Annotated in this window: 93 protein-coding genes (2 of these 93 running past the window's edge); 40 read left to right on the top strand and 53 right to left on the bottom strand. The window is 67.4% G+C overall.

The genetic code is table 11. The features are described from left to right. From BAY15_RS09415 to BAY15_RS09310, 22 genes are all read left to right on the top strand, one after another. Positions 1–1,836, top strand: the 3' portion of a protein-coding gene (locus BAY15_RS09415; RefSeq protein WP_068854641.1) for an AAA family ATPase. The gene continues 39 nt to the left of window position 1, outside the view; 1,836 of the gene's 1,875 nt are visible here — the last part of the coding sequence; the start codon falls outside the window, past its left edge; it ends in the stop codon at positions 1,834–1,836. After that, the gene (locus BAY15_RS09410; protein ID WP_068851643.1) at positions 1,823–2,710 is read left to right on the top strand and encodes a MinD/ParA family ATP-binding protein; all 888 of its coding nucleotides are present in this window, start codon (positions 1,823–1,825) and stop codon (positions 2,708–2,710) included. The genes BAY15_RS09415 and BAY15_RS09410 overlap by 14 nt, the downstream gene beginning before the upstream one ends. After that, positions 2,707–3,453 carry an RNA polymerase sigma factor FliA gene (locus BAY15_RS09405; RefSeq protein WP_068851640.1) on the top strand — a complete coding sequence of 249 codons (747 nt, stop codon included), beginning with the start codon at positions 2,707–2,709 and terminating at the stop codon, positions 3,451–3,453. The genes BAY15_RS09410 and BAY15_RS09405 overlap by 4 nt, the downstream gene beginning before the upstream one ends. Before the next feature lie 16 nt (positions 3,454–3,469). Then, the gene (gene cheY, locus BAY15_RS09400; RefSeq protein WP_068851637.1) at positions 3,470–3,862 is read left to right on the top strand and encodes a chemotaxis response regulator CheY; all 393 of its coding nucleotides are present in this window, start codon (positions 3,470–3,472) and stop codon (positions 3,860–3,862) included. Beyond that, complete coding sequence (locus tag BAY15_RS09395) at positions 3,862–4,476, top strand: protein phosphatase CheZ (protein WP_068851634.1); 615 nt, start codon at positions 3,862–3,864, stop codon at positions 4,474–4,476. The genes cheY and BAY15_RS09395 overlap by 1 nt, the downstream gene beginning before the upstream one ends. Positions 4,477–4,480: 4 nt before the next feature. After that, the gene (locus BAY15_RS09390) at positions 4,481–6,313 is read left to right on the top strand and encodes a chemotaxis protein CheA (RefSeq protein ID WP_068851631.1); all 1,833 of its coding nucleotides are present in this window, start codon (positions 4,481–4,483) and stop codon (positions 6,311–6,313) included. Between the two features lie 69 nt (positions 6,314–6,382). Beyond that, positions 6,383–7,123, top strand: a complete 741-nt coding sequence (locus tag BAY15_RS09385) for a flagellar motor protein (protein WP_068851628.1) — start codon at positions 6,383–6,385, stop codon at positions 7,121–7,123. Between the two features lies 1 nt (position 7,124). Beyond that, positions 7,125–8,117, top strand: a complete 993-nt coding sequence (motD, locus tag BAY15_RS09380) for a flagellar motor protein MotD (RefSeq protein ID WP_068851625.1) — start codon at positions 7,125–7,127, stop codon at positions 8,115–8,117. Between the two features lie 4 nt (positions 8,118–8,121). Beyond that, complete coding sequence (locus BAY15_RS09375; RefSeq protein WP_068851622.1) at positions 8,122–8,904, top strand: ParA family protein; 783 nt, start codon at positions 8,122–8,124, stop codon at positions 8,902–8,904. Further along, a complete protein-coding gene (locus BAY15_RS09370; protein WP_068851619.1) occupies positions 8,901–9,923 on the top strand; it encodes a chemotaxis protein CheW in 1,023 nt (340 codons plus the stop codon). Before BAY15_RS09375 ends, BAY15_RS09370 begins: the two co-directional genes overlap by 4 nt. 79 nt (positions 9,924–10,002) lie before the next feature. After that, entirely contained in the window at positions 10,003–10,311 is a 309-nt protein-coding gene (locus tag BAY15_RS09365) for an STAS domain-containing protein (RefSeq protein WP_068851616.1), read from the top strand. Further along, positions 10,308–10,673, top strand: a complete 366-nt coding sequence (locus BAY15_RS09360; protein ID WP_038688521.1) for a response regulator — start codon at positions 10,308–10,310, stop codon at positions 10,671–10,673. Before BAY15_RS09365 ends, BAY15_RS09360 begins: the two co-directional genes overlap by 4 nt. 48 nt (positions 10,674–10,721) lie before the next feature. Next, positions 10,722–12,707: a chemotaxis protein CheA gene (locus BAY15_RS09355; protein WP_068851614.1), complete on the top strand. Its 1,986-nt coding sequence runs from the start codon at positions 10,722–10,724 to the stop codon at positions 12,705–12,707. Between the two features lie 434 nt (positions 12,708–13,141). After that, positions 13,142–15,376, top strand: coding sequence for a methyl-accepting chemotaxis protein (locus BAY15_RS09350; protein WP_068851611.1), 2,235 nt, complete (start codon positions 13,142–13,144; stop codon positions 15,374–15,376). A 168-nt stretch (positions 15,377–15,544) separates the two neighbouring features. Continuing rightward, complete coding sequence (locus BAY15_RS09345; protein ID WP_068851609.1) at positions 15,545–16,321, top strand: flagellar brake protein; 777 nt, start codon at positions 15,545–15,547, stop codon at positions 16,319–16,321. Positions 16,322–16,438: 117 nt separating this feature from the next. Continuing rightward, positions 16,439–16,930, top strand: coding sequence for a chemotaxis protein CheW (locus BAY15_RS09340; RefSeq protein ID WP_068851606.1), 492 nt, complete (start codon positions 16,439–16,441; stop codon positions 16,928–16,930). Positions 16,931–17,077: 147 nt separating this feature from the next. Next, complete coding sequence (locus tag BAY15_RS09335; RefSeq protein WP_068851603.1) at positions 17,078–17,461, top strand: hypothetical protein; 384 nt, start codon at positions 17,078–17,080, stop codon at positions 17,459–17,461. A gap of 94 nt (positions 17,462–17,555) precedes the next feature. Then, positions 17,556–19,922, top strand: a complete 2,367-nt coding sequence (locus tag BAY15_RS09330) for a methyl-accepting chemotaxis protein (protein ID WP_068851601.1) — start codon at positions 17,556–17,558, stop codon at positions 19,920–19,922. Between the two features lie 201 nt (positions 19,923–20,123). Further along, positions 20,124–22,391, top strand: a complete 2,268-nt coding sequence (locus BAY15_RS09325; protein ID WP_068851598.1) for a methyl-accepting chemotaxis protein — start codon at positions 20,124–20,126, stop codon at positions 22,389–22,391. Between the two features lie 53 nt (positions 22,392–22,444). After that, entirely contained in the window at positions 22,445–23,311 is an 867-nt protein-coding gene (locus BAY15_RS09320; RefSeq protein ID WP_068851595.1) for a CheR family methyltransferase, read from the top strand. After that, positions 23,308–23,904, top strand: coding sequence for a chemoreceptor glutamine deamidase CheD (gene cheD / locus BAY15_RS09315; RefSeq protein ID WP_068851592.1), 597 nt, complete (start codon positions 23,308–23,310; stop codon positions 23,902–23,904). Before BAY15_RS09320 ends, cheD begins: the two co-directional genes overlap by 4 nt. Next, the gene (locus tag BAY15_RS09310) at positions 23,901–24,968 is read left to right on the top strand and encodes a protein-glutamate methylesterase/protein-glutamine glutaminase (protein ID WP_068851589.1); all 1,068 of its coding nucleotides are present in this window, start codon (positions 23,901–23,903) and stop codon (positions 24,966–24,968) included. Before cheD ends, BAY15_RS09310 begins: the two co-directional genes overlap by 4 nt. 95 nt (positions 24,969–25,063) lie before the next feature. Here the strand turns inward: BAY15_RS09310 and BAY15_RS09305 are convergent, their stop codons facing one another. From BAY15_RS09305 to BAY15_RS09280, 6 genes are all read right to left on the bottom strand, one after another. Continuing rightward, positions 25,064–25,939 carry an amidohydrolase family protein gene (locus BAY15_RS09305; RefSeq protein WP_237334338.1) on the bottom strand — a complete coding sequence of 292 codons (876 nt, stop codon included), beginning with the start codon at positions 25,937–25,939 and terminating at the stop codon, positions 25,064–25,066. 11 nt (positions 25,940–25,950) lie between these two features. Beyond that, on the bottom strand, positions 25,951–26,973 hold the full coding sequence (locus BAY15_RS09300; protein ID WP_068851583.1) for an amidohydrolase family protein: 1,023 nt from the start codon (positions 26,971–26,973) through the stop codon (positions 25,951–25,953). A 22-nt stretch (positions 26,974–26,995) separates the two neighbouring features. Further along, complete coding sequence (locus tag BAY15_RS09295) at positions 26,996–28,276, bottom strand: carbohydrate porin (RefSeq protein WP_068851580.1); 1,281 nt, start codon at positions 28,274–28,276, stop codon at positions 26,996–26,998. Positions 28,277–28,354: 78 nt separating this feature from the next. Continuing rightward, on the bottom strand, positions 28,355–29,668 hold the full coding sequence (gene dctA / locus BAY15_RS09290; protein WP_068851577.1) for a C4-dicarboxylate transporter DctA: 1,314 nt from the start codon (positions 29,666–29,668) through the stop codon (positions 28,355–28,357). Positions 29,669–29,710: 42 nt separating this feature from the next. Beyond that, positions 29,711–30,766: a 4-oxalomesaconate tautomerase gene (locus tag BAY15_RS09285; RefSeq protein WP_068851574.1), complete on the bottom strand. Its 1,056-nt coding sequence runs from the start codon at positions 30,764–30,766 to the stop codon at positions 29,711–29,713. Then, on the bottom strand, positions 30,759–31,430 hold the full coding sequence (locus BAY15_RS09280) for a 4-carboxy-4-hydroxy-2-oxoadipate aldolase/oxaloacetate decarboxylase (protein WP_068851571.1): 672 nt from the start codon (positions 31,428–31,430) through the stop codon (positions 30,759–30,761). The genes BAY15_RS09285 and BAY15_RS09280 overlap by 8 nt, the downstream gene beginning before the upstream one ends. A gap of 101 nt (positions 31,431–31,531) precedes the next feature. Between BAY15_RS09280 and BAY15_RS09275 the strand changes: the two genes are divergently transcribed. Further along, a complete protein-coding gene (locus BAY15_RS09275; RefSeq protein ID WP_068851568.1) occupies positions 31,532–32,785 on the top strand; it encodes a LysR family transcriptional regulator in 1,254 nt (417 codons plus the stop codon). A gap of 372 nt (positions 32,786–33,157) precedes the next feature. On the opposite strand, the gene acnB is transcribed toward BAY15_RS09275, so the two are convergent. From acnB to BAY15_RS09260, 3 genes are all read right to left on the bottom strand, one after another. Continuing rightward, complete coding sequence (gene acnB / locus BAY15_RS09270; protein ID WP_068851565.1) at positions 33,158–35,743, bottom strand: bifunctional aconitate hydratase 2/2-methylisocitrate dehydratase; 2,586 nt, start codon at positions 35,741–35,743, stop codon at positions 33,158–33,160. A 61-nt stretch (positions 35,744–35,804) separates the two neighbouring features. Beyond that, positions 35,805–36,203, bottom strand: a complete 399-nt coding sequence (locus BAY15_RS09265; RefSeq protein WP_068851562.1) for a type II toxin-antitoxin system VapC family toxin — start codon at positions 36,201–36,203, stop codon at positions 35,805–35,807. A 7-nt stretch (positions 36,204–36,210) separates the two neighbouring features. Next, positions 36,211–36,435, bottom strand: a complete 225-nt coding sequence (locus BAY15_RS09260) for an AbrB/MazE/SpoVT family DNA-binding domain-containing protein (protein ID WP_068851559.1) — start codon at positions 36,433–36,435, stop codon at positions 36,211–36,213. Positions 36,436–36,713: 278 nt separating this feature from the next. On the opposite strand from BAY15_RS09260, the gene acnA reads away from it, so the two are divergent. From acnA to BAY15_RS09245, 3 genes are all read left to right on the top strand, one after another. Beyond that, positions 36,714–39,467 carry an aconitate hydratase AcnA gene (gene acnA, locus BAY15_RS09255; RefSeq protein WP_068851556.1) on the top strand — a complete coding sequence of 918 codons (2,754 nt, stop codon included), beginning with the start codon at positions 36,714–36,716 and terminating at the stop codon, positions 39,465–39,467. A 199-nt stretch (positions 39,468–39,666) separates the two neighbouring features. Next, positions 39,667–41,343: a long-chain fatty acid--CoA ligase gene (locus tag BAY15_RS09250; protein WP_068851553.1), complete on the top strand. Its 1,677-nt coding sequence runs from the start codon at positions 39,667–39,669 to the stop codon at positions 41,341–41,343. Between the two features lie 311 nt (positions 41,344–41,654). Beyond that, positions 41,655–42,524 (top strand): crotonase/enoyl-CoA hydratase family protein, encoded by an 870-nt coding sequence (locus BAY15_RS09245; protein WP_068851549.1) that lies wholly within the window; start codon positions 41,655–41,657, stop codon positions 42,522–42,524. Positions 42,525–42,583: 59 nt separating this feature from the next. Here BAY15_RS09245 and BAY15_RS09240 read toward each other — a convergent pair whose 3' ends face one another. The 6 genes from BAY15_RS09240 to BAY15_RS09215 all read right to left on the bottom strand — a co-directional run bounded on the left by BAY15_RS09240 (position 42,584) and on the right by BAY15_RS09215 (position 52,809). Then, a complete protein-coding gene (locus tag BAY15_RS09240; protein ID WP_068854640.1) occupies positions 42,584–44,779 on the bottom strand; it encodes an ATP-binding protein in 2,196 nt (731 codons plus the stop codon). A 19-nt stretch (positions 44,780–44,798) separates the two neighbouring features. Further along, positions 44,799–45,938: a response regulator gene (locus BAY15_RS09235; protein ID WP_068851546.1), complete on the bottom strand. Its 1,140-nt coding sequence runs from the start codon at positions 45,936–45,938 to the stop codon at positions 44,799–44,801. Between the two features lie 200 nt (positions 45,939–46,138). Then, the gene (lysS, locus tag BAY15_RS09230) at positions 46,139–47,656 is read right to left on the bottom strand and encodes a lysine--tRNA ligase (RefSeq protein WP_068851544.1); all 1,518 of its coding nucleotides are present in this window, start codon (positions 47,654–47,656) and stop codon (positions 46,139–46,141) included. Positions 47,657–47,749: 93 nt separating this feature from the next. Then, a protein-coding gene (prfB, locus tag BAY15_RS09225; protein ID WP_099047393.1) for a peptide chain release factor 2 occupies positions 47,750–48,875 on the bottom strand; the annotation gives its coding sequence in 2 pieces (ribosomal slippage) (positions 47,750–48,799 and positions 48,801–48,875; 1,125 coding nt in all). 55 nt (positions 48,876–48,930) lie between these two features. After that, entirely contained in the window at positions 48,931–49,842 is a 912-nt protein-coding gene (locus BAY15_RS09220) for a LytTR family DNA-binding domain-containing protein (RefSeq protein ID WP_068851537.1), read from the bottom strand. Positions 49,843–49,887: 45 nt separating this feature from the next. After that, positions 49,888–52,809, bottom strand: a complete 2,922-nt coding sequence (locus tag BAY15_RS09215; RefSeq protein ID WP_083214115.1) for a VIT domain-containing protein — start codon at positions 52,807–52,809, stop codon at positions 49,888–49,890. A gap of 124 nt (positions 52,810–52,933) precedes the next feature. On the opposite strand from BAY15_RS09215, the gene BAY15_RS09210 reads away from it, so the two are divergent. Next, a complete protein-coding gene (locus BAY15_RS09210; RefSeq protein ID WP_083214262.1) occupies positions 52,934–53,983 on the top strand; it encodes a DUF1176 domain-containing protein in 1,050 nt (349 codons plus the stop codon). 13 nt (positions 53,984–53,996) lie between these two features. Here BAY15_RS09210 and BAY15_RS09205 read toward each other — a convergent pair whose 3' ends face one another. From BAY15_RS09205 to BAY15_RS09155, 11 genes are all read right to left on the bottom strand, one after another. Then, positions 53,997–54,305: a hypothetical protein gene (locus BAY15_RS09205; protein WP_141236255.1), complete on the bottom strand. Its 309-nt coding sequence runs from the start codon at positions 54,303–54,305 to the stop codon at positions 53,997–53,999. Next, positions 54,302–54,850, bottom strand: a complete 549-nt coding sequence (locus BAY15_RS09200) for a hypothetical protein (RefSeq protein ID WP_068851531.1) — start codon at positions 54,848–54,850, stop codon at positions 54,302–54,304. Before BAY15_RS09200 ends, BAY15_RS09205 begins: the two co-directional genes overlap by 4 nt. Before the next feature lie 87 nt (positions 54,851–54,937). Further along, positions 54,938–56,671 carry a single-stranded-DNA-specific exonuclease RecJ gene (recJ, locus tag BAY15_RS09195; protein ID WP_068851528.1) on the bottom strand — a complete coding sequence of 578 codons (1,734 nt, stop codon included), beginning with the start codon at positions 56,669–56,671 and terminating at the stop codon, positions 54,938–54,940. Positions 56,672–56,722: 51 nt separating this feature from the next. Then, positions 56,723–57,640: a phosphoglycerate mutase gene (locus tag BAY15_RS09190; RefSeq protein WP_068851525.1), complete on the bottom strand. Its 918-nt coding sequence runs from the start codon at positions 57,638–57,640 to the stop codon at positions 56,723–56,725. Positions 57,641–57,647: 7 nt separating this feature from the next. Beyond that, complete coding sequence (gene greA / locus BAY15_RS09185) at positions 57,648–58,124, bottom strand: transcription elongation factor GreA (RefSeq protein WP_068851523.1); 477 nt, start codon at positions 58,122–58,124, stop codon at positions 57,648–57,650. Further along, positions 58,121–61,363, bottom strand: a complete 3,243-nt coding sequence (gene carB / locus BAY15_RS09180; RefSeq protein ID WP_068851520.1) for a carbamoyl-phosphate synthase large subunit — start codon at positions 61,361–61,363, stop codon at positions 58,121–58,123. The genes greA and carB overlap by 4 nt, the downstream gene beginning before the upstream one ends. Positions 61,364–61,431: 68 nt before the next feature. Continuing rightward, positions 61,432–62,562, bottom strand: coding sequence for a glutamine-hydrolyzing carbamoyl-phosphate synthase small subunit (gene carA / locus BAY15_RS09175; protein WP_068851517.1), 1,131 nt, complete (start codon positions 62,560–62,562; stop codon positions 61,432–61,434). Between the two features lie 226 nt (positions 62,563–62,788). Continuing rightward, positions 62,789–63,469 carry a 4-hydroxy-tetrahydrodipicolinate reductase gene (gene dapB / locus BAY15_RS09170; protein ID WP_068851514.1) on the bottom strand — a complete coding sequence of 227 codons (681 nt, stop codon included), beginning with the start codon at positions 63,467–63,469 and terminating at the stop codon, positions 62,789–62,791. A gap of 222 nt (positions 63,470–63,691) precedes the next feature. Continuing rightward, positions 63,692–63,946, bottom strand: coding sequence for a DUF6587 family protein (locus BAY15_RS09165; protein ID WP_068851511.1), 255 nt, complete (start codon positions 63,944–63,946; stop codon positions 63,692–63,694). After that, a complete protein-coding gene (gene feoB, locus BAY15_RS09160) occupies positions 63,946–65,802 on the bottom strand; it encodes a ferrous iron transporter B (protein WP_068851509.1) in 1,857 nt (618 codons plus the stop codon). The genes BAY15_RS09165 and feoB overlap by 1 nt, the downstream gene beginning before the upstream one ends. After that, entirely contained in the window at positions 65,799–66,053 is a 255-nt protein-coding gene (locus BAY15_RS09155; RefSeq protein ID WP_068851506.1) for a FeoA family protein, read from the bottom strand. Before BAY15_RS09155 ends, feoB begins: the two co-directional genes overlap by 4 nt. 117 nt (positions 66,054–66,170) lie before the next feature. Here BAY15_RS09155 and BAY15_RS09150 point away from each other — a divergent pair, with 117 nt between their 5' ends. The 5 genes from BAY15_RS09150 to yeiP all read left to right on the top strand — a co-directional run bounded on the left by BAY15_RS09150 (position 66,171) and on the right by yeiP (position 72,045). Then, positions 66,171–66,959, top strand: a complete 789-nt coding sequence (locus BAY15_RS09150) for an enoyl-CoA hydratase-related protein (protein WP_068851504.1) — start codon at positions 66,171–66,173, stop codon at positions 66,957–66,959. A 176-nt stretch (positions 66,960–67,135) separates the two neighbouring features. Continuing rightward, entirely contained in the window at positions 67,136–68,029 is an 894-nt protein-coding gene (locus tag BAY15_RS09145) for a hydroxymethylglutaryl-CoA lyase (RefSeq protein ID WP_068854638.1), read from the top strand. Continuing rightward, complete coding sequence (locus BAY15_RS09140) at positions 68,026–70,590, top strand: sensor domain-containing protein (RefSeq protein ID WP_068851501.1); 2,565 nt, start codon at positions 68,026–68,028, stop codon at positions 70,588–70,590. Before BAY15_RS09145 ends, BAY15_RS09140 begins: the two co-directional genes overlap by 4 nt. Before the next feature lie 79 nt (positions 70,591–70,669). Further along, positions 70,670–71,440 (top strand): SDR family NAD(P)-dependent oxidoreductase, encoded by a 771-nt coding sequence (locus BAY15_RS09135; RefSeq protein WP_068851498.1) that lies wholly within the window; start codon positions 70,670–70,672, stop codon positions 71,438–71,440. A 38-nt stretch (positions 71,441–71,478) separates the two neighbouring features. Next, positions 71,479–72,045 (top strand): elongation factor P-like protein YeiP, encoded by a 567-nt coding sequence (gene yeiP, locus BAY15_RS09130; RefSeq protein ID WP_068851495.1) that lies wholly within the window; start codon positions 71,479–71,481, stop codon positions 72,043–72,045. Positions 72,046–72,059: 14 nt separating this feature from the next. Here yeiP and BAY15_RS09125 read toward each other — a convergent pair whose 3' ends face one another. From BAY15_RS09125 to BAY15_RS09110, 4 genes are all read right to left on the bottom strand, one after another. Further along, positions 72,060–72,797, bottom strand: a complete 738-nt coding sequence (locus BAY15_RS09125) for an MliC family protein (protein ID WP_068854637.1) — start codon at positions 72,795–72,797, stop codon at positions 72,060–72,062. A gap of 79 nt (positions 72,798–72,876) precedes the next feature. Next, positions 72,877–74,679 carry a DUF4105 domain-containing protein gene (locus tag BAY15_RS09120; protein WP_068851494.1) on the bottom strand — a complete coding sequence of 601 codons (1,803 nt, stop codon included), beginning with the start codon at positions 74,677–74,679 and terminating at the stop codon, positions 72,877–72,879. Continuing rightward, positions 74,679–74,975: a DUF2388 domain-containing protein gene (locus tag BAY15_RS09115; RefSeq protein WP_068851491.1), complete on the bottom strand. Its 297-nt coding sequence runs from the start codon at positions 74,973–74,975 to the stop codon at positions 74,679–74,681. The genes BAY15_RS09120 and BAY15_RS09115 overlap by 1 nt, the downstream gene beginning before the upstream one ends. Before the next feature lie 62 nt (positions 74,976–75,037). Continuing rightward, positions 75,038–76,426: an FAD-binding oxidoreductase gene (locus BAY15_RS09110; RefSeq protein ID WP_068851488.1), complete on the bottom strand. Its 1,389-nt coding sequence runs from the start codon at positions 76,424–76,426 to the stop codon at positions 75,038–75,040. A gap of 173 nt (positions 76,427–76,599) precedes the next feature. Between BAY15_RS09110 and serA the strand changes: the two genes are divergently transcribed. Next, on the top strand, positions 76,600–77,841 hold the full coding sequence (serA, locus tag BAY15_RS09105; RefSeq protein WP_068851486.1) for a phosphoglycerate dehydrogenase: 1,242 nt from the start codon (positions 76,600–76,602) through the stop codon (positions 77,839–77,841). Between the two features lie 642 nt (positions 77,842–78,483). Here the strand turns inward: serA and BAY15_RS09100 are convergent. Next, positions 78,484–79,065, bottom strand: a complete 582-nt coding sequence (locus BAY15_RS09100) for an NUDIX hydrolase (protein WP_068851482.1) — start codon at positions 79,063–79,065, stop codon at positions 78,484–78,486. 208 nt (positions 79,066–79,273) lie between these two features. Between BAY15_RS09100 and BAY15_RS09095 the strand changes: the two genes are divergently transcribed. The 5 genes from BAY15_RS09095 to mtnC all read left to right on the top strand — a co-directional run bounded on the left by BAY15_RS09095 (position 79,274) and on the right by mtnC (position 84,452). Beyond that, positions 79,274–80,749: an amino acid permease gene (locus BAY15_RS09095; RefSeq protein ID WP_068851479.1), complete on the top strand. Its 1,476-nt coding sequence runs from the start codon at positions 79,274–79,276 to the stop codon at positions 80,747–80,749. 4 nt (positions 80,750–80,753) lie between these two features. Then, complete coding sequence (locus BAY15_RS09090) at positions 80,754–82,178, top strand: amino acid permease (protein WP_068851476.1); 1,425 nt, start codon at positions 80,754–80,756, stop codon at positions 82,176–82,178. Between the two features lie 283 nt (positions 82,179–82,461). Next, entirely contained in the window at positions 82,462–83,100 is a 639-nt protein-coding gene (locus BAY15_RS09085; protein ID WP_068851473.1) for a methylthioribulose 1-phosphate dehydratase, read from the top strand. Between the two features lie 92 nt (positions 83,101–83,192). Continuing rightward, on the top strand, positions 83,193–83,750 hold the full coding sequence (locus BAY15_RS09080) for a 1,2-dihydroxy-3-keto-5-methylthiopentene dioxygenase (RefSeq protein ID WP_068851470.1): 558 nt from the start codon (positions 83,193–83,195) through the stop codon (positions 83,748–83,750). 3 nt (positions 83,751–83,753) lie between these two features. Then, entirely contained in the window at positions 83,754–84,452 is a 699-nt protein-coding gene (mtnC, locus tag BAY15_RS09075) for an acireductone synthase (protein WP_068851467.1), read from the top strand. A 240-nt stretch (positions 84,453–84,692) separates the two neighbouring features. Here mtnC and BAY15_RS09070 read toward each other — a convergent pair whose 3' ends face one another. From BAY15_RS09070 to BAY15_RS09045, 6 genes are all read right to left on the bottom strand, one after another. Beyond that, positions 84,693–87,320, bottom strand: coding sequence for a beta-mannosidase (locus BAY15_RS09070; protein WP_068851464.1), 2,628 nt, complete (start codon positions 87,318–87,320; stop codon positions 84,693–84,695). A gap of 24 nt (positions 87,321–87,344) precedes the next feature. Next, positions 87,345–88,538 carry an AGE family epimerase/isomerase gene (locus tag BAY15_RS09065; protein WP_068851463.1) on the bottom strand — a complete coding sequence of 398 codons (1,194 nt, stop codon included), beginning with the start codon at positions 88,536–88,538 and terminating at the stop codon, positions 87,345–87,347. Then, entirely contained in the window at positions 88,535–89,533 is a 999-nt protein-coding gene (locus BAY15_RS09060; protein ID WP_068851460.1) for a carbohydrate kinase family protein, read from the bottom strand. Before BAY15_RS09060 ends, BAY15_RS09065 begins: the two co-directional genes overlap by 4 nt. 7 nt (positions 89,534–89,540) lie before the next feature. Beyond that, positions 89,541–90,851 (bottom strand): L-fucose:H+ symporter permease, encoded by a 1,311-nt coding sequence (fucP, locus tag BAY15_RS09055; RefSeq protein ID WP_068851456.1) that lies wholly within the window; start codon positions 90,849–90,851, stop codon positions 89,541–89,543. Positions 90,852–90,894: 43 nt separating this feature from the next. Then, positions 90,895–91,962, bottom strand: coding sequence for a LacI family DNA-binding transcriptional regulator (locus BAY15_RS09050; protein WP_068854636.1), 1,068 nt, complete (start codon positions 91,960–91,962; stop codon positions 90,895–90,897). 72 nt (positions 91,963–92,034) lie between these two features. Then, on the bottom strand, positions 92,035–94,497 hold the full coding sequence (locus tag BAY15_RS09045) for a GH92 family glycosyl hydrolase (protein WP_068851454.1): 2,463 nt from the start codon (positions 94,495–94,497) through the stop codon (positions 92,035–92,037). Positions 94,498–94,852: 355 nt separating this feature from the next. On the opposite strand from BAY15_RS09045, the gene BAY15_RS09040 reads away from it, so the two are divergent. After that, positions 94,853–97,933: a TonB-dependent receptor gene (locus tag BAY15_RS09040; RefSeq protein ID WP_068851450.1), complete on the top strand. Its 3,081-nt coding sequence runs from the start codon at positions 94,853–94,855 to the stop codon at positions 97,931–97,933. A 385-nt stretch (positions 97,934–98,318) separates the two neighbouring features. Here the strand turns inward: BAY15_RS09040 and BAY15_RS09035 are convergent, their stop codons facing one another. The 14 genes from BAY15_RS09035 to hisS form a co-directional block, all read right to left on the bottom strand. Further along, positions 98,319–99,056, bottom strand: a complete 738-nt coding sequence (locus tag BAY15_RS09035) for a copper homeostasis protein CutC (RefSeq protein ID WP_068851444.1) — start codon at positions 99,054–99,056, stop codon at positions 98,319–98,321. A gap of 2 nt (positions 99,057–99,058) precedes the next feature. Next, complete coding sequence (locus BAY15_RS09030) at positions 99,059–100,057, bottom strand: N(4)-(beta-N-acetylglucosaminyl)-L-asparaginase (protein WP_068851442.1); 999 nt, start codon at positions 100,055–100,057, stop codon at positions 99,059–99,061. A gap of 50 nt (positions 100,058–100,107) precedes the next feature. Next, positions 100,108–101,124, bottom strand: a complete 1,017-nt coding sequence (locus BAY15_RS09025) for a glucokinase (protein ID WP_068854635.1) — start codon at positions 101,122–101,124, stop codon at positions 100,108–100,110. 125 nt (positions 101,125–101,249) lie between these two features. Beyond that, on the bottom strand, positions 101,250–102,848 hold the full coding sequence (locus tag BAY15_RS09020) for a calcineurin-like phosphoesterase C-terminal domain-containing protein (protein WP_068851440.1): 1,599 nt from the start codon (positions 102,846–102,848) through the stop codon (positions 101,250–101,252). An 89-nt stretch (positions 102,849–102,937) separates the two neighbouring features. Beyond that, positions 102,938–103,561 (bottom strand): bifunctional phosphoribosyl-AMP cyclohydrolase/phosphoribosyl-ATP diphosphatase HisIE, encoded by a 624-nt coding sequence (hisIE, locus tag BAY15_RS09015; RefSeq protein ID WP_068851439.1) that lies wholly within the window; start codon positions 103,559–103,561, stop codon positions 102,938–102,940. After that, entirely contained in the window at positions 103,551–104,327 is a 777-nt protein-coding gene (gene hisF / locus BAY15_RS09010; protein ID WP_068851437.1) for an imidazole glycerol phosphate synthase subunit HisF, read from the bottom strand. The genes hisIE and hisF overlap by 11 nt, the downstream gene beginning before the upstream one ends. Then, the gene (gene hisA / locus BAY15_RS09005; RefSeq protein WP_068851435.1) at positions 104,321–105,055 is read right to left on the bottom strand and encodes a 1-(5-phosphoribosyl)-5-[(5-phosphoribosylamino)methylideneamino]imidazole-4-carboxamide isomerase; all 735 of its coding nucleotides are present in this window, start codon (positions 105,053–105,055) and stop codon (positions 104,321–104,323) included. The genes hisF and hisA overlap by 7 nt, the downstream gene beginning before the upstream one ends. Further along, positions 105,052–105,654 carry an imidazole glycerol phosphate synthase subunit HisH gene (hisH, locus tag BAY15_RS09000; protein WP_068851429.1) on the bottom strand — a complete coding sequence of 201 codons (603 nt, stop codon included), beginning with the start codon at positions 105,652–105,654 and terminating at the stop codon, positions 105,052–105,054. The genes hisA and hisH overlap by 4 nt, the downstream gene beginning before the upstream one ends. Next, complete coding sequence (gene hisB / locus BAY15_RS08995) at positions 105,651–106,724, bottom strand: bifunctional histidinol-phosphatase/imidazoleglycerol-phosphate dehydratase HisB (protein ID WP_068851426.1); 1,074 nt, start codon at positions 106,722–106,724, stop codon at positions 105,651–105,653. Before hisB ends, hisH begins: the two co-directional genes overlap by 4 nt. Next, positions 106,721–107,809 carry a histidinol-phosphate transaminase gene (gene hisC, locus BAY15_RS08990; RefSeq protein ID WP_068851423.1) on the bottom strand — a complete coding sequence of 363 codons (1,089 nt, stop codon included), beginning with the start codon at positions 107,807–107,809 and terminating at the stop codon, positions 106,721–106,723. The genes hisB and hisC overlap by 4 nt, the downstream gene beginning before the upstream one ends. Beyond that, positions 107,806–109,101 (bottom strand): histidinol dehydrogenase, encoded by a 1,296-nt coding sequence (hisD, locus tag BAY15_RS08985; RefSeq protein WP_068851420.1) that lies wholly within the window; start codon positions 109,099–109,101, stop codon positions 107,806–107,808. Before hisD ends, hisC begins: the two co-directional genes overlap by 4 nt. After that, positions 109,098–110,009 (bottom strand): ATP phosphoribosyltransferase, encoded by a 912-nt coding sequence (gene hisG / locus BAY15_RS08980; protein WP_068851417.1) that lies wholly within the window; start codon positions 110,007–110,009, stop codon positions 109,098–109,100. Before hisG ends, hisD begins: the two co-directional genes overlap by 4 nt. A gap of 11 nt (positions 110,010–110,020) precedes the next feature. Then, the gene (locus BAY15_RS08975; RefSeq protein ID WP_068851414.1) at positions 110,021–110,347 is read right to left on the bottom strand and encodes a YerC/YecD family TrpR-related protein; all 327 of its coding nucleotides are present in this window, start codon (positions 110,345–110,347) and stop codon (positions 110,021–110,023) included. Between the two features lie 742 nt (positions 110,348–111,089). Continuing rightward, the gene (gene hisS, locus BAY15_RS08970; RefSeq protein ID WP_068851411.1) at positions 111,090–112,487 is read right to left on the bottom strand and encodes a histidine--tRNA ligase; all 1,398 of its coding nucleotides are present in this window, start codon (positions 112,485–112,487) and stop codon (positions 111,090–111,092) included. 145 nt (positions 112,488–112,632) lie between these two features. On the opposite strand from hisS, the gene BAY15_RS08965 reads away from it, so the two are divergent. Continuing rightward, a complete protein-coding gene (locus BAY15_RS08965) occupies positions 112,633–113,382 on the top strand; it encodes a Crp/Fnr family transcriptional regulator (RefSeq protein WP_068851409.1) in 750 nt (249 codons plus the stop codon). Positions 113,383–113,529: 147 nt separating this feature from the next. Here BAY15_RS08965 and thrC read toward each other — a convergent pair whose 3' ends face one another. After that, positions 113,530–114,819, bottom strand: coding sequence for a threonine synthase (gene thrC, locus BAY15_RS08960; protein ID WP_068851407.1), 1,290 nt, complete (start codon positions 114,817–114,819; stop codon positions 113,530–113,532). 32 nt (positions 114,820–114,851) lie between these two features. Beyond that, positions 114,852–115,343: the 3' portion of a homoserine kinase gene (locus BAY15_RS08955; protein WP_068854634.1), read on the bottom strand. The gene runs 423 nt beyond the window's last position; 492 of the gene's 915 nt are visible here — the last part of the coding sequence; its start codon lies beyond the right edge, outside the window; its stop codon occupies positions 114,852–114,854.

The raw sequence follows: 115,343 nt of genomic DNA, 5'->3' as shown, positions 1-115,343 counted from the left end.
GCCATGAACCTGGTGCGCAAGGAACACGGTCCGGATGCCGTGATCCTGTCCAATCGCCGGATCGAGGAAGGCGTGGAAATCGTGGCCGCGGCGAACTATGACGAAGGCGCGGTGCAGCGTGCACTGGAAGCGGCGCGCAAGGACGTGGCGCCGCCGCCGCCGGCCCCGCGCCCGCGCAACGCCGCCGATGCGGTGATCGCCGCGGTGACCCGCCGCAAGGCACCGGCCGCCGCGCCGGAACCGGTGGCGGCCACCACCTCGGCCGTGGCCGCCCTCGCCCGCGCCGCCGTCGGCGCGACCGGCCGCACCCTGGACAGCGCCAACGAAATCGTGCCGCCGCCGGGCAGCAGCGGCTTTGCCGCCACCCTGGCCCGCGCCAACGTGCAGCCGGCCACCCATCTGCCGGAACAGATCTTCGCCCCGTTCAATGTTGAGCAGGCTGCCGCCGCCGAACGCACCGTGGTCGCGCCGGTCGCCGACGCCGCACCGGTGGCAGTGGAAGCACCGGTCCGCGCCGCTGCGCCGGCCCCGGCCAACCGCGCCCGCTTCATCATCGACCCGCCGCTGGACGAAGCACCGCTGTTCGAGATGCACGCTCCGGCAGGCCGCACCAGCATCCCGCCGCAGCTGCCGCAGATGCCGGCGCAGCAGATGCAGCGGGCTCCCCTTGAGGCCCCGGCGGCGCCGCTGTGGGAAACCGTGCCGGTGGTCCCGGCCGCGGCCAGCCCGGCCATCCAGATCGACGATTCGGCGGTGTTTGCCGCGCCCGCTCCGGTGGTTGTGGACGCCATCGCCGCGCCGGTCGCCGCCATGACCGTTGCTGCACCGGTCGAGCCGTCGCTGCAGGCCGCCAACGAACCGACGGTGCCGGCCGAGGTCATCACCGCCCCGGTGCCTGCCGTCGCCGCCCCGGTCACCCTGGTCCGCGACGATGAGGAACTGCGCCAGCTGCGGAATGAAGTGGCCGGCATGCGCACCGTCATCGAGCGCGAAATGAACCGCTTCACCGACGAGCGCCTGCGCGGCTCGGCGGTGCGTGCCGCCGCGCTGGACCTGATGGACGAATACGGTTTCGACGCCGGCATCTGCCGCGATGTGGCCCTGCAGATCCCGCTGGACACCGAAGCCCACCGTGGCCGTGGCCTGATGCTGGGGCTGCTGTCCAAGAAGCTGCCGATCGCCCCGGTCGACCCGCTGGAGGCCGGCGGCGTGATCGCCCTGGTCGGTCCCACCGGTGCCGGCAAGACCACCACCATCGCCAAGCTGGCCTCGCGCTTCGCCGAAGCCCACGCCGCCCGCGACGTGGCCCTGGTCACCACCGATACCGCCCGCATCGGCGCCCGCGAACAGCTGTACGGCTTCGGCCGCCAGCTCGGCATCGCCGTGCATGAAGCCAACAGTGGCAGCGACCTGGCCCAGCTGCTGGAGCGCCTGAAGGACTACAAGCTGGTGCTGATCGACACCGCCGGCCTGGGCCCGCGTGACCGCGCCCTGGCCGCCCAGCTGCAGTGGCTCCGCGCCGCCCCGCAGATCCGCACGCTGCTGGTGCTGCCGGCCAACACCAGCTTCGGCGACATGGACGAGGTGGTCCGCCGCTTCAGCGGCGCCAACCCGCAGGGCGTGGTGCTGAGCAAGCTGGACGAGACCGGCCGCTTCGGTACCGCGCTGTCGGTGGCCGTCGACCACCGCCTGCCGATCACCTGGGTCACCGACGGGCAGGACGTTCCCGAAGACCTGCACCGGGCCAGTGCAGCCAATCTTGTACTTCGCCTTGAAGATTTGCGCCGCGCGGCCGATATGCCCTGCAACCCGGAGTTGAACCATGCCGTCGCGTGAGTATGAAAACCTGACCAGGACCTTCCCGTTGTCGGCCACCCGCAGCCAGCCGCTGGGCCCGGTCCGCACCATCGCCGTCACCGGCGGCAAGGGCGGCGTGGGCAAGACCAATGTGTCGGCCAACCTGGCCGTGGCGCTGGCCGACATGGGCAAGCGCACGCTGCTGCTGGATGCCGACCTGGGCCTGGCCAACATCGATGTGATCCTGGGCCTGCAGCCCAAGCTGACCCTGGCCGACCTGGTCGCCGGGCGCTGCACGCTGGATGAAGTGATCCTGGAAGGCCCGGGTGGCGTGCTGGTGGTGCCGGCCGCGTCGGGCCGCCGCCACATGGCCGAACTGCAGCCGGCCGAACACGTGGGCCTGGTCAACGTGTTCTCCGAACTGGAACGCGATCTGGACTTCATGGTGGTCGACACCGCCGCCGGCATCACCGACGGCGTGCTCACCTTCTGCCAGGCCGCCCAGGACACCGTGGTGGTGGTCTGCGACGAACCGGCCTCGATCACCGATGCCTATGCGCTGATCAAGGTGCTCTCGCGCGAACGTGGCGTGGACCGCATCCAGGTGGTCGCCAACATGGTGCGTGATCCGAACGAAGGCCGCGTGCTCTACGAAAAGCTGAGCCGGGTCTGTGACAAGTTCCTGGCCGATGTCTCGCTGAACTACCTGGGCTGCGTGCCGCAGGACGACTGGTTGCGCCTGTCGGTGCAGCGCCAGCAGCCGGTGGTGAAGGCCTACCCGTCCAGCCCGTCGGCGCAGGCGATCGCCGAGATCGCCCGGCGCACCGCCCGCTGGCAGGCCCCGACCGAGCCGCGCGGCGGCGTTGAATTCTTCCTGGAACGCATCCTCAAGCAACGCGGGGTGACCGCATGAAAGGCGCCGCACAATACAAAGAGGTGCAGCGCGCCGCTGCCAACGAGTGCATTGCCCAGCACTCGGACCTGGTCCGGCGCATCGCCCACCACCTGGCCGCACGCCTGCCGGCCAGCGTTGAAGTCGACGACCTGATCCAGGCCGGCATGATGGGCCTGATCGAGGCCTCGCGCAGCTACGACGCCGACCAGGGCGCCTCGTTCGAAACCTACGCCTCGATCCGCATCCGCGGCTCGATGATCGACGAGATCCGCCGCGGCGACTGGGTGCCGCGTTCGGTGCACCGCCGTGCCCGCGACGCCGCGTCCACCATCCGCCGGCTGGAGCAGACCACCGGCCGCGCCGCCAGCGCCACCGAAGTGGCCGCCGCGATGGACATGCCGCTGCCCGACTACCTGCGCCTGATGGAAGACGCCGCGCGTGGCCAGGTGCTGAGCCTGGAATCGCGGATCGAAGACCAGGGCGAGCTGGATACCGTCGCCCAGGGCGGCCCGACTCCGCAGCAGGTGCTGGAGCGCGGCGAATTCGGCCGCGAGCTGGGCAATGCGATCGGCCTGCTGCCCGAACGCGAACAGCTGGTGCTGTCGCTGTACTACGAGCAGGAACTGAACCTGAAAGAGATCGGCGCGGTGCTCGGCGTCAGCGAGTCGCGCGTCTGCCAGATCCATGGCCAGGCAGTGCTGCGCCTGCGTGGCCGACTGAAGATCTTCGAGGCGGCCGACGCCGGCCTCGAGAACACTTGATACCGAGGAAAGTGCTTTGAACAAGAACATGCGTATCCTGATCGTCGACGACTTCTCGACCATGCGTCGTATCGTCAAGAACCTGCTGGGCGATCTGGGCTTCACCAATACGGCCGAAGCCGAGGACGGGCATGCCGCGCTGGCCCTGCTGCAGAGCCAGTCGTTCGATTTCGTGGTCACCGACTGGAACATGCCGGTCATGACCGGTATCGACCTGCTCAAGGCGATCCGCGCCGACGCCAAGCTCAAGACCCTGCCGGTGCTGATGGTCACCGCCGAAGCCAAGCGCGAGCAGATCATTGAAGCCGCCCAGTCCGGCGTGAACGGCTACATCATCAAGCCGTTCACCGCCCAGACCCTGGAAGAAAAGCTCGGCAAGATCTTCGAGCGCCTGGCGGCCAGCGCGTGATGGAAACCCTTCGCGACAAATCGGCGCTGGTGCAGCGCCTGCAGGATGCCCTGGCCGCGCTGGAAAGCGGCGACGAAGCCGGCTGGCGCCGGGAAATCGACGCCCTGGCCGCGCTGCGCACCCAGCCGATGATGGCCGGGCTGAACCGCCTTGCCCGCGAACTGGGCCAGGCGCTGGGCGAACTGCCCACCCTGCCCAGCGAAGCCGGCGAGCTTGACGATGCCTGCGCGCGCCTGGACCACGTGGTGGCGATGACCGAACAGGCCACCCACCGCACCCTGGACCTGGCCGAGGAATGCCGCGCGCTCACCGAGCAGCTGCGTGCCAACGGGCTGAGCCCGGACCAGGACCAGCAGCTGGACCGCATCCGCCACAACCTCACCGAGATCGCGCTCACCCAGAGCTACCAGGATCTCACCGGGCAGATCATCCGCCGCGTGGTGGGCATCGTGCGCCGCGTGCACGAAGGCTTCGGCGCGCTCGGCCTGCCGCCGCCGGACGACAGCGCGCACAAGCGCGACAACGGCCTGGCCGGTCCGGCCGTGAGCGGCCTGGACCGCCATCAGGTGTCACAGGTCGACGCCGACGACCTGCTTTCCGATTTGGGGCTTTGAAACCATGAGTGCTGTTCCAGACGACATTGCTGCAGACTTCATCCTCGAGGCCCAGGAGATCCTGGATCGCCTCGGCGAACAGCTGGTGTCGCTGGAGCAGTCGCCCCAGGACAGCGACCAGCTCAACGCGGTGTTCCGCGGGTTCCACACGCTCAAGGGCGGTGCCGGCTTCCTGGGCATCCAGGCCATGGTCGAGCTGTGCCACGCCGCCGAAGAAACCCTTGGCATGGCCCGCTCGGGCCAGGCCGTGCTGCAGGCCCACCATTTCGACGCCGGCCAGCAATCGCTGGATTACCTGCAGTCGATGCTGGATTCGGTGGCCGCCGGCACCGAGCCGGGCTATGCCCCGCCGGAACTGATCGCGCAGTTCGACGTCAACGGACCGGCCACGCCGGCACCGGCCGCGACGGCGGCCGCCTCGAGCGGCGAGCTCATCACCGACGATGAATTCGAAGCCCTGCTGGATACCCTGCACGGCGGCGCGGCTCCCACTGCCGTGGCGAAAAAGAACGACGATGGCCTGATCGGCGAAGACGAATTCGAAGCCCTGCTCGACCAGCTGCATGGCGGCGCCGCTCCCGGCGCGCAGAGCGTGGCCGCAGCGGCACCCGCCCCGGCCGTCGCGCCGCGCCCGGTCGCCGCTCCGGCCCCGGCCAAGCCGGCCGTCAACAAGCCGGTGGCCGAAGCCGAACACACCGTGCGCGTGGATACCAAGCGCCTGGATGCCATCGTCAACCTGATCGGCGAACTGGTGCTGTCGCGCAACCGGCTCAAGACCCTGCGTGCACGCCTGCACGACGAAGAACTGGACCGCGCCGTGTCCACGCTGGATATCGCCACCGCGCGCCTGCAGTCGGCGGTGATGCGCACCCGCATGCAGCCGGTGGGCAAGGTGTTCTCACGCTTCCCGAAGGTCGCCCGCGACGTGGCCCGCAACCTGAAGAAGGAAGTGGAGCTGGAACTGATCGGGGCGGAAACCGAACTGGACCGCAACCTGGTCGAAGCCCTGGCCGACCCGCTGGTGCACCTGGTGCGCAACGCGATCGACCACGGCATTGAAATGCCCGAGCTGCGCGAAGCCCAGGGCAAGACACGCAGCGGCAACGTGCGCCTGTCCGCGCAGCAGGAAGGCGACTACGTCAGCATTGAAGTGCAGGACGACGGCGCCGGCATCGACCCCGAGCGCCTGCGCGCCAAGGCCCGCGAAAAGGGCCTGATCGATCCCGAAGCCGCCGCCCGCCTGACCAGCGAGGAATGCCTGCACCTGGTGTTCCTGCCCGGCTTCTCGACCAAGCAGGAAGTCACCGATATCTCCGGTCGTGGCGTCGGCATGGACGTGGTGCAGTCGCGCATCCGCGAGCTCAGCGGCCAGATCCAGATCCAGTCCGAACTGGGCCGCGGCAGCCGTTTCATGATCCGCGTGCCGCTCACCCTGGCGATCCTGCCGACCCTGCTGGTGCAGGCCGGCGAGGACGTCTACGCACTGCCGCTGGCACGCGTGATGGAAGTGCTGCACGCGCCGAACACCTCGCTGGGCTGGTTCGACGGCCGCGCCGTGCTCGACCGCAGGACCCATACCCTGCCGCTGGTGGACCTGCGCCACTGGCTCGATGTGGATCCGGCGCCCTCGCCCCTGCTCACCATCGTGGTGCTGCAGGCCGGCGAAGCCCGCTTCGGGCTGGTGGTGGACCAGGTGCGTGGCCGCGAGGAAGTGGTGATCAAGCCGCTGCCCAAGGCCCTGCGCGGCCTGCGCGGCTACGCCGGCGCCACCCTGATCGGCGACGGCCGCATGTCCCTGATCCTCGACGTGGACGGCCTGCGCACCCCGCACGATTGACATGCGTGGGGCTGAACCCCCGATAGCCCCGCAATTCAAGTCCCCCACCCGCAAGCCGATATCGGACAAATGGACAGACTCAGCCTCATTGGACTTTTCCTCGCCCTGGCCTCGCTGGTCGGCGGCAGCATCCTCAAGGGTGCCGGGCTGGCGTCGCTGTGGTCCCCTGCCGCCTTCGTGATCGTCATCGTCGGCACCCTGGCCGCCATCCTGCTGCACACCTCGCCGGCCGTGTTCAAGCACGCCTTCAAGATCGTGCGCTGGGTCGTGCGCCCGCCGGCCAGCGACCGTGCCGAGCTGATCCGCCAGATCGTGGAATGGAGCAACATCGCCCGCCGCCAGGGCCTGCTCGGCCTGGAAGCCCAGGTCGACGCGCAGGACGACCCGTTCCTGCGCAAGGGCCTGCAGCTGCTGGTGGACGGCGTGGAGCCGGAAACCATCCGGCACATGATGGAAATCGAACTGGGCAGCCAGGAAAGCCAGGACCTGGCCGCCTCCAAGGTGTTCGAAGGCATGGGCATCTACGCGCCCACGCTGGGCATCATCGGCGCCGTGCTCGGCCTGATCGCGGTGATGAAGAACCTGGCCGACCCGAGCAAGCTCGGCCACGGCATCGCCGCTGCGTTCACCGCCACGATCTACGGCATCGCCTCGGCCAACCTGCTGTTCCTGCCGGTGTCGGCCAAGCTCAAGAGCGTGATCCACCACAACAGCCGCGACCGCGAAATGATCATCGAAGGCCTGATCTCGATTGCCCAGGGCGAGAACCCGCGCAACATCGAGACCAACCTGTCGGGGTTCCTGCACTGACATGGCCCGCCGCAAAGCCCACGAAGAGCACGCCAACCATGAGGCCTGGGCGATTCCCTACGCCGACCTCATGACGCTGCTGCTTGCCTTCTTCGTGGTCATGTACGCCATCTCCTCGCTCAACGAAGGCAAGTACCGGGTCATGGCCGACGCCCTGACCACCGCCTTCGGTGGCGCGCCGCGCACCATCAACCCGGTGCAGGTCGGCAACCAGCAGGTGCAGGGTGGCGGCTGGGACAGCCCCTCGGTGATCAAGGCGGGCAACCGCGTTGGCCCGTCGGCACCGTCGCCCAGCAACGACCCCACCCTGCTGCCGGCGATGGCCTCGCAGATGCGCATGCCGGTGTCTGTGCACAACCAGCAACAGCTGCAGGCCGCAGAGCGCCAGCTCAACAGCATCGCCGACCGCCTCACCGCCACGCTGGCCCCGCTGATCGACCGCGGCATGATCACCGTGCGCCGCACCGAGCTGTGGATCGAAGTGGAGATCAACAGCGACATCCTGTTCACCACCGGCTCGGCCACGCTCGACGTGCACGCACGCGACACCCTGTCTTCGCTGGCCCAGGTGTTGCACGACGCGCCCAACGGCGTGCGCGTGGAAGGCCACACCGATGATGTGCCGATCGCCACCGCATTGTTCCCGTCCAACTGGGAACTGTCGGCCGCGCGTGCGGCCAGCGTGGTGCACCTGTTCGCCGACCAGGGCGTGCAGCCGGCGCGGCTGGCGATGGTCGGCTATGGCCAGTTCCGCCCGCGCGAAGACAACACCAGCGCGCAGGGCCGCAACCGCAACCGCCGGGTGATGGTCATCATCCTGGCCGACACCGCGCAGGGCACGGACCCGCTGGGCCCGCAGCTCACCGCCGAAACCGGCACCGCGCCGGCGCCGGCCACGCCCTCCCCCGTTTCCCCCCTCGCCCCGGTGCAGCTGCCACCGGTGCCGGCCGGCAGCCGCGTTGGCGCCGCCGTTCCCCCCGCAATGAAGGAGTAAGCCGATGCGTATCTGGGCAATCGCCAACCAGAAGGGCGGCGTGGGCAAGACCACCACCACCCTCGCGCTCGGCCGCGGCCTGGCCGCCCTGGGCCACCGCGTGCTGCTGATCGACCTCGATCCGCACTCCTCGCTGACCCGCGCTTTCGGCGTGCCGCTGGATCCGCCGCCGGCCGGCGTACTGGAGCTGTTCGGCACCCCGCCGGCCGAACTGGGCAGCCTGGCCCACCACAGCCAGGTGCCCGGCCTGGACTTCATCTGCGCGCAGGCCGCGCTGGCTACGCTCGAACGGCGCAGCGCCAACCAGCCCGGCCTGGGCCTGGCCCTGCAGCACGCGATGACCCGCCACCAGGGCCAGCACGACTACATCCTGCTCGACTGCGCGCCCACGCTGGGCCTGCTGATGATCAACGCACTTGCCGCGGCCGACCGCCTGATCATTCCGACCCAGGCCGAGCCGCTGGCCCTGCACGGCCTGGATGGCATGGTGCGGACCGGCGAGATGGTCGAGCGTTCGCGCCGCCGCCCGCTGCCGATGTCGATCCTGCCGACCCTGTTCGACCGCCGCACCCGCGCCGGCAACGAAACCGTCAAGCAGATGCAGGACCGCCACGGCCACCGCGTGTGGGAAGACGCCATTCCGGTGGACACGCGCATCTGCAACGCCGCCAGCCTGACCGTGCCGGCGACCTCCGACGAGTACCCGGGCCGTGGCCTGGCCGCGTACCGGCGTGCGCTGGAATGGATCCTCGCCGACGACGCGCTGCAGATGGAGCGCGCGGCATGAACAGCACCGGCGTACTCGACGACTATCTCGAGGAACTGCTCGGCGATGCCGTGCCGGTGACCGCCGTGGCGATCGCCGACGCGGAAGATGCCAACGGCGCACCCGCCTTCGATACCCCGACCTCACCGGGCGCACCGGCCGCCATGGCGTTGCTGGACGAACTGATGAACGACCCGGCACTGGGTCCCGTGGTGGAGGCTGCTGCTCCGGCTGCGGCGTTTGATACGCCCACCTCGCCGGGTGCGCCGGCCCATCTTGCCCTGCTGGATGAACTGCTCAACGACCCGGCCCTGGGCCCGGTCGAGGTGGCCGCTACACCGGACGCCTCGCGCCCCAGTTGGGACGATCTGCCAGCGGAAGCGCTCCACGACATTGTGCCGGTGGCCGTGGCGGCGCCCGTGCGCGCACCGGTCCCGGCCGCTGTCCCGGCACCGGTCGCCCGCACTGCACCGCCGCCGCCCCCACCCGTGGCAGCACCGCGCCCGGTGGCACCCGCTCCCGTTCCCGCCCCCTCCGGCCGCCCCAGCAGCTGGCAGGAGCTGCAGGCCCAGGCCCGCAACCCGGCCTCCAGCCCCCGCGGCGATCGCCGCGCCGCCGAGCGCACCTCGCGCTGGCTGCGCCTGCGCTGCGGCCCCCAGGCCTACGCGCTGGAGCTGCTGAAGGTGCAGGAGGTGGTGCTGCCGGTACCGCTGCTGCCGCTGCGCGGCACCCCGTCGGCGATGCTGGGCATCATGAACCTGCGCGGCCAGGTGGTGCCGGTGATGGACCTGGGCATCCACCTGGGCACCGGTCCCGCCAGCGACGACGCCAACACCCGCATCGTGGTGCTGGAAGAGGACGGCGAGACCATGGGCCTGCGCGTATCGGCCGTGGAAGACGTGGCCAACCTCACCGATTCGCAGATCGAACCGCCCGATACGGCGCGGATCTGCCAGATCTCCAACGACCTGTTCCGCGGCGTGGCCCGGGTCACGGCCCAGCCGATGATCCTGCTGGATGCCACGCAGCTGTTGAATTGATCCAGCGTGGCCGGACCTCCCCTAAAGGTTTCCAGAAATACGCCGTTATAGACCTCGGAACCGTTTGTCCGGAGCAACGATGAGCACTGTGGCCCTGGGTGATGATCTCGGAATCGAGACCAGCACCGAGCTCAAAACACGCCTGGCCCCCTTGGTGGACCAGGGCGGCGACCTGACGCTGGATGCCAGCCAGGTGGGCCGTATCCATACCGCGTCGGTGCAGGTCCTGTGCGCGTTCGTCGAGGCCCGCCGCCTGGCCGGCCACCCGACCGCGTTCGACGGCTGCACGGCCACCTTCCGCGATGCCGCGCGCCTGCTCGGTGTCACCCAGGCCCTGGGCCTGGACGCAACCCATGACAACCTGAAATCTGTGGAGAACGCGGCATGAGCGCACGTATCTTGGTGGTGGACGATTCGGCGTCAATGCGCCAGATGGTTTCCTTCGCCCTCACCTCGGCCGGCTTTTCCGTCGAAGAAGCCGAAGACGGCGCCGTCGCCCTGGGCCGGGCCAAGGGCCAGCGCTTCAACGCGGTGGTGACCGACGTGAACATGCCGAACATGGACGGCATCTCGCTGATCCGCGAGCTGCGCCAGCTGCCGGACTACAAGTTCACCCCGATGCTGATGCTGACCACCGAATCGGCCGCCGACAAGAAGTCCGAAGGCAAGGCGGCTGGTGCAACCGGCTGGCTGGTCAAGCCGTTCAACCCGGAACAGCTGGTCGCGACCGTCCAGAAAGTCCTGGGCTGATCCCCACCCGCCTTCCCCTCCCCCTTTGGTAACCGGACCCGAACGCCCATGAGCATGGACCTGCAACGCTTCCACGCCACCTTCTTCGAGGAAAGCCGCGAGGGCCTGGACGCGATGGAAGCGGGCTTGCTGGCACTGGAATCGGGCCAGCAGGATCCGGAAATCATCAACTCGGTGTTCCGCGCCGCGCACTCCATCAAGGGCGGCGCCGGCACCTTCGGCTTCGACGCCATCGCCGCGCTGACCCACGTACTGGAAACGCTGCTGGACGAACTGCGCGCCGGCAAGCGCGCGCTGGAAGCGGCGGCCGTGGATGCCATGCTGTCGTCGGTGGACGTGCTGCGCGCCCTGCTGCGCGAAGCCGAACACGGCCAGCCGGCCGACCCGCAGGCGGTGGCCGCGGTCAAGGCACGCCTGGAAGCGGTGCTGTCCGGCCAGGCGCCGAGCGCCGCCGCGCCGGTTGCCGCCAAGGTCGATGACACCCCTGAAGCGTGGCAGATCGGTTTCGTGCCGGCGCCATCGCTGTTCATGAGCGGCAACGATCCGCTGCGCATCATCCGCGAACTGGAACACCTGGGCTCGCTGCAGGTCGCCGCGCGACTGGAACGCCTGCCCGGCTTCGACCAGCTCGACCCGCTCGAAGCCCACCTGGCATGGGACCTGGGCCTGGTCGGCAAGGTGCCGCGCAGCAAGATCGAAGACACCTTCGCCTGGGTCGTGGACGACTGCGAACTGGACATCCGTCCGGCCGCACCGCCGAGCCTGGCCACCAGCGCCCCGGCCGCCGCCGCGCCTACCGCCCCCGTGGCCGCCCCGGCAGCGCCTGCCGCCGCAGCCGCGGCCGCACCGGCTGCCACCAGCGAAGCGGAAACCTCCATCCGCGTCGCCGTGGAAAAGGTCGATGCGCTGATCAACCTGGTCGGCGAACTCGTCATCACCCAGGCCATGCTCAAGCAGGTCTCGCACGCCCTGGACCCGGTGCATGCCGAGCAGCTGTTCGCCGGCCTGGACCTGCTGGAACGCAACACCCGCGACCTGCAGGAAGCGGTGATCGGCGTGCGCATGCTGCCGGTGGACGCGGTATTCCGCCGCTTCCCGCGCCTGGTCCGCGATCTCTCCTCGCGCCTGGGCAAGCACGTGCGCCTGCGCACCATCGGCGAAGGCACCGAGCTGGACAAGGGCCTGATCGAAAAGATCGCCGATCCGCTGGTGCACCTGGTGCGCAACTCGATCGACCACGGCCTGGAAATGCCCGACGTCCGCCGCGACGCCGGCAAGGACGAAACCGGCACCATTACCCTGGCCGCATCGCACCAGGGCGGTCACATCGTCATCGAAGTCAGCGATGACGGCCGTGGCCTGAACCGCGACAAGATCCTAGCCAAGGCGCTCGAACGCGGCCTGGCCGTGCCGGACAACCCCACCGATGCGCAGGTCTGGGACCTGATCTTCCAGCCCGGCTTCTCCACCGCCGATGCCGTCACGGATCTGTCTGGTCGTGGCGTGGGCATGGACGTGGTCCGCCGCAACATCCAGGCGCTGGGTGGCGAAGTGCAGCTGGAAAGCAGGGCCGGCAATGGCACCCGCGTGCTGATCCGCCTGCCGCTCACCCTGGCCATCCTCGACGGCATGACCGTGGCGGTGGCGGGCGAAACCGTGATCCTGCCGCTGGCGTACGTGCTCGAAGCGCTGCAGCCGCAGCCGGAAGACGTGCGTTCGATGGCCGGCGAAGGCCGTGTGCTGCGCGTGCGTGGCGAGTACCTGCCGATCCTGTCGCTGAGCGAGTATTACGGCTTCGGCCGCCGCACCACCGATGATTCGCTGGTGGTGGTGGTGGAAGGCGATGGCCAGAAGATCGCGCTGGAAGTGGACGAACTGGTCGGCCAGCAGCAGGTGGTGGTCAAGAACATCGAGAACAACTACCGGCGTATCAGCGGTGTGTCCGGTGCGACCATTCTCGGGGACGGCCGCGTTGCGCTGATCGTGGATATCGGTGGCCTGGTGCGTTCGCTGCGGGTGCCGCAGGCGGCGTAACGCCACAACTGATCGCGCCGACCGTTGGTCGGCTGCAAACGCCCCCGTCCGCCGACGGGGGCGTTTTTGTTTGTCGGTAGCCCCGGCCGTTGGCCGGATGCTCTTCGTTCCGGCGGCATGAACGTTTGATGGAAAACCGTGATGTCGGTCGGACGCGATACGGCTGCGTATCGGTGACCCATTCGCCACCGCATGGCAAAACCATTGGTATTACTTGCTTTCGCAACCAACGACCGCAACCCGCGCCGCTGCGTGGGTCACGAAAAAATGTGACATCGCGCACTCAAGAAACCGCCCCGCGCCGCCGTTATCCGCAATAGCGATGACACATTCATCGCCAGCCTGACGCCCTACCGCTTCGCCGCCTTTGCCCCTTGCCCTTCCGCCCAGCGTTCCCACGGCTGTGCGCCCTTGCCCTGCCCGGAGTTTCCCGCATGAAGTGGTTCCATGATCTGCCCATCAGCCGCAAACTCGCGGTCGGGTTTGCCCTCACCACCCTGATGACGGTCGCGCTGGGCGTGTTCGCCTTGGTGCGGCTGAACAGCCTCAACGCCGAGCTCGCCGCGATGGCGAGCAACGACATTCCGTCCGTGCAGCACTTGGGCGAAGTCCGCGCGCAGCTGGGTGAGTTCCGCACCTTTGAACTGGCCCAGCTGAGCATGCTGGACCAGCCGGACAAGGTCGCCGACTACAACAAGCGCATGGATGCCACCGCCAAGACCGTGCGCGACGAGCTGGGCGCCTACGCCGCTCTGCCCGCCGGCGAGAAGGAGAAGGGCCTCTACAGCAAGGTCGCCGCCGACCTCGAGGCCTACTTCGCCGCCAACGCCGAGATGCGCGCGGCCGTTGCCGCCGCTGATGGGGTGCTGGCCCAGCAGATCTCCGATGAGAAGTCGCGCCCGGCGCGCCGCAAGATGTTCGACGACCTCAAGGAGCTCGGCGCCTTCAGCAGCGGCCTGATGCAGGCGAAGATCGCTGAAGCCAACGCCACCCACCGCAGCAGCGTGGTGGCCATCATCACCAGCATCGTGCTGCTGTCGCTGCTCGCCGTGGCGATGGGCGTGGTGATCGCGCGCGCGGTGACCCGGCCGATCCGCCAGGCCATGCAGGCCATCCAGGCCGTCGCTCGTGGCGACCTGTCGGTGAACATCGCCTCCAGCACCACCGCAGATGAAGCCGGCCGCATGCTGGCGGCCACCCGCGACATGACCCTGATGCTGCGCCGCTACTCCAGCGAAACCCAGCAGATGGTCGAAATGCACGCCGGCCCGGACATCAGCCACCGCATCCCGGAAGACTTCCCGGGCGTGTACGGCCAGCTGGCCGTGGGCGTGAACACGGTGATCTTCGAGCACCTGGACTCGATCAAGGACGCCATCAACGTGCTCAACCAGTACGCGGCCGGCGACCTGTCGCAGAACGCGCGCCGCCTGCCGGGCACCCGCGCGATCCTGCACGAATCGATGGACGCAGCGAAGGCCAGCCTGCTGGCGATCAACACCCAGATCCAGACCCTGGCCCAGGCTGCGGCCGCCGGCGACTTCAGCCAGCGCGGCGATGCCCTGCGCTTCGACCACGACTTCCGGGTCATGATCGAGCACCTCAATACCATGATGGAAGTCGCCGACGGCAACCTGTCGCAGCTGTCCCACCTGCTGCAGGCCATCGCCAACGGCGACCTCACCGCACGCATGCACGGCCAGTTCCACGGCGTGTTCGCAACCATGCGCGACGATGCCAACACCACCGTGGCCCAGCTGACCCAGATCGTCAGCCGCATCCAGCACGCCTCGGGCAGCATCAGCACCGCCGCCGGCGAGATCGCCTCGGGCAACAACGACCTGTCGCGCCGTACCGAACAGCAGGCCGCCAACCTGGAAGAAACCGCCGCCTCGATGGAGGAACTGACCTCCACCGTACGCCAGAACGCCGAACACGCCCGCCAGGCCAACCAGCTCGCCATCGGCGCGCACTCGGTGGCCTCGCAGGGCGGCGAAGTGGTCGGCAAGGTGGTCAGCACCATGCACGAGATCGACGCCTCCTCGCGCCGCATCGCCGACATCATCACCGTCATCGACGGCATCGCGTTCCAGACCAACATCCTGGCCCTGAACGCGGCGGTGGAAGCCGCCCGCGCCGGCGAACAGGGCCGTGGCTTCGCCGTGGTCGCCTCCGAAGTGCGCACCCTGGCCCAGCGCTCGGCCAGCGCCGCCAAGGAAATCAAGGGCCTGATCGACGAGTCGGTCGGCAAGGTCGCCGAAGGCTCGGCCCTGGTCAACCAGGCCGGTGCCACCATGGGCGAGATCGTGGCCTCGGTGCAGCGCGTGACCGACATCATGGCCGAGATCTCGGCCGCCTCGCAGGAACAGTCGGCCGGCATCGAGCAGGTCAACCAGACCGTGATGCAGATGGACGAAACCACCCAGCAGAACGCGGCGCTGGTCGAAGAAGCCACGGCCGCCGCCCGCTCCATGGAAGAACAGGCCGGCCACCTCACCGATGCGGTGTCGCTGTTCAAGCTCGAGGGCCAGGCGGCCCCGGTCGTCGCCGCTGCACCGGCCGCGCGCCACGCCGCCCCGGCCCGCCCGCGTGCCCCGGCCGCGCCGGTCCGCCGCGCGGCGGTGCGCGAACCCGTACTGGCCAACGAAGGCGACTGGCAGGAGTTCTGATCGTCGCCAGCGGACGCCCCTGACACCACCCCGCTGCGGCGGGGTGGTGCTTTTTGGCCGAACGTACCGCTACACACATTGGCCCTACATTATTGTGAACTGCTGCCGATAAACGGACAGAGACCTGATATCGCACGATATCCGTACCCGCCCAACGCAGCAGAGTCCATGTCCGAAGGCAGCCTTGACCCCCATGACGCATCCCATGCCGCCCATGATGACGGCACGGACGATCGTTACCTGGTCCGCAACCCCCGGCAGATCCGCCAGCTGCTGCAGGCGCTGATCGACCAACGCTCGCTGATCAACGCGCACCTGGGCGGTCGCGACCAGTCCTTCCCGACCGCGATCCTGGAACTGGACGAAGACGACGACTGGCTGCTGCTCGACGGCAGCCCGTCTGAGCCGGCCAACCGCGCCGCCGAAGACGCCGGCCACCTGCTCTGCTTCGCGCAGCTGGACCGTGTCATGGTCCGCTTCCGGCTGGACCACCTGGAACGCACTGGCGGCCACCGCCACGTCGCCTTCCGCGTACCCTTCCCCACCGAGCTGGTGCACCTGCAGCGCCGCGAACTCTATCGGCTGGAAACCCCGTTCACCGACTCCCCGCACCTGCTGTTCCCGATCAACGAGGACCGCAGCGAAGCCCTGCACCTGCGCGTGGTGGACATCAGCGGCGGCGGCCTGGCCGTGACCGTGCCGGTGGACTGCAACGTCTTCAGCATCCAGAAGCGCTACGACGCCCGCCTGGACATGCCCGAAAGCGGCCCGCTGCAGATCTCGCTGATCGTCTGCAACCAGCTGGCGGTCAAGCTCCCCAGCGGCGTGGAAATGAAGCGCATCGGCATGCGTTTCGATGGCCTCCCGCGCGGCGGCGACAGCGCCATCCAGCGTTACATCTTCCGCATCGACCGCCAGCGCAGCGCCCGCAAGAACGGCGAGTAGCCCCGGCCGTTGGCCGGCTGCCGTTCGCGACAGCCGCTAAAGTCGCGGCATCCCAGGCCGATATCCAGCGTGACGCCCCGGTTTTCCGACCGCCACGCCCGACCCAGGATTCCTTCCATGAACGACAGCAACCCCAACGCCGCCAGCAGCGGTGGCGAGTACCTCAGCTTCACCCTCGGCGCCGAGCACTACGGCGTGGACATCCTCAAGGTGCAGGAAATCCGCGGCTACGACTCCGTCACCCGCGTGCCCGATGCCCCCGATTACATCAAGGGCGTGATCAACCTGCGCGGCACCATCGTTCCCGTCATCGACCTGCGCCTCAAGCTGCGCCTGGACGAAGCACGCTACGACGCCTTCACCGTCATGATCGTCCTCAACGTCGACAACCGCGTGGTCGGCATCGTCGTGGACAGCGTCTCCGACGTGATCCCGCTCAACGCCGACCAGATCCGCCCCACCCCCGAGTTCGGCGCCGCCGTCGATACCCGCTTCATCTCCGGCATCGGCACCCAGGACGATCGCATGCTGATCCTGCTCGATATCGAAACCCTGCTCGACAGCGCCGACATGGGCCAGCCGGCCGTTGTCGAAGACGCCGCCGCCTGATCCGGCCGCTGCGACAGATCGGAACGACTTTCGTTCAACAAAGTCCTTAAGTTGTGTCGCAACTGGCCGATAGCTGGATTCAGGAACCGGACGCGCGGCCCCGCCACGCCCCGGACCACTTATCCATATCCCCCGGAGAATCTCCCGATGAAGTCCCTGCTTGCTCTGCTTTCGGTCGCTGTCCTCGCCTCGTCCGCCTCGTCCGCTTTCGCCCAGTCGGCTGAAATGATCCCGCCGGAGCTGGCCGCGCGCGCCGTTGGCAAGGATGGCATGGTCTGCGGCAAGGTCGAAAAGGCCCGTTACGCCGAAGGTTCCGAAGGCCAGCCGACCTTCCTGTACATGGGCGGCGCCTTCCCGCGCCACACCTTCTCGGCCCGCATCGCCGGCGAGAACCGCGGCAAGTTCAGCTTCCCGCTGGAAACCCTGGAAGGCAAGACCGTCTGCGTGATCGGCAAGATCGCCCGCGACGCTTCGCGCGCTGAAATCGAAGTCAGCTCGCCGGCCGGCCTGAAGCTCGCCAACATCAAGTAATCGCCACACGCCCTGCCACGCCGGCCCAGGCCGGCGTGGCTGCTGCAACCGGGCGCCACGCCCGGACGCGTCTGCCACCGGAGAGTGCACCACCATGCAATGGATCAACAACCTCAAACTGATGCCGAAGTTGATGCTGACTTTCGGTGTAATCCTGCTGGTGATGCTGCTGCAGGGCGTGGTCGCCTATCGTGGCCTGCACTCCCTCAACAACGTGACCACCGAACTGGCCGGCAACCGGATGGAAAGCATCCGCATGGCCGGCGAAATGCGTGGCATGCTCGGTGAATACCGCAACTCGGCCTACCAGGGCCTGATCCGCGCCAGCGACGACGTCAAGGCCGAAGCCAAGACCCGCGCCGCCGACCTGCGCACCAAGATCGATGCTTCGATCAAGAAGTACCCCGCCCTGATCGACAGCCCGCAGCAGAAGAAGCTGTTCGACGCCTTCGCCAAGGACTGGACCGATTCGCTGGCCTCCTACGATGCCGTCTCCGAAATGCTGGAGCTGGACCTGCCGGACGATGCCGTCGATACCTTCGTCGGCGAAACCCGCGCCAAGCACCTCAAGGCCGCAGCCGCGCTTGAAACGCTGATCGCCGAAGACAACCGCCTTGCCCGCGCCTCGCGCGAAGAGGCCGAAAGCACCTACGCCACCTCCGCCACCCTGACCATCATCGCCCTGCTCGGTGGTGCCGCCATGGGCCTGGTGCTGGTGTACCTGTTTGCCCGCTCGCTGGTCGGCAGCGTCCGTGGCGCTGTCTCGGTCGCCAACGAAGTGGCCGGTGGCAAGCTCGACGGCCATATCGACGTCACCCGCAAGGACGAAGTCGGCGACCTCATGCAGGCCATGCAGCGCATGCAGCGCGACCTGCGCGACCGCACCGAAACCGAACAGGCCGTGGCCCGCGAGAACCTGCGCATCCGTACCGCGCTGGATTACAGCTCCACTGGCGTGTACCTGACCGACAACAACCTCAACATCGTCTACGCCAACCGTGCACTGGAGCAGACCCTGTCCCAGTACCAGGACGACCTGCGCCGCAACCTGCCGGACTTCGACGCCTCCGTTTCGCTGGTCGGCCGCCCGCTGACCGTGCTCGAACACCGCGGCGAAATGGACGCCAACCTGCTGGCCAACCTCAAGCAGCACGGCGTGGCCCGCCGCGCCATGCAGTTCGGCGATGCCCAGTTCGCCCAGGTCGTGTCCACCATCCGCAACGAAGACGGCGAGAGCGTCGGCCACGTGGTCGAATGGCGTGACCGCACCCCCGAAGCGCTGGTGGAAGCCGAAGTGGCCCGCGTCATCGCCCAGGCCGCCGCCGGCGACCTGTCCGGCCGCATCAGCGCCGAAGGCAAGGATGGCTTCTTCCTGCAGCTGGCCCAGCAGATCAACGGCCTGCTCGACGCCAACGCCTCCAGCATCGAACAGATCTCCGGCCTGCTCACCGCGCTGTCGCAGGGCGACCTGACCGTGCGCATGCACGGCGAGTTCGAAGGCGTGTTCGCCACCATGCGCGACGACGCCAACGCCACCGCCGAACAGCTCAGCGGCATCGTCACCCGCATCAAGCAGTCCAGCCAGGCCATCAGCTCGGCCGCCAGCGAAATCGCCACCGGCAACAGCGACCTGTCGCGCCGTACCGAACAGCAGGCCGCCAACCTGGAAGAAACCGCCGCCTCGATGGAGGAACTGACCTCCACCGTGCGCCAGAACGCCGAGCACGCCCGCCAGGCCAACCAGCTCGCCATCGGCGCGCACACCGTCGCCTCGCAGGGCGGTGAAGTGGTCGGCCAGGTGGTGACCACCATGAGCGCGATCCAGACCTCGTCCAAGAAGATCGCCGAGATCATCTCGGTCATCGACGGCATCGCCTTCCAGACAAACATCCTGGCGCTGAACGCCGCGGTCGAAGCGGCCCGTGCCGGCGAACAGGGCCGCGGCTTCGCCGTGGTGGCTTCCGAAGTGCGCACCCTGGCCCAGCGTTCGGCCGGTGCGGCCAAGGAGATCAAGGGCCTGATCGACGACTCGGTCGGCAAGGTCAACGACGGTTCGGCCCTGGTGCACAAGGCCGGCGCCACCATGGGCGAAATCGTCGCCTCGGTGCAGCGCGTGACCGACATCATGGCCGAGATTTCCGCTGCCTCGCAGGAACAGTCTGCCGGCATCGAACAGGTCAACCAGACCGTGGTGCAGATGGACGAAACCACCCAGCAGAATGCCGCGCTGGTGGAAGAAGCCACGGCCGCTGCCCGCTCGATGGAAGAACAGGCCGGCCAGCTCAGCGACGCCGTGTCGATCTTCCGTCTCGACGAGCAGGACGTGGTGGCTGCCGCACCGGTGTTCGCACCGGCACCGCGCGCCGTGAGCCGCCCGGCCACCGCCCCGGCACCGTCGCGCAAGCCGGCCAGCCGCGCGGTAGCCGCCGAGCTCGCCGAAGGCGACTGGCAGGAGTTCTAAGCCGCACCGCGCAGCAGCGCAGCGCTGGAAAACGCAGGCCCCGATGCCCCGGCATCGGGGCCTTTCCATGTCTGAAGCTGAATGCGCTCAGCTCACGCACCTCAATAGCTGCGGTTTTCTGCCGATAACAGCATTGCCACGACACGTTCGTCGATGTCGGCCCCCACGCAGTACGCCCCCGTTCGAAAAGACCCCACGCCCATGAATCTTTCCAGCCGCTTCTCCAACCTGTCCGTCCGGGGCAAGTTGAACCTGCTCACCGCCCTGATCGCCGTCGGCGTGATCGCCCTGGCCATCATCGCCGCGCGCATGCAGTACCTCGATCTGGCAGAGACGCGCAAAGAAGGCCTGAAGACCCAGGTCGAACTGACCTACGGCATTTTTGACCACTACAAGCGCCTGGCCGGCACCGGCGAGCTGACCGAAGAAGCGGCCAAGGCGGCCGCGCTGCAGGCACTGAACAGCATGCGCGCCGACGGCGACAGCGCGTACTACAACGTCCTGGCGACCGATTACACCCTGCTCATGCACCCCTTCGCCCCGGCGCGGGTCGGCAAGGTGCAGAAGGACTACACCTCCAAGGATGGCGTGCCGATCTACCTGCAGCAGGTGGACATGGCCAAGACCGGCGGTGGCTTCACCTACTATTCCACCACCAAGCCGGGCGCCGGCGACGACCTGATTGAAAAGGCCACGTACGCCGGCATGTACGCGCCGTGGCAGTGGGTGGTCACCAGTGGCGTCTACATGGACGACGTGCAGACCGATGCGCTGGCATTCACCGGCGTCATGGCCGCTACCGGTGGCGCGCTGGTGCTGATCGTGCTGGCCCTGAGCTGGCTGATCGGCAACCGCATCACCGGTCCGCTGCGCCAGGCCACCGGCGTGGCCGAGAGCATTGCCGGCGGCAAGCTCGACAGCCGCATCGGCCCGCAGGCCCAGGACGAACCGGGCCGCCTGCTGGAAAGCATGGGCCGCATGCAGCAGCAGCTGCACGCCGTGATCGGCGCGCAGCGCGAAATGGCCAGCCAGCACGACGCCGGCCAGACCGGCTACCGCATGGACGAAACCGCCTTCCCGGGCGAGTACGGCCGGATGGTGCACGAAACCAACACCCTGGTCGGCGCCCACGTGCAGACCATGCAGGATGTGCTGGCCGTGATGCAGCGTTACGCCGTGGGCGACCTGAGCGCCGACATCGCCCGCTACCCGGGCGAAAAGGCCGCCATCAGCACCACCGTGGACACCGTCAAGCACAACCTGGCCAGCATCAACGCCGAGATCAAGCGCCTGGGCGCTGCTGCGGCCGCTGGCGACTTCAGCCAGCGTGGCGATGCCGCCCGCTTCGACCACGATTTCGGCCAGATGATCGCCAGCCTCAACGCGATGATGCAGGTCAGCGACGACAACCTCGGCAAGCTCTCGCAGCTGCTGTCGGCCATCGCCGAAGGCGACCTCACCGCGCGCATGCAGGGCAAGTTCCAGGGCGTGTTCGCGACCATGCGCGACGATGCCAATGCCACCGTGGCCCAGCTGACCCAGATCGTCGGCCAGATCCAGGAAGCGGCGGGCAACATCAACCTGGCCGCGGGTGAAATCGCCACCGGCAACAGCGACCTGTCGCGCCGTACCGAACAGCAGGCCGCCAACCTGGAAGAAACCGCCGCCTCGATGGAGGAACTGACCTCCACCGTGCGCCAGAACGCCGAACACGCCCGCCAGGCCAACCAGCTGGCGATCGGTGCGCACAGCGTGGCCTCGCAGGGCGGCGACGTGGTCGGCCAGGTGGTCACCACCATGAGCGCGATCGAAGCCAGCTCCAAGCGCATTGCCGAAATCATCTCGGTCATCGACGGCATCGCCTTCCAGACCAACATCCTGGCATTGAACGCCGCCGTGGAAGCAGCCCGTGCCGGCGAACAGGGCCGCGGTTTCGCCGTGGTCGCCTCCGAAGTGCGCACCCTGGCCCAGCGCTCGGCCGGTGCCGCCAAGGAGATCAAGGGGTTGATCGACGAATCCGTGTCCAGCGTGGCCGACGGTTCGGCCCTGGTGCACAAGGCCGGCAGCACCATGGGCGAGATCGTCGCCTCGGTGCAGCGCGTCACCGACATCATGGCCGAAATCTCGGCCGCCTCGCAGGAGCAGTCGGCCGGCATCGAGCAGGTCAACCAGACCGTGGTGCAGATGGACGAAACCACGCAGCAGAACGCTGCACTGGTGGAAGAAGCCACCGCCGCTGCCCGCGCCATGGAAGAGCAGGCCACCCAGCTGGCCGACGCGGTGTCGATCTTCCGCCTCGACAACCAGGTGGCGGCGGCCGTCAGCGCGGTGACCGCCCGCATCGCCGCACCGGCCCCGCTGCGCAGCGTGAAGCCGGCGGCGCCGGCCAAGCCCAGCCCGGTGAAGCCGGCCCCGGCCGCGCGTGCACCGCGCACCACCGCCGATGACGGCAACTGGCAAGAGTTCTGAGCGCCGGCGGCGGCCGCGCGGCCGCCGCCTCCCTTCTTCGATCGAGTTCGCCCGTGACCACGCCTACCGCACCTGCTTCCGCTGCCTCCTCGACCGGACGCGAATTCGAGTTCGCCGACCGCGACTTCCGCCGCATCTGCGACCTGATCTACCAGCGCGTCGGCATCTCGCTGGCGCCGGCCAAGCGTGACATGGTGTACGGCCGGCTGTCCCGGCGGCTGCGTGCGCTTGGCCTGCGCAGCTTCCAGGAGTACCTGGACCAGCTGGAGAACCAGGGCGGCGATGAGTGGCAGGCGTTCACCAACGCGCTGACCACCAACCTCACTGCGTTCTTCCGTGAGCCGCACCACTTCGAGAAGCTCGACACCGAACTGCGCGCGCGGGCTGGCAATGGCACCCTGCAGCTGTGGTCGTGTGCGGCCTCCACCGGTGAAGAGCCCTACTCCATGGCCATCACCGCCTGCGAGGCGTTCGGCACCCTTAAGCCGCCGGTCCGCATCCTGGCGACCGATGTGGACACCCAGGTGCTGGCCACCGCCAGCCGCGGCGTGTACGCCATCGATCGGGTGTCCGGTCTGGATCCGGCGATCAAGAGGCGTTACTTCCAGCGCGGCAGTGGCCCCAACGAAGGCCAGTGCCGCGTGCATCCGGCGCTGCGCGAGCTGATCGACTTCCGCCCGCTCAACCTGCTGGCGCCCCGCTATGACGTCGGCGGCCCGTTCGACGCCCTGTTCTGCCGCAACGTCATGATCTATTTCGACAAGCCCACCCAGCGCGGCATCCTGTCACGGCTGATCCAGCACATGGGCGACGATGGCCTGCTCTACACCGGCCACTCGGAGAACTACCTGCACGCCGCCGACCTGATCCAGCCGTGCGGGCGCACCCTGTACAAGCGCGCGCCCGGAGCCCCGGCATGAACCTGGCCGCCCGTCCTGATGACGTGATGCGTTACTTCGACAGCCGCTTCAAGGTCACCGCCGCCAAGCTGCTGCCGACCCAGTACCTGGTGGTCGACGACGAGACCGCACTGACCACCACGCTGGGTTCCTGCGTGGCCGCGTGCCTGCGCGACCCGGTGCTGAAGATTGGTGGCATGAACCACTTCCTGCTGCCCGAAGGCAATGTCGGCGATGGTGCCCCGGCCCGCTACGGAAGCTACGCCATGGAACTGCTGATCAACGACCTGCTCAAGCGCGGCGCGCACCGCAAGCGCCTGGAAGCCAAGGTGTTCGGCGGCGCCAACGTGCTCAAGGGCTTCACCAGCAACCCGGTGGGCACCCGCAACGCCGAATTCGTGCGCCAGTACCTGCAGGCCGAACATATCCCGGTGCTCGCCGAGGACCTGTGCGGCATCCACCCGCGCAAGGTGTGGTTCTTCGCCGACACCGGCCGCGTGGTGGTGCAGCGCCTGCCGCATGCGCACGAGGCCGAAGTGGCCGCGACCGAATCGGCCGTGCGTGCCCGCCTGTCCAAGGCCCCGGTCACCGGCGGCGTGGAGCTGTTCGAATGATCAACGGTTCACCCTGCAGGGTTTTGATCGTCGACGATTCGGCGGTGGTGCGGCAGATGCTGAGCGAGATCCTCGCCAGCGACCCGGCGATCGAAGTGGTCGGCACGGCGGCCGATCCGTTGCTGGCGCGCGAGAAGATCAAGCGCCTCGCCCCGGACGTGATCACGCTGGACGTGGAAATGCCGCGCATGGACGGGCTGGCGTTCCTGGAAAACCTGATGCGCCTGCACCCGCTACCGGTGGTGATGATCTCCTCGCTGACCGAGCGCGGCGCCGACACCACCCTGCAGGCACTGGCGCTGGGCGCGGTGGATTTCATCTCCAAGCCCAAGTTCGACGTGGCGCGTGGCCTGCAGGGCTATGCCGAAGAGATCATCGGCAAGGTCAAGATGGCGGCGCGCTCGCGCGTGCGCACCCTGGCCCGCCCGATCACGCCGCGCATCACCCTGGACGCCGTGCCGCCCTCGCCCGCACGTTCGATCCAGTTCCGTACCACCGACCGCCTGATCGCCATCGGCGCCTCGGCCGGCGGTACCGAAGCGCTGCGCGTGGTGCTCGAAGGCCTGCCGGCCGATGCCCCGGCGGTGGTGCTCACCCAGCACCTGCCCGCCACCTTCAGCACCGCGTTTGCCGAACGCCTGGACCGCCACTCGGCGATGTCCGTACGCGAAGCCAGCGACGGCGAAGCCGTGCTGCCGGGCCATGCTTACCTGCCGCCGGGCGGCAAGCACCTGCGGGTGATCCGTGACGGTGCGCGCTGGCGCTGCCGGGTGGATGACGGCCCGGCGGTGAACCGGCACAAGCCGGCGGTGGACGTGCTGTTCCGTTCGGTGGCAGAAAGCGCCGGGGCCAACGCCATCGGCGCGATCCTCACCGGCATGGGCGACGACGGCGCGCGTGGGCTGCTGGAACTGAAGAACGCCGGTGCGCCCACCCTGGTCCAGGACGAAGCCACCAGCGTGGTCTGGGGCATGCCCGGCGCCGCCTTCAAGCTCGGCGCCACCGACGAGCAGGTTCCGCTGGAGCGGATCGCCGAACGCCTGATGGCGCTCGCGCGGGGATAACGCACCGACGCTGCGCGTCGCCGCACGACCAACGGTCGTGCGCTACCGGGCTTGGCGTGGTAGGTCACGACCGTTGGTCGTGACGCTCTCAACCGTCACGCCCAATACAACCGCATCGGGTTGTCCACCAGCAGCTTCTGCTGCTGGTCGGCGGTGACCGCAATCCGTGGAATGAAATCCACCAGCTTGCCGTCATCGGGCATGTGCGATTTCAGGTTCGGGTGCGGCCAGTCCGTGCCCCACAGCACCCGGTCCGGGAACTGCTCCACCAGGTGCCGTGCAAACGGCACCACATCGTCATACGTGGGCGGCCCGGACCGCGACAGCCGCTCCGGGCAGCTCACCTTGCTCCATACATTCGGGTGCTCGCGCATCAACCGCACGAAACGCTGGAACTCCGGCCCGTCCACCGGCTGGGTCACGTCCGGCCGGCCCATGTGGTCCACCACCACCGTGGTCGGCAGCGAGGTGAAGAAATTCCAGCGCTCGGCCAGGTCGGCCGCCTCGAAGTACACGACAACATGCCATCCCAGCGGCGCGATCCGTTCAATGATGGCGTGGTAGTACGCATCCGGCTTCGGATCCACCAGCCGCTTCACGAAATTGAAGCGCACCCCGCGCACACCCGCCTCATGCAGCTCGCGCAGTTCCTCATCGGTGACCGTATCGCGCACCGTGGCCACGCCGCGCGCGCGGCCGTCGGCACTGCGCAGCGCATCCACCAGTGCCCGGTTGTCGGCACCGTGGCAGGTCGCCTGCACGATCACGTTGCGCTCGAACCCAAGGTGATCGCGCAGCGCGAACAGCTGCGCCTTTCCCGCATCGCAGGGCGTGTACTTGCGCTCGGGCGCATACGGGAACTGGTCCCCCGGGCCGAACACATGGCAATGCGCATCCACCGCGCCCGGCGGCGGCACGAACACCGGCCGGCTCGGGTCCGGACAGAAATCCAGCCAATCGGGATCCTTCACGAAATCCGCCATTACAGCCCCCTCGCCTTCAGCTGCGCGTCCAGCCGCGGGTACACCCGACGCGCGTTGCCCGACAGCACCTTGCTGCGATCCGCTGCCGACAGCCCCAGCGCTTCCACATAGCGCAGGGTGTCGTCGAAGTACTGCCCGGTTTCTGGATCGATGCCGCGCACCGCGCCGACCATTTCCGAGCCGAACAGGATGTTGTCGATGTCGATCACCTTGAACAGCAGGTCTATACCGGGCTGATGGTAAACGCAGGTGTCGAAGAACACATTCCTCATCACATGCTCGTTCAGCGGCGGCTTGCCCAGCATGTCGGCCAGGCCGCGGAAGCGACCCCAGTGGTAGGGCACCGCGCCGCCGCCGTGCGGGATGATGAAGCGTAGTTCCGGGAAGTCACGGAACAGGTCGCCCTGCAGGAACTGCATGAACGCGGTGGTGTCGGCATTGAGGTAGTGCGCGCCGGTGGCGTGGAAATTGGCATTGCAGCTGCCCGACACATGCACCATGGCCGGTACGTCCAGCTCCACCATCTTCTCGAAGAACGGATACCAGGCCCGGTCGGTCAGTGGCAGCCCGTTCCAGTGGCCCCCGGAAGGGTCCGGATTGAGGTTGCAGCCGACAAAGCCCAGCTCGTTGACGCAGCGCTCCAGCTCGGCGATCGAGTTGGCGATGGGCACGCCGGGCGACTGCGGCAGCTGGCACACGCCGATGAAGGTCTCCGGGTACAGCGCCACCACCCGCGCGATCAGGTCGTTGCAGCGCCGGGTCCATTCCGCGCTCACCGCCTCGTCGCCGATGTGGTGGGCCATGGTGCTGGCACGCGGCGAGAAGATCGTCATGTCCGCGCCGCGCTCGCGCAGCAGGCGCAGCTGGTTGCCTTCCACGCTCTCGCGCAGTTCGTCGTCGCTGATCACCGGGTACACCGGCGCCGGCAGCGTGGGGTCGTTGAAGTGGGCCACCTGCGCCTTGCGGAACGCATCGTGGCTGGCGGGAGCGGTCGTGTAGTGACCGTGGCAATCGATGATCATCAGAGGCCTCGTGGGGGAGGAATCACCAGCCGAACAGCTGGGCGAAGTGGACATCCACGCGCAGCCCGACGATCAGCGCGTCCGGAATGTCGGTGGTGCGGGTCGGCGCGTAGATCGGGTCCGGGTTGATCACGTACTGCAGGTTGGGCATCAGCCGGATGCCCTTGTGCACCGCCCAGCCATAGCTGAGCTCGGCGATGATCTCGTCGGCATTCGGCGCGCCGCTGCCGCCGTTGCGCGCACGGCGGTCGCGCAGGAACGCGATCTGCTCATCGCTGAAGTGGGTGTTGGACACGAACATCGCCAGCGTGTCCTGGTCGCGGCCGGCGAAGGTGCCGGTCTTGACGAAGCCGACTGCGGCGAACTCGTCCACCGGCGCTTCATTGCCGGTGTTGACGTAGGCGCGGGCGAACAGCGCCAGGTTGCGCCTGCCCTCCCCGCGCCATACGGTCTGATCGGCCATCGCGTACCAGCCCGCGCGTGCGCCCTCCTGCATCGCCGTGGGCTTGCCGGTCAGCGCGGCGGAGTTGCCGTTGGCGTCGAAATAGGAGCTCTTGCCGCCATCGGTGTTGCGGTACATGCCCACTCGGTAGGTGCGCGGCAGCCGGTCGTTGGCGAAGCTGGTCTGGTAGCCGGCCTCATAGGCCGTGATGGTGCCGGTGCCTTCGCCCACCGAGAAGTCCAGGCCGTTCTTGCCGGCCTTGTTCAGCTCATTGTTGTAATCGAACGCGCCGCCCTGCACATACCAGCGATCATTCACGTCGTAGCGCAGGATGCCGGCCCAGGACGAGTTCGGGAACGCGGTGATGCCCAGGTCGGTGATCGCGCCATACGGGGTGAGGCACATGGCGTTGCTCATGAACACGCAGTTGAGCGCGGAGTTGTTGAAGTAGCTGTTCACCGGCGCGCGGCCGGCGGTGATGCTCAACCCGTTGTCGAAGCGGTGGCGCACGGTCAGCCGGGTCAGGCGCCCCCCGGCCACCGGGCGCCAGGTCTGCTGCGCGCTGATCGAGTTGCCGATCTTCTCGCGCGCGAGATTGCGCCCGGCGAACCAGGCCCACTGCGCGTCCACATCGGTGTTGTGCATGCCGAACAGTTCGTCCAGATCGAACTTCGACTGGGCCATGATCCAGTACGAGCCTTCGGTGCCCTGCTCCACCCCGCCCACGGGGTTGGAGGCAACGTTGCCAACGAAATCCAGGGTCAGGTCGACGCCTTTGGGCAAGGTGCCCTCGGCGGCGGCCGGTGCGGCCAGCGCAGCGCTCAGCAGCAGCGCCAGCGGGGTGTGACGGAGGATGGACATGAAATCTCCCTCCCCGCTGCCGTCGGCAGCGGGTTCAATGCATTCGGTGGGCGCCGCGGGCAGCCCGCGGCACGTCGGTCAGGCTTCGCGCACGCCGAGGTGGCGCAGGCGGGCGCGGCGGGTGCCGATCTGTTCGGCCATCACCTTCTCGTCCAGCTTGCCTTCCCACTTTGCGATCACCAGCACCGCGATCGCATTGCCGACCAGGTTCACGAAGGTCAGGCCTTCGGCCAGGATGCGGTGGATGCCCAGGATCAGCGCGATGCTGGCCACCGGAATCGTCCCGGTGGTGCCCAGCGTCGCCGCCAGCACCACGAACGCCGCACCGGCCACGCCGGCGGCGCCCTTGGACGTCAGCAGGAGTACCGCGATCAGCCCCAGCTGGTGCCACACGGTCAGCTCGGTGTTGGTCGCCTGGGCCAGGAACAGCGCCACCGTGGTCAGGTACAGGCAGGTGCCATCGAGGTTGAACGAGTAGCCGGCCGGAATCACGAAACCCACCACGCCCTCTTCGCAGCCCAGCTTCTTCATCTTCTCGATCAGGCGCGGCAGCACCGTTTCGGTGGAGGTGGTGGCCGCCACGATCACGATTTCATCGCGCAGGTAGGCCAGCAGGCGCCACAGGCTCGCGCCGGTCCACCAGCACACCGCGCCGAGCACGAACACCGTGAACGCCGCGCAGACCACGAAGAACTCGATGATCAGCTCACCCAGCGACAACAGCGAACTCGCGCCGAACTGACCCACGGTGAAGGCGATGGCACCGAACGCACCGATCGGCGCGAAGTACATGACATAGCCGATGATCTTGAACAGCACCGAAGACGTGCCTTCGATGACCTTCATCACCGGCGCGCCGCGCTCACCGACCGAGGCCAGCGCCACGCCGAACAGCACCGCCACGAACAGCACCTGCAGTACATGCGCCTCGGTGAACGCACTGACCAGCGTGTTCGGGATGATGGCCATGATGTAGGACACGATCGACTGGTCGTGCGCGGTATGCACATACCCCTGGATGCTGGCCATGTCGATGGTGGCCGGGTCGATGTTCATGCCGGCGCCGGGCTTCCAGAGATCCACCGCGACCAGCCCGACGATCAGCGCCAGGATGGTGATCACCTCGAAATAGATCAGCGACTTCAGCGCGAGCCGACCCACGCTGCGCATGTCGCGCATGCCGGCGATGCCGTGCACCACCGTCACGAAGATGATCGGGCCGATCATCATGCGGATCAGCTTGATGAAGGCATCCCCGAACGGCTTCATCGCCGAACCCCAGTCCGGCTGCAGCCAACCCAGCACGACGCCGATGATGGTGCCGGCCAGCACCTGGAACCACAACTGGCCAAAGACGCCGAAGCGGCCCTGCCGCTTCTCAACAACAGTCATAACAACCCTCCCAGGTCATAAGAATAGGGACGTCGCGCGTATTCAGTCGAACAGCACGCCGTCGAACAGCTTTCGGGCGGTGCGCAGGATGGCCGCCGCGGCCACCTGCCCGTGCGCGTCACGCTCCAGCACGCAGCCGGTGCTGCCGCTGGGGTGTTCGATGTCCAGCTGCAGGCGGCTGCCTTCGGGCACCACCGCGAGCGCGTGGGCCGGTGAGCCGGGCAGCAGGCAGGCCGCGGCCACGGTGACCGCGCCCAGCACCCCGATGGAGGCGTGGCAGCGGTGAGGTATGAACGAACGCACGCAGATCGCGCCACCGTCGCGCGGGGCAGCCACCAACATCATCTTGGGCACCGACTGCGCGCTGACATCGCCCAGGTTCATCAACGGCCCGGCCTGCAGGCGGATCGCCTCCAGCCGCGCCTTCAACGTGTCGTCGGCATCCAGCGTGGCGCGGTCTTCGTACCCGCTCACGCCCACATCGCTGGCGCGCAGCACCACGCACGGCATGCCGTTGTCGATCAGGGTGAGCTCCACCCCGTCGATCACATCCACCGCGTTGCCGGTCGGCAGCAACGCGCCGCAGCTGGAACCGGCGATGTCGGCGAAGGTCAGCGGAATTGGCGCCGCCGTGCCCGGCACACCGTCAATCCGCGCCGTGCCGTCGTAGCGCACCTGGCCGCCGGGGGTCTGTACCTTGGCGATGGCTACCTTGCCGGTGTTCACCATGAAGATGCGCACGTCGGTGTTCTCGCCAGCAGGCTGCACCAGCCCGCGTTCAAGGGCAAACGGCCCGACCCCGGCGAGCAGGTTGCCGCAGTTCTGTGCATCGCTCACCACGGCCTGGTCGACGAACACCTGCAGGAACAGGTAGTCCACGTCCGCGCCGGGGTGGCGCGAGGGCGACACCACCGCGACCTTGGAGGTCAGCGGATCGGCGCCGCCCATGCCATCGATCTGGCGTGGGTCCGGCGAGCCGTACGCGCGCAGCAGGAACGCGTCGCGCGCGGCCGCATCGGCCGGCAGGTCGGTGGCCAGGAAGTAGCCGCCCTTGGAGGTGCCACCGCGCATCCACATCGCCGGCACGCCGTTACTCATAGCGCAGGCCCTTGGCCGCCAGGCGTTCGCGCATCGCGTAGATGTCCAGACCCAGCTCGCCCTTGGCCAGGCGTTCGCGCTTCTCCGCCTCGCGCGCCTCGCGCGCCTGCGATTCGGCGGCGACACGTGCCGCATCGGCACGCGGCACGATACACACGCCGTCATCGTCGGCGATCACCACGTCGCCGGGGTGGACCAGCGCGCCGCCGCACACCACCGGCACGTTGACCGATCCCAGCGTCTCCTTGACCGTACCCTGCGCGTGGATCGCCCGGCTCCAGACCGGGAAGCCCATTGCGGTCAGGTCGCGCACATCGCGTACGCCGGCATCAATCACCAGCCCACGGCAGCCACGCACCTGCGCCGAGGTGGCCAGCAGGTCGCCGAAGTAGCCATCGGTGCAGTCGCTGGTCGGCGCCACCACCAGCACATCGCCATCGCGCAGCTGCTCGATGGCCACATGCATCATCCAGTTGTCGCCGGGGGGCACCGACACGGTGATGGCGCTGCCAGCAATGCGGGCGCCGCTGAAGATCGGGCGCAGCCGCGGGTGCAGCAGGCCACTGCGGCCCTGCGCCTCATGCGCGGTGGCCACGCCTGCCTGGGCCAGGACCTGGAGTGCGCCGGCAGCGGCGCGTTCGACACGGGTGACGACGCGGGACATCCATCCATCCTTCTATGACGATGATGAAGTCTTGTCCGCCAGCGCCCACCCCCTCAAGATCGATTTCCGCAACAGCCATTGGGTTTGGTTATAGTTGATCCATGAACCGGCCCTTTGAGCTGAACCTGAAGCATCTGCATGCACTGGTCGCCGTGCACCACCACGGCGGCATCAGCGCCGCTGCGCCGCACGTGAATCTCTCCCAGCCGGCGTTGACCCAGGCCATTGCCCGTCTGGAAACCCAGCTGGATGCAACCCTGTTCGACCGCCAGCCGGGTGGGATGGCGCCCACCGAAGCGGCAGAGCTGCTGGTGCCCCGCATCGAGCGCGCACTGGGGTACATCGCCGATGGCGTGCGGGTGGCTCGGCGTGCACAGCGCCTGCCTGCGTTGCCTGCCGTTGAGCGACGCGTCACGCTCGGCCAATTGCGCGCACTCGTGGCGGTGGATGACGCCGGCAGCTTCACCCTGGCCGCAGCGCGTGCCGGCATCTCACAGCCAGCGATCTACCGCGCCGTGCATGAGCTGGGTACCGCCATCGAAACCCCGCTGACCGAACGCCACGGCAAGACCGTGCAGACCACTCCGGCCGCTACCCGCATGCTGCGGCTGGTGCGGCTGGCGCTGTCCGAACTGGCAGCGGGCCTGGACGAAGTGGCCCTGCTGCGCTCCGAACAGGGCGGCAAGGTAACGCTCGGGGTGATGCCGCTGGCCCGCGCGATCCTGCTGCCGCAAGTGCTGGCGCGCTTTGCCCGCGCCCACCCGGGTGCATCGGTCAATGTGATCGAAGGGCCTTATGCGGAACTGCTGGGCGATCTACGCGCCGGCAGCCTGGACCTGTTGATTGGCGCGATGCGCGACACCCTGCCCGTACGCGATGTCGCGCAGGAGGGCCTGTTCGACGATGACCCGGTAATCGTCGCGCGCAGCGGGCACCCGCTGGCCGGCAGCGACCCGCTCGACTTCGACCGGCTGCTGGCGTTCCCGTGGGTGATCGCCGCCACCGGCGCGCCGGTGCGCGCCCGCTGGGAACGCATGTTCCGCCAGCATGGCCACGAACCGCCGCGGCTGCGCATCGAATGCGGCTCGGTGCTGATCACCCGCGGCCTGCTGCTGGAAGACGACTGGCTCACCCTGATGTCACGCGACCAGTTCGTGATCGAACGCCGCGCCGGCCTGCTCAGCGAAATCGGCAGCGCCGGCGACGACCTGCGCCGCCGCATCGGCCTCACCACGCGCGCCGACTGGCACCCCACCCGCCTGCAGCAGGCGTTCGTGGAAACCTTCCGCGCCGTCTGCGCCGAACGCAGCAACGACGCCGACAACGCGTGGCCGTTCCGCTATCCGACACCCTGAAGACTGCCCCGGCGGTAGGGTCGGTTCCCAAACGACCGCCAATAACGGCTCAACGCCCGGTAACGCATGACCTAAGAACGAAAACGGCTCTCCGTTCCGGCGCCATGAACACCGACCCGACGGCTTCGGACATATATCAGCACCGGTGATGTCATCCGCGCCGCATTGCCGTGGCTTCGGATGCTTGCGCCGCGCTTCGCGCGGTCGCCGACCAACGGTCGGCGCTACGAATTGCTGGCGAATGCGATAAGACACGGATACATCACCAACGGGCAACCAAGCATCAGCCTGGGCTGGCGGCGATTCGTCCCGGCAAACAAAAACCCCCGGTTCTCACCGGGGGTTTTCGTTCAACACATCAGCCGATCAGGCTCAGGCGGCAACCGTCTTGGCCACGTCCTGGTAGTCCTCGATCTGGTCGAAGTTCATGTAGCGGTAGATGTCCTTGCTGCTGGCATCCAGCACGCCGATGTCGGCCATGTACTCTTCCTTGGTCGGGATGCGACCCAGGCGCGAGCAGATCGCGGCCAGTTCGGCCGAACCCAGGTACACGTTGGAGTTGCGGCCCAGGCGGTTCGGGAAGTTGCGGGTCGAGGTCGAGAACACCGTCGCGCCCTCGCGCACCTGTGCCTGGTTGCCCATGCACAGCGAGCAGCCCGGCATTTCCATGCGCGCGCCAGCAGTGCCGAAGGTGCCGTAATGGCCTTCCTTGGTCAGCTCCGAGGCATCCATCTTGGTCGGCGGGGCCACCCACAGCTTGGTCGGGATATCGCGCTTGCCTTCCAGCAGCTTGGCGGCCGCACGGAAGTGACCGATGTTGGTCATGCACGAACCGATGAACACTTCATCGATGGCCGCACCGGCCACGTCCGACAGCGTCTTGACGTCGTCCGGATCGTTCGGGCAGGCCACGATCGGCTCGTGGATGTCGGCCAGGTCGATCTCGATGACGGCGGCGTATTCGGCGTCGGCATCCGGCTCCAGCAGCTCCGGGTTGGCCAGCCACGCTTCCATCTTCTCGATGCGACGCGCCAGCGAACGGGCGTCCTGGTAACCCTCGGCGATCATCCACTTCAGCAGCGTGATGTTGCTGGTGAGGTACTCGATGATCGGCTCCTTGCTCAGGTGCACCGAGCAGCCGGCAGCCGAACGCTCGGCCGAGGCGTCGGACAGTTCGAACGCCTGCTCGACCTTCAGGTCCGGCAGCCCTTCGATTTCCAGGATGCGGCCGGAGAAGATGTTCTTCTTGCCCGCCTTGGCGACGGTCAGCAGGCCCGACTTGATCGCGTACAGCGGAATCGCGTTGACCAGGTCACGCAGGGTCACGCCCGGCTGCATCTTGCCCTTGAAGCGCACCAGCACCGATTCGGGCATGTCCAGCGGCATCACGCCGGTGGCAGCAGCGAAGGCGACCAGGCCGGAGCCGGCCGGGAACGAAATGCCCACCGGGAAACGGGTGTGCGAATCGCCGCCGGTGCCCACGGTGTCCGGCAGCAGCATGCGGTTGAGCCAGCTGTGGATCACGCCATCGCCCGGGCGCAGCGAGATGCCGCCACGGGTGGAGATGAACTCCGGCAGCGTGTGGTGGGTCTTGACGTCCACCGGCTTCGGGTACGCGGCGGTGTGGCAGAACGACTGCATCACCAGGTCGGCCGAGAAGCCCAGGCAGGCCAGGTCCTTCAGCTCGTCACGGGTCATCGGGCCGGTGGTGTCCTGCGAGCCCACCGAGGTCATCTTCGGTTCGCAGTAGGTGCCCGGGCGCATGCCCTGGCCTTCCGGCAGGCCACAGGCGCGGCCGACCATCTTCTGCGCCAGCGAGAAGCCCTTGCCGGTATCCGGAGGGTCCATCGGCAGGCGGAACAGGTCGGTCGGGGCCAGGCCCAGCGCTTCGCGCGCCTTGGCGGTCAGGCCACGGCCGATGATCAGCGGAATGCGGCCACCGGCGCGCACTTCGTCGAACAGCACGTCGGACTTCACCTGGAACTCGGCGATGACCTGGCCGTCCTTCAGCGCCTTGCCGTCGTAGGGACGCAGCTCGACCACGTCGCCCATGTTCATCTGCGACACGTCCAGCTCGATCGGCAGCGCGCCGGCATCTTCCATGGTGTTGTAGAAGATCGGGGCGATCTTCGAACCCAGGCACACGCCGCCGAAACGCTTGTTCGGAATGAACGGAATGTCCTCACCGGTGAACCACAGCACCGAGTTGGTGGCCGACTTGCGGCTCGAACCGGTACCCACCACGTCGCCCACGTAGGCCACCAGGTGGCCCTTGTCCTTCAGCGATTCAATGAACTTGACCGGGCCGCGCTTGCCGTCTTCTTCCGGCTCGATGCCATCGCGCTTGTTCTTCAGCATCGCCAGGGCGTGCAGCGGGATGTCCGGGCGGGTGGTCGCGTCGGGGGCCGGCGACAGGTCGTCGGTGTTGGTTTCGCCGGTCACCTTGAGCACGGTGATGGTCAGGCTCTGCGGCACTTCCGGGCGGCTGGTGAACCACTCGGCATCGGCCCAGCTCTGCAGCACGCCCTGGGCGTTCGCGTTGCCGGCCTTGGCCTTTTCCTGCACGTCGTGGAAGGCATCGAACACCAGCAGGGTGTTCTTCAGCGCGGTGGCGGCGATCGCGCCGACCACGGCGTCGTCCAGCAGCTGCACCAGCGGCGCGACGTTGTAGCCGCCCAGCATGGTGCCCAGCAGTTCGGTGGCGCGCTCGCGCGAAATCAGCGCGTTGGTTTCGCTGCCGAAGGCGATGGCGGCCAGGTACGAGGCCTTGACCTTGGCGGCGTCATCGACGCCGGCCGGCACGCGGTGGGTGAGCAGGTCGAGCAGGAACTCGGCCTCGCCTGCCGGCGGGTTCTTCAGCAGCTCGATGACGTCGGCCGTCTGCTGGGCGCTCAGCGGCAGCGGCGGGATGCCAAGCGCGGCGCGCTCGGCTACGTGGTGGCGGTAGGCTTCCAACATGACAACTCCCGGGAAATTCTTTGAAAAGACTTCGGTTGAATACGGCGGTTGAGTTACGGGCTCAGGCTTGCGGCACGATCAGCTTCAGGCCCTTGAAGTAGTCGCGGTAAAATTTGTCGTTCCAGGTGATCAGGCCGTCGCACTGCAGCAGTGCGTGTGCGCCGACCATGAAATCGTCGATGCCACGCCTGCCGGTACCGCGCTGGCGGTGGCGGCGGTGCATCTCGCCGGCGCGCAGTGCCGACTTGGCTTCCAGCGGGCTGAAGTGGATGCCCATTTCTTCCAGCGCTTCCTGCACTTCGGCACCACCGCGCAGCGCGGCGCAGATCTCGGCCAGCACCACCCCGCAGATCACCACGCGCCCGCCGACCAGGCTCTGGCGCAGGCAGGCTTCCACCGCATCGGCCTGGGGGCCGTTGCTGAGCAGTTCGATCAGGACCGGGGAATCGACGGCGATCATGCGCGGCTCATGCTTCGTCGCGCACCGCACGCACGGCCGACTCGGCCGACTCGAAGCCGTCCAGCGCGAACTTGCCGCGGGCACGGGAAATGGCGTCATCCACGCTCTTGCGCAGGATGATACGACTGCCATCGAGCTCCACCTTCAACTGGGTGCCCTTGGTCAGGCCGAGCGCATCGCGGACCGCCTTGGGCAAGGTGATCTGTCCGCGTTCTGCAACGGTGGCTTCCATCGGTAGGACCTCCAAAGTATGCACAAATTATACATACTTCTCCGGGCATACTTCCACTGCGTCGCGGTTCAGCCAGCCAGGTCCCTTGCCGCGCAAAGGATCCGCCTTATTGATGACATCGGCGATACATATTTCTATGTAGCCTGAGACGCCTGCCACCGACCATGCCCGACTGAATCGTTCATACTCAGTCCGACGGCCGGGCCATCGGAACACCGGCAACCGCAAGCAGGCCCCCACGGGCCACTGCAAGCCATCCGCAAGAGGAGTCACCCCGCATGAGCGATTCGTTCTCCACCCGCAGCCAGCTGGACGTCGGCGGCACCACCTACGACTACTTCAGCCTGCCCAAGCTCGGACAGCAGTTCGACATTTCCCACCTGCCCTATTCGATGAAGATCCTGCTGGAGAACCTGCTCCGGCATGAGGACGGCGGGGTCACCGTCGGCAAGGACCACATCGAAGCGGTGGCGCGCTGGGATCCCAAGGCCGAGCCGGACATCGAAATCGCCTTCATGCCCGCCCGCGTGGTCCTGCAGGACTTCACCGGCGTGCCCTGCGTGGTCGACCTGGCCGCGATGCGCGATGCGGTGGTCAAGCTGGGCGGCCGCCCGGAGCAGATCAACCCGCAGATCCCCTCCGAACTGGTCATCGACCACTCGGTGCAGGTCGACGTGTTCGGCACCCCCGATGCGCTGGATCTCAACGGCAAGATCGAATTCCAGCGCAACCAGGAGCGCTACGGCTTCCTGCGCTGGGGCCAGAAGGCGTTCGACAACTTCAAGGTGGTGCCGCCCAACACCGGCATCGTCCACCAGGTGAACCTGGAAAACCTCGCCCGCGTCGTGATGACCGCCGACAAGGGCGGCAAGCAGGTGGCTTATCCGGACACCGTCTTCGGCACCGACAGCCACACCACCATGATCAATGGCATCGGCGTGCTGGGCTGGGGCGTGGGCGGCATCGAGGCCGAGGCGGCCATGCTGGGCCAGCCCTCCTCCATGCTGATCCCGCAGGTCGTCGGCTTCAAGCTCACCGGGCGCCTGCCCGAAGGCGCCACCGCCACCGACCTGGTGCTCACCGTCACCCAGATGCTGCGCAAGCACGGCGTGGTGGGCAAGTTCGTCGAGTTCTTCGGCGAAGGCCTGCAGCACCTGCCGCTGGCAGACCGCGCCACCATCGGCAACATGGCGCCGGAATATGGCGCCACCTGCGGCATCTTCCCGATCGACAACGAATCGCTGAACTACCTGCGCCTGTCCGGCCGCAGCGAGGAACAGATCGCGCTGGTGGAAGCCTACGCCAAGGCCCAGGGCCTGTGGCACGACGCCAACACCGCCCACGCCAGCTACAGCGCCACGCTGGAACTGGACATGGGCGAGGTCAAGCCCTCGCTGGCCGGCCCCAAGCGCCCGCAGGACCGCGTGCTGCTGGAAGACGTCAAGCAGAACTACCGCGACAACCTGGGCGGGCTGACCACCAACCGCGACAAGCGCAACGAAGAGATCTCCACGTTCGTCAACGAAGGCGGCGGCGCGGCGGTGGGCAACGAGCAGCTGGCCAAGGGCTATGCCGATGTCGAGCATGACGGTACCCGCTACCGGCTCAAGGACGGCGCGGTGGTCATCGCCGCCATCACCTCCTGCACCAACACCTCCAACCCGGCGGTGATGATCGGCGCCGGCCTGCTGGCCCGCAACGCGGCCGCCAGGGGACTGGACCGCAAGCCGTGGGTGAAGACCTCGCTCGGCCCAGGCTCGCGCGTGGTCACCGACTACCTTGAGAAAGCCGGCGTGCTTACCGAGCTGGAAAAGGTGGGTTTCTACGTGGTCGGCTACGGCTGCACCACCTGCATCGGCAATTCCGGCCCGCTGCCCACCGAAGTCAGTGCCGCCATCGCCAGCGGCGACCTGGTGGTCACCTCGGTGCTGTCGGGCAACCGCAACTTCGAGGGCCGCGTGCATCCCGAAGTGAAGATGAACTACCTGGCCAGCCCGCCGCTGGTGGTGGCCTACGCCATTGCCGGCACCACCGACATCGACCTCACCACCGAACCGCTGGGCACCGGCAGCGATGGCCAGCCGGTGTACCTGCGCGACATCTGGCCGAGCAACAAGGAAATCGGTGATGTCATCGCGGCCACCATCGGCCCGGAGATGTTCAAGCAGAACTACGCCGACGTGTTCAAGGGCGACAGCCGCTGGAACACCATCCAGTCGCCCGATGGCGACCTGTATGAGTGGGATGGCAGCTCCACCTACATCAAGAACCCGCCCTACTTCGATGGAATGACCATGCAGGTCGGCCACATCGAGGACGTGCACGGGGCGCGGGTGATGGGCCTGTTCGGCGATTCGATCACCACTGACCACATCTCCCCGGCCGGCAACATCAAGAAGGATTCGCCGGCAGGCCGCTTCCTGCAGGAGCGCGGCGTGCAGCCGGCCGACTTCAACAGCTACGGCAGCCGCCGCGGCAACGACGATGTGATGGTGCGCGGTACCTTCGCCAACATCCGCATCAAGAACCTGATGTTCGGCGGGGAGGAAGGCGGCAACACCCTGTACTTCCCCAAGGCGGGCGGCGAGCCGCAGAAGCTGGCCATCTATGACGCGGCCATGAAGTACAAGGCCGAGGGCGTGCCGCTGGTGGTGTTCGCCGGCAAGGAGTACGGCACCGGCTCCTCGCGCGACTGGGCGGCCAAGGGCACCAACCTGCTGGGCGTGAAGGCCGTGATCGCAGAAAGCTTCGAGCGCATCCACCGCTCCAACCTGGTCGGCATGGGCGTGCTGCCACTGCAGTTCCAGGCCGGCGAGAACGCCCAGAGCCTGGGCCTGGACGGCTCGGAAACGGTCGACATCACCGGCCTGGCCGATGGGGCCAGCAAGACCGCCACCGTGACCGCCGCCAAGGCCGATGGCACCGCCAAGACCTTCCAGGCCCACGTGATGCTGCTGACCCCGAAGGAAGTGGAGTACTTCAAGCACGGCGGCCTGCTGCAGTACGTGTTGCGCCAGCTCGCAGCCGCCTGACCCCAGCCGGCTCCCCGAGGCGCCGGCCCTTGGCCGGCCCTCCCCGGAACCCCGCGCCACGCGGGGCTTCCGGCGGCCGCCACGCCCGATTTTCACGAATCCTTCGCGTTTTCCATTCGGCCCGGTATGCTGCCGGGGACCGAATCGACGGATACTCTCCGTCAGCATCACACCATCAACGTTTCCTGGAGGGGGAATAATGAGTCTGGAACGTCCCTGGCTGCAGAGCTATCCCAACGGCGTACCCGCCGAAATCGACGTCAACGAGTTCCATTCGGTGTCGGCCGTGTTCGATGCGTCGGTGGCCAAGTTCCGCGACCGTCCCGCCTACTCCAGCTTCGGCAAGGTCCTCACCTACGGTGAAACCGACGCCCTGGTCGAGCAGTTCGCCGCCTACCTGCTGGGCGAGCTGAAGCTCAAGAAGGGCGACCGCGTAGCCCTGATGATGCCCAACTGCCTGCAGTACCCGGTGGCCACCTTCGGCGTGCTGCGCGCCGGCCTGACCGTGGTCAACGTCAACCCGCTGTACACCGCCCGCGAGCTCAAGCACCAGCTGGTCGATTCCGGCGCCGCCGTCCTGGTGGTGGTGGACAACTTCGGCGACACCGTGCAGCAGGTCATCGCCGATACGCCGATCAAGCAGGTCATCACCACCGGCCTGGGCGACATGCTCGGCCTGAAGGGCGTGGTGGTGAACTTCGTGCTGAAGTACATCAAGAAGATGGTGCCCAACTACAGCCTGCGCGGCGCGATCCGCTTCAACCAGGCGCTGAAGCTGGGCAGCGGCCACACCCTGCCGAAGGTGGAGCTGGACCACGACGACGTGGCCTTCCTGCAGTACACCGGCGGCACCACCGGCGTCGCCAAGGGCGCCATGCTGACCAACCGCAACCTGGTGGCCAACATGCAGCAGGCCTCGGCGTGGATCTCCGCGTCGGGCATCGAAATGGGCAAGGAGTGGATCATCACCGCCCTGCCGCTGTACCACATCTTCGCGCTGACGGCGAACGGCCTGGTCTTCATGAAGTTCGGTGGCTGCAACCACCTGATCACCAACCCGCGCGACATGAAGGGCTTCGTCAAGGAGCTCAAGGCCACCCGCTTCACCGCCATCACCGGCGTCAACACGCTGTTCAACGGCCTGCTCAACACCCCCGGCTTCGACGAGGTGGATTTCTCCTCGCTGAAGGTCACCCTGGGTGGCGGCATGGCGGTGCAGCGTGCCGTGGCCGAGCGCTGGAAGAAGGTCACCGGCGTGACCCTGGTCGAGGCCTACGGCCTGACCGAGACCTCGCCCGCGGCCTGCATCAACCCGCTGAACCTGGCCGAGTACAACGGCGCGATAGGCCTGCCGATCCCGTCCACCGACGCCTGCGTGAAGGACGACAACGGCGTCACCCTCGCCCCGGGCGACGTCGGCGAGCTGTGCATCCGTGGCCCGCAGGTAATGAAGGGTTACTGGCAGCGCCCGGAAGAAACCGCCAAGGCGATCGACGCCGACGGCTGGCTGCACACCGGCGACATGGCGCGCATGGACGAGCACGGTTTCTTCTACATCGTGGACCGCAAGAAGGACATGATCCTGGTGTCCGGCTTCAACGTGTACCCGAACGAAGTCGAAGACGTCATCGCGATGATGCCCGGCGTGCTCGAAGTAGCTGCAGTCGGCGTGCCGGATGAAAAGTCCGGCGAGATCGTCAAGGTGGTCATCGTCAAGAAGGATCCGAACCTGACCGCCGAAATGGTCAAGGAACACGCCCGCGCCAACCTGACCGGCTACAAGCACCCGCGCATTGTCGAGTTCCGCAAGGAACTGCCGAAGACCAACGTCGGCAAGATCCTGCGCCGCGAACTGCGCGACACCCCTGCCGCGTAAGCAGAAGCTACCAGCGAGAAATCGAACGCCCGCACGGCATCGCCCTGCGGGCGTTTTCTTTTTCTGAGATTCGTCCAATTCCTATGTCCGCCGATTAACTTGGACCCCACGGGTGCAGCGCGATGTGAATCGCCGGATACCCTTGCGGCATAAGGCTGAACGAGATTCTGGCCGGTATTCCGGTCCCCTTGGACATTATCAATCGCGTTTGCATTCCGGCCCGGGTTGGCGGTGTAGGATCGCGGCGTGTGGACCCGTCCGGCCTGCCGCCCACCGTCCTCCCTGCAGGCCAACCCGCCGAGGTAATCCCCATGCAATCCATCGAAAAGCTCCCGTATTCCCACGGCTATGCGACCATCCGCACCGAATCGACCCCCGACAACGCCGCCCACTGGCTCTTCATGCACGCCGATGCCGCCACCGGCATCCGTCCCTGCTGCCGCAAGGACATGCTGGACGAGATGTGGAGCGTGATGAGCCAGATCACCCTGTCTCCGGCTGAGCGCAACAGCGGCAAACTGCGCCACTTCGTGCTCGCCTCCGACGCCACCGCCTACAACCTGGGCGGCGACCTGGCCCTGTTCGCGCAGCTCATCCGAGAAGGCAATCGCGACCGCCTGCTGGCCTATGCCCAGCGTTGCGTTGAAGGTGTGCACCACCTGCACACCGGCTTCGGCGGTGACGTGCGTTCCATCGCCGTGATCCAGGGCGATGCACTGGGCGGCGGCCTGGAAATGGCGCTGGCCTGCCACACCATCATCGCCGAGGAAGGCTGCGGCATGGGCCTGCCCGAAGTCCTGTTCGGGCTGTTCCCGGGCATGGGTGCGTACTCGTTCCTGTGCCGCCGCGTGGCCCCGCAGCTGGCCGAGAAGATCATCCTCGAAGGCCGCGTTTACTCGTCCGAAGAGATGTACGCCATGGGCGTGGTCGACGTGCTGGTGCCCAAGGGACAGGGCATCAAGGCGGCCGAAGACCTGATCCGCCAGCAGCAGCGCACCCCGCGCACCTACCTGGCGATGAACGCTGCACGCAACCTGGCCCAGGCGGTGGGCTATGACGAACTGCTGGAAATCACCAAGATCTGGGTGGATTCGGCACTGGCCCTGGAAGACAAGTCGCTGCGCACCATGGATCGGTTGATCAAGGCGCAGACCCGCCGTGCCCAGTCCGATGCCGCGTAACTGCGCCATCGCAAGCAGGGGGTTCCAGTAAAAAAGCCCGGTTGGAGCCGGGCTTTTTTTCAACGCATGTCGATGCCACCGTCGTCCGTGGACGAGGCACCCGGACGCCTGCGCGCTTCCAGCGCCTGTTTGCCTTCCTTCACCGCCGTACGGATCAGCTTCATCCGCTCGCGCCATTCGCTCTTGAGCTGCCAGTCGGCCATGTGCATCACCTCGCCGGCACGGTAAGCCACCCGCACCAGGCCCAGGTTGCTGGCCACGCCCTTGATCGCGTGCGCCTGCTCGCGCAGGTGTACCCAGTCGCCACGTTCGCCCGCTTCCATCGCCACGCCCACGCACTGCGTGGCGTCGGCCAGGCACTGGCGGATGAACTCCTGCTCGAAGCCCTCGCCCATGCCCAGCGCGGCCAGTTCATCGAGCACGCCGGTATCGAGCACGCCCACGGCCACCGGCGTGGACGGCACCACGGCGGTGCGGGCTTTCAGGCCATCGTTGGCGGCGATCTCGGCCAGGGTGTCCAGCAGCTTCACCGGCACCACCGGCTTGCCGAAGAAGGTGTGCGCGCCGGCCTGGGTGCACTGCTGGATCGACTCGGGGGTGACGTCGGCGCTGAGCACCAGCACCGGCGTGCGCGGGGCGCCACCGGCCTGCAGCACGCGCAGCTCCTTGAGCATGTCCAGCCCGCTCATGCCCGGCATGTGCAGGTCGACGATGGCTACGTCGTAATCGCTTTCGGCCATCGCATCGAGCACCGCTTCGCCGCCGTTGACGCACACCACCTTGTGCCCGGCCTTCTGCAGCAGCCGCTGCAGCACCAGCCGGTTGGCCTGGTGGTCGTCGGCCACCAGCACCTTCATGCTGCGCACGCGAGCGCGGTGGCGCAGGAACGGGTCGGCGAAAGCGATTACATTGTCCTGCGCGCTCTGCAGGCCATTGCCGAGCACGGCCGGGGTGAACTCGCCGGCTACCACCGGTGGCAATGCGAACGGCAGTTCGAACCAGAAGCAGCTGCCCTGCGGCGGGTTCTCGGCATAGCCGATCTGTCCCCCCATGGCTTCGACCAGCCCACGCGAGATCGAGGTACCCAGCCCGCTGCCTTCGTGGCGGCGGCCCAGGCTGACATCGGCCTGCTCGAAGGCCTGGAACAGGCGCGAACGCATTTCCGGGCCCACGCCAATGCCGGTGTCGAGGATGTCGAAGCGCAACCGGACCTGGCCGTGGCCCTCCTCGCCCACCTGCGACACCCGGATCTCGATCCTGCCGTGCTCGGTGAACTTCACCGCGTTGCCGGCCAGGTTGAGCAGGATCTGGCGCAGGTGACCGAGGTCGCCGCGCAGCAGGCGCGGCACGCCTGCGGCGACCTTGACCTGGTAATCCAGATGCTTCAAACGCGCCTGCGGCATCAGGATCAGGCCGATCGACTGCACCACGTCGTCCAGCGAGAAGTCCTCGGCCACCACCCGCAGCTTGCCCGCTTCGATGGCCGAGATGTCCAGCACCTCTTCCACCAGCGCCAGCAGGCTGCGCGAGGATGCCTGGATGGTATTGACGCACTCACGCTGCTCTTCATCCAGCGTAGTGGTCGCCAGCACCTCGGTCATGCCCGACAGGCCATTGAGCGGCGTGCGGAACTCGTGGCTCATGTTGGCCAGGAAACGGCTCTTGGCCTCGCTGGCGCGGCGCGCCTCGTCCATCGCATGGGTCAACTGGCGCAGCAGGCTGGCGAAGTACAGCGGCACCGCTGCCAGGCCCAGCCACAGGCCGAAGCCCAGCCGCGCGTTGGCCTGCCAGTAGCCGGTGGCGAGCACGGTCACCCCGAAACTGACCAGCGCCATGCCCACGGCGGCGTACAGGTACTTGTTGCCGTAGCGCATGCCGTTGCCCACCGTGACCCACATCACCACGATGTAGACCCACGACAGCGGCTCGCCCATCTGCACCATGCCGGCAGCAATGAGCCCGTAATCGGCCAGCATACCGGCCACCCGGCGCGGGTCCGAACGACCGGGGCGCGCCAGCAGCCACGAGAACAGCAGCACCGACAGCGTCAGCCCGGTCAGCACGATGCCCAGCACCACCTGGTACTGGTGGTGCGGCAGGTCGTTGCGCACCCCCGGCATCAGCACGTATCCCAGGATCAGCACGATCAGGACGATGCGTACGATCGCCTGGCCATGCTCACTGTCAGGGCGGTTGCCCAGCTGGCGCCTGAGCAGCGTCAGGCCCGGGAGCGCGCCAAGCCGCTGCTTCAACATCTGGAACAGACCTGCCATGTCACATCCCCGGGCGGGAGGACGCAACGGAATGCTGCGCGCAGATGTCGTCCAGCTGCACGCGGCCGCGCAGCAGTGCGTCCACGCAGCGCGGGTCGAACAGGCGCCCGCGTTGTGCGTACAGATAGGCCAGGGTGGCTTCCATCGTCCATGCTTCCTTGTATGGGCGCGGCGAGATCAGGGCATCGAAGACATCGGCAACGGCCACGATCCGCGCTTCCAGCGGGATGGCTTCACCGACCAGACCGTCGGGATACCCGCTGCCGTCGTAACGTTCGTGGTGGCGCAGCGCGATCAACGCGCCGACCTGGATGAAACGGTTCTGGCTGCCACTGAGCAGTTCGTAACCGATACGCGGGTGCCGGCGCATGATGGCCAGCTCCTCGTCGTTGAGTTTGCCCTGCTTGAGCAGCACGGCATCGGGAATGGCGATCTTGCCCATGTCGTGCAGGGGCGCGGCCATCTCGATCAGTTTGACTTCTTCTTCCGGCAGCCCGAGCTGCTCTGCGATCAGCCCGGCCACGTGCGCCATGCGCTCGAGGTAGGCGCTGGTGCCGGCATCACGGAACTCGATCGCGCGGGCCAGCCGCGACAGCGTCTCGCGCTCGCGTTCCTCGACCTCGTGCATGCTGGCCAGCAGCCGCTGTTCCAGCGACAGCGCGCGTTGCTTCACGTTTTCCGACTGCTGCCGCAGCTGCAGCAGGTTATAGCAGCGCGCGCGCAGCTCGCGCGGGCGGATCGGCTTGACCAGGAAGTCGATGACGCCCGCTTCAAGCGCGGCCTGGCGGATCGGCTCATCGCCGACCACGGTGATCAGGATCACCGGAATGTCGCGGTGCTTGGGCAGGCGGCGGAAACGCCGGGCGAATTCCAGCCCGTCCATTTCCGGCATGCGATAGTCGAGCAGCAGCAGGTCCACCCCGTGCGATTCGCACCAGGCAAGCGCCGTCAGCGGGTCGCCGAAATCATGCACGCTCAGTTCCGGCGCGATGTCCTCGATGACATGCCGCAGCATCGTGCGCGCGGACGTCTGATCGTCAACGATGACAATATTCAAGGCTGTTTCCGTCGTCTTCCTGGACCACACTGGCACATGCTGCGGTAAGGATACCCCGCCGCTCTGCATACCGGCACCTTGCATGGGACCACCTCCGGTCACGATTCCCCAGTTCATGATCGTGGTCACAGTGTGATGCGCGTGTCACGCATGCCCCGTCCCACCTCATGCTCCACGGCCGGCGCGGATTGCGCCATCTAGGGCCACGGGGAAACCATACGCGTCCGGCCACCGCAGCGGAAGCCCGCCGGGACGGCCCCTGCGGGGCCATCCGGACCTACGTCTCAGTTTTCGGGACGCATGTAGGGGAACAGCAGCACGTCGCGGATCGAGCTGCTGCCGGTCAGCAGCATCACCAGGCGGTCGATGCCGATACCCAGGCCGCCGGTCGGGGCCATACCGTACTCCAGCGCACGGATGTAATCGGCGTCGTAATGCATGGCTTCGTCATCGCCACCTTCCTTGGCCGTGACCTGGGCCTGGAAGCGGGCCGCCTGGTCTTCGGGGTCGTTCAGCTCGGAGAAGCCGTTGGCCAGCTCCTTGCCGTTGATGAACAGCTCGAAGCGGTCGGTGTAGCCGGGCTGGTCGTCGTTGGCGCGGGCCAGCGGCGAGACCTCGACCGGGTGGTCGGTGATGAAGGTCGGCTGCACCAGGGTGTGCTCGACGGTGGCTTCGAAGATCTCCAGCAGCAGCTTGCCCCAGCCGTAGGACGGCTTGACCCGGATCTTCAGCCGCTCGCAATGGCGCAGCAGCGCCTCGCGGTCGGTGCAGTCGGCCAGGCTGATTTCCGGGTTGTGGTGGCGCACCGCCTCGTCCATCCGCCAGCGGCGGAACGCCGGGGCCAGGTCGATGGTGGCGCCGTCCCACTCCACCGTGGTGGTGCCCAGCACCTTGCTGGCCACGTCACGGATGACGCCTTCGGTCAGGTCCATCACTTCGTTGTACGTGGCGTAGGCCTCGTACAGCTCCATCATGGTGAATTCCGGGTTGTGCCGGGTGCTGACGCCTTCGTTGCGGAAGTTGCGGTTGATCTCGTACACGCGCTCCAGGCCGCCCACGACCAGGCGCTTGAGGTACAGCTCCGGGGCCACGCGCAGGTACAGGTCCAGGTCCAGCGCGTTGTGGTGGGTGGTGAACGGCTTGGCCGTCGCGCCGCCGGGGATGTAATGCATCATCGGCGTTTCGACTTCCAGGAAGTCGCGGTTGTCCAACCATGCGCGCATGGCGCGGATGATCCGCGAGCGCTTGATGAACACCTCGCGCGACTCCGGGGTCACGATCAGGTCCACGTAGCGCTGGCGGTAGCGTTGCTCGACGTCGGCCAGGCCATGCCACTTGTCCGGCAACGGGCGCAGCGACTTGGTCAGCAGGCGGATGCTGGTGGCCTTGACCGACAGCTCACCGGTCTTGGTCCGGGTCAGCCCGCCTTCGACGGCGATGATGTCGCCCACGTCCCAGCCCTTGAAGGCGGTATAGGCATCGCCCAGCGTGCTGCCCTGCAGGAACAGCTGGATGCGGCCGGATTCGTCCTGGATCTGGGCGAAGCTGGCCTTGCCCATCACCCGCTTGGCCATCAGCCGGCCGGCCATCTTCACCGTGCGGTCGGTGGCTTCCAGCGCTTCGGCGGTCCACTGCTCGGCATCGGCGAACTCGCCCTGCAGGGTGCCGGCGAAATCCTCACGGCGGAAGTCGTTCGGGTAGGCGATGCCCTGCCCGCGCAGCGCGGTCAGTTTCGCGCGGCGCTCGGCGATGAGGCTGTTCTCGTCGACGGGGGGCTGCGGCGCGGGGATCTGATCGTTCATGGCGTGGGTCTATGTCTGGGGGATATGGACGGGAAATACGAAACCCGGGGTGCCGGGATGGAGCGGATCGGGCCGCACGTGGCGGCCCGACCGTCAGGCGTCGAGGCGTTTGGAACCGACTTCCAGGCCCGACTTCAGGCTGGCTTCGACGAATTCGTCGAGGTCGCCATCGAGCACCTTCTGCGTGTCCGAACGTTCGATGCCGGTGCGCAGGTCCTTGATGCGGCTCTGGTCCAGCACGTAGTTGCGGATCTGGCTGCCCCAGCCGATGTCGGACTTGGTCGCTTCCACCGCATCGCGCTCGGCGTTGCGCTTCTGGATTTCCAGCTCGTACAGCTTGGCGGCCAGCATCTTCATCGCGTTGTCGCGGTTCTGGTGCTGGCTGCGGCCGGTCTGGCAGGCCACGACCGTATTGGTCGGGATGTGCGTGATGCGCACCGCCGATTCGGTCTTGTTGACGTGCTGGCCACCGGCGCCGGACGAGCGGTACACGTCGGTACGCAGGTCGGCCGGGTTGATGTCGATTTCAATGTTGTTGTCGACTTCCGGCGACACGAACACCGAGGTGAAGCTGGTGTGGCGGCGGTTGTCCGAATCGAACGGCGACTTGCGCACCAGGCGGTGCACGCCGGTTTCGGTCTTCAGCCAGCCATAGGCGTAGTCGCCTTCCACGCGCAGCGTGGCCGACTTGATGCCGGCAACATCGCCTCCGGACACTTCCATCAGTTCGGTCTTCCAGCCGCGCGATTCGCACCAGCGCAGGTACATGCGCAGCAGGATTTCGGCCCAGTCCTGGGCTTCGGTACCACCGGCACCGGCCTGGATGTCGACGAACGCGGGGGCGTTGTCCATCTTGCCGGAGAACATGCGCTGGAATTCCAGCTGTTCCACGTGCTTCTGGTACTTGTCCAGGTCGGCGACCACGGCCAGGGCGGTGTCTTCGTCCTGTTCGCTTTCAGCCAGTTCCAGCAGTTCGCCGGATTCGGTCAGGCCATCAAGGATGGTGGCGATGCCGCCCACGGTCTTTTCCAGGCTGGAACGCTCGCGGCCCAGGGTCTGGGCATATTCGGCGTTGTTCCAGATATCGGGGTTTTCCAGTTCCCGGGTTACTTCTTCCAGACGCTCTTTCTTGGCGTCGTAGTCAAAGATACCCCCTGAGCGAGAGCACGCGATCGGTGAGATCGGTGATTCGCTGGCGCACGGGATTGAGCTCGATCATATCGGCGGTAATGAAGGCTTGGGACAAGACCGGAATTGTAGCCCAGAGCGCTTGTTCATGTTGCTGTCGGCGTCGCTGCAGGCTCGGCCGGCGCGGGCCCCTGCCCCAGCGCGGCGCGCAGCACCGGCAGCTGGCGGCGGCTGCACGGCAGCACGCTGCCATCTTTCAGGTGGGCCCGGGCCTCCCCGCTGTCCAGCGGCTCGATGGAGACCAGGAAGCCCAGGTTGAGCACGTAGCTGCGGTGGATGCGCACGAACCGGGCCGGGTCCAGCTGCGCCTCCAGTGCCGCCATCGTGCTGCGCAGCGGGTACTCATGGCCGCGCACGTGCAGGTTCATGTAGTTGCCGGCGGCCTGGGCGTACTCGATGTCGGCGGTGGCAACCAGGAAATCCCGGCCCAGCTTGCGCACCAGAAAACGCTCCGGGCGCTCGACCGGCTCTTCCGGCGGGGCATCATCGGGCGCGGCCAGCAGGTGCGCCTCGCCCTGCCGGCGGCGGCCGAACCAGCTGAAGAAGTGCTCCAGCGCCACGAAGCTGAAGAACGCGCGCACGTCCTTGAGATACTCATACAGGAGCCGGGTCGGCCAGGCCGAGCCGTCGACGTAGTGCTCGCCCACGCTGGCATAGGCCAGGTGGCGCAGCAGCATCATCCCGGCCACGTGCAGCAGCGACCAGCCCACGCTGGCCAGCAGGTACAGCGGCAGCCGCCGCTTCCAGGTATCGGCATGCAGCGGCCAGCGCTGGCAGCCCCACCACAGCAGCGGCAGGGTCAGCAGGATCATGCCGGCGCTGCTCAACTCCCAGGTCATCGGCTCCCACAGCGCCAGCACTTCGCCCCGGCGCTGAGCGTCCATCACCTCGACCACGGCATTGGCCACGCCGCTGCCGAGCAGGATGGCGGCCCATACCAGCAGGCGGCTGGTGGGCCGCCAGCGCGGGGAACTTCGGTGGGGCACGTTCGGGTCCATGCAGCGGGCGCCGTGGAATCAGCGCCCGATTCTACGGGCTGCGGCTCAGCGCACGTCGAACTCGCCCACCAGCACGGTGTCGGCACTGTCCTTCAGGCGCAGGGTCACCTGCTGGTCCTGTTGGCGGCGGCTGCCCCAGTGCGTGCTCAGGCGCAGGGTCAGCGTGGTGGCCCCGGTAACCAGCTGCTCGCGGCTGCCGAAGTAGTTCGCCTCCACCTTGTAGCGGCCGGGCCTGGCCTGGCGCAGCGAGAACTGTTCCGGGCCGTAGCCGCCAGTGAAGTCGCGCGACATCTGTCCACCCTGGAAGGTCAGCCGATTGCCGTAGTAAGCGCGCTCGCCGTTGGGGTCGGTCACCCACAGGTCCATGTCGCTGTTGTCGCTGTCCCAGCTGAGCACCACGCGCAGGTCCAGCGGCATCGCCCGGCGCAGGCGCGGGTCCACTGCGCGTGCATCCACCCCGGTGCGCGCCACCAGCGTGGTCAACTCGTCCAGCGCGATCAGCGAGATGCCATCGAAGCGCTCGTCCCACGGCCGCACCACCACCTCGTTGAACGCGGCCAGCGCCGCCTGCGGCTGGTTGTCGGCTTCCAGCGCCAGGGCCAGGTCCCGGAAGCTCTGCGGCTCTTCCTCGCCCAGCGCCAGCACGTCACGGAACACCGGTACCGCCAGCGCCGGCGCCTTGGCCTGCATCAACCGGTAGCCCAGCACGCGCAACACGTGGCGGTTCTCCAGCTGCATCTCGGCCAGGTTGGACAGCACCCGCAGCGCCAGGTCGCGCTGGCCGTGGGCGAACAGCATGTCGGCCACGTCCAGATAGAAGGCACTGCTGTCAGCGTGCTGTTCGCGTTCCTGCAGGTACAGCGCGTACACCGCCTCCGGGCGTGCCGCGCGCAACCGGCGTGCGTAGGCCGAATCCGGTTCCCAGGCGGCGACCGTGATGCGCAGGCCGCCCTGGTTTGCCCGGTCATCGGCATCGCCTTCCACCGCCATCTCGGCTGCAGCATCGGCCTGCGTGCGCCGGGCGGCGGTGAGCTCCACGCGATCCAGCGTAGTGGACGCGGCCTCCGCCCGCTCGCGCTGCGCGCTTTCTGCCGCCACCATCATGGCCGGGGCGGGCGGTGCCGGCGCGGCCGCCGGCATCGGCGCCATCAACTGCTTGCTCGACGCCGCCGCCGGAGGTGCGCCTTTCGGCCAGGCCCGGTTCCACCATTGCTCGCGTTCGGCGAACTGCCGGGCCAGCGTGTCCAGGCGCGCGCGGCGGGCGCTGGCCTCGTCATCCAGCTTCACCGCGTGCAGCCGGTCGTAGTCCCGCTGCAACGGCGCCGCCGGCCGGATGCCGTAGCGCAGGTAATCGTCCAGCGTTTCCAGCACCAGCAGCGAGGTATCGGCGCCCACCAGCCCGAAGCGCTGCGACAGTGCCTGGATTGCGGCACGGTTGCCTGCGGGATCTGCGGCCAGCTCGCGACGGCGCGCGTCTGCCCAGGCATGGGCGACCAGTGCACCGCCGGTATCGCGCGCCTGCGCCAATGGCACCATCAACGTCTGCCGGCTACCGTCTGCACCGGGCACCTGCAGCCGCAGCACACCGTTCGCGTTCTGCATCCGGGCCAGCACGCGCACCCAGCCCTGGGCGGCGCGGTCGGCATCCACGATCAGGTCGCTGAGCCCATCGCCTTCGGCCTGCACGTTGCCCGGGTTGTCCCGCAACAGGCGCGCTGCCATCGAGTCCACATCATGGCCGCCGTTCAACACCAGCAGCTGCCCCTGCCCTGTACCCACCCACGCACGCAGGCGGTCACTGTCGGTGCGCGCACCGGCGCCACTGAGCGCATACAGGCGCTGGTTCGCACGCAGTGCGGGGCGCTCGCGCTTGCCGTAGTTGGCCAGGCCGTCGCTGACCAGCAGGTACTCGTCGATATCGGGCTGCGCGGTCCAATCGCCCAGCGCACTGGCACCGTCGTAGGGCAAGGCCTTCAGGTACCGGCGCAGCGCGCTCCAGTCGCCGTTGCGGATCGCGAAACGACGGGCCGGCTCGGCGTGATCGCGCAGCACGGTCAGCTGTACCTCGCCATTGCCGATGGCGGCGAAGTAACGCTCAAGCACGGCCAGTTCCGCAGCCGTGTCGCGATGGCGGGCCGAGCCGGACGCATCCCACAGCAATCCAACGCGATGCGGCAAGGTGCGTTGGCGGGTCTGCACCGGCACAGGCACCTGCACCATCACATGGTGGTCGCCATCGAAGCCACCCCGCACCGCATCCAGCCCGCGCGGCAGCGGCAGGGTCCAGCCCAGCTGATCCGGCAACTGCCTGCCGCTGCCCTGCCACTGGGCGCGCCAGGCGCCGTCGCGCAGGGCCAGGGCCAGCGTCGGCGGTCCGTGCGTCACCGGTACGCCGGTGGCGACCGCGTCCAGCTGCAGCTGTACCGCGTTGGCCTGGCCCACGAACTGCAGCGGCAGCGTCCAGCGCAGGCCCTCCCTGTCCACCGGCAGGGCCTCACGCACGGTCAGCGCGACCCGGCGCGTGCCCAGTGCTGGAATGGGGTAGATGCGCAGGCGGAACTGGTTGCCGGCGGTCTGCTCCAGCAGGCCCGGGTCAACCCGGCGCCGCTCGATTGCCTCGAACACCTGCCGTCCCTGCGCCTTGGGTACCGGCACCGCATCGCGCAGCACGCCGTCGATATCCAGCGCGAACGCGGTCACCTGCTGGCCCTCGGCCAACGGGAATTCCAGCGCCCCCTCCAGCACGCGCCGGTTCGGGTTGCGGAACACCAGTTCGATACGGGTCTCGGCCAGACCGGCCGCCACATGGCTGTCGATGCGCGCCTGCTCCAGCTGCACCGGCTGTTCCGCACCGGCCACCTTCAGCAACGGCTCGACCACGCGCTGCGCTGCCGCCGTCGGCACGCCCGCTCCCCCGCCCACCCACAGCAACAACCCCAAGCCGATACCGCGCAGCACGCTGTCCATGTGACGCTCCTGATCCGATGACGAAGGGTTGAACGCACCAGCACCGGAAACGGGGTTGGACAGCACGCCCCCTGCTGGTCCACGATCCCTCCCCCATGGAATGTTGCAGAAGAAGGATGTCCGCATGCGCCTGTCCCTGATCCCCCTGCTGATTGCCGGCCTGCTCCCGGTCGCACACGCCGCACCGGCCGGCGCGATCACGCCCGGCGTGGCATTCAGCCATGAGGACTGGACCTTGGCCTGCGACAACACCCGCACCTGCCGGGCTGCCGGGTACCAGAACGAGGACGCCGGCGGCGATCCGGTCTCCGTGCTGCTCACCCGGCGTGGCGGGCCGGACCAGCCGATCGGGGCCGAGCTGATGCTGGGCGAGTACGAGGAAAGCGACCTGCCGGCCACTGTCACCCTGCGCATCAACGGCACCGCGCTGGGCACCGTGGCGGACAACACCCGCTTCTCTGCGGCGCAGGTAACGGCACTGCTCAAGGCCCTGGTGAAGGACAGCAGCATCGAGCTGATCGGCGACAACGGCCGCCAATGGACCCTCTCCGACCGTGGCGCATCGGCGGTGCTGCTGAAGATGGACGAATTCCAGGGTCGGCTCGGCACGCCGGGCGCGATCCTGCGCAAAGGCAGCCGCGCCGAAGCCAGCGTGCCCGCTTCGCTGCCGGTACCCGTGGTGACCCTGCCACGGCGCGTGGCCACGCGCCCGGCCGACGAAGCCCTGGCCAACGCCCCGGCGCTTCGTGCCGCGCTGGCCGCCGCGACCTCGCAGGATGACTGCGAATCACTGCACCCCAGCGAGGGCACCTATGCGGATGAAGGCCCACAGGCAATCGCGGTCAAGCGCCTGGACAACCGCCGGCTGCTGGTGTCCATGACCTGCTGGCGCGGTGCCTACAACGCGGGCAGCGGCTACTGGGTGGTAAACGACCACGCACCCTACCAGCCCGCTTACATCACCAACCTGGGCGTGGACGACGACGCGCTGACCATCTCGTCCTCGCACAAGGGCCGCGGCCTGGGCGACTGCTGGTCCAGCGCCAGCTGGGCGTGGAACGGCACCGCATACGTCAAGACGTCAGACAGCACCACCGGCCTGTGCCGCCTGGTCGCCGCAGGCGGCGCCTGGGACCTGCCGACACTGGTAACCGAGGTCAAGGAGGCGCCCTGAGCCGCCCGCAGGTTCAGAACGGGAACACGGTCGAGGTCGCCTGCGCGGCATTGAACAGCCGCTGCAGCAGCAGGTAATCGCCCTCGGCGCTGTCGTTGGTGACAAAGCGATGGGCCTGCTGATCCATTCCGCCTCGATAGAACACCATGAACTGGTTGGCTTCCAGATTCCGGTTGAAGTCGTGCCGCACCGTCATGCTGAACTCCGGTGTTCCCACCGAGACATCGTCACCCTCCGCATCGAACAGCCACGCCAGTTCGCCAGCCTCCGTCTTCAGGAGGACCTTTTCCAGGAACGTCAATAGACCGGTCGGCAGCATCATTCTTCCACTCCTCTTCGTTCCAGCGTCTCCACGCTTGACTTGATCCTGACCAGGTAATCGCTGAGCGTATGGCAGGCCGCCCGGCTCATCGTCGCGCTTGCCGTGTTATGGATTGCCTTCAGGATGATCATTTCCGCATCGTTCAACAGGGGCGTGAGCGAAGGGTGCTGGGTGAGGTCCTTCGCGTAACGCGCATCCAGCCGCGCCAGGAACCGGCGCGCCATCTGCAGTGCCCTCAAGGCCGCACTATAGTCTTTTCGCTGAACTTTCGAGCTCACGTCATCTATCAAAGAGATGACTTCGATAGCTAGAACCTTTGTTTGCTGGTGTGCAGCACGCGCAAAGGCCTTCCTTACCGCCTTTCCAGCCGTTCCGGCATGCACGATCTCCCCGATGGCAACGACCAGCGCCACCAATGTCGCGCCTCCGCACCAGTAGTTGAACACGTTGATGCTGTCGGAATTGCCCCACTCCCCCTTCAGATGGACGAGCGATGCGCAGACCAACAGCGTGGCAACCAGGTAGGTCCAGCGAACATGCGACATGTCTTTCGCCACTCCCCAAGCCAAGATGGCGGGCAATGGCGTGACACTACGTGTCTCGATCCGGCGCCACAGTAGGCGCAGTCCCAATCACGCGTCGGCGCAGTGCTCGATGATCAGCTGGATCGCACCGCCGCCGCGGTAGTCGTCGCTGACCAGGCGATAGGCGATGTGCACGTTGTTGGCCGGCGCGTTGCCTCGCCAGCCACTGAAGTGGATGGCGTTGATCGGCTCTGCGCGGCCGGGCACGCGCAGGCTGAGCTTGAGATGCTTTTCCTTCAGCACCTGCCAGCGCGCCACCTGGAAGTGGCCATCGAACAGCGGCTCCGGGAAGCCCTGCCCCCACGGACCGGCCAGGCGCAACGCTTCGGCGTGCTGGAAATCCAGCTCGGCCGGGGCAAGTTCACCATCGCTCACCAGCAGCTGCTGCAACGCAGCCGGATCCATGCTGGCTTCGACCACGGCGACGAAGGCGTGCTGGAACTCCTGCAGCCGTGCGTGCGGAAGGCTCAGGCCGGCCGCCATCGCGTGGCCGCCGAACTTGTCGATCAGTCCCGGGTGGCCCGCGTTGACCAGCGCCAGCGCGTCACGGATGTGGAAACCGGCAATCGACCGCGCCGAACCCCGCAGCGAATCGCTGCCGGGTTCGGAGGGCGCAAACGCAATCACGGGCCGGTGCAGGCGATCCTTCATCTTCGATGCCACCAGGCCCACCACGCCCGGGTGCCATTCGGCATCGAACAGGCAGGCCGCAATCGGGCGCTCGCCTTCGGCGGTCAGCACCGCGCGGGACACGGCAAGCTCTGCGTCGTCGGTCATCAGCTGCTGCACGGCACGCCGCTCAGAGTTGATCTGCTCCAGCGTCTGCGCGATCTCGCGGGCCTGGCTGCGGTCTTCGGTGAGCAGCAGTTCGATGCCCAGCGCCATGTCTTCCAGCCGGCCGGCCGCGTTCAGGCGTGGGCCGAGGGCGAAGCCGATATCGGTGGCACTCAGCCGCGCCGCATCGCGGCCACTGGCTTCAATCAGCGCCTGCAGGCCCACGCAGCCGTGGCCGGCCCGCAGCCGGCGCAGTCCGGCCGACACCAGTGCCCGGTTGTTCGCATCCAGGGCGACCAGGTCGGCCACGGTGCCGACCGCGACCAGGTCCAGCAGGGTCAGCAGGTCCGGCTCGGCACCCGTGGCAAACGCCCCCTGCACGCGCAGATGCCGGCGCAGGGCCATCAACACATAGAAGATCACGCCGACGCCGGCCAGCGCCTTGCTCGGGAACGCATCACCGTTGATGTTGGGATCGACGATCGCATCGGCCGGCGGAAGCTGTTCGCCCGGCAGGTGGTGGTCGGTGACCAGCACCTTCCAACCGAGGGCCTTGGCCGCAGTCACGCCGGCATGGCAGGCAATGCCATGGTCGACGGTGACCAGCAGCCCGGGCTGCAGGGGCGCCAGCTCGGCCACCAGCGACGGCGACAGGCCGTAGCCGTGCAGCATGCGGTTGGGTACCGCATGCACGACGTCGCGTGCGCCGAGCATGCGCAGGCCGCGCACGCCGACCGCGCAGGCGGTGGCGCCATCACAATCGAAATCGCCCACCACCAGGATGCGCTCATCGGCCGCAATCGCCGCGGCCAGCAGGTCCACGGCGGCCTGCATGCTGCCCATCAGTTCCGGCGCGTGCAGCTGGGCCAGCTTCGGCTGCGCCTGCGCCGCATCGGTAACCCCGCGCGCCGCGTACAGGCGCTGCAGCAGCGGCAGCATGCCGCCCGGCCAGTCGCCGGGCACGGCAACAGGACGGCGTTGGATCTGGAGGGAATCAGCAGAGGTCAAGGCGGGCTCGATGAACAGCGCGAACGCCGATGGCCACCATGATACCCGGCATCAATCGTGCAGCTGTACCGGCTTCTTCCAGAACCGCCAGCGCTGACCCTTGTCCAGCTCGAACCGCGCGCCATCCTCGAAATCCAGCACCAGCCGACGCAGTTCGCCGCGCTGCAATGCCGACAACAGCGGCCGGATCGCATCGTTGCCCAGCTGTTCCAGCGAACGCAGTTGGCGCAGGTCCACCAGCGCATCCACCTGCTGGTCGCCATCGGCCTGCACGCCGGCCGCCTTGGCCAAGGCCTGCAGCAGCGCATCGCGGCTGCGGACCTGCGCGTGGGCGGTACGCACCGCCCCGGGCAGCTCACCGCCACCCCAGAACCACAGCGAATTGACCGCCCGCTTGCCGGCTGCCAGGCGCTGCACGTTCCACGCGTGCTGGTGCAGCACCACCTGGGCTTCAGTCAACAACGCCCGCCAGCGACGCCCGGCGTCGCCTTCGGGCAGGTGCGCGAACAGGTCATCGCCCAGCACGTCATCGGGCGCGGCGAACGCCGGCAGCGTGGTGCCTGGCGGCAAGCGCAGGTACCAGCGCGACGGCGTCGGCGCATCCAGGGTGAATCCATACCCGGCAAACAGCGGCTGCAGCGCCGGCAGCAACGCCGCCACGTCGTCGGCCTCAAGCCGCAACGTGTCGCCGTGGCCCATCATCCGCGCGCCGTGCATGTCCGGCACCACGTTGGCCGGGTCCGCCCGCAGCCATACGCCATCGTGGGCATCGCCCACATCCAGCTGCCGGGTCAGTGCCGCCACCGGCCAATCGGCCGGCTGCAGCTGGAAATGCCGCTGCAGCTGGGCACGCTCGCCGGCATCGACCCGGCTGCGCTCGGCGCGGCCGAGCGCCTTGGCCACGTCATCAGGCAACGCCGCCGCCGGGAAGCGGCTGCGCGCCGGCAGCAACAGGGTTGCCGTGGCCATGGTCAGGTCAGTCCAGATACTCGACGCTGACGATTTCGTACTCCCGTTGCCCGGCCGGGGCGTCGATCACGATGCTGTCGCCCTCGTTCTTGCCGATCATGGCACGCGCCACCGGCGAGGAAATCGCGATCAGGCCGAGTTTGATGTCTGCCTCCAGGTCGCCCACGATCTGGTAGCGCTTCTCTTCATCGCTTTCCACATCGGCCAGCTTCACGGTAGCGCCGAACACGACCTTGCTGCCGGCATTGAGCTTGGTGATGTCGATGATCTCGGCATGCGACAGCTCGCCTTCCAGCTGCTTGATGCGGCCTTCGATGAAGCCCTGCTCTTCGCGCGCGGCGTGGTACTCGGCGTTCTCCTTGAGATCGCCGTGCTCACGTGCCTCGGCAATGGCCGCGATGACCTTGGGGCGCTTGACCGACTTCAGCTGGTCAAGCTCTTCGCGCAGACGCTGCGCGCCCTTCAGGGTAATCGGTGCTCTCATGCGTTCAACTCCTTGTGCAGCTCCTGCAGCGACCAGACCGGGCCGGTACCGCGGAATTCCAGTGATTGCACCAGCGCCTTGGCGCCGGCAATGGTGGTCGAATAGGTGACGCGGTGCTGCAGCGCCTCGCGACGGATCGAGAACGAGTCGTTGATCGCCGCACGCCCTTCGGTCGTGTTGACGATATACACGATCTCGCCGTTCTTGATCGAATCGACGATGTGCGGGCGGCCTTCAACGACCTTGTTGACGATCTCGCACTGCATGCCGTGCTCCTGCAGCCACGCGGCAGTGCCGCGGGTGGCGACCAGGCTGTAACCGCGCTCAAGCAGTGCCTGCGCGACCGGCAGCACGCGCTTCTTGTCCGGGTCGCGGACCGACACGAAGGCCTTGCCCAGCGGCGGGGCCTTGATGCCGCCGGCTTCCTGCGCACGTGCGAAGGCGGCGCTGAAGCTGCGGCCCACGCCCATCACCTCACCGGTGGAACGCATTTCCGGCCCGAGGATCGGATCGACGCCCTGGAACTTGGCGAACGGGAAGATCGCTTCCTTGACCGAGTAGTAGTCCGGCACGATTTCCTTGGTCGCGCCCTGCTCGGCCAGGGTCTTGCCGGCCATGCAGCGCGCGGCGATCTTGGCCAGCGGCATGCCGGTGGCCTTGGATACGAACGGCACGGTGCGCGAGGCACGCGGGTTCACTTCCAGCAGGTACACGATGTCCTCGCCGTTGTCGCCGGCCTGGATCGCGAACTGGGTGTTCATCAGGCCGACCACGTTCAGGGCCTTGGCCAGCTCCACCACCTGGCGGCGCAGCTCGGCCTGGGTCTCGGCCGACAGCGAGTACGGCGGCAGCGAGCAGGACGAATCGCCCGAATGCACGCCGGCTTCCTCGATGTGCTCCATCACGCCGCCGATCAGCACGTTGCCGTCCTTGTCGGCAATGATGTCCACGTCCACTTCCACGGCGTTGTCCAGGAAGCGGTCCAGCAGCACCGGCGAATCGTTGGAAACCTTGACCGCATCGCGCACGTAGCGCGCCAGGTCGGACTCACCGTAGACGATTTCCATCGCACGGCCGCCCAGCACGTAGCTCGGGCGCACCACCAGCGGGTAGCCGATCTCGCGGGCCAGCAGCAGGGCTTCCTGGTCGTTGCGGGCGATGCGGTTCGGCGGCTGCTTCAGGCCCAGCTTGTCCACCAGCTGCTGGAAGCGCTCGCGGTCTTCGGCCAGGTCGATGGAATCGGGCGAGGTGCCGATCACCGGCACGCCATTGGCTTCCAGCGCGCGCGCCAGCTTCAGCGGGGTCTGGCCGCCGTACTGCACGATCACGCCCTTGGGCTGTTCCAGCTCAACGATTTCCAGCACGTCTTCCAGCGTCAGCGGCTCGAAGTACAGGCGGTCGGAGGTGTCATAGTCGGTCGAGACGGTTTCCGGGTTGCAGTTGACCATGATGGTTTCGTAACCGTCATCGCGCAGCGCCAGTGCCGCGTGCACGCAGCAGTAGTCGAACTCGATGCCCTGGCCGATGCGGTTCGGACCGCCGCCCAGGATCATGATCTTGTCGCGGTTGCTCGGCGCCGCTTCGCACTCGTCCTCATAGGTCGAATACAGGTAGGCGGTGCTGGTGGAAAACTCGGCGGCGCAGGAATCCACGCGCTTGTACACCGGGCGCACCTTGAGCGCACGGCGCAGTGCGCGCACGCCCGCTTCATTGGTGCCGGTCAGCTCGGCCAGGCGCGCATCGGAGAAACCGGCGCGCTTGAGCTTGCGCAGGCGGGCGGCATCGAGTGCGTCCAGGCCATCGGCAGCCAGCTGGGTTTCGGCCTGGATGATCTCTTCGATCTGGTCCAGGAACCACGGGTCGATGTGCGACAGCGCGAACACGTCTTCCACGCTGAAGCCGGCGCGGAATGCATCACCCACGAAGAACAGGCGCTCGGGGCCCGGGGCCTTGAGTTCACGCTTCAGGGTGGTGATGTCGTCTTCGTTGGCCAGGTCCAGGCCGGTCGGGTCGAGGCCGAGCTTGCCGGTTTCCAGACCACGCAGGGCCTTCTGCAGCGATTCCTGGAAGGTGCGGCCCATCGCCATCACCTCGCCCACCGACTTCATCTGGGTGGTCAGGCGGGCATCGGCAGCCGGGAACTTCTCGAAGGCGAAGCGCGGAATCTTGGTGACGACGTAATCGATCGACGGTTCGAACGAGGCCGGGGTCAGGCCGCCGGTGATTTCGTTCTTCAGTTCGTCCAGCGTGTAACCGACCGCCAGCTTGGCGGCGACCTTGGCGATCGGGAAGCCGGTGGCCTTGGAGGCCAGCGCCGACGAACGCGACACGCGCGGGTTCATTTCGATGACAACGACGCGGCCGGTGGTCGGGCTGATGCCGAACTGCACGTTCGAACCGCCGGTATCCACGCCGATCTTGCGCAGCACGGCGATGGAGGCATCGCGCAGGCGCTGGTACTCCTTGTCGGTCAGGGTCTGGGCCGGGGCGACGGTGATCGAGTCACCGGTGTGCACGCCCATCGGGTCCAGGTTTTCGATGGAGCAGACGATGATGCAGTTGTCGGCGGTGTCGCGCACCACCTCCATCTCGAATTCCTTCCAGCCCAGCACCGATTCTTCCACCAGCACTTCGGTGGTCGGCGACAGTTCCAGGCCGCGGGTCACGATATCGACCAGCTCTTCGCGGTTGTAGGCGATGCCGCCACCGCTGCCGCCCAGGGTGAAGCTGGGGCGGATGATGGTCGGGTAGCCGACGCGGGTCTGGATGTCGATGGCTTCTTCAAGCGTGTGGGCCACGGCCGCGCTCGGGCACTCCAGGCCGATCTCGCCCATGGCCACGCGGAACAGCTCGCGGTCTTCGGCCATGCGGATCGCTTCGCGCTTGGCGCCGATCAGTTCGACGTTGTACTTCTCCAGCACGCCGTTGTCGGCCAGGTCCAGCGCGCAGTTCAGCGCGGTCTGCCCACCCATGGTCGGCAGCAGTGCGTCGGGCTTTTCCTTGGCGATGATCTTTTCGACCGTCTGCCAGTTGATCGGCTCGATGTAGACGGCGTCGGCCATCTCCGGGTCGGTCATGATGGTGGCCGGATTGCTGTTGACCAGCACCACGCGGTACCCCTCGTCACGCAGGGCCTTGCAGGCCTGGGCGCCGGAGTAATCGAACTCACAGGCCTGGCCGATGACGATCGGGCCGGCACCGATGATGAGGATGGTCTTTAGGTCAGTGCGCTTGGGCATTGTCTTCTCTAAGTCAGTACAGCGTGTCAGGGGTCGCAGCGCCGCGCCGAAGGCAGCGGCGTCTCGAATCAGGCCTTGGCCTGCGCCATCAGGGTGATGAAGCGGTCGAACAGCGGGCTGACGTCGTGTGGGCCCGGCGAGGCTTCGGGGTGGCCCTGGAAGGAGAACGCCGGCACGTCGGTGCGGGCGATGCCCTGGTTGGTGCCGTCGAACAGCGAGCGGTGGGTCACGCGCAGGGTGGCCGGCAGCGTGGCTTCATCCACCGCGAAGCCGTGGTTCTGCGAGGTGATCATCACGCGGCCGTCGTCCAGGTCCTGCACCGGGTGGTTGGCACCGTGGTGGCCGTGGCCCATCTTGACGGTCTTGGCGCCGGAGGCCAGCGCCAGCAGCTGGTGGCCCAGGCAGATGCCGAACACCGGCACCTTCCTGTCCAGGAACACCTTGATCGCTTCGATGGCGTAGTCGCACGGTTCCGGGTCGCCCGGGCCGTTGGACAGGAACACGCCATCGGGATTCATCGCCAGCACTTCGGCAGCCGGGGTCTGGGCCGGTACCACGGTGATGTCGCAGCCGCGCTCGGCAAGCATGCGCAGGATGTTGAGCTTGGCGCCGAAGTCATAGGCCACCACCTTGTACTGCGGGGCGGCGCTGACGAACGTGTTGGAATCCAGGTCGAGCTGGCCCTCGTTCCAGCTGTAGGCCTTGTCGGTGCTGGTCACCTTGGCCAGGTCCATGCCCTTCAGGCCGGGGAACTTGCGTGCGGCTTCCAGGGCGATGTCGACGTTGATGTCGTCACCGGCCATCAGCGCGCCGTTCTGCGCGCCGCGCTCGCGCAGGATGCGGGTGAGCTTGCGGGTGTCGATGCCGGAAATGGCAACCACGCCACGCTGCAGCAGCCAGTCCTGCAGCGAGACCTGGCTGCGCCAGTTGCTGGGACGGCGCGGCACGTCGCGCACGATCAGGCCCGCCGACCACACTTTGTGGGCTTCGTCGTCCTGGTCGGTAAGGCCGGTATTGCCGATATGCGGGTAGGTCAGCGTGACCATCTGCCGGGCGTAGGAGGGATCAGTCAGCACTTCCTGGTAACCGGTCATGGCGGTGTTGAACACCACCTCACCGACGGACAGGCCGGGCGCGCCTACGGATTCGCCCTCGAATACGGTGCCGTCTTCGAGGACGAGGATTGCGGCTTGGGTCACGGGAATCTCACTTTGGCTACCGAGGGGTCACCGAAGTCACGCCACGCTTCACGGAAAAGCGGTTGCAAAAAAGCGCGGACTGCGGTGCGGGACCGGTCCGGCTGTCGTGATTCGGCGAGCGGGAATTGTAAAGGCAACCCCCCTCCAACGCCAGCGTTTGCTTGCAATGGGCAGCGTACGGGAGCGTCCGGCCACCCTGGGGTTCAGGCGTGGCCGGTGTACGCGTTCAGGTTGCGCTGGCGGCGAGCAGGTCGCGCACGCGGTAGCTGGCGGGGGCGCGCCCGTTCAGCTGCACGGCGGCGAACAGGGCGCCACGGGCGAAGATGTCGCGGTTGGTGGCGCGGTGGGTCAGTTCGATGCGCTCGCCGAGGCCGGTGAACTGGACGAGGTGTTCGCCGACGATATCGCCGGCGCGCAGGCTGGCGTAGTGCGGCTGGGCGCCGCTCTTCTGGGCGGCGGCGCCGAGGGTGAGTGCGGTGCCGGAGGGGGCGTCCTGTTTGTGGACGTGGTGGGATTCGACGATGTCGCAGTCCCAGCCGGCCAAGGCGGCGGCGGCACGTTCGACCAGTTCATCGAGCACGGCCACGCCGAGGCTGAAGTTGGAGGCCCACACGAGCGGGATCCGGGTGGCGGCCTGGATCAGGGCCTGGCGCTGGGTTTCGCTGATGCCGGTGGTGCCGGAGACGAGGCCTGCGCCGCGCTCGACACACAGGGCCAGCACGGGATCGAAGCCTTCGGGCAGGCTGAAGTCGATGGCGACGTCGAACTGGGGCGCGCCGTGGAGTTCACTGGCGGCGAAATGCGGGACGCCGTCGACCACGCGCTGGGCGGGCGAGCGGCGGGTGACGGCGGCCACGACCTGCAGGTCGTCGCGTTCGGCAGCCAGGCGCAGCAGGGCCTGGCCCATGCGGCCGGACGCACCGTGGATGAGCAAACGGATCGGGGGAGTAGTCATGCCCGCAGGCTAGCGAATGGGCTTGGATTGGGCAATCGCCAACATCAACGTCAACATCAAAAGCGTCGGCTCTGCGTTGCCGTCTGGCAGGGCGGGTCCGGGGCAGGCCCGCGGGGGACGCCGCCCTCTACAGGTTTTCGGTGACGGAGAGCAAGAGCGTAGAGCCCCTAGCAATCAATGCTGCTTTGGCGGTGTCGGGCCACAACTGTCGCAACCACCACAGGCGCTGCCACCGCCGGTGGCCGGCGGTGCTATGCGGCGGCCCAGTGCCTGCAGCCAGGTGGCGCGCTGGGGTTTGATCAGCCCGAGCGCTAGCGCGCCGCGCGCTTTGCGCACGGTGCCGGGGAACTGCTTCTTCAGCACTACCCAGGCGCTGATCAGGACGATCAGCGCGACCACGATGTACTGCAGGAGCAGGCCGGTGCTCATCAGCCGCCGCCCAGGGCCACGGTCACCTGGTAGGTGACCAGCGCGGCGACGTAGGCGGCCGCGAACAGGTAGAAGGTGGCAAAGCCGACCTGCTTCCAGGAGTTGGTTTCGCGCTTGATGGTGGCCAGGGTGGAGATGCACATCGGGGCGTAGATGAACCACACCAGCAGGGACAGGCCGGTGGCCAGCGACCAGCCGTTGGCGACCACCGGGGTCAGGGCCTGGATGGCGGCGTCATCGTCGGCGGCGGACAGGGCGTAGATGGTGGCGAGCGAGGACACAGCCACTTCGCGGGCGCCCATGCCGGGGATCAGTGCGATGCAGATCTGCCAGTTGAAGCCCAGCGGGGCGAAGAACACGGCCATGGCATGGCCGATCTGGCCAGCGAAGCTGTAATCGATGGCCGGCATGGTCGCGTTTTCGGGGGCACCCGGGAACGACAGCAGCACCCACAGCAGGATGGTCAGCGAGAGGATGATGCCGCCCACGCGCTTGAGGAAGATCATGCCGCGCTCGTACAGGCCCACGGCCAGGTCGCGCGGGTGCGGAATGCGGTAGGACGGCAGTTCAAGCATCAGCGGGTGTTCGCTCTTGTCGCGGCGCCACTTCTTCATCACCCACGACATCGCCAGTGCGCTGAAGATGCCGGCCGCGTACAGGGCGAACAGGATCAGGCCCTGCTGGCTGACGAAGCCCCACAGGGTCTTCTGCGGGATGAACGCGCCGATCAGCAGGGCGTAGACCGGCAGGCGTGCCGAGCAGGTCATCAGCGGGGCGACCAGGATGGTGGCGAGGCGGTCGCGCGGGTCCTGGATGCTGCGGGTGGCCATGATGCCGGGCACCGCGCAGGCGAAGCTGGACAGCAGTGGGATGAACGAACGGCCCGACAGGCCGGCCGAGGCCATCATGCGGTCGAGCAGGAACGCGGCACGCGGGAGGTAGCCCGACTCTTCCAGGGCCAGGATGAATGCGAACAGGATCAGGATCTGCGGCAGGAACACCACCACCCCGCCCACGCCGGCGATGATGCCGTCGGTGAGCAGGCTGGTCAGCGGGCCGGGCGGAAGGTTGGCGCCCACCACCTCGCCCAGCCAGCCGAAGCCGGCCTCGATGCCGTCCATCATCGGCGTGGCCCAGGCGAAAACCGCCTGGAAGATCAGGAACATCACCACGATCAGGGTCATCAACCCGAACACCGGGTGCAGCAGCCAGCGGTCCAGTGCGTCGTCGATCTTCGCAGTGCGGGTGGGCATGCTGACCGCGGCGGCGAGGATGCCGCGCACCTGGGCGTGGTAGTCCGCTTCGCCGGCGACTGCCGCCACCAGCGGGGCATCCAGGTGCGGCACCATCGCATCCAGGCGTTCGACCAGCGCCTGGGCGCCGTTGCGGCGCACGGCCACGGTTTCCACCACGGGCACGCCCAGGGCCTGCTCCAGCGCCGGCACGTCGATCTTGATGCCACGGCGCTCGGCCGCATCCACCATGTTCAGCGCCACGATCATCGGCTTGCCCAGCTCGCGCAGTTCCAGCGCGAAGCGCAGGTGCAGGCGCAGGTTGGTGGCGTCGATCACGCACAGCAGCACGTCGGGCGCGGCCTCGCCCGGGTAGAAGCCCCGGCACAGGTCGCGGGTGATTGCTTCGTCCAGGCTGGCCGGCTGCAGGCTGTAGGCGCCTGGCAGGTCGAGCACGGCGAATTCACGGCCAGATGGCGCGCGCAGGCGGCCTTCCTTGCGCTCCACGGTCACGCCGGTGTAGTTGGCGACCTTCTGGCGGCTGCCGGTGAGCTGGTTGAACAGCGCGGTCTTGCCGCTGTTGGGGTTGCCGACCAGGGCAATGCGCAGGGTGGCGGCGCTCATGCGGCCGCTCCATCTGCAACGGCAGTGATGTCGATGCGCCTGGCTTCGGAAATCCGCAGGGCGAAACGGGTGAACCCGACCTGCACCAGCAGCGGTTCGCCGCCGATGGGACCACGGGCTACCAGACGCACATCTTCACCCTTGACGAAGCCCAGTTCCCTGAGCCGACGGGCGATGGCGTCGTTTGCATGGAGGTCGCGCACCGATTCCACCAGAGCGGAGCCGTGCAGCGGCAGATCGGACAACGTCACAGGTCGCCTTCGGTCGATAAGAATGGTTATCAATTCTAGCATCGCCGCGCCGCGTCATGGCCCGGGCCGCATGGGCCGCTATGATCCATACATGTATGGAGCAGGCGCAGGCCCCCGATGAGTGACGCTTTACGAATTGAACGCAGCGCGGCCGTGCTGACCCTGTGGCTGAACCGCCCTACCCTGCACAACGCCTTCGACGCCGGGCTGATCGCGCAGCTCACCGCCGCGCTGGAAGCGGCCGGCCGCGACGCGCAGGTCCGCGCGGTGGTGCTGGCCGCCACCGGGGCTTCTTTCTCGGCCGGCGCGGACATGCAGTGGATGCGCGGCATGGCTGCGGCCAGCGAGGAGGACAACCGGCAGGATTCGCTGGCGCTGGCCCGGCTGATGCGCACCCTGGATGAGCTGCCCAAGCCGACCATCGCCCGCGTGCACGGGGCGGCGTTCGGCGGCGGGGTCGGCCTGGTGGCCTGCTGCGATATCGCCATTGCCAGCACCACCGCCCGCTTCGGCCTGACCGAAAGCCGGCTGGGCCTGCTGCCGGCGGTGATCTCGCCTTATGTGATCGATGCGATCGGCCCGCGCCAGGCGCGGCGCTGGTTCGCCACCGGCGAGCATTTCGACGCCGACACCGCCCTGCGCATCGGCCTGGTCCACCAGCTGATCGAACCTGAACGGATCGACGAAGCGGTCCAGCGCCAGCTGGGCCTGCTCGACAAGGCCGGCCCGATCGCCTCTTCGTCGGCCAAGGAACTGGTGCGCCGGGTCAGCCTTGGGCGCGACCGCGACGCAACCGACCGCGACAATGCCGCCCTGATCGCCCGCCTGCGGGTGTCCGAGGAAGGCCAGGAGGGTCTCGGCGCTTTCCTGGACAAGCGCGCGCCCCATTGGGTTACCCAGGACTGAAGGGCCCCGGGCCCACGCACCCGCGGGCTGGCCGCTTTGCCGCCCATCCCGCGTATCCCCCTTTCATGGCCCACAGGGAAACCTGGGTCGCTCCACTTCGCCAGGAACGTTCGTGACTCCATCCCCCACCCGTCCACTGCAGGCTGTGCGTCTTCCCTCCCATGGGGAGCATCGGCATGGATGATTTCGTACGCATCGTCGAAGTCGGTCCGCGCGACGGACTGCAGAACGAAGCCCAGCCGGTGGCCACCGCCGACAAGATCGAGCTGATCCGCCAGCTCTCGCTGACCGGCCTGCGCACCATCGAAGCCACCAGTTTCGTCAGCCCGCGCTGGGTACCGCAGCTGGCCGATGCGGCCGAGGTCTATGCCGGCATCGAACGCCGCCCGGGTATCGCCTACCCGGTGCTGGTACCCAACGAGCAGGGCTACGACCGTGCCCGCGCGGTGGGCGTGGAGGAAGTAGCGGTGTTCACCGCGGCCTCGGAAACCTTCAACCGCACCAACACCAATGCCGGCATCGACGAATCGCTGGCGCGCTTCGCACCGATCCTCGAGCGCGCCCGCGTCGACGGAGTGAAAGTGCGCGGCTACGTGTCCACCGTGCTCGGCTGCCCTTACCAGGGCGAGGTCGCCGTCAGCGAAGTGGTGCGCGTTGCACGCGCGCTGCACGACATGGGCTGTTACGAAATTTCGCTGGGCGACACCATTGGCGTCGGCACGCCGCGCAAGGCCCGCGCCATGCTGCGCGCGGTGGCCAGCGAAGTGCCGATGCCGGCCCTGGCCGTGCATTTCCACGATACCTACGGCCAGGCGCTGGCCAACATCGATGCATGCCTGGAGGAAGGCGTGCGCGTGGTCGATTCGGCCGTGTCCGGTGCCGGCGGCTGCCCTTATGCCAAGGGTGCCAGCGGCAACGTGGCCAGCGAAGACGTGGTGTACCTGCTGCATGGCATCGGCATGCGCACCGGCATCGATCTGCCGGCGCTGGCCGCCACCGGCCGCTGGCTGGCCGCACGGCTCGGCCGCGAAACCGGCAGCAAGGCCGGCAGGGCCCTGGCCGCGACATGAGCCGACGCCGCCCGCGCACGGATGCAGCGGTCGGTGATCACCTCACCGGGCACGTCGACGCGCTGGCGGCCCTGGAAGAGGCGCTGGCGCAGCCGCCCGGCGACGACCTGCATGCCCTGCTGCGCGATGTGCAGCAGGCGCTGCAGGAAGCGATGGACGACCGCCAGCTGGCGCTGCGCCGCTACGCGGCACTGTTTGATGCGGTACCTGATCCGGTCAGCATCCTCAGCGAATCCGGCGTGGTGCTGGATCTCAACAGGGCCGGCATCCGCGCCTATGGCCGGGCCCGCGAAGACATCATCGGCCAGCCGATCGAGCTGCTGAATCCGGACCTGCCCAGCGATCATCTTGATCCGGTCTGGGAAGCACTGCGCCGGGGCGAAACCTACGTCATCGAAGTCACCAACATGCGCGGTGACGGCAGCCGCTTCCCGGTGGAAGTGCATTCGGCCGGCTTCGAGCACCAGGGCGAGCACTGCATCGTGGCGGTGGCGCGCGACCTGAGCAGCCGCTGGCAGGCCGAGTCGCGCTACCGGCTGCTGATGGAATCCATCGACAAGGGCGTGATCCTGTTCGACCGCGACCTGCGCGTGATCTCGGCCAACCCGGCCGCGCACCGCATCCTGGGCACGCAGGGCAATGGCGGCAGCCTGGCCGCCATGCTGAGCCCGGACGACTGGATCAGCGTGGACGAACACGGCCATCCGCTCACACGCGACCAGTGGCCGGCAGCAGAAGCACTGCTGCGCGGGCGCATTGTCCGCAGCACCATTGTCGGCCTGTACCACCGCCCACGTGGGCGAATGATCTGGATTTCCACCACCAACGTGCCGGTGTACGGCAATGGACGCGACTGCCCCGATCACGTGTTCGGGCTGTTCAGCGACATCACCGAACTCAAGCGCAACAACACCCTGTTCGACCGCGCGCAGTCGCTGGCCCACATCGGCGGCTGGGAATGGGACCGTGGCCTGCAGCGCCTGTACCTCACCGATGAAGCGGCGCGCATTCTTGGCCAGGAGCTCCCGCTGCAGGACATGGCGCACCTGATGGACTGCCTGCGCCTGGACGACCGCGCGCAGCTGCAGCAGGCGCTGCTGGACGTGATCGACCGCCAGGTACCTTTCGAGCTGGAGCTGCAGGGCCAGCGCAGCGACGGGCATTCGTTCTGGGTGCGCATGATCGGCGAGGCCGAGGCCGGCGACGTCAATGCCGCGCGCATCGCCGGCACCGTGCAGGACATCACCTCGCGCAAGCATGCCGAGGAAACCCTGCGCATCCAGGCCCGCACCGACCCGCTCACCGGCATCATGAACCGCGATGCGGTGCTCACCGACCTGGCCACCCGCATGGGCAGCCCCACCCACTGCAAGGTGGGCGTTCTGTACATCGACCTGGACCGCTTCAAGACCGTCAACGACCTGCTCGGCCACAACGCCGGTGATGAACTGCTGATCGATGCCACCCGGCGCATTTCCACCGCGATCGGCACCGAAGGGCTGGTGGCGCGGTTTGGCGGCGACGAATTCCTGGTGGTGTGCGATACCCGCGACCAGCCCGACCAGCCCGAGCGCCTGGCCGAGGCGATCACCCGCGCCTTCTCCACCCCGTTCCGGTTCGGCAGCGACGAGTTTTCGGTCACCACCAGCATCGGCATCGCCCGCGCGCCGCAGGACGGGCTGCGCCCGCAGCAGTTGATCCAGAACGCGGACATCGCCATGTATGACTGCAAGCGGCGCACCCGCAACGGCTGGCAGGTGTTTTCCCCGGAGCTGGCGCAGCGCCAGCACGACCGGCTGCAGATCGAAAGCCGCCTGCACCGCGCGCTGGACGACGACGAGTTCCACCTGGTCTACCAGCCGCAGGTGAACCTGCATACCGGCCAGCTGGTGGCCGCCGAAGCGCTGATCCGCTGGCGCAACTCGCAGCTGGGCGAACTGCGCCCGGACATCTTCATCGGCCACGCCGAAAGCACCGGCGACATCGTGCGGATCGGGCTGTGGGTGCTCAACGAGGCCTGCCGCCAGGTACGCCAGTGGCAGGACGACGGCCTGGGCATCGTGCGGGTGGCGGTGAACGTGTCCTACCGCCAGTTCGTCGGCGAGGACCTGGCCCGCAACGTGCGCCAGGCGCTGGACCAGTACGGCCTGCCCGGCAGCGCGCTGGAGCTGGAATTCACCGAGCGGGTATTGATCGAGGACGCGCCCGACACCCTGCAGACCTTCGCGCGGCTGCGCGAGATGGGGGTGCTGCTGACCATCGACGATTTCGGCGAAGGCTACAGCGCGCTCAATTACCTGCGCCGGCTGCCCATCCACGGGCTCAAGCTCAGCCAGATGTTCGTCGAGGGCGTGCCCGGCAACCGCTCGGACGTGGCGGTGTGCGAGGCCGTTTGCGGCATCGCCCGCAGCCTGGGCCTGGGGCTGGTCGCCGAAGGCATCGAATCGGAGGAGCAGCGCCGCTTCCTGCACGGCATGGGGGTCACCGTCGGCCAGGGCTTCCTGTTCGCGCCCGGACTGTCCCCGGACGAATTCGCCCGCCGCCTGCCGCCGCGCCGCTGAGCGCCCGTCTGCGCTGCACAACGGTGAACGGGCCGGCATCCGCTAGAATCGGCGGCTCTTGAACCTGCGGGATCGTGCAATGCAGCTGTCTTCCGTCCGCGCCGTCGTCACCGGCGGTGTTTCCGGCCTCGGCCTTTCGGTGGCCCAGCACCTCGTCGCCCATGGCGCCAAGGTGGCCCTGTTCGACCTCAATGACGAAAAGGGCGCCGCCGCCGTTGCCGAGCTGGGCGCTGCCAACGCCCGCTACTTCAGTACCAATGTCAGCGACGAAACCGCCGTGGCCGCGCAGATCGACGCCGCGCACGACTTCCTGGGCGGCCTGAACGCCGTGGTCAGCTGCGCCGGCATCCTCGGCGCGGGCCGCGTGCTCGGCAAGGAGGCGCCGATGCCGCTGGCCACCTTCCAGAACACCATCATGGTCAACCTGGTGGGCAGCTTCAACGTAGCCAAGGCCGCGGCCAACCGCATGCAGCACAACGCCGCCGGCGACGATGGCGAGCGCGGCGTGATCATCAACACCGCCAGCGTGGCCGCCTATGAAGGCCAGATCGGCCAGGCCGCCTATGCCGCCTCGAAGGGTGGCGTGGTCGGCATGACCCTGCCGATGGCGCGCGAGCTGTCGCGCTTCGGCATCCGCGTAATGACCATCGCCCCGGGCATTTTCTGGACCCCGATGGTCGATGGCATGCCGCCGGCCGTGCAGGAATCGCTGGCCGCCTCCATCCCGTTCCCGCCGCGCCTGGGCAAGCCGGAAGATTTCGCCGGCCTGGTCGGCCACATCCTGACCAACACCTACCTCAACGGCGAGACCATCCGCCTCGACGGTGCGGTGCGCCTGGCACCCAAGTAAGCAAGCACCACTACCTCCCACGAACCGACCTTCATTACATGAAAGCCAACGACATCAAGAAAGGCAACGTCGTCGAATACAACAACGGCGTGTACCAGATCCGCGACATCGAGCGCAGCTCCCCGCAGGGTCGCGGCGGCAACGTCCGCTTCCGTTTCATCATGTACAGCGTGCCGGGTGGCAACAAGCTGGACGCCAGCTTCGACGCCGACGACAACCTGCCGGAAGTCGAACTGCTGCGCCGCCAGTCCACCTATTCGTACAAGGACGGCGATGCGTTCGTGTTCATGGACGATGAGGATTACACCCCGTACACCCTCGATGCCGATGTCATCGGCGATGACGCCGGGTACATCACCGATGGCCTGACCGGCATCTACGTGCAGGTCATCGATGACCAGCCGGTGGCCGTGCAGCTGCCGAGCAGCGTGGTACTGGAAGTGGTGGAGACCCCGCCGGAACTGAAGGGCGGCACCGCCACCAAGCGCCCGAAGCCGGCCAAGCTCAACACCGGCATTGAAATCATGGTGCCGGAGTACATCTCCAACGGCGAGCGCGTGCTGGTCAATACCGCGACCGGTGAATTCGCCGGCCGCGCGGACTGAGGTAGCGCGCTGAATCAGGGGCGCTCGGCCAAGGCCGGCGCCCCTGCGAAATCGCCACAGCCGTGGTACTGGCGTGCGCCCACCGTGAGCATCACGGTAGCGCCGAAGGCCTGCCCGCTCATGTCGTCATGGCAGACCGTGCGCTGGAAGCTGACCTTGATGTCGGTGCCATCGGCGGCCTTGCCCGACCAGCCATCCTTGCCCTGGGTCGGCGCGACAACTTCAAACTTCTGCTCGCCGTAACCGGTCTCCACGCGCAGCACCGGTTTTTCGCCTGCGCTCACCTGGGCCAGCCAGCCCGGCTCGTTGCCGGTGGCACGGAACTCAGGCGGCGCTGCTGCGCTCGCGGCGGCGGCAGCGATCTCGCCTTCCTTGCCCGATCCGGTGCAGCTGCGGTCCGGCTCGCCCTTGAGGGTCAGCGTGCCTTCGGTGGTGCCCTTGGTCCAGAACACGTTGCCCTGCCCGTCGCTGAACTTCGCGCCGGAGGCGGCAGTGTCCGAGGCCATCACGAACGTACGCCCGCCGACGACCACCGTGGCCGAATCCTGGCCGCGATAGGTCGCCTGCACCGGCAGATCGTCGCACTGGAAGGCGTACACGCGTTCGTCGGAACTCGGTGCGGCCGCCGGCGGCGGGGTTTCCTTGCCGGCCGCGACGGGATCGGGTGCCGCGCTGTCGGCCTGCTGCGCGGGCTGACACGCGGCCAGGCCGGTGGCGATGGCCAGGCTGAGAATAAGGGGAGATGCGCGCATGTTCGACTCCTTGCCGATGTTCTGGTTCAACCAAGGATCGTAGCTCTGCGGGTGTGAGCGAGGGTGAAACGCGGCCGCTTTACGCCTGTTCGCGTGCCAGTTGGCGCATACGGCTTCCCAGCCGGGCCAGCGTGTCGTCGATCGTGGCCAGTTCCTGCTGCTGCGCCGCAGGCAATCGCGCGCGCATCTGCGCCTGCAACGCCGTCCATGCCGGCACGCCGCGTGCACTGATCTTTTTTGCAGCTTCGGCCGCGACGACACGCTCATTCGTGGTTGGCAAGCCGTAGCCGTCACCGCCCACCAACCCGGCCGGATTCACCAGCTGCCCTGCATCTTCCAGCAGCGCCAGCAATGCGGCGTGCGCTGCATCACCCCCCGCATCCGGACCACCCAGGGCCCGCTTCAACCCATCGCGCGCACGCAGTTCTTCGCGGTACCGCGCCGCCTGCTCCAGCAACAACAGCGCTGACGTCGCGCGCAGACCGCCCCGCTCCGCCCACTGAGCGCGCTGCGCCGCCGGCAACGCCAACCACGCGGCCACCTGCGGGGTCGGCAATGCCAGTTCCGCGCGCGCTACGTCAAACAACTGCTGGTAATGCGCCTGCGCCGAGGGGAAGTAGTAACCCAACCGCATCGCCTCGCGGCGGTCGTCCAGCACCGCGCCATCGGCACGGCCTTGGCGCTCGAGTCGACGCAGCAGGCCACCGGGGCTGAGCCGGTTAAGGCCGGGATCGGCCCAGCGTGGCACGCCTTCCTGCAGCAGCTTGCCGGTTTCCACCGCGCAGTTGTTGCTGACAAAGCGATACCGCCCAGCATAGCTCCAGTGCACCTGGCCTACGCGTTCCAGCAGACCCGCGATGTCGCTTTCATCAAGCGCCAGCGGTACCGACTTCAGCCCGCGCAGCTCCAGCTGGGTGTACTCGTTGATTACCTGGTTGAGCGGCAGCACGAACAGCCGGGACGGATACGCGCCGGTCAGCCCGCGCCAGCTGGAAATCTGCACATCGCCGACGAACGCGCGGAACGACAGCACCCGGTGATGGGCCAGATCCAGCCGGCACGCCGGGCCGCGCGGACGCCCCGGCGCGCAGATCACCAGCCGCAGCATGCTGTGACCCCAGCGGCTCATCAGCTGGTCGTTGCCCTCGGCCAGCAGGTAGTCCACCGCATATACCCGCTGCGGATCCAGCTCCAGCAACGAGGCTTCGCCGGTGACATCGCCCGCCTGCACCAGCGCCACGCGCGGGTCGCACGCGGCCTGCGGCCCTGGGCCAATGTGATCTGCAAACCACGCCGCCAGCGCCGGGCGGCGACACGCGAAATCGGCATCGAGCAGGTAATGCTCGGCATTCACCGCCAGGTATTCGGCCGGGCTGTGGCGCTCGTACGGGTCGGGACTGCGTTCGGTGAACGCGTTGCCACCGCGTCCCCATCGCCACGGGTGCTGCTGCCAGCCGGCCAGGTCACGCCAGCGGCTGCTGTACGACCATCCGCCCCCAGCGGCGCGGTCCAGCACGTGGGTCAATTCATGGATCAGCGCCGCCTGCACCGCGCGTGGCAGTGCTTGGCCTGGCTTCACCCCGTCCAGCAGGCTGCGCCGCAGGGTGATCGCATTCCTGCGGGTGCGGCCATGCACCGTGTCGGGAAGCTGGTCCGACCAGGACAGGGTCACCGGGGCGACGAAGCGCGCCTGCCATGACGCAGGCAGCAGCGCGGGTGCCTGCTGCAGCACCTGCTCGGCCTTCGCCCGCTGGCCGGGATCAAGTCCGTCCGCCTGCAGCTGAAGCTGCAGGGCGGCATGGGCGGCCGGGGCGGCCGGGGCGGCCAGCAACGCCGCCAGGACCGCCGCGCATCGGCGCAGGGCCCTGCGGCGCAGTTGCATCAGCGGGCCAGCAGGGCCTGGGCCAGCTGCATGTCGCTGGCGTCGCGCTGGGCGGCACCGGTTTCGCGCAGGTGCAGGAGCGCCGCTTCCAGGCGGGCGCCACGGATGGCGCCGTCGGTGGCCACGAACGCAGCTGCGTCTTCGCGGGCGTCCACCACCACCTTGTCATCGTCCGAGCTGGACGAACCGGCCGAGGAGGCACCGGACGCCGAACCCGCCGAGGAGCCGGCGAAGCTGGAGGCGAATGCCGAAAGCGGCAGGGCGAGCACGGCAAACAGCAGGATCGATCGCTTCATCTTGGGTTCGTTGAGGACAGGAAGAGGCAAAGCGTATCGGCTGCGTGAAATTCTGTCGCCTGCTACAGGTCGAATACCTTGCCCGGATTCAGCAACCCTTGGGGATCAAACGCACGTTTGACCGCCTTCATCAGCGCGATTTCCGCCTCGCCGCGGGTGCTGTCCAGGTAGCCCTTCTTGACCAGGCCGATGCCATGTTCGGCCGAAATGCTGCCATCGAAGTCCTTCAGCACCTGCGCCAGGAGCATGGTCACGTGCTCGCACTGCTGCAGGAACTGCGCATCGTCGGTGGCATCGGGCTTGAGCACGTTGATGTGCAGGTTGCCGTCGCCGATATGGCCGAACCAGACCACGTCGAAGTGCGGGTACGCCTGCCCGATCAGCGCCTGGGTGCGCGCCATGAACGCCGGCATGGCCGAAATCCGCACCGACACATCGTTCTTGTACGGCTTGTAGCGCGCCACCGCCTCGGTGATCCCTTCGCGCAGGCGCCACAGCTGGGCGGCCTGCGCATCGCTCTGGCTGACCACGCCGTCGCTGACCCAGCCCTGCTCCATGCAGGCCTCGAACGCGGCCATCGCCGCAGCCTCCTGCACCTCATCGCCAGCGGCGAACTCGGTCACCACGTAGAACGGATGCACCTCGGCGAACGGCGCCTGCGCGCCATGCGCCAGCACGTGTTCCAGCGCCCGGTCGGTGAAGAATTCGAAGGCCTGCAGCTGCATGCGCTCGCGGAACGCGGCAAACACCTGCATCAGCACCTCGAACGACGGCAGCGCCAGCAGCATCACGTTGCTGGCCGGCGGCGGATCGGTGAGCTTGAGCGTGGCTTCCACGATCACGCCCAGCGTGCCCTCGGAGGCGATCAGCAGCTGGCGGAAATCGTAGCCGCTGGAATTCTTGATCAGCCCCTTGTTCAGCTCGAGCAGCTCACCGTTGGCCGTGACCACCTTCAGGCCGGCAATCCACTCGCGGGTGTTGCCGTAGCGGATCACCCGGATGCCACCGGCATTGGTGGCGATATTGCCGCCGATCGAGCACGAGCCGCGTGCGGCGAAGTCGACCGGATAGATCAGGCCGTGTTCGAGCGCTGCGTTGTGGACGGCTTCCAGCGCCATGCCGGCCTGCACGGTCAGCGTGCGGTCCACGGCATCGAAAGCCAGCGGCTTGTTCATCCTCTCCAGGCTGAGCACCAGCTCGCCGTTGGCCGCGACCGCGCCGCCGCTCAGGCCGGTGCGGCCCCCGGAGGGCACCACCGCCGCGCCCTGGGCACTGGCCCAGCGCAGGATGGCCTGCACCTCGTCCACGTTGCCCGGCAGCGCAATGGCCAGCGGCGCCGGCGTCCAGCGCCGGGTCCAATCGCGTCCGTAGTGCTCCAGCTCGGCCGGCTCGGTGGTGAGCCGCAGCCCGGGGCAGTCCTGCAACAGCAAATCAAGGCGCGGATCAGTCATATGAACAGAGGGGCCAAGGCAATCCCAAAGGGTAGCGCACGACTGTTAGTCGTGCGACCTCGCCAACAATTGGTCGCATCTGAAACCGTCAAACCGCCCCATGGCGCACCGCACCATCCCCGCCCCGATCTGGCATAGTGGGCAGCTCCCGCCCAACATGCTGCCGCTTGCCCATGTCGCCGAAGAAGACCTCATTCCCGAAGCAGGATATCCGCGTGCTGTTGCTGGAGGGGGTGAGCCAGACGGCCATCGACGTGTTCAGTGCGGCCGGCTATTCGCAGATCGAACTGCACAGCAAGGCCCTGCCCGAAGACGAACTGAAGGCGCGCATCGCCGAAGCGCACATCGTCGGCATCCGCTCGCGCACCCAGCTCAGCGCCGACGTGCTGGCCCATGCCAAGCGCCTGATGGCGGTGGGCTGCTTCTGCATCGGCACCAACCAGGTGGACCTGGAAGCGGCCGAGCTGGCCGGCATTCCGGTGTTCAATGCCCCCTATTCCAACACCCGCAGCGTGGCCGAACTGGTGATCGCCGAAGCGATCATGCTCACCCGTGGCATTCCGCAGAAGAACGCCGAATGCCATCGTGGCGGCTGGTCCAAATCGGCCGCCGGCAGCCATGAAGTGCGCGGCAAGACCCTGGGCATCATCGGCTATGGCCATATCGGCACCCAGGTCGGCGTGATGGCCGAAGCCATGGGCATGCAGGTGATCTTCCACGACATCGAAACCAAGCTGTCGCTGGGCAACGCCCGCGCTGCCATCGACCTGGACGACCTGCTCGCCCGCGCCGATATCGTCACCGTGCACGTGCCCGAAACGCCGGCCACCCAGTGGCTGATCGGCGCGCCGCAGCTGGCCCGCATGCGCCCGGGCGCGCACCTGATCAATGCCGCACGCGGCACCGTGGTCGACATCGATGCGCTGGATGCGGCGCTGCGCTCGGGCCACATCGGTGGCGCGGCGCTGGACGTGTTCCCGGTGGAGCCCAAAGGCAACGGCGATGCATTCGTGTCGCCGCTGACCGCGCACGACAACGTCATCCTCACCCCGCACGTGGGCGGCAGCACCCTGGAAGCGCAGGACAACATCGGCGTGGAAGTGGCGGCCAAGCTGGTGCGTTACAGCGACAACGGCAGCACCCTGTCGGCGGTCAACTTCCCCGAAGTGACCCTGCCCGAGCATGAAGACAGCCTGCGCCTGCTGCACATCCACCAGAACGTGCCGGGCGTGCTGTCGAAGGTCAACGAGATCTTCTCGCGCCACAACGTCAACATCGACGGCCAGTTCCTGCGCACCGACCCGAAGGTCGGCTACGTGGTGATCGACATCACCGCCAGCGAAGCGCAGGCCGCAGCCGTGCGCGAAGAGCTGGCCGCGATTTCCGGCACGCTGCGGACGCGCGTTCTGTATTGATCGCACTGCCGGCCGCGGACGTGCGCATCAACGCGCACGTTTCGCTCCGCGGTAGGGTCGCATCCCAATCGACTGCCGATAACGGTGATCGGCGCGATGGCGGCATGACCTCCGGGGGAAACGCGCTTCTTCGCCAAATGGTCATGCCCTACCGAACGTGGAAACACGGCCGGTGGTCGATCGGGATGCGACCCTACCGGTGCATTGCGTCCTGGTCGATCACGTTCGGCGACTCATCGGTAGGGTCGCATCCCTATCGACCGCCGATAACGGTGATCGGCGCGACGAAGGCATCACCTCCGAACGAAACGCGTTGTTTACGCCAACGGCCATGCCACAACCGAACGTTGCACCACGGTCGGCGGTCGATCGGGATGCGCCCCTACCGATGCGTGCCGATGGATTTCGTGCGATTACCCAAAGGCGGCGCAACGATGATTCGTGCGATGACGCGAACGGGACGGAACGACGGTTCGTGCGATGACGCATTGGTAGGGTCGCATCCCTATCGACCGCCGATAACGGTGATCGGCGCGACGTAGGCATCACCTCCGAACGAAACGCGTTGTTTCCGCCAACGGTCATGCCACAACCGAACGTTGCACCACGGTCGGCGGTCGATCGGGATGCGACCCTACCGGGTCACCGTGCGAGCCAGCGCTTGGCCATTCGCGGCAACGAATCGTCCCCGTCCGGCGTCTCGATTGCGGCATTGGCCACGTCGGCGACGTCACGCCACGCCAGCGCCAGCGATTCCTCGCTGATCGCGAAGGCCTCGCTTCCCACCGCCCGCACCACGTAGCGCGCGTCGTAGTGCCAGTGGCCGGGCACGTCATGCCGTTCCGGAATCCAGTGCTTATCGATGTCGAACAGCTCGCCATCCTCCAGCACCAGCCCGGTCAGCCCGGATTCCTCCTCGGCCTCGGTCAGCGCCACCCTGGCCAGGTCGCGGACGCCATCGGCGTGCCCGCCCAGCTGCAGCCAGCGGTTCAACTTCCGGTGGTGGGTCAGCAACACCCGCGCTCCATCGGCGCTGACCAGCCACGCGCTGCCGGTGAAATGGCCGGCCAGCCGGTCGCGCAGGAAGGGGTTTTCCGGGTCGTCCAGCAATGTGCTGAATTCGTCAGCCAAGGCGGCGTGTTCGGGGTGCCGGCGGGCGTAATCGGCCAGTTGGCCGCGCAGGGCGGCGTCAAGTGCTACAACGGATTCAGGGTTTGACGACATGGCAACCGGGCAATCGAACGGATTTGGCAGATTATCGCCCGGCATGCTGCATTTGCGCTTGTGCGCAGGCTTCAGCTTTGGCTAAGGTACAGCGGGCCGTTCCTTTGGGGCGGCCGGTCACCACTCAAGGGCGCGGCAACGTATCGCGCACTTGCCTTTCGATTTCGCGGGGCCCGCCCCGCACCAACGTCCACCTGGGAAGCACTGCATGCTGAAGTCTCTGTTGAGGGTCAAACCGGTCGAGCCGGCCGGGCACGTCGATGCCGGCGAACCGATTGAAGGCAGCCTGGACGGCGAAGCCTCGCTGAAAAGGACCCTCACGGCGAAACATCTCATCATGCTGGGTATTGGCGCCGTGATCGGCGCGGGTATCTTCGTGCTGACCGGCCAGGCGGCCGCCAATCACGCCGGCCCGGCGGTGATGCTGTCGTTCGTGATCGCCGGCTTCGCCTGCGCCCTGGCGGGCCTGTGCTACGCCGAGTTCGCGGCGATGATGCCGGTCTCGGGCAGCGCTTACTCCTACTCCTACGCCACCCTGGGCGAAGGCATGGCCTGGTTCATCGGCTGGTGCCTGGTGCTGGAATACCTCTTCGCTTCGGCCTCGGTGGCGGTGGGCTGGTCGGCGTACCTCATCAGCTTCATCACCACCACGCTGCACATGCCGTTCCCGGACGCGCTCAGCGCGGCGCCGATCAGCTGGACCGGGCAGGAGTTCATCTCCTCCGGCAAGCTGTTCAACCTGCCGGCGGTGCTGATCGTGGCGGCGGTGTCGGGCCTGCTGTACGTGGGCGTGACCCAGTCGGCGTTCGTCAACGCGATCATCGTGGCGATCAAGGTCACGGTGATCTGCCTGTTCATCGGCTTTGGCGCGCAGCACATCGACATGGCCAACTGGACCCCGTTCATTCCGGAAAACACCGGCGTGCCGGGCGAGTTCGGCTGGAGCGGCGTGTTCCGTGCGGCCACCATCGTGTTCTTCGCCTACATCGGCTTCGATGCGGTTTCCACCGCGGCGGGTGAAACCAAGGACCCACAGCGCAACATGCCGATCGGCCTGCTCGGCTCGCTGGCGGTCTGCACCATCGTCTACATCATCGTGTGCGCGGTGCTGACCGGCATGATGCCGTACCACCTGCTGGGCACCGACAAGCCGGTGGCTACCGCGCTGGAGCCGTATGCCAGCCTGTCCTGGCTGAAGACGGCCGTGGAGATCGGCGCCATCGCCGGCCTGTCCTCGGTGGTGCTGGTGATGATGATGGGCCAGACCCGCATCGCCTACACGATCTCGCGCGATGGCCTGATTCCGAAGCTGTTCGGCAAGGTCCACCCGCGCTTCCGTACCCCGTACTGGGCCACGATCGTGGTGGGCGTGCTGGCCGCTGCGCTGGCGGGCCTGATGCCACTGAACGTGCTGGGCGAGCTGGTCTCGATGGGGACCCTGCTGGCCTTCGCCACGGTCTGCATCGGCGTGCTGGTGCTGCGCTACACGCGCCCGGAACTGACCCGGCCGTTCCGGGTGCCGCTGGTGTGGGTGATCTGCCCGGTGGGCGCGCTGTCGTGCCTGTTCCTGTTCTGGCAGGCGTTCGTGGTGCATTGGCACCTGTTCGTAGGCTGGACGGTGCTGGGCCTGGTGATCTATTTCGGCTACGGCATCCGCCACAGCAAGCTCAACAAGGTGTCGTGATCCCATGCTGAAGCAACTGTGGGCCACCAAGCACCCGCACGCCGCCCATGAAGATGCGAACGGGCTGAGCCTGAAGCGCACGCTGGGTCCTTGGGGCCTGACCGCGCTGGGCATCGGCGCGGTGATCGGCGGCGGCATTTTCGTCATCACCGGGCAGGCGGCGGCCAACCATGCGGGCCCGGCGATCATGCTGAGCTTCGTGCTGGCGGCGATCTGCTGTGCGTTCTGCGCGATGGCGTATGCGGAGTTCGCGTCGATGGTGCCGGTCTCCGGCAGCGCCTATACCTATACCTATGCAACCTTCGGCGAGCTGGCGGCGTGGTTCATCGGCTGGATGCTGGTGCTGGAATACGGGGTGTCGGCGTCGGCGGTGGCGGTCAGCTGGACCGGTTACTTCCTGAGCCTGCTGAGTCATTTCGACATCTACCTGCCATCGGCGCTGGTCAGTGCGCCGCTGGATGGGCAGTTGCGCCCCACGGGGGCGATCGCAAACCTGCCGGCGGCGATCCTGGTGCTGCTGCTGACGTGGCTGTGTTATGTGGGCATCAGCAAGTCGTCGGCGATGAACATGGCGATGGTGGTGCTGAAGACCGGCCTGATCATTCTGGTGATCGTGGTCGGCTGGAAGTACGTGGACCCGGCCAACTGGACGCCGTTCATTCCGGCCAATGAGGGACCGGGCAAGTTCGGCTTCGAGGGCGTGCTGCGCGGTGCGGCGATGGTGTTCTTCGCCTACATCGGCTTCGAGGCGGTGTCGGTGGCGGCGCAGGAATCGCACCGGCCGCAGCGCGACATGCCGATCGGCATGCTGCTGTCGCTGGTGATCTGCACGATCCTGTACATCGCGATGGCGGCGGTGATGACCGGGCTGGTGCCGTACACGATGCTGGGCACGGACGAGCCGGTGGTGACGGCGGTGGCGGCGCACCCGACGCTGGGCTGGTTGCGGGTGGTAGTGGAGATCGGTGCGTTGATCGGGCTGTCGTCGGTGGTGCTGGTGATGGTGATCGCGCAGCCGCGCATCTTCATGATCATGGCCAACGACGGTCTGCTGCCGAAGGTGTTCACGACGATCCACCCGAAGTACCGCACGCCGCACATCAATACGGTGATCACGGGCATCGGCATTGCGCTGCTGGCGGCGCTGTTCCCGCTGGACGTGCTGGGCGAGCTGACGTCGATGGGGACGCTGATCGCGTTCGCGGCGGTCTGCGCGGGCGTGCTGATCCTGCGCCGCACGCAGCCGGACCTGCCGCGCCCGTTCCGCATTCCGGCGGCCTGGCTGATCTGCAGCCTGGGCGTGCTGAGCTGCCTGGCGCTCCTGTCGGCGATGACGATGCACAACTGGATGCTGATGGGGATCTGGACCGTGATCGGGTTCGCCATCTACTTCGGTTACAGCTACAAGCACAGCCGCCTGCGCGGCTGAACGCCCGAGCTGACTGCAAAGGCCAGAGCCAGAGCGTTGGCTCTGCCTTTACCGTCGGTTTGGCGGGGCGGTGGGGGTTTGCGGGGGACGCCGTAAACCCATCCATGGGGGCTTGGTCGCGGCATCCATGCCGCTCACACCCCCGCAAACCCCCACCGCCCCACCCTTCTACACGCTACGGGTGACGGCGCCAAAGGCAAAATCGGGGTCCGGCGGCCTTTTTGATGCCCGGGCCTGCTCTCGGAACCTGCTTTTAACGCGCTGCGCCGTTAAAATGCCCGCCATGAACGACACCCCTTACGACACGGCTCGTCTGAGCGAACTGGCCCAGGTGCTGATCGACAACATCCGCGAACTGGCCCAGGCCGGGTGGACGCCGGCGACCAGCAGCAATTTCTCGCACCGGCTGGATGACCGGCATGCGGCGATCACGGTGTCCGGCAAGGACAAGGGCCGCCTGATCGAGGACGACATCATGGTGGTGGACTTCGACGGCAAGGCCGTCGGCCGGCCGCTGCGTCCGTCGGCCGAGACGCTGCTGCATACGCAGCTGTATCGCCGGTTCCCGGAGATTGGCTGCGTGCTGCATACCCATTCTCTTGTGCAGACCACCGCCTCGCGGCTGTATGCGGCCAATGGGCATATCCGGCTGGAAGGGTATGAGCTGCTGAAGGCCTTCCACGGCAATAGCACCCATGAAACCGCCGTGGACGTGCCGGTGTTCGCCAACACCCAGGACATGGACGAGCTGGCCGCCAAGGTGGAGCAGAAGCTCGACGAAGGCTGCATGTGGGGCTATCTGATCGACGGGCATGGCCTGTACGCGTGGGGCCGGGACATGGCCGAGGCGCGTCGGCACATGGAGGCGTTCGAGTTCCTGCTGCATTGCGAGCTGGAGCTGCGCAAGCTGCGCGGGCCCTGAGCCACATGCTCCAGCGTCATCAGGTCGCGCCCCCATTCAGGGCCGGCCGCTGATACTCTTTGAGGTCCCCCCTCGCCGTTCAAGCTGCCGCCATGAGCCGACTGCGCATTTACAATCACGACGCCCCCGATGCCCCGGTGCTGGATACCCAGGACGGCGCGACCATTGCCGCCGAGCTGGAGAAGATCGGGGTGACCTTTGAACGTTGGCAGGCGGCCCATGAGGTTTCGCCGGGCGCCAGCCAGGAAGAGGTGTTCGCCGCCTACCGCAGCGACATCGACCGGCTGGTCGCCCAGCACGGCTTCAAGAGCGTGGACGTGGCCTCGATCGCGCCGGACAACCCCAACCGCGCCGAGCTGCGGAAGAAGTTCCTGGACGAGCACTTCCACAAGGAAGATGAGGTCCGTTTCTTCGTGGCCGGCTCGGGGCTGTTCACGCTGCACGTGGACGACAAGGTCTATGAGATCGAGTGCGTGAAGAACGACCTGATCGCGGTGCCGGATGGCACCACGCACTGGTTCGACATGGGCGATGAGCCCAGCTTCGTGGCTATCCGATTCTTCACCGAGCCGGATGGCTGGGTCGGGCACTTCACCGGCACGGACATTGCCCAGAAATTCCCTCGTTACGTTCCGACCAAGGCGTCCTGATCCATGCCCCACCCCACTGTCATCCTCACCGACATCGAAGGCACCACCAGCAGCATTTCCTTCGTGAAGAACGTGCTGTTTCCGTATGCGCGCAAGGCGCTGCCGGCGTTTGTCGCCGCGCACGGCCAGCAGCCGGAGGTGCGTCGCTGGCTGGATGCGGTGGCGGTGGAGATCGGCGGTGCCTGCCAGGACAGCCTCATCGTGGAAACCCTGCAGGGCTGGATCGACCAGGATCGCAAGCACACGGCGCTGAAGGCGCTGCAGGGCATGATCTGGGAAGCCGGCTACCGCAATGGCGACTACAAGGCGCACTTCTACCCGGAAGTGGCCGCTGCGCTGCGCGGCTGGCATGCGCAGGGCAAACCGCTGTATGTGTACTCCTCCGGATCAGTGCCCTCGCAGAAGCTGTTCTTCGGTTTCAGCGAGGCCGGCGACCTGACCAGCCTGGTGTCGGGCTGGTTCGATACCGAGATTGGCGGCAAGCGCGAGGCGGAAAGCTACCGCAACATCGTCAAGGCCATCGGCGTGCCGGCCGGGCAGATCGTGTTCCTGTCGGACGTGGTGGAAGAGCTGGATGCAGCCCGTGAAGCCGGCCTGCAGACCCGCCTGCTGGACCGCCTGGACGATTACCCGCTGCCGCGCACCGGCGAAGCCACGCACGGCCACGACCGCGTGGAAAATTTCCAGCAGATCACGCTGTAATCCAGGCCACGCGATCAGTATCGGAATATCGCACGAACGATTTCGGTAGGGTCGGTTCCCAAACGACTGCCGATAGCGGTCGTGACTTCTTTAACGCATGACCTCCGGCGAAAACGTCTCTCCGTTTGAGGTCATGCGTCCCAGCGCCGATCATCGTTACGTGCAGTCGTTTGGGAACCGACCCCACCGATCCCCAGCCCCAAATCCATCACGCCGCCCATCCCGCACGACGCCGGATGGTCACTGAACCGCCATCGCGTCGGCTACTGAGCGTATCTGCAGCGCGTTGCGCAGCGTTTCGAGTTCGACATCTGCCTTGACCTTGATCCGCACCGGTTCACCCGGCACCAGGTCGATGGCGTTGTCGTCCAGGGTGGCGTCCATTCCGTCGAAATCCACCCACACGCCGCGTGCCAGCTGCGCCGCGCGCAGCTCCAGCACGATGTCATCGCCGTCCTGGATCCAGCGGCTGTCGATCTGCACCTTTGGCAGCTGCATATCCTTGGCCGCCGCGAAGTAGACCACCTGGCGCGACCGCACACGCTTACCTTCCAGCAGTTCCACCACCGCGACCGTACGCGCGGGATCGGCCCTGCCCAGCAGCTGCGCGTCGGTGAAACGCCCGACGTCCAGCGCCGACAGCGCCGGCACCGTCACCGCATGCTGTTGTTGCGAAACCTGGCGGCCATCCACATCCATCACCCGCAACCGCCACTGTGCTTTCAGCGGCTGCTGCAGGTCATTGAGCAGGCTGACGCGGGTGACGCCCTCATCGCGCAATGCCGCCACCGCATGGTCGGCGAAGAACCGCTTCGCATGGAAGTGCAGGGCCTTCCAGCGCCCGGCGTAATCGATGCTGGACCAGGACGCACCCGGCCAGACGTCATTGAGCTGCCAGTACAGCGAACCCATCGTGTACGGGCGTGAGGCACGGTGGTGCAGCGCGGCCAGCGCGATGCCTTCGGCCTGCATCACCTGGCTCAGGTAGACGAAGTCGGGGAAATCACGCGGCGTGCCGAACTCGCGCTCAACGTACTGCAGCAGGCGCTGGTTGCCCTCGCCCGCCATGAACTTCTGGTGCGCGCGCACGGTGTCGCTGTCCACGCGCAGCTCCTCCGCCGGAATGATGCCTTCCAGCGTGCGCAGCACCGGCCACGCCTGCAGGCCATACTCGGACATGAAACGCGGGGTCTCACGCAGGTACGCCTGCACCGGCAGCGCCGGGTTGCCCCATACCTGCCAGTAGTGCTTGTCGCCGCGGGTGGAGTCGTTGGCCACGGTATCGAGGTCGTTGCTCGGCGAGCTTGACCAGTACGGCACGCCCAACCCTTCCTCGGCCACCACCTTGCGCAGGTCGTTGCCGAACAGGTCTACGTAACCCTGCCAGACACGTTCGGCAAACGCCGGATCGGCCGCCTTCAGGTCGCGGCCATGGCCCCAGTCCTTCCACGCGGTTTCTTCTTCGTTGTTGCCACACCACAGCACCACGCTGGGATGCGCGCGCAGCCGACGCACGTTGTCGCGCGCCTCGGCCACGACGTTGGCGCGGAACGCCGGGTCGTAACCCGGCTGCATGCCGCCGCCGAACATGAAGTCCTGCCAGACCAGCAGGCCCAGTTCGTCGGCGATGTCGAAGAACACCTGGTCCTCGTAATAACCGCCGCCCCAGTTGCGCAGCATGTTCATGTTGGCGTCGCGCGCGGCGGTCAGTTCGCGGCGGATGCGCGCCGGATCGACCCGCGCGGGGAACATGTCGAACGGAATGACGTTGGCGCCCTTGGCGAAGATCGGCACGCCGTTGATGACAAAGGCGAAGCCCTGCCCGCCCTTGGCGTCGTTCTCGCGGCGCAGCTCCACCGTGCGCAGCCCGGTGCGCATGCGGTACTCGGCCTCATCGGCGGTTCCCGCGCCGGCAACCACGCGCACGGTGTAGCGCGCCTGTTCGCCATGGCCTGCCGGCCACCAGCGCCGCGGTCGGTCCAGCGTCACCGGCACCGACAGCACCTGCTGGCCTGCACGCAGCGACGCCGTCTGCCTCACCGTCGCCGCCACCTGCCCATCCGGATCAATCAGCGACACACTGAGCGGCAGGTTGCGCGCCGCAGCGCTGTCCATCTCCACCGCCACCGTCAGATCCGCGCGGCGCGCATCCAGCGCCAGCGTCTGCACGGCCACGTCGGTGATCCGCTGGGCGTTCCAGCTCTCCAGCTGCACCGGGCGCCAGATCCCGGCGGTCACGTAACGCGGGCCCCAGTCCCAGCCGAAGTGGTACCCGGGCTTGCGCACGAAGTTGCCGACCATCGCATCGCGCGGCTCATCGCCATACGGCGACGGGTAATTGCCGGCGATCTTGTGCGGCATCGCCTGCACGCCGGGCAGCAGCGTGGTGATCGGCGAACGGAACACGATCCGCAATACGTTGCCGGTGGCCTTCAGTTGACCATCCACCCGCGCCCGCCAGGTGCGGTGGCTGTTGTCAGCGCGCAGCAGCGCCCGATCGTTGAGGCTCACTTCCGCAAAGGTATCCAGGCCTTCAAATGCCAGTTCGGCATGCGCGTCGGCCAGGGTGGCGGCGTCCACGTCGAAACGCGCCTGGTACTCCCAGTCGGCCAGCCCGATCCACTGCAGTCCGGCTTCGGGCGCACCGGCGTAAGGGTCCGGAATGAGTTTGCTCGCCAGCAGGTCGGTATGCACCGACCCCGGCACCGACGCGGGCCGCCATTGGCCTGCCTCGGGATGCGCCTTGAGCTGCGCGTTGCCCGGCAGCAGCCGGAACGACCATTGCGCACGCAGCTGCGCCGCGCCCGCGGGGAGCGCATGAAGCGCAAGCAACAGAACCAATCCAACGCTCCACGCCCAACGCTTCATGCATCGCCTCACTGTAAGGTCAACTCAACGCACCACGTTGAGTACTTCGTAGCACGCGCCCATGGTGTGGTAGTCGGTCTTGCCGGCCGGGCTCTTTTCGTTGCTGTACTTGCGGTTGTCCGCATCCAGGATGCGGTACCACGCGCCGTACTGGTGGTCGATCATGTGCTGCCAGGCGTACGCCCAGAGCTTGTCGTACCAGTCCCAGTAGACCGCGTCACCGGTACGCGCGGCCAGCAGCGCGGCGGTGGCCAGCGATTCGGCCTGCACCCAGAAGTACTTGTCGTCGTCGCACACCGTGCCATCCGGCGCGAAGCCGTAGTACAGGCCGCCGCGCGCCTGGTCCCAACTGCGCGCCACGGCGGTATCGAACAGGTGGCGCGCGGTCGGCACCAGCCAGTCGGCCTGCACATGGCGGTCCAGGATCAGCAGCAGCTTGGCCCACTCGGTCTGGTGGCCGGGCTGGAAGCCCCACGGGCGGAACAGGTGCTTGGGGTTGTCGAGGTTGTAGTTCCAGTCGATCTGCCACTGCCGGTCGTAGTGCTCCCACACCAGCCCCTCGCCCTGCGCAGCCTGGCGGCGCGTCATGTGGTCGGCCAGCAGCAGCGCACGGTCGCGGTAGCGGGCTTCGCCACTGGCCTCGAATGCGGCCAGCATCGCTTCGCACATGTGCATGTTGGCGTTCTGGCCGCGATAGTCGCTGAAGTTCCAGTCGGCGTCCGCTTCGTCCTTGTACAGGCCGAATTCGGGTTCCCAGAAGCGCGTTTCCAGCAGGGCCCAGGTTTCATCCATCCACGCACGTGCTTCGCCGATGCCGGCCTTCAACGCGCAGCTGTAGGCCAGCAGCACGAAGGCCACGCCGTAGCAGTGGTTGGTGGCATCTTCGACCACGCCGTCGCGCAGGGTCCAGGCGTAGCCGCCGGTGGCCGGGTTGCGGTGCACCTCGCGCAGGTAGCGGATGCCGTGCTCCACCGCCTTCAGGTCCTCCGCCTTGCCGAATTCGCGGTAGGCCATGGCGTGGTTGAACACGAAGCGGGTGCTGCTCACCAGGTGGCGGTGGCTGGCGTCGTAGACCGTGCCATCGTCCAGGTAGTAGTGGAAGAAGCCGCCGTTGGGGTCGATCTCGTGCGGCTGGTAGAACGCCATGCTCTGCGCGATGTGCGCGCGCAGGAATTCCGGCGAACGGAAATCAGGCTGGGCGGGAATGGCGGTAGTCATGCGGCGGTTTCCTGTTGTTGCTGCAGCAGTGTCTGGACATCGGCCAGGCTCGGCATCGCGGCGAACGCGCCCTTGCGGGTCACGGCCAGCGCGCCGACGGCGGCACCGAAACGGATGGCGTCCTGCAGCCCGGCCGCGTCGCGGCAGAAGTCGACGAACGCATCGCCATCGGCACCGCGCTCACCGAGCGCGAACAGCAGCCCGCCTACGAACGCATCGCCTGCGGCGGTGGTGTCCACGGCAGGCACTTGGAAGCCGGTGACCACGCCGCTGCCATGGCGGGTGTGCCAACGCATCGGGGCGGCGCCATCGGTGACCACCACGGCCTGCGCATGCGCGGCCAGCAGGCGCTGGATGACCACGGCATTGCCGTCGGCGCCCAGCGGCGCGGCCAGGTATTCAAGTTCCTCGCGCGAGAGCTTGACCAGGTCGGCCAGCACCAGCGCTTCCCACAGCTGCGCGGTCGGGTCGACACCGGCCGGCCACAGCGCGGGGCGCAGATTGAGGTCCAGGCTGACCATCGCACCGGCCGCACGTGCGCGCTGCATGCCGTCGAGCGTGGCCTGGGCGATGGCCGCTTCAGTCAGGCTGTTGGAGCACACGTGGAAGCTGCGGGTGCCGTCGAAACAGGCCGGGCTGAAGTGCTCGGCGCGGAACAGCAGGTCCGCGGCCGGCGGCCGGTAGAAGCTGAAACTACGCTCGCCGTGCGCGTCCAGCGCCACGAATGCCAGCGCGGTCTTGGCCGCGTCGGTGCGCACGATGCAGTCGGTGGCGACCCCGGCACCGGCCAGGCTCTCGGCAAGGAAGTCGCCGAACATGTCCTGGCCGAGCATGCCGGCGAAATGGGTGTCCGCCCCGAGCCGCGCGGCGGCCACGGCAACGTTGGCAGGGGCACCGCCGGCGTACTGCAGGAACGCGCGAGGCGTGTCCGGCGTGGCCGGCGGCTGCGCAAGTAGATCGATCAAAATTTCGCCGAAACAAACAATCTTGGTCATGACGCGCTCAGCCCCCCTGGCTGAAACCGGCGCGCGGGCGCGAGCCCCACACGCCGTAGAAGAGGATGTAGCCGTAGCACAGCAACGGCAGGATGAAAGACAGGTGCAGGCCGATGCGGTCGGCCAGCAGGCCCTGCAGGAACGGGATGATCGCGCCACCGACGATGGCCATGATCAGCAGGCTGGAGGCCTTGTTGGTCAGCGCGCCCAGGCGCTCGATGCTGAGCGCGAAGATGGTCGGGAACATGATCGAGTTGAACAGGCCGATGGCCACCACCGAGTACATCGCCACCTGCCCTTCGCTGGCCATGGTCACTGCCAGCAACACGGCATTGGCGGTGGCAAACAGGGTAAGCAGGAGGCGCGGGGAGAAGCGGGTCATGATCGCCGAACCAGCGAAGCGGCCGATCATCGCCATCGTCCAGTAGGCCGACACGTAGCCGGTGGCCTGCTGTTCGGTCAGGCCGCCGATGTTCGGCATCGACAGGTAATTGACCAGGAAGCTGCCGATCGAGACTTCCGCACCGACGTAGAAGAAGATGCCCAGCACCCCGAAGGTCACGTGGCGGTGGCGCAGCGCATCCATCAGGGTGTGCTTGACCGGGTCGGCCTGTTCGGTGGTTTCATTCAACGCCGGCAGGCGGAACAGGTAGACGAACACCGCCAGCAGCGCCAGCGCGATCGCCAGGCCCACGTACGGGCCCTGCACCGACTGTGCTTCCTGGGTGCGGTAGGCCAGCTGTTCGGCCGCGCCGAGTGCGGCCAGTTCATCGGCACTCTTGACCGTGTTGCCGAGGATCAGCAGGCCGCCGAAGATCGGCGCGATCGCCGTACCCAGCGAGTTCAGCGCCTGCGCCAGGGTCAGGCGGCTCGAGGCGGTCTGTTCCGGGCCGAGCAGCGCCACGTACGGATTGGCCGCCACCTGCAGCACGGTGATGCCGGTGGCGAGCACGAACAGCGCGCCAAGGAAGGCTTCATACACCCGCAGTTCGGCGGCAGGCCAGAAGCCGAGCGCGCCAACGGCGGCGATGGCCAGGCCGGCCACGATGCCCTTCTTGTAGCCCAGGTGCGCCACCAGCCGACCGGCCGGCAGCGACATCAGGAAGTACGCGCCGAAGAAGGTGAACTGCACCAGCATCGCCTTGGCGTAGTTCAGTTCGAACACCGCCTTCAGGTGCGGAATCAGGATGTCGTTGAGGCAGGTCAGGAAGCCCCACATGAAGAAGATCGTGGTGGCCACCGCCAACGCCATGCGCGTGTTGACCACGGGCGCGGTGGATGACGATGTGGGCAGGCGATGCGTTGGAGAAATGGGCATGCGTAACGCGCCTCAGTGTGCGGGCAGGTGAAAGGGAACGGAATCAGCCGACGGCGGGGCCGCTGCTGTCACGGATACGGAGCTGCACCGGTGCCACGGTATGGCGCGGTGCGGCGGTGGGATCGTCCAGCCGCTGCAGCAGCAGTTCGGCCGCCTGGCGGCCGCGCTCGCGCGGATTGACGGTAAGCGTGGTCAGCGGCGGCAACGCCACCGCTGCTTCGGAAATGTCATCGAACCCGGTCACCGCGAAATCGCGGCCCGGCTGCACGCCGCGCGAGGCCAGGCCCAGCATCAGGCCCAGGGCCACGGTGTCGTTGTAGCAGACCGCCGCTGTGGGCACGTCGCCGGCGAACAGCTCGCCCGAACGCGCGGCGGCTTCCAACCGGTTGGGCGCTGATTCAATCAGCCAGTCCGGCTTCACCGACAACCCCGCCTCTGCCAAGGCCTGCGCATAGCCGGTGCGGCGCTGGTGGCAGGAGCTGGACTCGGCATGGCCGCCGAAGAAGGCGATGCGGCGATGGCCCTGCTCGATCAGGTGGCGGGTGGCCAGGTAAGCACCCTGCTGGTTGTCCAGGGTGAGGAAATCCCAGTCGCCGCCCTTGAGCTCGCGGTTGAACAGCAGCACGTTGGCATAGCCCACGGCCTGGCGCACTTCGGTTGCATCGCTGCCCTCGGCCGGCGACAGGATCAGGCCGGCCGGGGTGTGTTCCATCAGCGTGGTCAACACCGCCTGCTGCCGCACCGGCGATTCACCGGTGCTGCCCAGCAGGGTCACGTAGCCCTTCGCGCCAAGCGCCTCGTCTACACCGGACGCGAATTCGGCGAAGAACGGGTTGGACAGGTCGTTGATGACCAGTGCCACGCTGGTCGAGGTCCGCCGGCGCAGGTTGGCTGCGCCCCGGTTGTACACATAACGCTGCCGGCGCAGTTCGGCTTCCACCCGCGCGCGGGTGTCGACATTGACCAGCGGGCTGCCCCGCAGCACCAGCGACACCGTGGCGCGCGACACGCCGATGGCATCGGCGATGTCGGTCACGGTGACCGCACGTGCGGCACCGCCACGGGGCGTGCTGGCGCGGGTTCCCTTGGCAGCGGAAGTGTCCTTTTTCATCGTGGCGTCGGCGTCCTCATGGTCCTGCAAGCCTAAACGATCACATCGGTCAACGGATCGCGGCCGGCGGGCTCATTCCAGCGCGGCCCCCGGGGTGGCGCAGTACGACACCGGCAGGGCGTCGACCTGGGTACCCCAGCCGGTTTCCGGTGCCGTGTCGCCCAGGGTGTAGGCGATGGTGCCGCCCTGCTGCAGGCGGTTCCAGTCCACCCACACCGGGGCATGCGCCTGGCCATCGACCTGCACGCCCTGCACGTACTGCAGCTTGCGGCCGTCGGCACCGGGAGCCTGCAGCCGCAGCGTGCGGCCCTGGCCCAGGTCGACCTCGACCTTGGCAAAGCGCGGGGTATGCAGCAGGAACTCGCCGCTGCCCGGCACCGCCGGGTACAGGCCCAGCGCGCTGAACAGGTACCACGCCGACATGGTGCCCAGGTCATCGTTGCCGGTGACGCCATTGGGCGCGTTGGTGAACAGCTGCTGCGCGGCGCGCACCACCGTGGCGGTCTTCCACGGCTGGCCGATCAGCGTGTACATCCACGGCGCATGCAGGTCGGGCTCGTTGTTGGGGTTGTAGCGGTACTGGTTGTAGTAGCTGTACGGGCCCACCACCCATTCCTTGCGGGCGGCCTGCAGCGGCGACTGCAGCAGCGCGTCATAGGCGAAGAACGCATCCAGGCGCTTGCCGGCGTTCTCGCGGCCGTGCATGGCTTGGACCAGGCCGGGGATGTCCTGCTGGGCCAGCCACTGGTACTGCCACGCCGTGCCTTCATGGAACCCGTGGTGCGAGCGCGGGCTGTAATGCCCGTCGGCCGGCAGGTACCACTTGCCATCGTCCATGCGCGGGCGCGGGAAGCCGCTCATGCCGGTTTCCTCGTCACGCACGCTCGGGTCCCACACTTTCTGCCAGTTGCGGCCGCGCTGGCGCAGCACGCCGGCATCGTCGGCATGGCCCAGGCCATCGGCCATCTGCGCCAACGCGCAGTCGGCCAGGGCGTACTCCAGGGTGGCCGAGCCGCCGTGGTGCGGATCGACATCCATGCCCTTCGACGGGAAGGCGCGGTCGTAGGCGACGTAGCCATTCTCCACATAGCCCGGGTTGCCCGAGCGGCCGGCATGCCGCGAGTTCATCGGCGGCAGTTCGAACGCATTGCGGCGCAATGCGGTGTAGGCCTCGCCTTCGCGCCCGGCCAGCGCGCCGAAGCGCCACAGGTCGACCATGAAGGGGGTGACCGGGTCGCCGGTCATGATGTTGGTTTCGAAGTTCGCGTAGCCCCAGCGCGGCAGCCAGCCGCCCTGCTCGTTGATCGCGAGCAGGCTGCGGCCGATATCCCTGGTCACCTGCGGGCGGGTCAGCGCCAGCCACTGGTTCTGCGCACGGTAGGTATCCCACAGCGAGAAATACTCGTAATAGGTCCAGCCCTCGGCGCGGTGGATGTTGTCGTCGTAGCCACGGTAGCGGCCGTCGGCATCGCTGCCGGTCAGCGGCTGCAGCAGCGCGTGGTACAGCGCGGTGTAGAGCACGGTGCGGTCGTCGGCATGCTTGCTGTCCACGCGCACGGTGGACAGTTCCTTGCGCCACTGCTGCTGCGACAGGCTGCGCATGCGCTCGAAGCCAAGCAGGCGGCCATCCTGCATGCCATCGCTGCGCAGGTTGGCGCGTGCGCCGTCGGCATCCACGTGCGAAATCGCGCTGACCGCGGTTACCGCGCGGCCCTTGGACAGGTCGAAGCTCAGCCACGCGCCGCTGGGCTTGAGCTCGCCTTCCATGCCATGGCGGGCGCCGGGCAGGCCACCGCCCTCGCCCCAGGTGCCATGGGCCTTGAACGGGCGGTCGAACTCGATGCGGAACCAGGTCGTGTACTGGTGGCCACCGCAGAAGCTCTTGGTGACCAGCTTGCCTTCGACCACGCGGTCGCCGACCACGTCGATCACGCTGCCGATCACCGAATGGCGCTCGTTGGCCTGGCCCACGTTGACCAGCACGTGGCCGGTACCGGCGTCGGCCGGGAAGGTGTAGCGCTCGGCGGCGGCACGGGTGCGTGCGGTAGCTTCGGCGTCGATGCCGCCGTAGCTGGTCAGGCGCACCTTGTAGTAACCGGCCTGGCCGACTTCGCCTTCGTGGGTGTAACCGGAGGCGTAGGCCTTGTGGTCGAAGCTCTTGGCGTTGTCGGTATCGAAATCACCGCCCGGGCCGATGGTGCCGGTCACCGGCAGCACCGAGACCTGGCCGCCCTGCTCCCAGCAGCCGGCGCCGGACAGGAAGGAATGGCCGAAGCCGCGGATCTTGGGATCGTCATAGCGCCAGCCGGCATAGTGTTCGCCGATGGGGCTCACCTGGATCAGGCCGAACGGGGCCGAGGCGCCCGGGAACGTATTGCCGTCATCCTTGCTGCCGATGAAGGTGTTGACCTCCCGCTCGAGCGCGGCCGGGGCGGCCTGCAGCATCGGGGTGAAGGCCAGCACGGCCAGGCAGGCCAGGCCCGCCAGCGGGCGGCGCAGGGGCGGAAGGGCAAGGCGGGACGGCAATCGGCGCATGCAGTGGGTCCTATGGTTTGGATCGCTCCAAAGTCACGACGACGTGAATTTAGATCGATTTAAGTAAACCATGGACAAATTGCGGGATGCATTCTGCGGCGCAACATAACAAACCTCCCACTTGGGGCCATAGGCACATCTGCCCCCTCCCCGTCCATATTGCGCAGCAGCATGCGTCCCGCGCCCGGCCGTGTTAAAAATTCGCCGCCAACGGTTTAGATCGATCCAACTCCAAACCGTCACAGAACCGGCCATGGCGGGCGTGGGAAGCCTGTAACCCCGCGCCAATTCGGCCTCCGAATTTAGATCGATACAACGTGTCAGCCATACGTTTCAATCCAAGGGAGAGAGTGGAATGAACCAGATGTCCCGCAAACACGGCCGCGACGCGTTGTCGGCCGCCATCACCTTCGCATTGGCCGCCGCCGCCTTCGTGCCGGCCGCCGCGTTCGCGCAGCAGGCCACCACCCCGACCGAGGCCCCCTCGGCGACCACGCTCGACAGCGTGCAGGTGACCGGCTACCGCTACGCCATCGAGAAGAGCCTGCAGCAGAAGCGCGACGCCAACGCCGTGGTCGAAGTGATCACGGCCGAAGACGTGGGCAAGTTCCCCGACAAGAACGTCGCCGATTCGCTGCAGCGCGTGCCGGGCGTGGTGATCACCCGTGACGGCGGCGAAGGCAAGAGCGTCAGCGTGCGCGGCCTGGACCCGGACCTGACCCTGACCCAGTTGAACGGCAATTACATCGCCACCTCGGAAACCAATGACGAGGCGAGCCGTTCGTTCAATTACACCCTGCTGCCGTCGAACATGCTGTCCAGCGCCGAGCTGTTCAAGTCGCCCGAAGCGCGCATCGACGAAGGCGGCATCGGCGGCACGGTCATCCTGCACACCCGCCGCCCGCTGGAGATGGAGTCCAACTCCGGCTACGTGACCCTGGAAGGCACCTCCTCGGACAACAGCCGTGACGTCGACCCGCAGGCGTCGGCGCTCTACTCCTGGCACAGCGACGACGAGCGCTTCGGCGTGCTGGTCGGCGTGACCCAGCAGAAGCGCACCAGCCGCACCATGGAAGCCACCACGGAAAACTACCAGTGGTATGGCACCGACACCACCGCGCGCGACGTGTTCGGCAATGACATGAACCAGGGGGGCGTCAACTACTGGTGGGGCAACTCCGGCTTCAACGACCAGAACGGCCGCAACTACACCGACTTCTACATGCCGACCTCGGTGAACTTCGCGGTCAAGGAAGAAGAGCGCCAGCGCAAGGGCGGTCAGTTCACCTTCCAGTTCAAGCCGACCGACAACGTAACGCTGACGGCGAACTACTTCCGCTTCGAGCTGGAGGGTGACTACACCCAGAACATGCTCAAGATTCCGGAATGGAACATGGCCCGCTACAACCAGGACGGCAACTGGGCCGGCGGTCGCCTGCTCAACGGCCTGACCATGGATCCCAGCGGCTCCATCGTCACCGGCGCGCAGTTCGAGAAGATCCCGGGCAAGACCTACTACTGCAGTGAAGACGAAGCTGCCGCCGCCGGCCTCCCGCCGGGTGGCTGGGGTCCGGACGATTGCACCATCCCCACCCCGCAGCTGACCGGCGATTACAGCCGCGAAAAGGCGCTGTCGCAGACCGCCGACCTGAGCGTCGACTGGGACATCAGCCCGCTGTGGAAGGCGTCCTTCAGCGGCGGCCGCACCTGGTCCGAAGGTGGCCCGTCGATGAAGTTCCGCATGTCGGCCAAGCCGCGCCGCCGTGTCGATGGCGTGTGGCAGACCGGCAACCAGTACTCGGCATGGGACCTGACCGGCACGCCGTCGGCCACGTTCTCGCCCGACCTGCAGCAGCAGCTGATGAACGGCATTGCTGAAGTGGACACCGGCTCGACCGATTCGTCCTGGATGCAGACCGAGATCAAGCAGAACCACTTCCAGGCCGACTTCACCAAGCTGTTCGAGACCGGCTGGCTGGATTCGTTCCAGTTCGGCGCCAAGTACAGCGATGGCAAGGTCCACCGCAATACCGGCAACACCTACTGGGTCTGCCCGGGCACCGACCCGGCGGACTACGACAACAACCGCTACCAGGCGGGCTGCGACAACACGGCCGGCATCGCGCAGCCGGGCTTCTTCCTGTCCAACCCGATCAGCGGCATCAACGGCGGTTTCAACGCCAACGTGTTCCCCGGCATCAACTACCCGGCGTACATCAACTACCTCAACGACCGCTACGGCGGTTCGCACAACCGCACCGAAGAAGATTTCGTCTACAACGTCAACGAGAAGGTCTACGCCGGCTACTTCCAGGCCAACTTCCGTACCGAGCGCCTGCGCGGTAACGTCGGCCTGCGCATGGTGCGTACCGAGCAGTTCGCACAGTCCAGCGATGCGATCGAACGCTTCAACGACTACTTCCTGGACAACGCGTCCGGCGCACCGATGTCGTGTACCGACCCGGCGGCGGCAGCGTTCCCGACCTACGGTTGCGAAAGCGGCTTCGTCCGCCTGCCCGACAGCCTGGCGCGGCAGAAGTCGTTCGAGCTGATCGGCACCGACAAGACCTACACCGACTTCCTGCCGAGCTTCAACATCGCCTGGGACATCACCGAGAACCTGGTGCTGCGCGGCGCGGCATCGAAGGTGATCGCGCGCCCGAGCTACACCAGCATTGCCGCACCGGGCGCACTGAGCTACTACAGCGCCGAGTACGTCAATGACCGTCGCGTCGCCGGTGGCGCGCCGCAGGAAGGCTGGCAGGGCCACGGCAGCAACAAGAACCTGGAGCCGTTCGAGGCCACCCAGTTCGACGTGGGCCTGGAGTGGTACTTCAAGCCGGGCGCGGTCGCGGGTATCGGCCTGTTCCGCAAGAACGTGGACAACTTCACCGTGCCGGTGGTGCGTGACGTGCAGATGGTGGTCGGCGGCGAGTCGGTCACGGTGCAGGATTACGAGACCCAGGCCAACGGCCGCGATGGCGTGTCGCAGGGCGTGGAACTGTACGGTCAGTACACGTTCGACATGGGCTTCGGTGTGCAGGCCAACTACACCTACAACGACACCAACCTGGCCTCGATCGTGCTCGATGGTGAAAGCATCGGTTCGTCGCCGCTGGTCGGCAGCGCCAAGAACCAGGCCAACGTGACGGTGTTCTACGAGAACGAAAAGTTCCTGGCACGTGCCTCGTACAACCGTCGCGGTGAAGTGGTCGGCGGCCTGAACGGCGGCATGACCGAGTACACCGAGCCTTACGCACAGCTCGACCTCAACGTGGCCTACAACTTCACCGACGCGCTGACCTTCACCGCCTCCGTGTTGAATGCCACCAAGGAAGAACAGCGCGTCCACCTCGGCAACGATACCGATGCCCGTCTGATCTCCAGCCTGTACTCGGGCCGCCAGCTGTACTTCGGCGCGACCTACAAGTTCTAAGCGTCAACCCACCCCTGCCTTCGGGCAGGGGAAACGCTCCTCCACGGCAACCGCGCTTTCATAGGCGGTTGTCGTCTTTTTTGGGCGTCGGCTTCGATTATTTTCATGCGTTACCGGGCGCGGTGTGTTTCACGGCAGTCGTTTGGGAACCGACCCTACCGCGCCGTAGCGGTTTGCACCCTCGTAGAGCCACGCCGTGCGTGGCTGCTTTAGCCAACCGCACACGCAATCCGTCGGGGAGGCAGGCGGGCAGCCCCTGTAGGGACTGTCAAAAACATGGATGTTTTTGCCAAGCCCCCAAGGATGGGTTTACGGCGTGTCCCGTAAGGGGCTGCCCGACTGCCTCCCTGCTCGTAGCATTGAAGACGCTGCTTTTGCTGTTGCCTTACGAGACGATACCGTCCAGCGCAGCGCGCAACCCAGCCACGATGTTGGCATCCGTCTGCGTCCAGTCGTTGTCCAGGCCACGCGGGTCGTCATTGCGATAACGCATGCCCGAGACGCGGACCGCCTTTGCAGAGGCGTGCAGTTCACGGCATCCGGTAGCCGTGGCGATGCCCGCGACATTGCCCGGACCAATACCCGCTCCGGCCATCACGGAAAGGCGATCACCTGCCTGGGCGACCAGCCTGGCCAGCATGTCGCTGCCCGCTTCCGCGCTGGCCTGGCCACCGGAACTCAGAATCCGCTGGCAGCCCAGCGCGATCACCTGCTCCAACGCGGTCGGCAGGTCACGCGCAGCGTCGAACGCCCGGTGGAAGGTGACGCCCAGCGGCCCCGCGGCGGCGACCAGTTCGCGGCACAGCGCGGCGTCGATGTTGCCGTCGGCATCCAGTGCGCCGATCACCACCCCGTCGCACCCCAACTGCCGGCACTGTGCGATATCGCGCAGCATGATGTCGGTTTCCAGGGCGTCGTAACGGAAGTCGCCCGGGCGCGGGCGGATCAGCACGAACAGCGGAATCCGTAACCGATCCCTCGCCACCGCGATGCTGCCGTGGGACGGCGTGGTGCCGCCCTCGGCCAGGTTGTCGAACAGTTCGATGCGGTCGGCACCGCCCTGCTGCGCCGCCAGGGCCGATGCAACGGAGTTCGAGGCGATCTCGAGCGTGCACCGCTGCATGCTCAGGTCTGCTCGCTGGTGTATACCGAGGCCGAATCGCGCAGGTCGTCCTGCCGATCCTTGTCGCATACCGCGTAGACGAAACCGCGATGCAGCGCGTACGCGCCGACCTCGCCATTGCGGTCCATGGCCAGGAAACAGACCTGCAGCGTCCTGCTGGCTTCGGGGCGCTTGCGTACCACCCGTGCGATCGCCTCGCGGCAGGCTTCTGCCGGAGAGCGGCCCTGGCGCATCAGTTCCACCACCAGGAATGACGCCGCGTTGCGGATCATTTCCTCGCCTACGCCCGACGCGGTGGCCGCGCCCACCTCGTTGTCCACGTACAGGCCGGCACCGATGATCGGGCTGTCACCCACCCGCCCATGCAGCTTCCACGCCATGCCGCTGGTGGTGCAGGCCCCGGCCAGCTGGCCCTGTGTGTCCATGGCGAGGATGCCGAGCGTGTCGTGGTTGCTGCTGTCGCCTGGCCGCGTGCGCCGTTCGGCGTTGATCTCGGGGGTGTACTGCGCGGTCTTCAACCACTCCCGCCAGGCTTTTTCCGCAGCCGGAGTGAGCAGTTTTTCGCGCTTGAAGCCCTGCTGCACCGCGAACTGCTGGGCCCCCTCGCCTACCAGCATCACGTGCGGAGTCTGTTCCATCACTTTGCGGGCAACCGATACCGGGTGCAGGATCTCGCTCAGCGCCGCCACCGAACCACAGCGGCCGTCGCCGGCCATGATGCTGGCATCCAGGCTCAGCACCCCGTCACGGTCGGGGTTGCCGCAGCGCCCCACGGTCGGATTGCACAGTTCGCTTTCCGCCCAGCGCGCTCCGGTTTCCACCGCATCCAACGCACTGCCGCCGGTGGACAACACCTTCCACGCGGCCTGGTTGGCGCCGACGCCGAAATCCCAGGTGGACACCACCCGCGCGCGCCCGCTGGCCTGGGCCTGCACGCGCGGAAACGCCATCACGCCTGCGGCCAATGCACCGGCCTGTAGGAACTGTCTACGATCAGTCACTGGTTGCTCTCCCAACGCCGTGAACCAGCCCGGGAGGGCCGGGAAAATGCTTATGCGGCCGCGCAGCGATGTTCGGCGTGCCATACAGCCGCGCCCACCACGCCCAGCTCGCCATGTTCGACCCGCCACACCGGCACCTGCTCCAGCACCCGGCGCATCACGCCCTTGGCCAGGAAACGGGTGCGGAAATGGCCATCGTCGAGGAAACGGGCCACGTGGCTGGAGATGCCGCCGGCCAGGTACACCGAGCGCGCCCCGAAGGTCACCGCCAGGTCACCGGCCAGGCTGCCCAGCCAACCGCAGAACACCTCCATCGTCTCCACCGCCAGCGCGTCGTCGCCCGCGTGCGCGGCGGCGATCAAGGCTTCCGGCGTGGTCCACTGCGGTTCCACCCCGCGAATGCCGCACAGGCAGGGATACAGGTTCATCAGGCCGCTGCCGGACAGGATGCGTTCGTTGTCCACGTGGTCCCAGCGCGCCAGCATCTGCTGCAGCACCTGCAGTTCCAGTGCGGTGCCGGCGCCGAGCGCGGCATGGCCGGCTTCGCTGGCCAGCACCGCGCGTGCACCGGCCTCGAAGCGCAGTGCGCCGCCCAGCCCCGTGCCCGGGCCCAGCACCAGGGCGGGCCAGCGGTTGCCATCGGCCGGCTCGCCGTTCAACGCCACCAGGGTGTCCGCTGCCACGTGCGGAATCGCATAGGCGACAGCTTCGAAATCGTTGATCAGGTCCAGCGTGGCGAGCCCTGCGTCCCGGCGCGTGTCCGCCACCGAGACCGGCCACGGCAGGTTGGTGTTGACCAGGTGGTCGCCTTCCAGCAACCCGGCAATGGCGACCACGGCGGTGGCCGGCGCCAGGTGCTGCGAGGCCCGGAACGCGGCGAGGATGGCCGCCAGGCTGGGGAACTCGGCGCAGGCAAAACGACGCAGGTTGCGGATGCGCGGCGCCTGGCCGGGCACCACGTCGGCCAGGGCGAGGCGTGCGTAGGTACCGCCGACATCGGCGACGATCAACGTGTCGCCTTGGGAACCCGCGCGCGGGTGGACCGGATGCGCGTCCGGGAACGGTATTGCAACGCTCACGCGCAGGCCTTGGGTGGATTCGATGTCATTGCCGGGATTTTCGGTGATCGTGTTGGCTTTGCAAAGCCGGGGTTTGCCGTACCTGGGCGTATTGCGGTGTGCGCCCTGGACCGTTACGGGTTGGCTACCTGCAGGCGGTAGGTGGTACTGGCCGTTGCCGTGGGGCCGTCGGCGTGGACCGCGCGGACGTCCACTTTGTGGGCGCCAGCGGCCAGATCCGTCGGCAGCGCGCCGCGCCAGAGGTGCGGCGAGGGCGTGGCTTCGGGCGAGCGGTCGAAACCGCGCAGGCGTTCGGCGGTGTCGTCGGCGACGTTCTCGACCACCAGGCGGGGGTCCGGCTGCTCCACCCGTTTCATGCTCTGCCACGCGCCATCGTCGACGCGATACTCGACGAGCGTGTCTGCCTGGCCCATGAACACGTTGGCGTACACGCCCCAAGCCGGGTAGGCGCCCTTGCGCAGCACCTTCGGCGCGTGCAGGGCGATCTGGTAATCATCCGGCGCGCGCGCCACGTAATAGCGCAGGCCGTACTCGCCACCGGGCTTCACCGAGAGCACTGCGTATCCATTCGGGGTGCCGTCGCTCATCGTGGCATCTGGAATGCCGCTGCTGTCTTTCACGCCTGACCAGAACGCACCGCAGGCCGCGCCCACGTTGTACTCATGCAGCGGCTTGCTGCCCTGCCAGCCTTCGGCCGCACCGTGGTAGTAGTGCTGCTGGGTGTGGCTGTGCCCGCTGAGAACCAGCACGTTCGGGAAATCCTTGAGCAGGGCGAACAGACGCGCGCGGTCGGCGTGGCGGAAGGTCTCGCGGCCCGGCGCGGCATCGAACAGCGGAATGTGCATGCCCAGCACCAGCAGGCGATCACGCGGCACGCTCTTGAGGTAGTTGGCCAGGAAGGTGAACTGGTCCGGGCGGAGGCCGCCGACGTACTTCGGCTTCGCCGTCGGGTCATACACCACGTCATCCAGGAACACGAAGCTGGCGCCGCCCTCCTCCACCGCGTAGGTGTCCGGGCCATAGACCGCGCGCCAGCTGTCCAGAGAATGGCGGTCATCGCCGGCATCCATGTCCAGGTCGTGGTTGCCCGGCACATGGAACCACGGCACCTGCAGCTGTGCGGTGGCCTTGTTGATCTGCGGGTACAGCGACAGATCGTCGTTGACGATGTCGCCCAGCGTGGTGCCCAGCCGCGCCGGATGCTTGCCGATGATCGGTTCGACGATGGCGCGATGGTAATAGCCCACGTCCTGGCGGCTGGCGGTCTGCGAATCGGTGAATACCAGCATCTCGAAGCCGGCGCGTGCGGCGTCGGCGTCCTTGACCGGCTCCAATGCGAAATCCCAGTTGCGCACGTTGCCGCCGGTGGCGGCGATGCCGTCGTACTTCAACCGCGGCGACCCCTGCGGGGCGAAGTGCCGCCAGTAGCTGGGCATGCCGTTGGCCGCGACGGGGAAGCGGAATTCGTCGGGCTTGATCACGAACACGGTCTGGCCATCGCGCACCGGCAGGCTGTAGCTGCCGTCGGCGGCGCTGCGCACGATCTGCTCACCGTTGGAGACCTGCACCCCTGCCAGCGCCGGGTCGGTCGGACCGCGACCGGGCTTGCCGTCACGCTCCTGGTAGACCTTGCCGGTCACGGTGGCCTCGCTGGCCCAGGCAGGTGCGGACATCAACAGCAGGCAGGCCAGCCAGGCAGCAGTGCGGGTCATCGAGGCGTTCCGTTGGAGGTGGGCGATTGTAAAGCCGCACATCATCCCCTGTGGCCCGTTTCAACGACGTTAAATGACGTGCTTCCCGCTCAACCGGCGTGGCGGGCCACCAGCACCCCCACCGCATCCTGCAGCGACAGCCCACGGGCGCGCAGCAGCACGGTGAGGTGGAACAGCAGGTCGGCCGATTCGCCAAGCAGTGCGCCGTCGTCCTGCACCACGCCAGCCAGTGCCGTCTCTACGCCCTCTTCGCCCACTTTCTGCGCGATCCGGCGCAGACCCTGCTCGAACAGGGTGGTGGTGTAGCTGTTGGCCGGGCGCTGCTGTTCGCGTTCGCGCACCAGCGCGTCGAGGCGACCGAGGAAATTGCCGGGCGCCTGGGCGAAGCAGCTTTCGCTGCCGGTATGGCAGGTCGGGCCGGCCGGGCGCGCGCTCACCAGCAGGGTGTCGCGGTCGCAGTCCACGCGCACGGCGACCACCGCCAGCACGTTGCCGGACGATTCGCCCTTGGTCCAAAGCCGCTGCTTGCTGCGGCTATAGAAGGTCATGCGCCCGGTTTCCAGGGTCAGCGCCAGCGATTCGGCGTTGGCGTAGCCCAGCATCAGCACCGCGAGCGTATCGACGTCCTGCACCACCACGGGCAACAGCCCATCGCCCTTGGCCCAGTCCAGCTGTTCCAGCGACTCACGGGAGGGCAATACTTCAATAGACATCACGAACCTCGATCTGCTGCTCGCGCAGGAACTGCTTGAGCGCGGGAATGGCGATGGCGCCACTGTGGAACACGCTGGCGGCCAGCGCACCGTCGACATCGGCCTGGTCGAATACATCGGCGAAGTGCTGCATGTCGCCGGCACCGCCGGAGGCGATCAGCGGCACGCTGCACAGCGCCCGCGCCTGGCGCAGCTGGGCCACGTCGTAGCCGCGGCGCACGCCGTCGCTGTCCATGCAGTTGAGCACGATCTCGCCGGCGCCGCGGCGCTGGGCTTCCACCAGCCAGTCCAGGGTCCGCACCGGCACCGCCTGGGTCTTGTCCGGGTCGCCGCTGAAGCGGCGCAAGCGCCACTCGCCATCGGGCTCGCGTACCGAATCGATGCCGACCACCACGCACTGCACGCCGAAAGCATCGGCCAGCTCTTCGATCAGCGCGGGGCGGCCCAGCGCCGGCGAGTTGATCGAGATCTTGTCCGCGCCGGCATACAGCACGCGGCGGGCGGTCTCCACGTCGCTGATCCCACCCGCCACGCAGAACGGAATGTCGATCAGCCGCGCGATGCGCTCGATCCAGCCCACGTCTACCGCGCGCCCTTCCGGGCTGGCGCCGATGTCGTAGAACACCAGCTCGTCGGCGCCCTGGTCGCGGTAGCGCAGCGCCAGCTCGGCGATGTCGCCCATGTCCACGTGATCGCGGAAGCGCACGCCCTTGACTACGCGGCCATCGCGTACGTCCAGGCACGGAATCAGCCGGCGGCTCAACATGTCAGCGCCTCCTGCAGGGTCATGCGGCCTTCCAGCAGCGCCTTGCCGAGGATCGCCCCGCCGCAGCCGACGGCCTTTGCGTCGGCCACGTCTGCGCCACTGCGCACCCCGCCCGAGGCCTGCACCGCTACACCAGGCAGCAGGGCGGAGAGATGACGGTAGAGGTCGATGTTGGGGCCTGACAGCATGCCGTCGCGGGCGATATCGGTGCACAGCAGATGGCGCATGCCGGCCTGCGCATAGCGCTGGGCCAGCACGTCCAGGGTCACGTCGGCAGTTTCGGTCCAGCCATGTACCGGCAGCAGCCAGCGGCCGTCGTCGGCCTGGCGCGCGTCCAGGGCGATGGTCAGGCGTTCGGCGCCGAACGCCTGCAGCCAGCCGATCACGGTCTCCGGCTCGCGTACCGACACCGAGCCCACCACCACGCGCGCCGCGCCGGCATCCAGCAGCCGCGCCACATCGTCGCGGCGGCGGATGCCGCCACCGGTCTGCACCTTCAGGCCGCTTTCGCTGGCAATCGCGCTGAGCAGCGGGGCCAGGGTGTAGCCGCCGGCGCGCGCGGCGTCCAGGTCGACCAGGTGCATCCAGCTCGCACCCGCTGCAGCGAACGCCTTCGCTCGCGGCAGCGGATCGTCGCCGTAGGTGGTCTGCTGGGCGTAGTCGCCCTGCAGCAGGCGCACCACGCGCCCCTCACGGATGTCCAACGCGGGATAGACGGTGAAACTCATGCGGGTTCGTTCTCGAGAAAGTTGCGCAGGATCCGCGCGCCGGTGGCGGCGGAACGCTCGGGGTGGAACTGCGCGCCGCTGTGGCTGCCGCGCTGCACCACCGCCGCGAACAGGCCGCCGTGGTCGCAGGCGGCCACGGTGTGTTCGTTCAAGGGGGCGGCGTAGCTGTGCACGAAGTAGGCGCTGGCGCGGTCGGCCACGCCATCCATCAACGCGGCCTGGCGCAGCGGCAGCAGCCGGTTCCAGCCCATGTGCGGGACGCGGATGCCGGTCGCCGGGTGCAGGTGGCGGACCACGCCCGGCAGCAGGCCCAGGCATTCCACGTTGCCCTCTTCGGAGTGTTCGAACAGCAGCTGCATGCCCAGGCAGATGCCCAGCAGTGGCACCTGCAGCTCACGCAGCGGCTGCACCAGGCCCTGCGCATGCAGGCGTGCCATGCCGTGCGGCGCCGCGCCCACGCCGGGCAGGATCACCCGCGATGCGCCGCGCAGGCCCGCCGCATCGCGCACCAGTTGCACGCGTGCCCCCAGTCGCTCCAGTGCGTAGCGCACCGAGCCGAGATTGGCGCCGCCGGCATCGATGAGGGCAACGTCGGTCACAGCGCCCCCTTGGTGCTGGGCAGCGCCGTGCCCTGCCGCGGCAGCGCCTGGCGCAGTGCGCGGGCCAGCGCCTTGAAGCAGGCTTCCACCTTGTGGTGGTCATTGTCGCCGCGCACGCTCAGGTGCAGGTTCAGGCCCGAGGCATCGCACAGCGAGCGGAAGAAGTGCGGCACCAGCTCGGTCGGCATGTCGCCCACGCGCTCGCGTTTGAACTCGCCTTCGAACACGAAGTATGGGCGGCCGCTGAAGTCCAGCGCGGCGCTGGCCAGGGTTTCGTCCATCGGCAGGGTGAAGCCGTAGCGGCCGATCCCGCGCTTGTCGCCCAGTGCTTCGCGAAGGGCCTGGCCCAGCGCCAGCCCGGTATCTTCGATGGTGTGGTGCTCGTCGATGTGCAGGTCGCCTTCGGCCTGCACGCTCAATGCAAAACCGCCGTGCTTGCCGATCTGCTCCAGCATGTGGTCGAAGAACGGCAGCCCGGTGTGGGTCTGCGGTTCGGCGGTGCGGTCCAGGTCGACCTCGACCCGGATGCGGGTTTCCTTGGTGTTGCGCTGTACGGTGGCGCGGCGTGGCGCATCGGCCAGTTCATGGGCGATGCCGTTCCAGTCCCACTCGCCGCCAAACTGTCCGGTGCGCAGCTGGAAGCCACGGATGTTCATGTTCTGCGCGAACTGGATATCGGTCGGGCGGTCACCGACCATGGCCGAGCGCGCCCAGTCGATGCTGCGGTCCTGCAGGTACGGCAGCATCATGCCGATGCCGGGCTTGCGCGTGGGCGCGTTGTCGTGCGGCCAGGTGCCATCGATCAACACGTCACGGAACACGATGCCCTGGCTGGCGAAGATCTGCAGCATCAGGTCGTTGGGGCCGTCGAAGGACGCCTGCGGGTAGCCTTCGCTGCCCAGCCCGTCCTGGTTGCTGACGATCACGAACTGGTAGCCGGCATCGCGCAGCTTCAGCATCGCCGGGATCACATCGCGCACGAAGCGGATCTTTTCGTAGGCGTCGATCTGGAAATCGGCGGGCTCTTCGATCAGGGTGCCGTCGCGGTCGACGAACAGGATGGGGGTCATGCGGCGGCCCTCCGGGCGCTGAGTACCTGGAGCACGCGGTCGTTCTCCTCCGGGCTGCCAACGGTGATGCGCAGTGCATCGTGCAGTTGCGGCGCGGCGCGCTGGTCGCGCACCACCACGCCAGCGGCGAGCAGCGCGTCGAACGCGGCCTGGGCGTCACTGAAACGCACCAGCAGGTAATTGCCCTGCGAGGGGTACACGCGGACCACGCCGGGGGCCTGCTGCAGGGCCGCCGCCAGGCGGCCACGTTCGGCCTTGATCTGGGCCACGCGCGACGCGGTGACCTCGAGCGCGGCCGGTTCCAGCGCGGCCAGGGCCAGTGCAGTACACGGCGCGGGCACCGGGTACGGGGCCTGGCAACGGCGCAGCGTCTGGATCAACGCGGGGGTGGCGATCAGGCTGCCGATCCGAGCGGCGGCCAGGGCGTGGGCCTTGGACAGGGTGCGCAGCACCGCTACGTTGTCACGGTGCGCCAGCAGACTGCTGGCCGATCCCTGCTCCGCATACTCGCCGTAGGCCTCATCCACCACCACCAGTGCCCTGCCCTGCAGCGCCCGGGCAACGCGTTCGATGTCGTCCAGCGAGATCGTGCTGCCGGCCGGGTTCGACGGCGTGCACAGGAACACCAGCTTGGCGTTGCCCGCCAGGGCGGCGGCGATGATGGCGTCGATATCCGCCTCCAACGCATCCCCGGCATTCCGCAGCGGCACTTCCAGCAGCGGTGCATTCTGCAGGCGCGCGCACACCGCATACATGCCGAACACCGGTGGGGTCACCAGCACGGCGTCGCGGCCGGGTTCGCACAGTGCGCGCACCAGCAGGTCGATGGCTTCATCGCTGCCACGGCCGATCAGCAGCTGGTCGGGAGAGCAGCCGTACAGCGCGGCCAGCCGCGCGCGCAGCGCTTCGGGTTGCGGTTCGGGGTAGCGGCGGGCGATGCCCTGCGCGTCGGCAGGATTGGCCCAGGCCGATTCATTGGCATTAAGCCATACGTCGCCCACCAGCGCGCTGCTGCGTGCCGAGGAATACCCGGCGAACGCGCGCAGGTCGCTGCGCACCAGGTCGAGCACGGTACCGGCGCTCATGCGGCCGTCTCCATGCGCAGTGCCACCGCGTTCTCGTGCGCGTCCAGACCTTCGGCACGCGCCAGCACGCGCGCGCAGTTGCCGATGGCGGCGATGCCCTGTGCGGTGGCGGCCTGCACGCTGATCATGTTCTGGAAGCTGGCCACGCTCACCCCGCTGTAGGCGCGCGCGGCGCCGGCAGTGGGCAGCACGTGGTTGGTGCCGCTGCAGTAATCGCCCAGCGCTTCGGGGGTGTAATCACCCAGGAACACCGAACCGGCTGCTTCCACCTGCGCCAGCCAGTCGCGCGGTTCGCGCAGCGCCAGGATCAGGTGCTCGGGGGCGTAGCGGTTGCTGATCTGGAAGGCCTGCACCAGCGAATCGACCAGGATCAGGCGCGAGGACTGCAGTGCCTGCCCGGCGATGTCGGCGCGCGAGAGCTGCGCCAACTGTACCTGCACCTGCGCTTCGACCCTGGCCAGCATGTCGGCATCATCGGTAAGCAGCAGCACCTGCGAATCGGGGCCGTGTTCGGCCTGCGAAAGCAGATCGGCGGCGACGAAGGCGGGGTTGGCGCCGGCATCGGCGATCACCAGGACTTCGGAAGGGCCGGCCGGCATGTCGATCGCCGCCGCGCCATCCTGGGCGACCTGCTGCTTGGCTTCGGTCACGTAGCTGTTGCCCGGGCCATACAGCTTGTCGCAGGCAGGTACGCTGGCCGTTCCGTAAGCCATGGCGGCAATCGCCTGCGCACCGCCCAGCTTGAACACGCGGTGCACGCCGGTCAGGCGCGCGGCGACCAGCACGGCCGGATCGGCGCTTCCATCTCGGCGCGGCGGGGTGCACAGCACCACTTCACGGCAACCGGCCAGCTGTGCCGGCACGCCGAGCATCAACGCGGTGGACGGCAGCGGCGCGCTGCCCGCCGGCACGTACAGGCCGACGCGGCCAATCGGCCGCACCATGCGTTCGCAGCGCACGCCCGGCGCGGTTTCCACCGCGTAACCCTGGCTCATGCCGGCCTTGTGGAACAGGCGGATGCGCTCGGCGGCCTCGGTCATCGCCTGGCGCAGTTCGACCGGTACCGCACGCTCGGCGGCGGCGAATTCCTCATCATTCACTTCAAACGAGGCCGGGGCCACGCCGTCGAAACGCAGGCTGATTTCGCGCAGGGCGGCATCACCATCATCACGCACCGCCGCGATCAGCGCGGCCACCGATTCGCGGGTACGCGCGGCCACGGCCTGCACCGGACGCTGCAGCGCCTGTGCCTGTTCGGTGTCGCTCAACTGGGACCATTGCAGACGATTCATGCCAGCGACCGCTCCACGCTCAACACCATCAACCCCTGGGCGCCTGCGCGCTCCAGCTCTTCCAACCGCTGCCAGGTCAATGCGCCGTGGCACATGGTCTGCAAACGCAGGCGGCCGCCATCATCGGGCAACTGCACCAGGGGGTCGGCATCGGGCAACAGGCGGGCCAGTTCAGACACGCGGTCCAGTTCGGCGCGGAACATCAGCAGCTTGCTGTCCTGCAGCTTCACCACGCCGTCGAGTCGGCGCAGCAGCATGGCCATCAGGCCAGCGCGGGCATCGTCGGGGGTTTTCACCGGCCCGGCCAGCACGGCTTCGCTTTCCAGCAGCGTTTCCACCGGCTTGAGCTGGTTGGCGGCCAGGGTGGCGCCGCTGGAGACCAGGTCGCAGATCAGGTCGGCGGTGCCCAGCCGCGGAGCGATCTCCACCGAACCGGACAGCTCCACCACCTGGGCATCCACGCCGCGCTCGGCCAGCCAGTCGGCCAGGATCGCGGGGTAGCTGGTGGCGATGCGCTTGCCGGCCAGCTGCTGCACGCCCTGCCAGTCCCATTCCTCGGGCACGGCCAGCATCAGCCGGCACTGGCCGAAGTTCAGGCCGCGCAGCGCCTGGTAGGCATCGGGCAGGCCGATGCGGCGGCGCGCGGCGCCCTGCTCGTCCAGTTCATTGCGGCCGACGATGCCGAAATCGCAGACGCCGTCGGCGATCAGGCCGGGGATGTCGTCATCGCGCACCAGCAGCAGGTCCACCGGCAGCGATTCGCCGTAGCAGAACAGCTTGTCGCGGCTCTGCCGCCAGCTCAGCCCGCAGGCGGTCAACAGGCTGCGCGCCGGTTCGGCCAGGCGCCCGCTCTTCTGGATGGCAATACGCAGCCGGTCACGTGCCGGGGCGGTCTGGGTTGCACTCATGGGGGAGGTCTCTACTCGGATTCGGGGGCTGCAGGCGTGGCGGTCGCGGCAATGGCGGCGGCATAGCCGCCGTGGCCATGGTCCAGCGAGCGCGCCACGCGCCCGGTGGTGGTCACGCTGACACCGGTCAATTCATGGATTTCGCGATACGGCACGCCCTGCCGCAGCAGCGGCACCACCTTCCAGCGGTCGGACAGCGCCTCCAACTCGGCCGGGGTGCACAGGTCGCGCAGGAACGCAGTGACCTGCCCGGCGCTGGACAGGCCGGCGAAGGCGCCAGCCAGGCTGTCCAGGTCGGCCTGGGGATCTTTTTCACGGGGGACAGGGCGGATTTTCATCGTATCAATGTAATAGCGTGCTATTACATTAGCGCAAAAGCGGCCTGATGCCAAATCGGCTTGAGCTTTCTGGTTCCTCCGTTCAGGTTAAGGCCCTCATTCCAGCGGGGAGCGAGCTAAGCGATCCGTCGCCGGGCGCTGCCCGGCTGGCGATGGATCTGCGCGAACAGCTGGTGGCCTTTGCATGGCCCGAGCTGGGCCGGCGGGTGCGGGTATGCGGGACACGCCGTGAACCCGTCCATGGGGGCTCGTAGAAAACATCCATGTTTTCTACGGTCCCGCATACCCGCCCCCGCCGACCCTCGACGGTGTGTTGGTGGCCATGGAACGTCAAAGGCCGGGTTCGATGTTTTTCATGCGTTACCGGCCGTTGAGTTGGTAGGGTCGGTCGTAAGACGACTGCCCCGAAGCCATCCACATGCGATAACGCATGACCCGGAAACGAAGCCGCTTTCGCTGTTACCCCTGGCCACCAGCCACCCGTCGAAGGTGGGACGGGGCGGGTTTGCGGGACTGTCAAAAACATGGATGTTTTTGCCAAGCCTCCAAGGACGGATTCACGGCGTGTCCCGCAAACCCGCACCGTCCCGCCAAACCAGAGATAGCGTGCAAACAGGCTGTTCGCCTGGATGCATGGAAGCACCGGGCAACGCCCGGTGCACAGTGAAATCCCGCAATCAGACACCCAGAAACAACAACGGCACCCGAAGGTGCCGTTGTTGTCATTAGGCAGTAGAGAACATCACGCCATCGCGCGCGTCTGCTCCAGCTCCACCTGCAATGCACTGGCCAGCTCATCGCGGGCAACGTCGAACTGCTGCTCGCGCAGCAGATCCTTCACCGCCACCACGCCGCGCGCCAGCTCGTCTTCACCGGCCAGCACCACGAAGCGGATGCCTGCCTTGGCCGCGTACTGGAACTGCTTGCCGATCTTCTTCGGCTCCATCTGCACTTCCGCGTTGATCCCGCCCACGCGCAGGCGACGGGCGATATCCAGCGAATCGGCCAAGCTGTTGTCGTCCATCAGCGCCACCAGCGCGTGCACGCTGCTGTCTTCGATGCCTGCGATCAGCCCCGCCTCGCGCAGCTGCCAGAACAGGCGGGTCAGGCCGATGGAAATGCCCACGCCCGGCAGCTTGGACTTGCTGTAGTGACTGGCCAGGTCTTCGTAACGCCCGCCCGAGCAGATCGACCCGATCTGCGGGTGGTCGGTCAGCGTGGTTTCGTACACCGTGCCGGTGTAGTAATCCAGGCCGCGGGCGATCGAGAAGTTCAGGCAGTACGCGGTTTCCGGCACGCCCAGCGCCTTCACCAGCTGCAGCACCTCGCGCAGCTCAGCTACGCCCAGCTTCAGCGTCTCGCTGGCAGTGCCGTCGGCGATCAGACCGTCCAGCTGCGCCAGCGCGTCAGCGTGGCTGCTCGAGCGCACCGCCACGAACGCCAGGATCCGGTCCACCTGTTCGGCCGGGATCGCAAAGCCTTCGCCGGTCAGCGTTTCGCGCACGTAATCCGGGCCGCGCTTGTCGAGCTTGTCGACCTCGCGCAGCACCGCCATCTGGCGCTCGCCGTCGGCCACGCCGAGGCTTTCGAAGAAACCGCGCATCAGCTTGCGGTTGTTCAGCTGGACCGAGAAATCACCGATGCGCAGCTCCGCGAACACCGCATGGATGACCGCCAGCACTTCGGCGTCATAGCGCGTGCTCAGGCTGTCCTTGCCGATCACGTCGATGTCGCACTGGTAGAACTCGCGGAAGCGGCCGCGCTGGGCGCGCTCGCCGCGGTACACCCGCTGCATCTGGTAACGGCGGAACGGGAAGGTCAGGTCGTGTTCGTGCTCGGCCACGTAACGCGCCAGCGGCACGGTCAGGTCGAAGCGCAGCGCCAGCTCCGGCAGGCTCTTGTCACCCGCTTCGGCCGCATTGGCCAACGCGCCGGTCGACTGCACGAAATACACCTGGCGCTCGGTCTCGCCACCGGACTTGGTCAGCAGCACGTCGGACAGCTCGAACACCGGGGTTTCCACCGGCAGGAACCCGAACCGCTCGTAATTGCGGCGGATGACGTCCAGCATGCGCTGGAACGCGATCTGCTCGCGCGGCAGCAGTTCCATGATGCCGGGCGGCGTACGGGGCTTGATCACTTGCGGGACTCCTGCGGGGGAACTTGGGGGAAGAGCGAGCTGCATATTCTAGCCGCAGCCGGGCCGCGCGGCCTTCATCGGCCGCGTCGAACTTGGCCAACGGCCGCATGACGTATCATAGGCAGGCCCCGCTCCCTGGTTCGACATGACCCGGCCCCACTCCGGAACCGCCGTTGCCGCTGTAGAAGATCCCGCACCGGGCTGCTCGCCGCTGCGTGACTGCCTGCACTGCTCGGTGCGCCACCTGGCCGTGTGTTCGGCGCTGTCTCCCGATGAAGTCCAGGCCCTGGAACGGGTCACGGTGTCCCAGCCGCTGCCGCTGGGGGCCACCCTGGTCCGCGCTGGCGAGGCCCGCCAACATGTCTATACCTTGACCGAAGGCGCGCTGCGGCTGGTCCGTACCCTGGCAGATGGCCGCCGCCAGGTCAGCGGATTCGTGCTGCCTGGTGATTATCTCGGGCTGACCGGCAGCGACCATCACCGCTACGACATCGAAGCCATCGCCGACAGCCGGGTCTGCCGCGTGGGCCTGGCCCCGATGAAGGACCTGCGCGCCCGCTACCCGCACCTGGAGCGCAAGCTGCTGCAGCGCGCCTGCCAGGCGCTGGACGAAGCAGCCGATGCCGCGCTGGCGCTGGGCCGCCTGCAGCCTGCCGAAAAGCTGGCCGATTTCCTGCTGCGGCTGGCCGCGCGTGAAGCGCGGCTGGGCGGGGATGGGTTGCGGGTGATCCTGCCGATGGGGCGCAGCGACATTGCCGACCATCTTGGCCTGACCATGGAAACGGTGAGCCGCACATTCACCAAGCTGCGGCAGCAGGGCTTGATTGCCCTGCCCCACCTGAACACCGTGGAGATTCTGGATGAGGCTGGGTTGCAGGTGCTGTGCGGGGGCTGAGGGGTAGCTTCGGTCACCTTTAAACTCCGGCCGGGTGTGCATCAGCCGAAACAGCACGGTTTTTGATGCTTGCGCCGCGCGTTGCGCGGTGGTCGACCAACGGTCGACCCTACGAATTGCTACGTCCCAGGTTGGGATCTGGATACATCAGGACAGCAGGAATTCGCGCAGCGCCGTGTAATGCGGTGGGCAGGGTTCGGCGTGCGCGGGGCGTTCCAACAGCGCCGACAGTGCTGGCGGTACCTCGATGGGGCGGCCGATCAGCGGTTCGACCACCGATTCGAACTTGGCTGGATGTGCGGTTGCGGCGACCGCCCAATCGCCCTGCACGCCTTCGGCGCGCAGGTGTTCCAGCAGGTTCACCGCCGTGGCGGTGTGCGGGCAGAAGACCTCGCCCGCTGCCGCATGGCGCCGGGCGATCAGTTCGCGGATCGCCGCATCGTCAACCGCCTCGACGCGGAACGCCGCGCGCAGTGCATCGTCGTCTTCTTCATACAGCCAGCGCAGCCGCTCGAAGTTGCTGGGCGCGCCGACGTCCATCGCGTTGGCCAGGGTGGCTACGCTGTGCAGCGGCCGGTATCCACCGCCGTGGAAAAAGCGCGGCAGCACGTCATTGGCGTTGGTGGCCAGTGCGATCTGTCCCAGCGGCAGGCCTATCGCGCGGGCAAGTACCGCTGCCATCGCGTTGCCGAGGTTGCCGGTGGGCACCACCAGGTTCAGTACCTCGCCGGTCGCCTCATGATGGGCCAGCGCCGCGTCGGCGTAGTAGCTCATCTGGGGCAGCCATCGGCCGAGGCTGATGCTGTTGGCCGAGCTCAGGGGAACTTCTGCCTGCAGCTCGCGGTCGCTCAGGGCCTGCTTCACCATCGCCTGGCAGTCGTCGAACGAACCGGCCACGCGCAGCGCGTGGATGTTGTCGCCGAAGCAGCCCAGCTGGTGCGCCTGGCGCGGCGATACCCGGCCATCGGGATACAGCACCACCACGCGGATGCCCGGCTGGCGATGGAACGCCGCCGCGACGGCCGCGCCGGTGTCGCCCGAGGTGGCCACCACGATGGTCAGCGGGCGGGCACGGTCACGCTGGAGCTGGGCCAGGCTGGCCGCAAGGAAACGCGCGCCGAAATCCTTGAACGCGGCGGTCGGCCCATGGAACAGCTCCAACACGTGGTCGCCCGGGGTGGCCAGCGCACGCAGCGGTGCCGGGAAGTTGAAGGCCTCCGCGCACAACGTGGCCAGGTGGGGCGCGAGCGCGTCGCCGGCGAAGAACGGCGCAAGCACCACTTCGGCGTTGCGCGCCAGGCTGCCCTGCGCCTGCCAGCGCTGCGGCTGGGGTCGCTGCTGCGGAACATACAGCCCGCCATCGGGGGCCAGGCCGGCGGCGATGGCCGCACTCAGGGTGGCTGCAGGTGCGGCGTGACGGGTCGAAACGAATTGCATGGAAGATCCTGGCAGAAGAGTGGAAAGCGCGCTCACAGCAGGCATGCCCCGGGCGCGTTCAACGGCGATACCCAGCCCTGGCTGTTGAAACCAGCAACGGCAAAAGCGGCCTGCACGGCGTGTTGCGCGGCCTGCGCCGCCGCTTGGCTGCCAAACCACGCGAATACGCTGGGGCCGGCCCCCGAAATGCTGGCGCCCAGTGCACCGGCCGCCAAGGCAGCGTCGCGCGCTGCGGCGAAGCCCTCGATGAGGCCAGCGCGACGCGGTTCCACCAGCACGTCGCGCAGGCCGGCGCGCACCAGCTCGGCATCTCCGCGGAAGCAGCCGCTCAACACCAGCGCCAGGTTCGCGCTTTGCGTGACGAATTCGGACAGGTGGTAGCTGCCCTGCAGCGCCGCGCGCGCACGACGGGTTTCCAGGACGGCGTCTGGATGCACCAGCAGGCTGTACCACCCGGCGGGCACCGGGATGCTCACCAGCCGGTCCGCCGTGCTGAGCACCAACCCGCCCAGCAGCATCGGTCC

This window comes from Stenotrophomonas rhizophila (assembly GCF_001704155.1).
GTDB classification, from domain to species: Bacteria; Pseudomonadota; Gammaproteobacteria; order Xanthomonadales; family Xanthomonadaceae; genus Stenotrophomonas; species Stenotrophomonas rhizophila_A.
This window is presented reverse-complemented; position numbering and strand designations above follow the sequence as displayed.

Excerpts from the sequence above, each read along its gene's own strand:
- BAY15_RS09110 (WP_068851488.1), bottom strand. The coding sequence starts at position 76,426 with ATGACTGATCCGCGCCTTGATTTGCTGTTGCAGGACTGCCCCGGGCTG.
- BAY15_RS09210 (WP_083214262.1), top strand. The coding sequence starts at position 52,934 with ATGCGCCTGTCCCTGATCCCCCTGCTGATTGCCGGCCTGCTCCCGGTC.
- BAY15_RS09390 (WP_068851631.1), top strand. The coding sequence starts at position 4,481 with ATGAGTGCTGTTCCAGACGACATTGCTGCAGACTTCATCCTCGAGGCC.
- BAY15_RS09080 (WP_068851470.1), top strand. The coding sequence starts at position 83,193 with ATGAGCCGACTGCGCATTTACAATCACGACGCCCCCGATGCCCCGGTG.
- BAY15_RS08975 (WP_068851414.1), bottom strand. The coding sequence starts at position 110,347 with ATGAAAATCCGCCCTGTCCCCCGTGAAAAAGATCCCCAGGCCGACCTG.
- hisIE (WP_068851439.1), bottom strand. The coding sequence starts at position 103,561 with ATGTCTATTGAAGTATTGCCCTCCCGTGAGTCGCTGGAACAGCTGGAC.
- BAY15_RS09140 (WP_068851501.1), top strand. The coding sequence starts at position 68,026 with ATGAGCCGACGCCGCCCGCGCACGGATGCAGCGGTCGGTGATCACCTC.
- BAY15_RS09020 (WP_068851440.1), bottom strand. The coding sequence starts at position 102,848 with ATGACCCGCACTGCTGCCTGGCTGGCCTGCCTGCTGTTGATGTCCGCA.
- lysS (WP_068851544.1), bottom strand. The coding sequence starts at position 47,656 with ATGAACGATCAGATCCCCGCGCCGCAGCCCCCCGTCGACGAGAACAGC.
- hisC (WP_068851423.1), bottom strand. The coding sequence starts at position 107,809 with ATGAGCGCCGGTACCGTGCTCGACCTGGTGCGCAGCGACCTGCGCGCG.
- BAY15_RS09330 (WP_068851601.1), top strand. The coding sequence starts at position 17,556 with ATGCAATGGATCAACAACCTCAAACTGATGCCGAAGTTGATGCTGACT.
- BAY15_RS09135 (WP_068851498.1), top strand. The coding sequence starts at position 70,670 with ATGCAGCTGTCTTCCGTCCGCGCCGTCGTCACCGGCGGTGTTTCCGGC.
- mtnC (WP_068851467.1), top strand. The coding sequence starts at position 83,754 with ATGCCCCACCCCACTGTCATCCTCACCGACATCGAAGGCACCACCAGC.
- BAY15_RS09350 (WP_068851611.1), top strand. The coding sequence starts at position 13,142 with ATGAAGTGGTTCCATGATCTGCCCATCAGCCGCAAACTCGCGGTCGGG.
- BAY15_RS09260 (WP_068851559.1), bottom strand. The coding sequence starts at position 36,435 with ATGGAAGCCACCGTTGCAGAACGCGGACAGATCACCTTGCCCAAGGCG.
- BAY15_RS09070 (WP_068851464.1), bottom strand. The coding sequence starts at position 87,320 with ATGAAGCGTTGGGCGTGGAGCGTTGGATTGGTTCTGTTGCTTGCGCTT.
- BAY15_RS09090 (WP_068851476.1), top strand. The coding sequence starts at position 80,754 with ATGCTGAAGCAACTGTGGGCCACCAAGCACCCGCACGCCGCCCATGAA.
- BAY15_RS09275 (WP_068851568.1), top strand. The coding sequence starts at position 31,532 with ATGAACCGGCCCTTTGAGCTGAACCTGAAGCATCTGCATGCACTGGTC.
- BAY15_RS09065 (WP_068851463.1), bottom strand. The coding sequence starts at position 88,538 with ATGACTACCGCCATTCCCGCCCAGCCTGATTTCCGTTCGCCGGAATTC.
- BAY15_RS09240 (WP_068854640.1), bottom strand. The coding sequence starts at position 44,779 with ATGTTGAAGCAGCGGCTTGGCGCGCTCCCGGGCCTGACGCTGCTCAGG.
- BAY15_RS09040 (WP_068851450.1), top strand. The coding sequence starts at position 94,853 with ATGAACCAGATGTCCCGCAAACACGGCCGCGACGCGTTGTCGGCCGCC.
- hisD (WP_068851420.1), bottom strand. The coding sequence starts at position 109,101 with ATGAATCGTCTGCAATGGTCCCAGTTGAGCGACACCGAACAGGCACAG.
- thrC (WP_068851407.1), bottom strand. The coding sequence starts at position 114,819 with ATGCAATTCGTTTCGACCCGTCACGCCGCACCTGCAGCCACCCTGAGT.
- hisA (WP_068851435.1), bottom strand. The coding sequence starts at position 105,055 with ATGAGTTTCACCGTCTATCCCGCGTTGGACATCCGTGAGGGGCGCGTG.
- BAY15_RS08965 (WP_068851409.1), top strand. The coding sequence starts at position 112,633 with ATGACCCGGCCCCACTCCGGAACCGCCGTTGCCGCTGTAGAAGATCCC.
- yeiP (WP_068851495.1), top strand. The coding sequence starts at position 71,479 with ATGAAAGCCAACGACATCAAGAAAGGCAACGTCGTCGAATACAACAAC.
- BAY15_RS09335 (WP_068851603.1), top strand. The coding sequence starts at position 17,078 with ATGAAGTCCCTGCTTGCTCTGCTTTCGGTCGCTGTCCTCGCCTCGTCC.
- BAY15_RS09375 (WP_068851622.1), top strand. The coding sequence starts at position 8,122 with ATGCGTATCTGGGCAATCGCCAACCAGAAGGGCGGCGTGGGCAAGACC.
- BAY15_RS09215 (WP_083214115.1), bottom strand. The coding sequence starts at position 52,809 with ATGGACAGCGTGCTGCGCGGTATCGGCTTGGGGTTGTTGCTGTGGGTG.
- BAY15_RS09280 (WP_068851571.1), bottom strand. The coding sequence starts at position 31,430 with ATGTCCCGCGTCGTCACCCGTGTCGAACGCGCCGCTGCCGGCGCACTC.
- BAY15_RS09355 (WP_068851614.1), top strand. The coding sequence starts at position 10,722 with ATGAGCATGGACCTGCAACGCTTCCACGCCACCTTCTTCGAGGAAAGC.
- BAY15_RS09050 (WP_068854636.1), bottom strand. The coding sequence starts at position 91,962 with ATGAAAAAGGACACTTCCGCTGCCAAGGGAACCCGCGCCAGCACGCCC.
- BAY15_RS09385 (WP_068851628.1), top strand. The coding sequence starts at position 6,383 with ATGGACAGACTCAGCCTCATTGGACTTTTCCTCGCCCTGGCCTCGCTG.
- BAY15_RS09250 (WP_068851553.1), top strand. The coding sequence starts at position 39,667 with ATGAGTCTGGAACGTCCCTGGCTGCAGAGCTATCCCAACGGCGTACCC.
- BAY15_RS09145 (WP_068854638.1), top strand. The coding sequence starts at position 67,136 with ATGGATGATTTCGTACGCATCGTCGAAGTCGGTCCGCGCGACGGACTG.
- hisF (WP_068851437.1), bottom strand. The coding sequence starts at position 104,327 with ATGTTGAGCCGCCGGCTGATTCCGTGCCTGGACGTACGCGATGGCCGC.
- cheD (WP_068851592.1), top strand. The coding sequence starts at position 23,308 with ATGAACCTGGCCGCCCGTCCTGATGACGTGATGCGTTACTTCGACAGC.
- hisG (WP_068851417.1), bottom strand. The coding sequence starts at position 110,009 with ATGAGTGCAACCCAGACCGCCCCGGCACGTGACCGGCTGCGTATTGCC.
- BAY15_RS09125 (WP_068854637.1), bottom strand. The coding sequence starts at position 72,797 with ATGCGCGCATCTCCCCTTATTCTCAGCCTGGCCATCGCCACCGGCCTG.
- BAY15_RS09060 (WP_068851460.1), bottom strand. The coding sequence starts at position 89,533 with ATGACCAAGATTGTTTGTTTCGGCGAAATTTTGATCGATCTACTTGCG.
- BAY15_RS09115 (WP_068851491.1), bottom strand. The coding sequence starts at position 74,975 with ATGAAGCGATCGATCCTGCTGTTTGCCGTGCTCGCCCTGCCGCTTTCG.
- BAY15_RS09365 (WP_068851616.1), top strand. The coding sequence starts at position 10,003 with ATGAGCACTGTGGCCCTGGGTGATGATCTCGGAATCGAGACCAGCACC.
- BAY15_RS09345 (WP_068851609.1), top strand. The coding sequence starts at position 15,545 with ATGTCCGAAGGCAGCCTTGACCCCCATGACGCATCCCATGCCGCCCAT.
- BAY15_RS09200 (WP_068851531.1), bottom strand. The coding sequence starts at position 54,850 with ATGTCGCATGTTCGCTGGACCTACCTGGTTGCCACGCTGTTGGTCTGC.
- BAY15_RS09245 (WP_068851549.1), top strand. The coding sequence starts at position 41,655 with ATGCAATCCATCGAAAAGCTCCCGTATTCCCACGGCTATGCGACCATC.
- BAY15_RS09265 (WP_068851562.1), bottom strand. The coding sequence starts at position 36,203 with ATGATCGCCGTCGATTCCCCGGTCCTGATCGAACTGCTCAGCAACGGC.
- BAY15_RS09100 (WP_068851482.1), bottom strand. The coding sequence starts at position 79,065 with ATGTCGTCAAACCCTGAATCCGTTGTAGCACTTGACGCCGCCCTGCGC.
- acnA (WP_068851556.1), top strand. The coding sequence starts at position 36,714 with ATGAGCGATTCGTTCTCCACCCGCAGCCAGCTGGACGTCGGCGGCACC.
- hisB (WP_068851426.1), bottom strand. The coding sequence starts at position 106,724 with ATGACCCCCATCCTGTTCGTCGACCGCGACGGCACCCTGATCGAAGAG.
- BAY15_RS09120 (WP_068851494.1), bottom strand. The coding sequence starts at position 74,679 with ATGCAACTGCGCCGCAGGGCCCTGCGCCGATGCGCGGCGGTCCTGGCG.
- BAY15_RS09410 (WP_068851643.1), top strand. The coding sequence starts at position 1,823 with ATGCCGTCGCGTGAGTATGAAAACCTGACCAGGACCTTCCCGTTGTCG.
- BAY15_RS09235 (WP_068851546.1), bottom strand. The coding sequence starts at position 45,938 with ATGCAAGGTGCCGGTATGCAGAGCGGCGGGGTATCCTTACCGCAGCAT.
- greA (WP_068851523.1), bottom strand. The coding sequence starts at position 58,124 with ATGAGAGCACCGATTACCCTGAAGGGCGCGCAGCGTCTGCGCGAAGAG.
- BAY15_RS09285 (WP_068851574.1), bottom strand. The coding sequence starts at position 30,766 with ATGAGTAACGGCGTGCCGGCGATGTGGATGCGCGGTGGCACCTCCAAG.
- motD (WP_068851625.1), top strand. The coding sequence starts at position 7,125 with ATGGCCCGCCGCAAAGCCCACGAAGAGCACGCCAACCATGAGGCCTGG.
- BAY15_RS09220 (WP_068851537.1), bottom strand. The coding sequence starts at position 49,842 with ATGGACCCGAACGTGCCCCACCGAAGTTCCCCGCGCTGGCGGCCCACC.
- BAY15_RS09085 (WP_068851473.1), top strand. The coding sequence starts at position 82,462 with ATGAACGACACCCCTTACGACACGGCTCGTCTGAGCGAACTGGCCCAG.
- BAY15_RS09035 (WP_068851444.1), bottom strand. The coding sequence starts at position 99,056 with ATGCAGCGGTGCACGCTCGAGATCGCCTCGAACTCCGTTGCATCGGCC.
- BAY15_RS09340 (WP_068851606.1), top strand. The coding sequence starts at position 16,439 with ATGAACGACAGCAACCCCAACGCCGCCAGCAGCGGTGGCGAGTACCTC.
- BAY15_RS09325 (WP_068851598.1), top strand. The coding sequence starts at position 20,124 with ATGAATCTTTCCAGCCGCTTCTCCAACCTGTCCGTCCGGGGCAAGTTG.
- dctA (WP_068851577.1), bottom strand. The coding sequence starts at position 29,668 with ATGACTGTTGTTGAGAAGCGGCAGGGCCGCTTCGGCGTCTTTGGCCAG.
- BAY15_RS09190 (WP_068851525.1), bottom strand. The coding sequence starts at position 57,640 with ATGGCCACGGCAACCCTGTTGCTGCCGGCGCGCAGCCGCTTCCCGGCG.
- BAY15_RS09300 (WP_068851583.1), bottom strand. The coding sequence starts at position 26,973 with ATGATCATCGATTGCCACGGTCACTACACGACCGCTCCCGCCAGCCAC.
- dapB (WP_068851514.1), bottom strand. The coding sequence starts at position 63,469 with ATGGGCCAGGCCCTGCTGCGCCTGGCTGCCGAACGCGACGACCTGCAG.
- BAY15_RS09045 (WP_068851454.1), bottom strand. The coding sequence starts at position 94,497 with ATGCGCCGATTGCCGTCCCGCCTTGCCCTTCCGCCCCTGCGCCGCCCG.
- serA (WP_068851486.1), top strand. The coding sequence starts at position 76,600 with ATGTCGCCGAAGAAGACCTCATTCCCGAAGCAGGATATCCGCGTGCTG.
- BAY15_RS09295 (WP_068851580.1), bottom strand. The coding sequence starts at position 28,276 with ATGTCCATCCTCCGTCACACCCCGCTGGCGCTGCTGCTGAGCGCTGCG.
- BAY15_RS09405 (WP_068851640.1), top strand. The coding sequence starts at position 2,707 with ATGAAAGGCGCCGCACAATACAAAGAGGTGCAGCGCGCCGCTGCCAAC.
- BAY15_RS09360 (WP_038688521.1), top strand. The coding sequence starts at position 10,308 with ATGAGCGCACGTATCTTGGTGGTGGACGATTCGGCGTCAATGCGCCAG.
- BAY15_RS09150 (WP_068851504.1), top strand. The coding sequence starts at position 66,171 with ATGAGTGACGCTTTACGAATTGAACGCAGCGCGGCCGTGCTGACCCTG.
- BAY15_RS09310 (WP_068851589.1), top strand. The coding sequence starts at position 23,901 with ATGATCAACGGTTCACCCTGCAGGGTTTTGATCGTCGACGATTCGGCG.
- BAY15_RS09395 (WP_068851634.1), top strand. The coding sequence starts at position 3,862 with ATGGAAACCCTTCGCGACAAATCGGCGCTGGTGCAGCGCCTGCAGGAT.
- acnB (WP_068851565.1), bottom strand. The coding sequence starts at position 35,743 with ATGTTGGAAGCCTACCGCCACCACGTAGCCGAGCGCGCCGCGCTTGGC.
- BAY15_RS09205 (WP_141236255.1), bottom strand. The coding sequence starts at position 54,305 with ATGATGCTGCCGACCGGTCTATTGACGTTCCTGGAAAAGGTCCTCCTG.
- feoB (WP_068851509.1), bottom strand. The coding sequence starts at position 65,802 with ATGAGCGCCGCCACCCTGCGCATTGCCCTGGTCGGCAACCCCAACAGC.
- BAY15_RS09370 (WP_068851619.1), top strand. The coding sequence starts at position 8,901 with ATGAACAGCACCGGCGTACTCGACGACTATCTCGAGGAACTGCTCGGC.
- fucP (WP_068851456.1), bottom strand. The coding sequence starts at position 90,851 with ATGCCCATTTCTCCAACGCATCGCCTGCCCACATCGTCATCCACCGCG.
- carB (WP_068851520.1), bottom strand. The coding sequence starts at position 61,363 with ATGCCCAAGCGCACTGACCTAAAGACCATCCTCATCATCGGTGCCGGC.
- BAY15_RS09095 (WP_068851479.1), top strand. The coding sequence starts at position 79,274 with ATGCTGAAGTCTCTGTTGAGGGTCAAACCGGTCGAGCCGGCCGGGCAC.
- BAY15_RS09165 (WP_068851511.1), bottom strand. The coding sequence starts at position 63,946 with ATGAGCACCGGCCTGCTCCTGCAGTACATCGTGGTCGCGCTGATCGTC.